General features: G+C 34.6%; 106 protein-coding genes and 1 pseudogene (1 of these 107 only partly in view). 18 read left to right on the forward strand and 89 right to left on the reverse strand.

Translation table 11 applies throughout. The features are described 5' to 3' along the window. Positions 1 to 28 precede the first annotated feature (28 nt). Positions 29 to 826, reverse strand: coding sequence for a BMQ_0737 family morphogenetic spore coat protein (locus QGM71_RS12055; RefSeq protein WP_327607804.1), 798 nt, complete (start codon positions 824 to 826; stop codon positions 29 to 31). A 154-nt stretch (positions 827 to 980) separates the two neighbouring features. Here QGM71_RS12055 and QGM71_RS12060 point away from each other — a divergent pair, with 154 nt between their 5' ends. Next, on the forward strand, positions 981 to 1,535 hold the full coding sequence (locus QGM71_RS12060) for a hypothetical protein (protein WP_327607805.1): 555 nt from the start codon (positions 981 to 983) through the stop codon (positions 1,533 to 1,535). Positions 1,536 to 2,248: 713 nt separating this feature from the next. On the opposite strand, the gene QGM71_RS12065 is transcribed toward QGM71_RS12060, so the two are convergent. Beyond that, positions 2,249 to 3,508 carry a surface carbohydrate biosynthesis protein gene (locus QGM71_RS12065; protein WP_327607806.1) on the reverse strand — a complete coding sequence of 420 codons (1,260 nt, stop codon included), beginning with the start codon at positions 3,506 to 3,508 and terminating at the stop codon, positions 2,249 to 2,251. Between the two features lie 105 nt (positions 3,509 to 3,613). Continuing rightward, on the reverse strand, positions 3,614 to 4,312 hold the full coding sequence (locus tag QGM71_RS12070; protein ID WP_327607807.1) for a BMQ_0737 family morphogenetic spore coat protein: 699 nt from the start codon (positions 4,310 to 4,312) through the stop codon (positions 3,614 to 3,616). A gap of 279 nt (positions 4,313 to 4,591) precedes the next feature. Here QGM71_RS12070 and QGM71_RS12075 point away from each other — a divergent pair, with 279 nt between their 5' ends. From QGM71_RS12075 to QGM71_RS12090, 4 genes are all read left to right on the forward strand, one after another. Next, positions 4,592 to 5,740 (forward strand): hypothetical protein, encoded by a 1,149-nt coding sequence (locus tag QGM71_RS12075; protein ID WP_327607808.1) that lies wholly within the window; start codon positions 4,592 to 4,594, stop codon positions 5,738 to 5,740. A gap of 13 nt (positions 5,741 to 5,753) precedes the next feature. After that, complete coding sequence (locus tag QGM71_RS12080; protein WP_327607809.1) at positions 5,754 to 6,164, forward strand: Mov34/MPN/PAD-1 family protein; 411 nt, start codon at positions 5,754 to 5,756, stop codon at positions 6,162 to 6,164. A gap of 189 nt (positions 6,165 to 6,353) precedes the next feature. Then, the gene (locus tag QGM71_RS12085) at positions 6,354 to 6,908 is read left to right on the forward strand and encodes a hypothetical protein (protein ID WP_327607810.1); all 555 of its coding nucleotides are present in this window, start codon (positions 6,354 to 6,356) and stop codon (positions 6,906 to 6,908) included. A 17-nt stretch (positions 6,909 to 6,925) separates the two neighbouring features. Next, positions 6,926 to 7,204, forward strand: a complete 279-nt coding sequence (locus QGM71_RS12090; protein WP_327607811.1) for a hypothetical protein — start codon at positions 6,926 to 6,928, stop codon at positions 7,202 to 7,204. Between the two features lie 968 nt (positions 7,205 to 8,172). Here the strand turns inward: QGM71_RS12090 and QGM71_RS12095 are convergent. The 10 genes from QGM71_RS12095 to QGM71_RS12140 form a co-directional block, all read right to left on the reverse strand. Continuing rightward, entirely contained in the window at positions 8,173 to 9,117 is a 945-nt protein-coding gene (locus QGM71_RS12095) for a ring-cleaving dioxygenase (RefSeq protein WP_327607812.1), read from the reverse strand. A 4-nt stretch (positions 9,118 to 9,121) separates the two neighbouring features. Next, complete coding sequence (locus QGM71_RS12100) at positions 9,122 to 9,262, reverse strand: hypothetical protein (protein WP_327607813.1); 141 nt, start codon at positions 9,260 to 9,262, stop codon at positions 9,122 to 9,124. Positions 9,263 to 9,266: 4 nt separating this feature from the next. Then, a complete protein-coding gene (locus QGM71_RS12105) occupies positions 9,267 to 9,725 on the reverse strand; it encodes a MarR family winged helix-turn-helix transcriptional regulator (protein ID WP_327607814.1) in 459 nt (152 codons plus the stop codon). Positions 9,726 to 9,785: 60 nt separating this feature from the next. Then, positions 9,786 to 10,136 (reverse strand): DoxX family protein, encoded by a 351-nt coding sequence (locus QGM71_RS12110; protein WP_327607815.1) that lies wholly within the window; start codon positions 10,134 to 10,136, stop codon positions 9,786 to 9,788. Between the two features lie 79 nt (positions 10,137 to 10,215). Beyond that, positions 10,216 to 10,386 carry a DUF896 domain-containing protein gene (locus QGM71_RS12115; protein ID WP_327607816.1) on the reverse strand — a complete coding sequence of 57 codons (171 nt, stop codon included), beginning with the start codon at positions 10,384 to 10,386 and terminating at the stop codon, positions 10,216 to 10,218. A gap of 276 nt (positions 10,387 to 10,662) precedes the next feature. After that, the gene (locus tag QGM71_RS12120; RefSeq protein WP_327607817.1) at positions 10,663 to 11,646 is read right to left on the reverse strand and encodes a tRNA dihydrouridine synthase; all 984 of its coding nucleotides are present in this window, start codon (positions 11,644 to 11,646) and stop codon (positions 10,663 to 10,665) included. Positions 11,647 to 12,530: 884 nt separating this feature from the next. Further along, entirely contained in the window at positions 12,531 to 13,199 is a 669-nt protein-coding gene (locus tag QGM71_RS12125; protein WP_327607818.1) for a DUF4062 domain-containing protein, read from the reverse strand. A 566-nt stretch (positions 13,200 to 13,765) separates the two neighbouring features. Further along, the gene (locus QGM71_RS12130) at positions 13,766 to 14,338 is read right to left on the reverse strand and encodes a hypothetical protein (protein ID WP_327607819.1); all 573 of its coding nucleotides are present in this window, start codon (positions 14,336 to 14,338) and stop codon (positions 13,766 to 13,768) included. Positions 14,339 to 14,586: 248 nt separating this feature from the next. Beyond that, complete coding sequence (locus tag QGM71_RS12135; RefSeq protein ID WP_327607820.1) at positions 14,587 to 14,811, reverse strand: hypothetical protein; 225 nt, start codon at positions 14,809 to 14,811, stop codon at positions 14,587 to 14,589. 1 nt (position 14,812) lies between these two features. Continuing rightward, on the reverse strand, positions 14,813 to 15,112 hold the full coding sequence (locus tag QGM71_RS12140; protein WP_327607821.1) for a helix-turn-helix transcriptional regulator: 300 nt from the start codon (positions 15,110 to 15,112) through the stop codon (positions 14,813 to 14,815). Positions 15,113 to 15,552: 440 nt separating this feature from the next. On the opposite strand from QGM71_RS12140, the gene QGM71_RS12145 reads away from it, so the two are divergent. Beyond that, positions 15,553 to 15,885: a hypothetical protein gene (locus QGM71_RS12145; RefSeq protein ID WP_327607822.1), complete on the forward strand. Its 333-nt coding sequence runs from the start codon at positions 15,553 to 15,555 to the stop codon at positions 15,883 to 15,885. A 719-nt stretch (positions 15,886 to 16,604) separates the two neighbouring features. Here the strand turns inward: QGM71_RS12145 and QGM71_RS12150 are convergent. Beyond that, positions 16,605 to 16,943, reverse strand: a complete 339-nt coding sequence (locus QGM71_RS12150; protein WP_327607823.1) for a hypothetical protein — start codon at positions 16,941 to 16,943, stop codon at positions 16,605 to 16,607. Between the two features lie 432 nt (positions 16,944 to 17,375). Between QGM71_RS12150 and QGM71_RS12155 the strand changes: the two genes are divergently transcribed. The 3 genes from QGM71_RS12155 (at position 17,376) to QGM71_RS12165 (ending at position 19,871) form a co-directional block, all read left to right on the forward strand. After that, on the forward strand, positions 17,376 to 18,668 hold the full coding sequence (locus tag QGM71_RS12155) for an APC family permease (protein WP_327607824.1): 1,293 nt from the start codon (positions 17,376 to 17,378) through the stop codon (positions 18,666 to 18,668). 87 nt (positions 18,669 to 18,755) lie between these two features. Continuing rightward, complete coding sequence (locus QGM71_RS12160; RefSeq protein WP_327607825.1) at positions 18,756 to 19,334, forward strand: bifunctional transcriptional activator/DNA repair enzyme AdaA; 579 nt, start codon at positions 18,756 to 18,758, stop codon at positions 19,332 to 19,334. A gap of 3 nt (positions 19,335 to 19,337) precedes the next feature. After that, a complete protein-coding gene (locus tag QGM71_RS12165; protein ID WP_407703023.1) occupies positions 19,338 to 19,871 on the forward strand; it encodes a methylated-DNA--[protein]-cysteine S-methyltransferase in 534 nt (177 codons plus the stop codon). Here QGM71_RS12165 and QGM71_RS12170 read toward each other — a convergent pair. The 20 genes from QGM71_RS12170 to QGM71_RS12265 all read right to left on the reverse strand — a co-directional run bounded on the left by QGM71_RS12170 (position 19,860) and on the right by QGM71_RS12265 (position 45,756). Then, positions 19,860 to 20,264, reverse strand: coding sequence for a hypothetical protein (locus QGM71_RS12170; protein WP_327607826.1), 405 nt, complete (start codon positions 20,262 to 20,264; stop codon positions 19,860 to 19,862). The two genes, QGM71_RS12165 and QGM71_RS12170, sit on opposite strands and share 12 nt — an antisense overlap. 112 nt (positions 20,265 to 20,376) lie before the next feature. Then, positions 20,377 to 20,730: a VOC family protein gene (locus QGM71_RS12175; RefSeq protein ID WP_327607827.1), complete on the reverse strand. Its 354-nt coding sequence runs from the start codon at positions 20,728 to 20,730 to the stop codon at positions 20,377 to 20,379. 96 nt (positions 20,731 to 20,826) lie between these two features. After that, positions 20,827 to 21,705 (reverse strand): alpha/beta fold hydrolase, encoded by an 879-nt coding sequence (locus QGM71_RS12180; RefSeq protein ID WP_327607828.1) that lies wholly within the window; start codon positions 21,703 to 21,705, stop codon positions 20,827 to 20,829. Positions 21,706 to 21,873: 168 nt separating this feature from the next. Next, positions 21,874 to 22,050: a hypothetical protein gene (locus tag QGM71_RS12185; RefSeq protein WP_327607829.1), complete on the reverse strand. Its 177-nt coding sequence runs from the start codon at positions 22,048 to 22,050 to the stop codon at positions 21,874 to 21,876. Positions 22,051 to 22,124: 74 nt separating this feature from the next. Continuing rightward, positions 22,125 to 22,535 carry an NUDIX hydrolase gene (locus tag QGM71_RS12190; RefSeq protein WP_327607830.1) on the reverse strand — a complete coding sequence of 137 codons (411 nt, stop codon included), beginning with the start codon at positions 22,533 to 22,535 and terminating at the stop codon, positions 22,125 to 22,127. A gap of 155 nt (positions 22,536 to 22,690) precedes the next feature. Next, positions 22,691 to 23,302, reverse strand: coding sequence for a serine hydrolase domain-containing protein (locus QGM71_RS12195; protein WP_327607831.1), 612 nt, complete (start codon positions 23,300 to 23,302; stop codon positions 22,691 to 22,693). Positions 23,303 to 23,456: 154 nt separating this feature from the next. Then, a complete protein-coding gene (locus QGM71_RS12200; RefSeq protein ID WP_327607832.1) occupies positions 23,457 to 24,215 on the reverse strand; it encodes a hypothetical protein in 759 nt (252 codons plus the stop codon). A 171-nt stretch (positions 24,216 to 24,386) separates the two neighbouring features. Continuing rightward, positions 24,387 to 24,563, reverse strand: a complete 177-nt coding sequence (locus QGM71_RS12205; protein WP_327607833.1) for a hypothetical protein — start codon at positions 24,561 to 24,563, stop codon at positions 24,387 to 24,389. 45 nt (positions 24,564 to 24,608) lie between these two features. Next, positions 24,609 to 24,911, reverse strand: coding sequence for a hypothetical protein (locus QGM71_RS12210; RefSeq protein WP_327607834.1), 303 nt, complete (start codon positions 24,909 to 24,911; stop codon positions 24,609 to 24,611). 199 nt (positions 24,912 to 25,110) lie between these two features. Then, positions 25,111 to 28,191, reverse strand: a complete 3,081-nt coding sequence (ileS, locus tag QGM71_RS12215) for an isoleucine--tRNA ligase (protein ID WP_327607835.1) — start codon at positions 28,189 to 28,191, stop codon at positions 25,111 to 25,113. Between the two features lie 1,844 nt (positions 28,192 to 30,035). Then, entirely contained in the window at positions 30,036 to 31,577 is a 1,542-nt protein-coding gene (locus tag QGM71_RS12220) for an LA2681 family HEPN domain-containing protein (RefSeq protein WP_327607836.1), read from the reverse strand. A 108-nt stretch (positions 31,578 to 31,685) separates the two neighbouring features. Next, positions 31,686 to 35,816, reverse strand: coding sequence for an NACHT domain-containing protein (locus tag QGM71_RS12225; RefSeq protein WP_327607837.1), 4,131 nt, complete (start codon positions 35,814 to 35,816; stop codon positions 31,686 to 31,688). Between the two features lie 96 nt (positions 35,817 to 35,912). Continuing rightward, the gene (locus tag QGM71_RS12230) at positions 35,913 to 36,995 is read right to left on the reverse strand and encodes a hypothetical protein (protein WP_327607838.1); all 1,083 of its coding nucleotides are present in this window, start codon (positions 36,993 to 36,995) and stop codon (positions 35,913 to 35,915) included. Positions 36,996 to 37,232: 237 nt separating this feature from the next. After that, the gene (locus QGM71_RS12235; RefSeq protein ID WP_327607839.1) at positions 37,233 to 38,750 is read right to left on the reverse strand and encodes a TnsD family Tn7-like transposition protein; all 1,518 of its coding nucleotides are present in this window, start codon (positions 38,748 to 38,750) and stop codon (positions 37,233 to 37,235) included. After that, the gene (locus QGM71_RS12240; RefSeq protein ID WP_327607840.1) at positions 38,743 to 40,227 is read right to left on the reverse strand and encodes an ATP-binding protein; all 1,485 of its coding nucleotides are present in this window, start codon (positions 40,225 to 40,227) and stop codon (positions 38,743 to 38,745) included. The genes QGM71_RS12235 and QGM71_RS12240 overlap by 8 nt, the downstream gene beginning before the upstream one ends. Continuing rightward, the gene (locus QGM71_RS12245) at positions 40,220 to 42,367 is read right to left on the reverse strand and encodes a Mu transposase C-terminal domain-containing protein (RefSeq protein WP_327607841.1); all 2,148 of its coding nucleotides are present in this window, start codon (positions 42,365 to 42,367) and stop codon (positions 40,220 to 40,222) included. The genes QGM71_RS12240 and QGM71_RS12245 overlap by 8 nt, the downstream gene beginning before the upstream one ends. A gap of 14 nt (positions 42,368 to 42,381) precedes the next feature. Then, positions 42,382 to 43,179 carry a TnsA endonuclease N-terminal domain-containing protein gene (locus QGM71_RS12250; protein ID WP_327607842.1) on the reverse strand — a complete coding sequence of 266 codons (798 nt, stop codon included), beginning with the start codon at positions 43,177 to 43,179 and terminating at the stop codon, positions 42,382 to 42,384. 124 nt (positions 43,180 to 43,303) lie between these two features. After that, complete coding sequence (locus tag QGM71_RS12255) at positions 43,304 to 43,873, reverse strand: site-specific integrase (RefSeq protein WP_327607843.1); 570 nt, start codon at positions 43,871 to 43,873, stop codon at positions 43,304 to 43,306. A 146-nt stretch (positions 43,874 to 44,019) separates the two neighbouring features. Beyond that, on the reverse strand, positions 44,020 to 45,372 hold the full coding sequence (locus tag QGM71_RS12260) for an HIRAN domain-containing protein (protein WP_327607844.1): 1,353 nt from the start codon (positions 45,370 to 45,372) through the stop codon (positions 44,020 to 44,022). Between the two features lie 24 nt (positions 45,373 to 45,396). Continuing rightward, positions 45,397 to 45,756: a hypothetical protein gene (locus QGM71_RS12265; RefSeq protein ID WP_327607845.1), complete on the reverse strand. Its 360-nt coding sequence runs from the start codon at positions 45,754 to 45,756 to the stop codon at positions 45,397 to 45,399. A gap of 437 nt (positions 45,757 to 46,193) precedes the next feature. Between QGM71_RS12265 and QGM71_RS12270 the strand changes: the two genes are divergently transcribed. After that, positions 46,194 to 48,050, forward strand: a complete 1,857-nt coding sequence (locus tag QGM71_RS12270) for an AAA family ATPase (RefSeq protein ID WP_327607846.1) — start codon at positions 46,194 to 46,196, stop codon at positions 48,048 to 48,050. A gap of 507 nt (positions 48,051 to 48,557) precedes the next feature. On the opposite strand, the gene QGM71_RS12275 is transcribed toward QGM71_RS12270, so the two are convergent. After that, positions 48,558 to 49,448, reverse strand: coding sequence for a DUF4238 domain-containing protein (locus QGM71_RS12275; RefSeq protein ID WP_327607847.1), 891 nt, complete (start codon positions 49,446 to 49,448; stop codon positions 48,558 to 48,560). Between the two features lie 772 nt (positions 49,449 to 50,220). On the opposite strand from QGM71_RS12275, the gene QGM71_RS12280 reads away from it, so the two are divergent. Beyond that, the gene (locus tag QGM71_RS12280; RefSeq protein WP_327607848.1) at positions 50,221 to 50,790 is read left to right on the forward strand and encodes a hypothetical protein; all 570 of its coding nucleotides are present in this window, start codon (positions 50,221 to 50,223) and stop codon (positions 50,788 to 50,790) included. 73 nt (positions 50,791 to 50,863) lie between these two features. Here the strand turns inward: QGM71_RS12280 and QGM71_RS12285 are convergent, their stop codons facing one another. From QGM71_RS12285 to QGM71_RS12295, 3 genes are all read right to left on the reverse strand, one after another. After that, complete coding sequence (locus QGM71_RS12285; RefSeq protein WP_327607849.1) at positions 50,864 to 51,925, reverse strand: four helix bundle protein; 1,062 nt, start codon at positions 51,923 to 51,925, stop codon at positions 50,864 to 50,866. 189 nt (positions 51,926 to 52,114) lie between these two features. Further along, positions 52,115 to 52,546, reverse strand: coding sequence for a hypothetical protein (locus QGM71_RS12290; protein ID WP_327607850.1), 432 nt, complete (start codon positions 52,544 to 52,546; stop codon positions 52,115 to 52,117). A 155-nt stretch (positions 52,547 to 52,701) separates the two neighbouring features. Beyond that, the gene (locus QGM71_RS12295) at positions 52,702 to 53,121 is read right to left on the reverse strand and encodes a hypothetical protein (protein ID WP_327607851.1); all 420 of its coding nucleotides are present in this window, start codon (positions 53,119 to 53,121) and stop codon (positions 52,702 to 52,704) included. Between the two features lie 497 nt (positions 53,122 to 53,618). Between QGM71_RS12295 and QGM71_RS12300 the strand changes: the two genes are divergently transcribed. Then, entirely contained in the window at positions 53,619 to 54,590 is a 972-nt protein-coding gene (locus QGM71_RS12300; RefSeq protein WP_327607852.1) for a ParM/StbA family protein, read from the forward strand. After that, the gene (locus QGM71_RS12305; RefSeq protein ID WP_327607853.1) at positions 54,583 to 54,867 is read left to right on the forward strand and encodes a hypothetical protein; all 285 of its coding nucleotides are present in this window, start codon (positions 54,583 to 54,585) and stop codon (positions 54,865 to 54,867) included. Before QGM71_RS12300 ends, QGM71_RS12305 begins: the two co-directional genes overlap by 8 nt. Before the next feature lie 89 nt (positions 54,868 to 54,956). On the opposite strand, the gene QGM71_RS12310 is transcribed toward QGM71_RS12305, so the two are convergent. From QGM71_RS12310 to QGM71_RS12340, 7 genes are all read right to left on the reverse strand, one after another. Next, entirely contained in the window at positions 54,957 to 57,953 is a 2,997-nt protein-coding gene (locus tag QGM71_RS12310; RefSeq protein ID WP_327607854.1) for a type I restriction endonuclease subunit R, read from the reverse strand. A 32-nt stretch (positions 57,954 to 57,985) separates the two neighbouring features. Continuing rightward, the gene (locus QGM71_RS12315) at positions 57,986 to 59,314 is read right to left on the reverse strand and encodes a restriction endonuclease subunit S (RefSeq protein ID WP_327607855.1); all 1,329 of its coding nucleotides are present in this window, start codon (positions 59,312 to 59,314) and stop codon (positions 57,986 to 57,988) included. Continuing rightward, entirely contained in the window at positions 59,314 to 61,326 is a 2,013-nt protein-coding gene (locus QGM71_RS12320) for a type I restriction-modification system subunit M (RefSeq protein ID WP_327607856.1), read from the reverse strand. The genes QGM71_RS12315 and QGM71_RS12320 overlap by 1 nt, the downstream gene beginning before the upstream one ends. Before the next feature lie 524 nt (positions 61,327 to 61,850). Then, positions 61,851 to 63,845: a DEAD/DEAH box helicase family protein gene (locus tag QGM71_RS12325; protein ID WP_327607857.1), complete on the reverse strand. Its 1,995-nt coding sequence runs from the start codon at positions 63,843 to 63,845 to the stop codon at positions 61,851 to 61,853. Beyond that, a complete protein-coding gene (locus QGM71_RS12330; protein ID WP_327607858.1) occupies positions 63,838 to 64,233 on the reverse strand; it encodes a hypothetical protein in 396 nt (131 codons plus the stop codon). The genes QGM71_RS12325 and QGM71_RS12330 overlap by 8 nt, the downstream gene beginning before the upstream one ends. A 24-nt stretch (positions 64,234 to 64,257) precedes the next feature. Further along, the gene (locus QGM71_RS12335) at positions 64,258 to 64,722 is read right to left on the reverse strand and encodes a hypothetical protein (RefSeq protein WP_327607859.1); all 465 of its coding nucleotides are present in this window, start codon (positions 64,720 to 64,722) and stop codon (positions 64,258 to 64,260) included. A gap of 595 nt (positions 64,723 to 65,317) precedes the next feature. Next, complete coding sequence (locus QGM71_RS12340; RefSeq protein WP_327607860.1) at positions 65,318 to 65,641, reverse strand: YolD-like family protein; 324 nt, start codon at positions 65,639 to 65,641, stop codon at positions 65,318 to 65,320. A gap of 177 nt (positions 65,642 to 65,818) precedes the next feature. Here QGM71_RS12340 and QGM71_RS12345 point away from each other — a divergent pair, with 177 nt between their 5' ends. Continuing rightward, positions 65,819 to 66,220: a hypothetical protein gene (locus QGM71_RS12345; RefSeq protein ID WP_327607861.1), complete on the forward strand. Its 402-nt coding sequence runs from the start codon at positions 65,819 to 65,821 to the stop codon at positions 66,218 to 66,220. 945 nt (positions 66,221 to 67,165) lie between these two features. Here QGM71_RS12345 and QGM71_RS12350 read toward each other — a convergent pair. The 8 genes and pseudogenes from QGM71_RS12350 to QGM71_RS12385 form a co-directional block, all read right to left on the reverse strand. Beyond that, positions 67,166 to 67,690: pseudogene (locus QGM71_RS12350) on the reverse strand (helicase). A 157-nt stretch (positions 67,691 to 67,847) separates the two neighbouring features. Next, positions 67,848 to 68,852 (reverse strand): hypothetical protein, encoded by a 1,005-nt coding sequence (locus QGM71_RS12355; protein ID WP_327607862.1) that lies wholly within the window; start codon positions 68,850 to 68,852, stop codon positions 67,848 to 67,850. A 1,035-nt stretch (positions 68,853 to 69,887) separates the two neighbouring features. After that, a complete protein-coding gene (locus QGM71_RS12360) occupies positions 69,888 to 70,931 on the reverse strand; it encodes a GIY-YIG nuclease family protein (protein WP_327607863.1) in 1,044 nt (347 codons plus the stop codon). A gap of 68 nt (positions 70,932 to 70,999) precedes the next feature. Next, positions 71,000 to 71,185, reverse strand: a complete 186-nt coding sequence (locus QGM71_RS12365) for a hypothetical protein (protein WP_327607864.1) — start codon at positions 71,183 to 71,185, stop codon at positions 71,000 to 71,002. Positions 71,186 to 71,304: 119 nt separating this feature from the next. Beyond that, positions 71,305 to 72,465 (reverse strand): hypothetical protein, encoded by a 1,161-nt coding sequence (locus QGM71_RS12370; protein WP_327607865.1) that lies wholly within the window; start codon positions 72,463 to 72,465, stop codon positions 71,305 to 71,307. A 688-nt stretch (positions 72,466 to 73,153) separates the two neighbouring features. Continuing rightward, a complete protein-coding gene (locus QGM71_RS12375) occupies positions 73,154 to 73,555 on the reverse strand; it encodes a hypothetical protein (protein WP_327607866.1) in 402 nt (133 codons plus the stop codon). A 523-nt stretch (positions 73,556 to 74,078) separates the two neighbouring features. Continuing rightward, entirely contained in the window at positions 74,079 to 74,354 is a 276-nt protein-coding gene (locus QGM71_RS12380) for a helix-turn-helix domain-containing protein (RefSeq protein WP_327607867.1), read from the reverse strand. Positions 74,355 to 75,196: 842 nt separating this feature from the next. Beyond that, on the reverse strand, positions 75,197 to 75,487 hold the full coding sequence (locus QGM71_RS12385; RefSeq protein ID WP_327607868.1) for a helix-turn-helix domain-containing protein: 291 nt from the start codon (positions 75,485 to 75,487) through the stop codon (positions 75,197 to 75,199). 309 nt (positions 75,488 to 75,796) lie between these two features. Between QGM71_RS12385 and QGM71_RS12390 the strand changes: the two genes are divergently transcribed. After that, entirely contained in the window at positions 75,797 to 76,033 is a 237-nt protein-coding gene (locus tag QGM71_RS12390; protein WP_327607869.1) for a hypothetical protein, read from the forward strand. A gap of 197 nt (positions 76,034 to 76,230) precedes the next feature. On the opposite strand, the gene QGM71_RS12395 is transcribed toward QGM71_RS12390, so the two are convergent. Then, positions 76,231 to 76,665, reverse strand: a complete 435-nt coding sequence (locus QGM71_RS12395; protein ID WP_327607870.1) for an ankyrin repeat domain-containing protein — start codon at positions 76,663 to 76,665, stop codon at positions 76,231 to 76,233. 651 nt (positions 76,666 to 77,316) lie between these two features. Here QGM71_RS12395 and QGM71_RS12400 point away from each other — a divergent pair. Then, positions 77,317 to 78,321 (forward strand): hypothetical protein, encoded by a 1,005-nt coding sequence (locus QGM71_RS12400; protein WP_327607871.1) that lies wholly within the window; start codon positions 77,317 to 77,319, stop codon positions 78,319 to 78,321. Positions 78,322 to 78,505: 184 nt separating this feature from the next. Continuing rightward, positions 78,506 to 79,255, forward strand: coding sequence for a hypothetical protein (locus QGM71_RS12405; protein ID WP_327607872.1), 750 nt, complete (start codon positions 78,506 to 78,508; stop codon positions 79,253 to 79,255). A gap of 219 nt (positions 79,256 to 79,474) precedes the next feature. On the opposite strand, the gene QGM71_RS12410 is transcribed toward QGM71_RS12405, so the two are convergent. From QGM71_RS12410 to QGM71_RS12490, 17 genes are all read right to left on the reverse strand, one after another. Then, complete coding sequence (locus QGM71_RS12410) at positions 79,475 to 79,927, reverse strand: hypothetical protein (RefSeq protein ID WP_327607873.1); 453 nt, start codon at positions 79,925 to 79,927, stop codon at positions 79,475 to 79,477. Positions 79,928 to 80,064: 137 nt separating this feature from the next. Then, the gene (locus QGM71_RS12415; protein ID WP_327607874.1) at positions 80,065 to 80,802 is read right to left on the reverse strand and encodes a DUF1385 domain-containing protein; all 738 of its coding nucleotides are present in this window, start codon (positions 80,800 to 80,802) and stop codon (positions 80,065 to 80,067) included. Between the two features lie 210 nt (positions 80,803 to 81,012). Further along, a complete protein-coding gene (locus QGM71_RS12420) occupies positions 81,013 to 81,228 on the reverse strand; it encodes a hypothetical protein (RefSeq protein WP_327607875.1) in 216 nt (71 codons plus the stop codon). Between the two features lie 627 nt (positions 81,229 to 81,855). After that, positions 81,856 to 82,002 (reverse strand): hypothetical protein, encoded by a 147-nt coding sequence (locus tag QGM71_RS12425; RefSeq protein ID WP_327607876.1) that lies wholly within the window; start codon positions 82,000 to 82,002, stop codon positions 81,856 to 81,858. 48 nt (positions 82,003 to 82,050) lie between these two features. Continuing rightward, entirely contained in the window at positions 82,051 to 83,319 is a 1,269-nt protein-coding gene (locus QGM71_RS12430) for a hypothetical protein (protein ID WP_327607877.1), read from the reverse strand. A 1,021-nt stretch (positions 83,320 to 84,340) separates the two neighbouring features. Beyond that, entirely contained in the window at positions 84,341 to 84,520 is a 180-nt protein-coding gene (locus QGM71_RS12435; protein ID WP_327607878.1) for a hypothetical protein, read from the reverse strand. A 256-nt stretch (positions 84,521 to 84,776) separates the two neighbouring features. Further along, a complete protein-coding gene (locus tag QGM71_RS12440; RefSeq protein WP_327607879.1) occupies positions 84,777 to 85,268 on the reverse strand; it encodes a hypothetical protein in 492 nt (163 codons plus the stop codon). A gap of 246 nt (positions 85,269 to 85,514) precedes the next feature. Further along, on the reverse strand, positions 85,515 to 85,973 hold the full coding sequence (locus QGM71_RS12445; protein ID WP_327607880.1) for a hypothetical protein: 459 nt from the start codon (positions 85,971 to 85,973) through the stop codon (positions 85,515 to 85,517). 142 nt (positions 85,974 to 86,115) lie between these two features. Beyond that, on the reverse strand, positions 86,116 to 86,835 hold the full coding sequence (locus tag QGM71_RS12450) for a nucleotidyltransferase domain-containing protein (protein ID WP_327607881.1): 720 nt from the start codon (positions 86,833 to 86,835) through the stop codon (positions 86,116 to 86,118). Between the two features lie 61 nt (positions 86,836 to 86,896). Beyond that, positions 86,897 to 87,148, reverse strand: coding sequence for a hypothetical protein (locus QGM71_RS12455; RefSeq protein WP_327607882.1), 252 nt, complete (start codon positions 87,146 to 87,148; stop codon positions 86,897 to 86,899). Between the two features lie 145 nt (positions 87,149 to 87,293). Continuing rightward, entirely contained in the window at positions 87,294 to 87,974 is a 681-nt protein-coding gene (locus QGM71_RS12460; RefSeq protein ID WP_327607930.1) for an HAD family hydrolase, read from the reverse strand. 120 nt (positions 87,975 to 88,094) lie between these two features. Continuing rightward, positions 88,095 to 88,631, reverse strand: coding sequence for a GNAT family N-acetyltransferase (locus QGM71_RS12465; protein ID WP_327607883.1), 537 nt, complete (start codon positions 88,629 to 88,631; stop codon positions 88,095 to 88,097). Positions 88,632 to 88,716: 85 nt separating this feature from the next. Next, positions 88,717 to 89,097 (reverse strand): hypothetical protein, encoded by a 381-nt coding sequence (locus QGM71_RS12470; protein WP_327607884.1) that lies wholly within the window; start codon positions 89,095 to 89,097, stop codon positions 88,717 to 88,719. A 580-nt stretch (positions 89,098 to 89,677) separates the two neighbouring features. Beyond that, positions 89,678 to 91,138 carry a hypothetical protein gene (locus QGM71_RS12475; protein WP_327607885.1) on the reverse strand — a complete coding sequence of 487 codons (1,461 nt, stop codon included), beginning with the start codon at positions 91,136 to 91,138 and terminating at the stop codon, positions 89,678 to 89,680. Positions 91,139 to 92,032: 894 nt separating this feature from the next. Continuing rightward, a complete protein-coding gene (locus QGM71_RS12480) occupies positions 92,033 to 92,713 on the reverse strand; it encodes a hypothetical protein (protein WP_327607886.1) in 681 nt (226 codons plus the stop codon). Between the two features lie 118 nt (positions 92,714 to 92,831). Beyond that, on the reverse strand, positions 92,832 to 93,230 hold the full coding sequence (locus QGM71_RS12485; RefSeq protein WP_327607887.1) for a hypothetical protein: 399 nt from the start codon (positions 93,228 to 93,230) through the stop codon (positions 92,832 to 92,834). Positions 93,231 to 93,279: 49 nt separating this feature from the next. Beyond that, positions 93,280 to 93,546, reverse strand: coding sequence for a hypothetical protein (locus QGM71_RS12490; protein ID WP_327607888.1), 267 nt, complete (start codon positions 93,544 to 93,546; stop codon positions 93,280 to 93,282). A 192-nt stretch (positions 93,547 to 93,738) separates the two neighbouring features. Between QGM71_RS12490 and QGM71_RS12495 the strand changes: the two genes are divergently transcribed. Then, positions 93,739 to 94,293, forward strand: a complete 555-nt coding sequence (locus QGM71_RS12495) for a hypothetical protein (RefSeq protein WP_327607889.1) — start codon at positions 93,739 to 93,741, stop codon at positions 94,291 to 94,293. Between the two features lie 263 nt (positions 94,294 to 94,556). Here QGM71_RS12495 and QGM71_RS12500 read toward each other — a convergent pair whose 3' ends face one another. The 18 genes from QGM71_RS12500 to QGM71_RS12585 form a co-directional block, all read right to left on the reverse strand. Then, on the reverse strand, positions 94,557 to 94,778 hold the full coding sequence (locus QGM71_RS12500) for a hypothetical protein (protein WP_327607890.1): 222 nt from the start codon (positions 94,776 to 94,778) through the stop codon (positions 94,557 to 94,559). A 681-nt stretch (positions 94,779 to 95,459) separates the two neighbouring features. After that, positions 95,460 to 95,879 carry a hypothetical protein gene (locus QGM71_RS12505; RefSeq protein WP_327607891.1) on the reverse strand — a complete coding sequence of 140 codons (420 nt, stop codon included), beginning with the start codon at positions 95,877 to 95,879 and terminating at the stop codon, positions 95,460 to 95,462. Positions 95,880 to 96,042: 163 nt separating this feature from the next. After that, positions 96,043 to 96,570, reverse strand: a complete 528-nt coding sequence (locus QGM71_RS12510; protein ID WP_327607892.1) for a hypothetical protein — start codon at positions 96,568 to 96,570, stop codon at positions 96,043 to 96,045. Positions 96,571 to 97,525: 955 nt separating this feature from the next. Next, a complete protein-coding gene (gene rlmD / locus QGM71_RS12515; protein ID WP_327607893.1) occupies positions 97,526 to 98,908 on the reverse strand; it encodes a 23S rRNA (uracil(1939)-C(5))-methyltransferase RlmD in 1,383 nt (460 codons plus the stop codon). A 196-nt stretch (positions 98,909 to 99,104) separates the two neighbouring features. Continuing rightward, positions 99,105 to 99,560 carry a hypothetical protein gene (locus tag QGM71_RS12520; RefSeq protein ID WP_327607894.1) on the reverse strand — a complete coding sequence of 152 codons (456 nt, stop codon included), beginning with the start codon at positions 99,558 to 99,560 and terminating at the stop codon, positions 99,105 to 99,107. A gap of 13 nt (positions 99,561 to 99,573) precedes the next feature. Beyond that, positions 99,574 to 100,380, reverse strand: a complete 807-nt coding sequence (locus QGM71_RS12525) for a DUF3100 domain-containing protein (RefSeq protein ID WP_327607895.1) — start codon at positions 100,378 to 100,380, stop codon at positions 99,574 to 99,576. A gap of 37 nt (positions 100,381 to 100,417) precedes the next feature. Next, on the reverse strand, positions 100,418 to 101,290 hold the full coding sequence (locus tag QGM71_RS12530) for an NAD(P)-dependent oxidoreductase (protein WP_327607896.1): 873 nt from the start codon (positions 101,288 to 101,290) through the stop codon (positions 100,418 to 100,420). A gap of 29 nt (positions 101,291 to 101,319) precedes the next feature. Then, entirely contained in the window at positions 101,320 to 102,771 is a 1,452-nt protein-coding gene (locus QGM71_RS12535; RefSeq protein WP_327607897.1) for an aldehyde dehydrogenase family protein, read from the reverse strand. A 77-nt stretch (positions 102,772 to 102,848) separates the two neighbouring features. Further along, positions 102,849 to 104,486: a helix-turn-helix domain-containing protein gene (locus tag QGM71_RS12540; protein WP_327607898.1), complete on the reverse strand. Its 1,638-nt coding sequence runs from the start codon at positions 104,484 to 104,486 to the stop codon at positions 102,849 to 102,851. Positions 104,487 to 104,583: 97 nt separating this feature from the next. Next, positions 104,584 to 105,489: a diacylglycerol kinase gene (locus QGM71_RS12545; protein ID WP_327607899.1), complete on the reverse strand. Its 906-nt coding sequence runs from the start codon at positions 105,487 to 105,489 to the stop codon at positions 104,584 to 104,586. Positions 105,490 to 105,663: 174 nt separating this feature from the next. Next, positions 105,664 to 107,094 (reverse strand): Asp-tRNA(Asn)/Glu-tRNA(Gln) amidotransferase subunit GatB, encoded by a 1,431-nt coding sequence (gene gatB, locus QGM71_RS12550; protein WP_327607900.1) that lies wholly within the window; start codon positions 107,092 to 107,094, stop codon positions 105,664 to 105,666. Further along, positions 107,094 to 108,560, reverse strand: coding sequence for an Asp-tRNA(Asn)/Glu-tRNA(Gln) amidotransferase subunit GatA (gatA, locus tag QGM71_RS12555; protein ID WP_327607901.1), 1,467 nt, complete (start codon positions 108,558 to 108,560; stop codon positions 107,094 to 107,096). Before gatA ends, gatB begins: the two co-directional genes overlap by 1 nt. A gap of 12 nt (positions 108,561 to 108,572) precedes the next feature. Beyond that, positions 108,573 to 108,863: an Asp-tRNA(Asn)/Glu-tRNA(Gln) amidotransferase subunit GatC gene (gene gatC, locus QGM71_RS12560; RefSeq protein ID WP_327607902.1), complete on the reverse strand. Its 291-nt coding sequence runs from the start codon at positions 108,861 to 108,863 to the stop codon at positions 108,573 to 108,575. 217 nt (positions 108,864 to 109,080) lie between these two features. Next, positions 109,081 to 110,601, reverse strand: a complete 1,521-nt coding sequence (gene putP, locus QGM71_RS12565; protein WP_327607903.1) for a sodium/proline symporter PutP — start codon at positions 110,599 to 110,601, stop codon at positions 109,081 to 109,083. A 516-nt stretch (positions 110,602 to 111,117) separates the two neighbouring features. Then, complete coding sequence (locus QGM71_RS12570; RefSeq protein WP_327607904.1) at positions 111,118 to 111,258, reverse strand: hypothetical protein; 141 nt, start codon at positions 111,256 to 111,258, stop codon at positions 111,118 to 111,120. A gap of 22 nt (positions 111,259 to 111,280) precedes the next feature. Further along, on the reverse strand, positions 111,281 to 112,549 hold the full coding sequence (locus QGM71_RS12575; protein ID WP_327607905.1) for a helix-turn-helix domain-containing protein: 1,269 nt from the start codon (positions 112,547 to 112,549) through the stop codon (positions 111,281 to 111,283). A 216-nt stretch (positions 112,550 to 112,765) separates the two neighbouring features. After that, the gene (pruA, locus tag QGM71_RS12580) at positions 112,766 to 114,313 is read right to left on the reverse strand and encodes an L-glutamate gamma-semialdehyde dehydrogenase (protein WP_327607906.1); all 1,548 of its coding nucleotides are present in this window, start codon (positions 114,311 to 114,313) and stop codon (positions 112,766 to 112,768) included. A 137-nt stretch (positions 114,314 to 114,450) separates the two neighbouring features. Further along, positions 114,451 to 115,343, reverse strand: the 3' portion of a protein-coding gene (locus QGM71_RS12585) for a CamS family sex pheromone protein (RefSeq protein WP_327607907.1). 217 nt of this gene lie beyond the right edge of the window; 893 of the gene's 1,110 nt are visible here — the last part of the coding sequence; its start codon lies beyond the right edge, outside the window; the stop codon is at positions 114,451 to 114,453.

Consider the following 115,343-nt stretch of genomic DNA (forward strand, 5'->3'; position numbering starts at 1 on the left):
CTCTTCATACGGATCCTCCATTTCGTTGTTAAGGAAATACGAAAGGGCATTGTGGAGGGATTGTCGGTGCCGTGCATGGAGGAAACAGAAGGATATCCCTTGGCTGGCAAAAGCCTGCGACTAACTCCAGCTTTACATCAAAAGTTGACTGTATGCTTTGGCATAGGCGAACTGTAATGGTAACATCAAGCTCATCAATCTCTGTAGTTGTACCAGTATCACAAGCCGCCGTACATACAAAACAATCCAAGTCCGTATACGTCACATCAACTTCAGTACCCTCAGGTGCGCAAAGGATTGCCTGCTCACAACGGGTGAACTCTACTGTCCCCACTTCGACAGTAGCTCCGCCAAGTTCTGGTATTAAGTTTACAAAAACAGTAACCACAAATTTTTTTCGGATATTCACCAACTGCAACGTAATTTCGGTACCGTCGACAATCAGTTCGCGATCCTCCCTGTCTAACACAACGATTGGATTTACGTCAGTGGGAGCCACGGTACATGTGACCGTGTTAAGATCTATATCATCACATTCCAACTGATCACCGGTAGCTGGGTTAACCGTTAAATCCAAGTCAGTCACACTCAGGTCAAATTCCGTATCATTGAGCAGCCAGTCGTATACCTTCTCTGTGTTGATACACAGAAGTTCCTGCCCTTCTGATAAATTCTCTGTTTGCATCGTACGAACACCTTCGAATAAAATTAAATTCTTTATACATATAACAGCATTAACATACTTTAACGGGCATCCCCGAATCGAAAGCAATCGGGATGCCGGTGTACTTTTAATGGATTCCGCGGCAATAGTAGCAACATTCATGACTTAAAAATCTGCCGAAAGAATGAGAATAGAAACAAGAATTTTCCCACTTCTCAAAATGGCACATTTGTCACGAATTGATGTTTCTCCAATAGTATATTAATGTGCTGTAAAAGAGTGAAAATTATTAAAGCTTAAAGGAGATTTGAAGGCTATGGAAGAAGAGTTTTACCAGGAAGAACTATCGGAATATGAAAAGCAGGTAGAAGAAATCCACACTATATTAGATACCCTCAATCAATTGAAACAGGACGTGGACTATATAAAGGATGAAGTTGAAGAAATGCGTGTGAAAGAATTACTTGAAAAGATGAATCTTATGATGGATAAAACCGATGAACATTTAATAAAAGTAGAAAATGAAATCAATTCCCAGAAAGAGGACTATTTACAGTTGAAAGATTTGATGAATCAAGATGTCCTTAAAAAGAAAGCGCCACGGCCATCGGAATACAGGAGATTACAGAATATGCTACAGTCCTACAATAATATGGGACTGTCTCCAAATCAACCAAACAGTAGCATGGCAGCAAACAGAATGTATAGACAGCCAACATCACTCAACCACTCCCGTCGAAACGGTACTTTCAGTAATGGTCAGCCACCTGTTCCAAGAAGTAATGTCACAAAAACATTCCGAAATCCTCAGCAGGAATTAAATAAAAATATTATCACCCGCTCCTCTTCATCACGGAAAAGAAAGAAATGAATCTGACGTTTATACCAACTCATCCTACCCAAAACGATTAACACGAACTTCTACATCTCTCGAAAGATAGTAATTAACAAATAATACAACTTGGGAGAATAGGGTCCGTCAAATTACCACTGTCACCCTGCTGTAGCCCTGTTCTTTCTATGTAATCTGTCGCTTTAGTCTGGATTTCCTCAATGGGGCCGGGTGTGTTGAATGACTGTTTTTACATCGACCATACTGATAGCCCAATCCTTTTTGCGAGGATTCCCCTATAATATATTATAAAAAGAAAGGAGCTGATGTTTTTGAAGGCGAGAGACATTAGTAAGCGTGCAAAAACTTCAAATTATGTAAAGCACATTAATAAACCGATTGCACTTGCCACCTCATCCGTAAAAAAGGCTACCATCAAACGTAGCGGATGCGGATGTGGGAAATCTGTTTAGTTTACAAAAAGATTGTTTCCCCTCCCGATAGAGGTGGATAATTTTTGTGAGGCTAATAGAGGAGTCATCAGGAATGCTATCTTAACTATCATGTTGTAAGTATCAAGTGTCTGTCCAGCAGCTGCCTCAGAAAGGAATCAGCGGCTTGCTGGGCAAACTTAAAGGCATAATTCCGTTAATGCAAAATTACACCTTCTAAAACTTCAGGGGAGACGACTATATCAGCTGTCTTTACTATTTAGTTTTTTTAAAGCGATCAGGTTCACTCTACTAGAGAAGTTATCCTCCTTCAATTTTGTACAGGTTATTTGCTAGTTTCGTGATAATAATTCTACTGAGAGTCTCTTCTATTTTATCCAGCTTGTTAAAGAAGTCCTGAATCTCTGTTTCCGTAAGGGAAAAGCGTCGTTTCCGTTTCTTTTTACTTTTAATTCGCAGGACGTTTTTATTCAGTGAAGTATTTACCCGTGGGGAAGAAATTTGAATCGAATCCCATAAACCGAGAATAGCGTCATATGCAAAACCTTCATTTGACCAGTCACAATAATAAGACAATCCGTTTATGTTCTGATCCCTGTATTTTACATTATAATTGCTTTCTTCTCTCCTATATACATCATTAATTGCATTATGAACTTCTTCTATGTTCACAGCCTTCACCCCTAATTGATTTGGAATAGTATCTTCCTTCGTATTCGAATTAGAGGGCACATAAGAAATAAGCGGTTTTTCAAGCAGGAATGTTTCAATACCAGATGTGCAACCATTGTGTATGACCGCCTTAGCGGCCATAAGCCACTTAATAATGTTGCCCTCATGGATCACATGACCATTTGTGTACTCGGCTAGTGCATGCCGGTACGATTCAAAATTTTCCCCCGGGTGGGGCCTGATCACGAAATTAATTTCGGGAAAACGCTCGCAGGTAGCTTTCGTCATTTCCATGAAAGAGTAATATAATTGCTTGATGTGCCTGAAATGAGGATTATCTTTCTGTCCCTTTGGGGTGTTATAAAGGGAAAACCGTGTATTAATTAAAATAAACTCTCCATAATCATTTCTTAACTGTTCAGCATCCTCTTCATAGATAGACCTGTACTTCGGTTTCAAAAGATCAATTCTTGGATTACCTGTAACATGACACCTTGCTCGCAAATCAGGATTTGCACTGGTTATAATGTTTTGCTGAAATGGCCCCCAACAGTATTCCTGTGTCACCAACTGCAGCATATCCCTTTTCATTCGGTCCCTAAGATATTTTTTATCATTAATAAGTAATCCTTCTTCATCCAATTCCACAACAACGTGACCGTTTTCTTTCGCTTTCAAAATCACCCTCTTTCGGAAGCCATGTGGATACCCCTTTGAAAAGAATATGCCTGCGGGCAATTCAGTTGATGCCATTTCCACAAGGATATGATCACCGGTGACAACAGAATAACCTTCTTTAGCTGCATAATATGCCATTAATAATTTAGCGTCCAGTTCTCGTACTTTTATTTCTACCGGTAAATACAACCATTTTTTATTTTTGCTCACTATTATACAACCTTTCCAATTATAAAGAATCAGGTGCTTACTAAAACCCGGAGTATAATTACTTTCCACAGAAATAAAAGAGAGGAGTTTATCCTCTCTTTATCCCTATGTTGAAGGCTTATCCGGTACCCCCAAATCGCCGTTCCCAGTAGGAAATACTACAGGGCACTGCGGTGGAATTGTTGGTGCTGGGCATGGAGGGAATGGAAGGACATCCCGCGGCTGACAGAAATCTGCGACAATCTCAAGTGTGACTTCAAAAGTTGATTGAATGCTCTGGCATAGACGAACTGTAACAGTCACATCAAGTTCATCAACTTCAGTAGTTGTTCCAACGTCACAAGTGGCTGTACATACAAAGCAGTCCAGATCAGTATACGTTACATCAATTTCCGTGCCCTCAGGCGCGCAAAGAATCACCTGCTCACAACGGGTGAACTCAGCAGACCCTACTTCAACAGTGGCCCCTCCAAGTTCGGGTATTAATTCTGCAAAAACAGTGACCTCAAAGTTCTTGCGGATATTCACCAATTGTAATGTTACCTCTGCCCCGTCGACCGTAAAATCCTGATCTTCTCTATCTAAAACCACGATTGGATCTACTGCAGCAGGCTCTACTGTACAAGTAACGGTATTAAGGTCAATATCGCCACACTCCAGTTGATCACCGGTAGTAGGGTTAATCGGTAAATCCAAGCCAGTTAAACTTAGATCAAAATTTGTTTCGTTTAGGATCCAGTCATATACCTTCTCTGTGTTAATACACAGAAGTTCCTGGCCCCCTTTTAAATTATCAGCTTGCATATTTATTACACCTCCAGAAGTTTGATTTCAATTATAGCTTATGCCTATGGACGGTTAAGCGTTAATGATTTTGCGGAGATATCATGATATTTAGGAAAATGGGTGAATATAATATTTACAATAATACTCCACTCAAATAGAACATCATCAATAAGTAAACAATGGATAATCATAACGAAAGAATAGATTGTTTCGTAGGTCTCAAAAAAAACTGCACATTTGTCACGAATTGATGGTTCATCAATAGTATATTAATGTGCTGTAAAAGGGTGAATGGGTATGTATCAATACAAACTATATAACTCAAGGGAGATTGATAAGTTAAAAGAAGATCTGGAAGTTTACAAGCAAACGCTTGTAACAATGGAATCCAGTAATTTATTGGATAAATATCTTCAGTTGCAACGTGAATTATATGAGATAAAACTAAAATTTTCTAAGTTTAAAGGGGAAATGAAGACTATGGAAGAGAGTTATCAGGAAAAAATAGCAGAATATGAACGGCAGGACCAAAGGAATTCGATACAAACACAGACAATAAATGACTCCCTAAATCAGCTTAAGCAGGATGTAACCTCCATTAAGGGTGAAATGAAAGAAATCCGCGTTACAGAACTTCTTGAAAAGATGAAGCTTGTGAGTAATAGGATGGATAACAGTTTAGCAATAGGAAAAAGTCAAATCGACACACAAAAAAAAGAACTTTTACAATCAAAAGAGCATATTAAGACAAATCCCCCTATAAAAACTGTCCCCAAGACTTCTGAATATAAGCGATTACAAAATATGCTTTACTCCCTAACCAATGAAAACCAGGCTCCAAGCCAGTTTAATAGCAGGACTACACCTAATAAAATGGCAAGAAAATTGCCAACAAGCAACCAGACTTCTACACGAAGCAGACAGTTTGGTGGTGTTCGGAACACCCTCTCAACAAGTAATGGGAAGAATACCCTTCAACGTTTTCCATATGAATTGAATAAGAATATAATTACCCGAACTTCCAAACCGAAACCTACAGAAAAAACATACGTAATTGCTGATAAGGAAGAATCAACTTCGTCTATTAAAAATGACAATCATTCACAGGCAGAAAATGGGAAGACAAAAATTCCAGTAGTAACCGACAACACTCAGAAGATGAATGCAGACCATAATAGCGGTCACGTAGCGAAGGCTCGAGAGGAAATGGAGGATTCACACAAGAACCTATCTTCAATTGAGAACCAGTACAATAATGAAGTCGACATCAACCAAGAAGCAGGCTTTTCAGTTGCAGAAGATAATACACTGGATACAGTAAATGAGTCAAGTGGTGAAATGGTTTCTGCAAATAGGAGTGAAATGTCTGAAGCCAAGACACGACTAAACCGAGCAGGCAGGAAGAGAGAGCTCAACTCGTTCTTCTCCTTCTTCAGGAAGAATTAAGGTATAGAAAGCCATGCAGACAGAATCGATCGTGATCCCAGAGATTATCCATAATGAAATGGTGGAAAATTGCAAGGATCGCCTGCCCTATGAGGCATGTGGGTTATTATCAGGAACTGGGAATCGTATACGATCCTTGTGGCAGTTGGAAAATGAACTGAAATCCGCAACGCGTTTCTTTGTGAGCAAACAATCAGTGGAAAAGACTATACAAAATATAAAACATCTGGAAGAACAAGTTCTGGCAATTTACCATACCCACCCTATTACCGATCCTGTTCCATCCAGTTATGATTTGAGGAATCATACAGACGAAAAAGTTTTCATGGTGATTATATCCTTTAAAACAAATCCCCCCATTACGAAATGGTATACAATTAAAGGTAACCACTATACTGAACGGCTTTTTAGCATAGAATCATAGGAACAGCTGTCCTAAATCATCTCTTAGCCTTAAAAGGCAGGTCATCAATGACCGGCCTTTTTTTTGCGAACTATTCACATGGATTCGACCTATCTTATTTGTTTCACCACATGTTAATAATAATTCTTTTTGAGCATAGAAATGGAATGAGGTTAAAAATGTGTCATTAATTTGGGAGGGTACAATTAAATGAATAACATTATTGAGCTAAAGGAAAGGTTGGCGGAATTGAATAATCAAACTAACAATTTTGTCGATGAATTCAAGAAACTCCTGCCAATGAATCCACGCCATCAATTATCGCCTTCGTTATTAGGCTACTTCACGCATTCAATAAATGTCACCACTGAAAAAAAGGAAGAAAGTATACTATTTGGAGGATTTCACATAAAAAATCTTAGTGCCAATACAATAAATGATCTTTATCTTTGTTTACGAATCGATACAGTCAATCAATATGACTTTTCAGGGAAGTTTCGTTCGGAATCTTCCTCATTAAAATCACAGGCGATGGAGGTGACCTGGGAACGGTTTAATAATAGTGACGATGAAAAGGAACTATGGTTCAGGTTAGGGGAAGATAAGCAGCTAAATCCATTTGAAAAGATTTCTTTTCCTGACTTCCATTTAACGTGGGAAAACAAGGACCCATTTTCATGCTCTATTGTTGGGTTTGTTTATTCCGAATATGAAAAAGATGGGGTTCCGTCATCTAATACCATTAACTTAAAAATACAAAAGTGATATAGGGAGGGAAACTCTTGGTTAATGATCATTTATGGTTACTCATAAATAAGGTGGTTGGTGACTATATCCCTCACATGGAGGAACTCGCCGACAGCGAAGATGCCCTAGAACTTTCAATCTTATCTCTGTTAATTCAATTGAAAATGAAAAATTTAAACGTACCCAATAAGGGATCTGAAGGAAAGCAAACGATGCAGCAGTACGGGGAAGTTTTAGAAGAAATTAACCAAACCATCGAAAATAACCAAAAACAATTTAATGAATTACTTGACTTATTGAAGAAAACAGAGTGATAAGTGCTCTGTTTTTTCTTGTATACTAAATTGCCCCATACCCAATCATGTCTAATGCGATAACAACTATCACCCATCCTCCTTATGTTAGTTAGATTAATCGAATTTCAATTTTCCTTTAATTTATCCTTACCATAATAAAATAAAACTTCTCAAATGTTGGGTCAACTAATGAGAAGCCTACCATAAAATGGGTTACCCCGTTTATATTCAGTATCCATCATATTTAGTTTTTATTTCATTTAATCTTTCTTCAATATTAAATGTGGATAACATATGTATAACAAGTAAGGCTAGAATACCTATTACGTTTGATAAACAATTAATTTCAAGGAACTCTCACGAACCCATTATTTCAGAAGGGGAATTCAAGGCTGTAAAATCACTCATAGAATCTCGTAAAAGGATTAGACCACAAGCGGAAATTCATTTATTTACTAATACTGCATCCTGTGCAGACTGTGGTAAAGGGATGCACTTTTAAAAAATCGTTAAGGCTATATATGTGGTTCTTATAATAAACACGGGATAAAAGCTTGTACAGATCACTATATTAAAGGAAAATGAACTTTATCAATCGATATTAAATGACTTGTATAATCTCTCAAATTCGTTAAACCATTCTTACTATAGTTTAACTATCAAAAAAAGAGCAGAAAATTAAGGCTTCGACACGAACAACAACTTAATAAAATAGACCTTAAAATTAAGTCTAAGAAAAGATAGGCAGGACAAGGGATTGCATGAAAAAGACCCCGCATTCGCAAATGTTTATTTTTACGAAAACAGGGTCGGTTTATCAAATGTTTATTATCACGAGCAAGAGTTTGTTTTAGTTAGACATAGTAGATAAAAGAGTTATGAGGAAAAGTTTATTTGTAGTTCTCAATTTATCAATATGCTTTTTCCTTATGGAAGATTATGATTACATGTTATGATTCCAATTTACAATACATTTTAAGACCTATTTAACTCTTCCATTCTTCAATCGGTATTAAGTTAGCCTCAATTTCTGCACGACGGTCTTCTAGAAATGGCGGCAAATCAAGTTTTGTTCCTAATTCTGCGACGGTAGAATCTGCTGTAAACCCAGGTCCGTCTGAAACAATTTCGAACATGACTCTATTTTCATCACGAAAATAAATGCTATTAAAATAATAACGATCTACAACTCCAGTACTACGATATCCGGCTGCTTTTATTTTATTATCCCATTTTTGTAAATCTGTTCCCTCTACTCGAATAGCTAAATGATGAATACTTCCCTTTCCTGGTCTTTCTCTTGGTCCGTCGAGCTGCTTAATAACAATTTCACCAAATACTTCTCCATTAACTGCCTGGTAAATCGCTTCTTTTTCTGTTCTTAAAACGTTCGTATAATTAAATATATTTTCTAGCATCTTAGAAATAGAATCCAATGATCTTACTGTAATTTCTATAGATCCCATTCCTAAAATACGGTTCTCTTCTGGTACAACCGAATCCGTCCAAGCCTGCCACTCATCAGGAATGCTCCTACCATTATTGTTAAGTAAAACAAGTCGTAACCCTTCTGGATCTTCAAAATGCAAAGCGTCATGTCCTGCGTAAGTTGTAATCTCACCATGTTTTACATTAAATTGTGATAATCTCTCTTTCCAATATAGGAGACTTTCAAACGATGGAACTAATAAGCCTATTTGTGTAATGGCATTTGTTCCACGATGAGTACTTCCAATTGTTGGAATTTCAAAAAATGATAGCTCTGTTCCAGGACTTCCTATCAAATCTCCGTAAAACAAATGATACATTGTAGGATCATCTTGATTTACGGATACTTTTACTCGACGAAGACCAAGTATTTCGTTATAAAAATGATTATTACTTCCTGCATTCCTGGTATACATGGATATATGATGGTGTCCTAGTATCATTTTTCTAATCTCTCCATTCATTATTCTTATTAAAAGCCGTACACCAATTCTTTAGCTTTCCTGTCAACAGGGTTCTTAAATGATCACCGATTGAATACAGTTCAATTTCCATTCCTTTCTCAGGATGAATTCGGTGTTTTCCCATTATGTTATCCTTGCTTTTGTAATTCCTTTGCAGCAAATCCAACTGTTTTTAATAACTGGCCTAATTCTTCTTTCTGTTCCTCTGATAAAGAACCCAAGTTTTTTACAATCACTTCAACATGTTTGGGGAAGATTTCATGAAATAGTTCTTCCCCTTTTTCAGTTAATACTACTTTCCAAAAACGTCGGTTCGATTGATCCTGCTCTTTCTTAACTAACCCCTTTTTCTCTAGCTTGTTAACTACATAAGTAATACTTCCACTTGGAATCATTAGCTTGTCACTAATGGTTTGTATATGTTGCGGCCCTTTATTGTAAAGCAATTCTAGAACCATAAAATTTTCAGCAGTTAATCCATAGCCTTGAATATCTTCTATCACATTATCGAATACTGTCTTTGATGCTTTTAACCATATTCGAAATAACCTGAGATCCTTTTCTGCTTGATCATTACCCTGATACATTCAACCACCTCCGTTTTAACTTAGTACTATTATATCCGAATTCGAAATTAGTCGATTTGTTTACCCGATTAATGAAGTGTAATTTAACACTAAAACAATACCCCCAAGAATAAGAAGGATGATTGGCATCATCATATTATTCAGTGTATCTTTAATTTTAATGTGAGTTAGAATGGCTCCAATCATGGTAGCAACAACTAAAAATCCGCCTAAAGCTGCTAATTGCTCATTCCAAACTCCTGCAATTAATAGTACAGCAGCTACAAGTTCAACCATACCTGTAAAAATACGAAAACCTGCTGAATAACCATACGTTTTAAATCCTTCTACCATTTGTTTCGAACCAAATTTCATAAGACCAAACATAATAAACCCTAACCCTAAAAGTATTTGAATAATAATTGATAACATTTGTTCTCTCCTCTTCCATATCCTAATAGTAGGATATTATAGCTTATTTTTTATAATAACGTTAAAACGGTAATGAATTTTAATCTCTATTTGCTTTTTCCACGACTAATTTTTCCGGTGTTATGTCTTCACCTAATTCATTTACAATTGTTAAACCGGTCATTGTTGTCAGCACTTTTCCACGAAACTCATCTAAATATTTTCGCCGTAATTGCGTTCTTCCTCTATTTTTTCTTCGGTTAAACTTCATTTCGTGTTTTTACTGCTAGTTCATTGATTCGTTTTAGGCAGCAGTCTTCGGGCTTACTCCTTTCTATTAAAAGTTCGGTTCTCCTCTCTATATCCTAATGTTAGGATATTTACATCCTAACATTAGGATATCGGATTGTCAATTTGGCTGGAATGAATCCGTCCGGTCCAATACCGTATTCACGCCAGCCAATTAACTGCTTCATATAAACTCTGACTTTTGGGAGTCACATCAGTTTATTGTCTCACTTCGTTTTTACCTTGAATTGGGACACTTCTAATGTTCCTCCGTCACCTCAACATTTTTTCGCTCAAAGTTATCGAGCAATGCACGCACTTCATCTGTGGACTCTGTGCTCATCAACTGATTTCTTAACTCACCCGCCCCTCTAATCCCACGGACATATATCTTAAAAAAGCGACGAAGAGGCTTGAACGCACGGGCCTCTAATGCTGAGTATTTATCAAAGAGATCCAGATGCAACCTTAAGAGATCAAGTAATTCCTTACTACTATGATCTTTCGGCTCCTTTTCAAAGGCAAATGGATTTTTAAAAATGCCACGCCCAATCATAACCCCATCCACACCGTATTTATGAGCGAGTGTTAGGCCTGTTTGACGGTCAGGGATATCCCCATTGATCGTCAAAAGTGTATCTGGTGCCACCTTGTCACGTAGTTTCTTTATCTCTGGGATCAATTCCCAATGAGCATCTACCTTGCTCATTTCCTTTTTTGTACGCAGATGAATGGAAAGATTAGCAATATCTTGTTTCAATATGTGCGTTAGCCAGTCGTGCCATTCGTCTACATTCGTGTAACCAAGTCTTGTCTTCACACTTACGGGTAATCCTCCCGCTTTCGCTGCTTCTATTAGCTCTGCTGCTACTTCCGGACGGCGAATAAGGCCGCATCCTTTCCCTTTTCCTGCCACATTAGGGACTGGACAGCCCATATTGATATCGACACCACTAAATCCTTGTTCCGCCATACCAATACTCATTTGCCGAAAATATTCAGGATGATCCCCCCATATATGGGCTACAATTGGTTGTTCATCCTCTGTAAAAGTCAAACGCCCACGCACACTTTCTTTCCCCTCTGGGTGACAATAACTTACAGAGTTTGTAAACTCCGTAAAAAACACATCAGGTCTGCCAGCTTCACTCACCACATGACGAAAAACAACATCAGTCACATCTTCCATTGGTGCCAGTACAAAAAATGGACGTGGCAAATCACGCCAGAAATTATCTATCATATTTAAATTCAATCCTCTCATACGTATACCAGGTTAAACGCTTATCTCAAAATTAAAAAGCAGGAAATGTCTCTACTTCCTTTACATTTATACCATGCTTAAGCACTTTTTATCAAACTGATCGGAAATGGTTATTTAACAAAGTATTGTTTATTTTAATTTTACACTCGCTGGACAACCAAAATAACACCAGCTAGTCCAACCTCTCCAAGTCGTATTCCTCCGTTTCCATTATAATAAAGTTTTACTAAGTAACCTCCATTTTGAAGGATTTTGGTTCAAATATTTCCGTTTTTCTAAATTGGAATACAGTTTTGCAATAATGAAGGGAAGAGAAAATCGAGAAAGGATATGCAGGACAAGGGATTCCATGAATAAGACCCCGAATTCGCAAATGTTTGTTTTTACGAAAACAGGGTCTGACGAGCAAATGTTTATATTAGTTTCACATCTTTACGAACTAACTGTGACACACATTCAACGTGTGTGGAGTGCTGATGATAGATAAAAGGTGATTCAGTCGTGTTCACCTTGAACTTTTTCTCTCGACACTAATCGTTAAGGTATTGTGTAAAGGCACTCCCACCTTAGAAACTTCTAAACCGTGCTCATTAAGTAGGTCAACTTTTTCTTTTATCAATTCTGCACTAAATTTGCAATCTCAAATTTAACATAAAACTCTTCATTAGTTTTGTTATTCAACTCTAACAACTAATTAGCTATAAAAACTAGTAAATACCTATTCCTAATTATGAATCAGTCTGATCTTTACTTTGCGATAGCCTTCTTCTCTATATCGGTTTAGACTATTCCATAATAGCGCCCGATTGTTGAATAAAAGCTACAGACTATTCCTCACTCTATAAATAGTGAGAATAGATTATCTAAAGTTGGATCATATCTGCAATTTGGTAACCAAGGTTTGTAATTTCAAATATCTCTCTTTTATTTCCTCTTTCAGTAATTAATCCCTCCTTGATTAGTTCTTCTAATGCTTCTTCCCATTTTGCAACCTCCCTTCTATCTTGAGAAGGTATCATATTCTTACCATTTGTTTGTAAATATGTACCTCCCTTATGTCTTATACACAAAATATTCCCCTGATCATCAAGACTTGCTTCTTTAAGAAGCACCCTTGAAGCTTCTGATAAATCTGGTAACGAGGTTTTGGATTCCACTTCTTCAATTTCATATGTACTAACACCATTAAATAGAGGATGTTCGTTGAGTTTTAATTGTAAATGGTGATAAAACTTTTGCTTGAAGTCTGAATGACTATCGTATTCCTCATATAAACCTCTACTTTGACATGACTGTTTGAATTGTTTTAGTTTTGTAACTTGATCTAAGTCAACTGTATCCATCGCAACTGGTTGACTCGAAAAATACAGCATAGCTGGTTTCTCAGACTTTATGTGCTTTTCAATTTCCTCAACTGTACCACTTGAATATTTATTTGTTGGTGTTCCTAAACGCGTCCAAAACGCACCAATTAGAAGATCGCACTTCTCTACTACTTGATGATTAATTACTTCTTGTGGACTGTTTCCCATTTCTGGAGAGGAGTGGGTTTCCCAACCAACAGGAAGTAAAACAATATTGCGTGCATAAGAATTTCAAAAATTACATCACGTATAATTGTTCGTTCTGATGCTACGTCACCCGGCGAAGCTATCATCACGTTGAAAACCTTAGCATTATAACTCAATATAGTATCTCCCTTCTTACAATAAATGCCTGAATCATTTCTCATATACACATTTTAGCACAGACTTCCATATTTATCCTTATATCTTCTTTCTCCTTGGCAATGCGAACTTAAAACAGAGATATCTAACTATTTTCTTTCGGTTAGAACCACCATAATTACAAGAAGAATAACGAAAACGTGAAACAAAATACTATGATACTTTTTACGGATCAACCGTAAGAAAAGTTCCTTTATTCAACAATCTGGCCCGTTTGCGGAAGACCACTCTCATTGAAATCAATAGATTTGTACGATAGGTATATTTTTTTCGATTCCAAACCTATGGATTTTTAACTTTAATCATCCAGAAAGTATGAAGTAGTAAACAGTCTGTCACTCCTCTATAAACATATTTAAATTTGTTACAAGTTAATCAGTCCACACTTCAGGGCTAGTATATAACTCAACATGACGGTATAGTTCACTGGCTAATTTTCGTGTAATAAAATAACAATACAAAGCATCTTTTATACTAAATAAATGTTCATCCTTATATGAACTTACTTCATGTTTAGCAGCGTTAAACAATTTAGCTATTACTCCCAATTCTGATATAATTCTAGCATCTAGTATTTTAATCAATTTTTTATCATATAGGCTCTTCCCTAACGGTGTTCTATATTTCCTAGTACACCGTTTAATAATTGATTCCAGATGTAATCCACACATATGAATAATATCACGGGTAAACCAAGAAAGGCTGTTCTCCCTCAATTCTAAATTCATATAAATATATTGCAAAGGGCGCAATATATCTCTGTCTTCAACATGATATCTCCCTGTTCTTCCATTATTAATATTAAAAATACCAATCCCACCGATTTCCCTATCTAATGTTAAAAGATTGTCGAAGTGTGGATTTGAACTTAAAGAATCAATCCTTTGTAACTCACTATCATTAAAATAATTACTGGCTACTGAAATTAACTTATCTTCTAGCATATTTTCTCCATTTCCCTATCGTTTTTTAATATGTTTATATAATGCCATTAGCCCTGCTACTTACTATGTTTCAATCAAAAAAGTGTCATCAACAATAGGCAACGCCAAGGTTTTTTTAACTCTCAGATATCTATTGAAGATGACATTTTTATTTTTAATTATACCAATAACCATATTATAGATACTATCCAATAGATTTACAATTTAGCTTACTGATCTTCCTGTTTGTTTATAAAAAATAGCAAAACTTAAACTACTTTTGGTGCAAATTGAGCTACTTTTCCCGCAACTTCTTTGGCAACACCAGGATTTCTTGTTATAGCATATGTAACCCCTCCTGCAATGATTACACCGCAAAAAACAGCACCGATTGCTAAAATCCTTCCATTTTCTTTAACAAAATCTCCACTCATTTCAAAATTGAATTCACCAAACCCGATTCTCACACTGTCTTTCGTCTCCTTCTTTTCCATACTAATCATCTCCTTTTATCATATTTTTAAAAACATCATTCATTTGTGTTGATTCCAGTATTGCTTTTATAACTATACCTACAACTGGCATAAGAGATAGCGTAGAGAACAAGCCCAAAACAGCAACTGCTAAAGTTTTAGAAGGAATAACCTTACCACTTTCAATTGAAGTTATAGTTTGTCTTGTCACACCAACTCTTTTTGCAAGGTCTCCTTGTGTCCATTTCATTGTTTGACGAAGTAACTTTAGATTTTTTGTTATTATCTCAGCATCTTTTTCATTTAATTGTGGTGAACCCATGTTACTTCACCTCCTAATTACAATTATACATAACTTATACGCAAAATGCAATATGAGTTTACATTTTGAAATAATAAAAGTTAAAGTGATTACATTTTATTGGAAATATAATCTATAAACATAATTGTTAGTTATGAAGTCAGTTTCAAAATTTGCCAAACGGAAAAATGCGGGTTCACATCTTTCGAAAGAGCCAAATGAAACTATATACATAACTTTTTAATTAAATTAATAAGGATTTCCCAATTGCATATTATACCACTTCAACATAAATCCTCTTATGTTGTACTTACACAAAAAAGTCTAATATAGATATCTTATATGTTGATTTCATTTGACTGGTTACAGCTAATGACAGTTGTTAGCTATAAAAATTGCTAAATCCGTCTTCAATGTTTTGATATAAAATATAATTATAGAATTAAAAGGAGATGGGGTAAATGAATACGGAACAATTTAAGAAATATCTTTCAAAAAGATACGAGAATCAAAGAGTTATTGGTGATGCAGTTTCCAGATGCAAGAGAGTTGAAAAATTTGAAGGTGATTTAGACATTCATTTTGAAAAAAATCAGGGAGTTTCAATTCTTAACAAACTTACTTATAGTAAAAGAGATGCTGGATTATTTATAGAACCAAAACATTCCATAAGTATAGAAGGTAGCAAGGGGTATATTTCTAAATACGAAGGAACATTATCGCTTTATCGAGCTGTAAATTTATATTTTGAGTACAAAAGAGAAATAATTAAATTAATTGCCAATTCACATTGATTCAATATTAAGCGGACATGTGTCCGCTTAATATTGAATCTCTTTTTCTGATTGTATTTACTTTTTTATCTTTAACATCTCATTTACAACTCTTCTGAGTATAAACCCGTTAGAAGGAAATAAATTCCTATTTCAATTTTGATCTAAAAAAAGAGACCTATATTAGATCTGTTTGTTATAAAGTATTTAAAATTAGGAAAAACAAGATTTTCTTTATTATTATTTTTGTTAGACTTTACAGCCTAAGAAGTTTTTTATCAGCTCTTTATGTTGCTCATTGCTTGGCATCCAAAAGATGTTTTGAAGACCAATTTTTTCAAACCATAAACAGTTTTAATTACAAATTTCACTTCTTGTTTGTTATAAACTCTTCATTAGGATGTGCTAAAAATCCATTAGTTTCATATATTATTAGGGTTTTAATCAGCTTTGAAATACTTTTAAGCATTTGAATTATTGGAACTACTTAATAATTACTTTGTCCATATATTTTTATGTATCCTTTGTTTGGCACTTCTCTTAAATTATGATAAGGTGTTTTTTTCTTTTTATTTATTATTGGATACCCAATCTCTTTTAGGATTTCATCTATTCGTAATTCATATTTTGTGTACCTTTCGTTATTAAATGATGCATATCGAATCTTCTTTTTCAGTATTTGTAGTTCTTCATGTAAATTAACCGAATTGTTTATTTGGTCAATTAAATCCTTACACTTTTTAACCTCTTCCTCCGTTACCTTTGCAACCCTTTATTAAATCATGTTTTTTTACCTTATGTAACTTTCGAACCATCACAACTGATTTAGACTTTAAGCCTTGGGGTTGACCGATATACACTGTATCTATCTCATACTTCTCACGTATTTTGATATGCTCTCTTTCAGGTTTTCCTTTATTGAATTTTCCCATCTTTGCTTTGTTTTGAGTATTGGAAATGTCTTCAAAAGTTGCTTTTCTTAACTGTGCAAGTATTAAATACTTTTCCAACGAATTCAAACAAAGGGCTGGTACTAGCTTCTGATCAGAAGTCTTAATTAAGTAAATAGAACCTTTCATCGCCACACCTCAATTTTCCCAGAATCCATTATTCTCTTGTATTTGTACAAAATAAGCACTCCCTACATAAACATTTTCTAACAACGCCTTCTTAGTATTCCTCTTCGCCGAGTATAACAAAGGTCATATTACTCCATTATACAATAAAATATACAAAACTATGATTCCTTAACCCAGTAGAAGTCCCCCCTTATAATAAATATGGAATTTTTCACTCATACTTTTATCTTATCCTACACAATTTGGAACCAATAAACAAGTGCGAAAACGAGAGCTCCTTCTTTCGTTAAAGCACCCAATAGTTCTATAACAAAAATGAGTAAACAACTTATTTATTTTTAGCTTGAATCAATAATAGAATTAGAACGCAAGAATAGAGAAGAACTTAACTCCCTCCAAGTGGTAAAGTTTTAACAGAAAGAAGGGATGTTTATGGAAAATCGTTCTATTGGTTTATATGAAGGCATAGCATTGTATATTGCGGCAATACTGGGGTCGGGTGTTCTTTTTATATCATCGGTTACTGCCTCTATTGCAGGACCAGCATCCATATTGTCTTGGATAATTGTAATTCTTGCTAATCTTCCACTTGCCTACACATTTGCTTGTCTAGCACGTGAATATCCAGATGCCGGGGGTGCTGCAACTTTTGTCCGACGATCATTTGGATTCCATTCTGGAAATATTGTAGGTTGGTTTTACTTTGTCACTGCAGCAGTTGGACAAACAATTGTATCTTTAACAGGGGCATTTTACGTTAGTCAGGCGTTTGGTTTATCTGATTTTGTAAGAACTTGGATAGCGTTCATCATTTTATTGATTGCAGGAATATCCAATTATAATGGAGTTAAAACAAGTGGTAAGGTTGCATTAATCTTAAGTGGTTGTTTACTCTTATTACTTACAGTTGCAGTTTTAGTTTCAATACCAAGTATAGATATGGGGAATTTCACCCCATTTGCATCTAATGGATGGTACTCAATTGGAACAGCAATAACAGCAATATTTTGGGCCTTTTTTGGATGGGAAGCTATTTGTAACCTTGCTAACCACTTTAAAGACCCCGATAAAAACATTGTTAATAGTACGATCATTAGCGTAATAATCATAGGGATATTATTTTTAGCACTGAGTTTTGTAACAATAGGAACCGGGACATATGGAAATATGGAGAATGACCTTTCACCAATTGGTGCTATAATGGGAGAAACACTAGGGTTAGGTGCACAAATTGTGACCGCCATATTGGCATTTTTCATATGTATTGGAACTTCTAATGCATTTGTAGCAAGTCTGACGCAACTCGGATACTCTTTGAGCAGAGACGGTGCGTTTCCAAAACAATTATCACATTTACATCCAATTAAACAAATTCCAAGACGTATGGTTGTTTTTGTAATTGGTTTTGCAGGTGTAGGAGTTCTTATTACAGAGTCTTTTACAATGACATTTAATGATATTTTATTTATACCGACCTCGTTAGGAGTGTTTGTGTATATTTTTTCTATGGCTGCTGGTGTTAAACTTTTTAAAAATAAAACCTTACCCTGGTGGTCCTCTTTATTATCACTAATCTTTTGTATCCTTGTGCTACCTTTTTTTCAATTGTACATTTTTGTCCCGGTTATTGTTGTTGTTTTATATGTTAGCTATATGACAATTCAAAAATTGATTATGCCTTCAAATAAAAAAAGCAATCTAAGTTGGAAAAAATTCAAAGTTTAATATAATTAATTTAGTGGTTGTAGTATAGAAAAGCCTAGACTATACATTAGCTGGAAGATTCTTTAATGATTGGAGAGAGATTATTTCATGAAATCAAATACTCAATTTTCTTTCGAGTTAATGTGGAAAGCAATAGTTAAATGTGATAAGAGATATGATGGTAAGTTTTTTTATGCTGTAAAGACAACAGGTATTTTTTGTCGACCATCTTGTAAATCTAAAACCCCAAATTATGAGAATATATGTTTCTTTGAAAATGTTGTGGAGGCTATACAACAAGGATTTCGACCATGTAAAAGATGTCAACCTGAACTATCTGTTGACATATATGATCCTCAACAAGAAATAGTGGTGGAAGCAATAAATTATCTAGAACAGCACTTTCAAGAAAAGATCACGTTAGATATCCTTGCTGACAAAATTGGTATAAGTCAGTATTATTTAATCCGTATTTTCAAGGAGAAAATAGGTCTCACTCCACATAAATACCTTGAAATAATAAGAATTCATGAAGCACAGAATTTGTTATTGACTACAGTTCATAATAGTACAGAAATTTGCTTTCAAGTAGGATACAGAAATTTCTCAAGTTTTTACAGACAATTTAAAAAAATATGCGGTTGCTCACCATCCCAATTTAGAATTAAAAGTGGGAGGGAGATTTAGGACGTGAAGCAAACAAATCATAATTTTTTTTATTGGAGTATGGCCACATACAACCAAAGGGAAGTGTACCTCATTGCTACAACTAAGGGTCTTTGCTACGTAGGTACTCAGAATAACGAATTTAAAGAGGTTACTAATAATTTTAAATCGACATTCCCAGATTATCATTTAGAACAAAACAACGAAAAATTACAGCCTTTTCTAGCTGAGTTAATGGCATATTTTCAACAGCAAAGGACTTTTTTTACTTTTCCAGTTGATATACGAGGAACTGAGTTTCAATTAGCTGTATGGAATGAATTAAGAAAAATTCCGTATGGGCAAACCTATTCTTACTCACAAATTGCATCTAATCTTGGAAGCCCCAATTCTGTTCGTGCTGTTGCAAAAGCCATTAGTTCTAACCCGGTGTTAATCATAATTCCTTGTCACAGAGTTATAGGTAAGAACGGGGATCTAGTTGGATACCGTGGAGGAATAGATATGAAGAAACAGCTACTGGAGCTAGAAATAAGAAAGCAACCGTTACTTAAATAAGATGTTTTTAAGTGTATCTGAATTATCCTTATCTAATTCTCCATAACTTTTATTTTCATTATTGCTAACAATCGTTGCTGTACTTGCATTTTCATTAAACCAAATTTCATAATCAACTAATCTTTCAGGCATATTTTCATCAAAAGTATAGAACAAAGTCGCTTTTACATCTGCTTTTCTAGCCATATTAACAACTTTATCATCCCATTTGATATGTTCGAATGCCTCCTTTAATAACTTGATTGATTCGTTATCTGTTATCATTACAACATCTTCGTAATTTCCTTCTGTATTAACCTTTTTAACATCTACTCTTGTTAATTCCCCTTTTTCCTGTCCAGAACAAGCTGTTAACAGCAAAAATACATAAAGAAAAACAATTATTTTTTTCATAAATGCCCCCATAAAATAGACGTTTACTCTTAAATGACAGTTCCATCTTTTTTCACTAACCTGCTGAGTTAGCTCAATAAGTACAGATAGAAACTCACCAGTTAGCTTAAAATTAACATTCGCAAATCATTAAAATATTTCCATCAGGATCTTTGAAATTAAAATAATGATTATGTTCAATTTCTGTAATCAAATTAACGCCCTTATTTCTCATAAAATGAAATGCTTCTTCAATGTTTTTTGTATTTAAGTGGAATACTGGAGCTCTAAATATTCTATCCTCTGAATAAATCTTGCTATCTAACACAATCCCTGTACCTTCCATAGGTATAACGTAAAGATGACCAAACTGAATTTCCCCATCTGTTTTTAACCCTAAAATATCGCAGTACCAATCTCTCGCTTTCTCTATGTTGCTTACTGGGATAAATACTGTTCCGATTTGTTTTAAAATAGGATTATCCATAAAAACACCCCTTTAAATTTTTGAGATTATTAAATATTCCACATATTTAATATAATATCCTGCCCTTTAGTATAAAAGACCGTTATAATGACAACCTCATTGTTCTGTTAAAGCACCAGTTCGAACAAGTGGGGGGCCGAAAAAATTTTCTGCTAGTGTATTCATTTTGTCTGGCTTTTCCACAACAGTCCAATGACCGCAATTTTCAATTTCGATTAATTTTGCATGTGGTATGTACTTTATTAATAATTCTTTAATTTTTGCTGGTGTTATAATATCATGACTTCCCTGTGCGACTAGAATTGGTATTTCAGATAATTTATGGACTTCGCTTCCTAAGTCATAGTTATTTTTAATATCTTCTCCTATTAATTGATTGACAAAGCTATTTATACTGGACTTCTCTTTCCTTTTTAAAATATCGACTGAAAATACGTAGTATGGGTCTAAAATATTTAAAATATCTTCATAAGTTCCAGAACCTTTTTTCATTTTTTTATCTGCCTTAAAAAACTTTATTTTATCTTTTAGGGAGATTTTTTTCAATAGTTCTTTTTCAAAAGTTTTATATCCTTTTGCCGTAACTCCTATGGCAGCTGTTAGAAGAATTTTATTAACTCTTGCTGGGTAGGTAGTTGCATAAAGTAAGGCAAGCATAGAACCCCAAGACTCTCCGAAAAGGTTCATTTTTTCCAACTTCAATTCTTTGCGTAATAATTCTAATGTCTTTACTTCATCTATCATGGAGTATGTATTACTTTTAGCGTGTTCTGATTTACCGCAACCCCTTTGATCATATAAAACCAGTTTGAACTTTTGGGCTAATGGTAAAACGTGAGGAAGAAAAAATCGATGCTCACTTCCAGGACCACCATGAAGGAAGACGATAGCTTCTCCGTCACCTATAATATTGACATGCAGTTTTTGTCCTTCTATATTAACAAAATCTATTGGTTTTTTTAATTCATTATCCATGTTTACCTCCTAATATTCTTTCTTTTTCATTCTATATTGTTCTTTAGATTTTTCCTTATTCAACTAAACTACCCCGTTAGCATTCCTGTAGTGCCTTAATTTCGAGTTTGATAAAAATAGAGCCCCTCAGTAAGATGAGAGTATAGACACCACTCTAAAACTCAAAATCTAAGGAGGAAGCTCATCCTTCTCAATAAGTGGCGGAATTTGAGCAAGTATAGCAATATTGTCTATATCAACATTAATCTTCTCTATTAGTCTTTCAATGTCTTTTGTGTACCCTTGGTATTGCTTATCAATCATTAGATTAAGAGATTCGATAACTTTTTCATATGTTATCTCCAAGCATTAGTTTGTTACTTATTTTTTTTAGTGTTGCTATTCCAGTAAAAGTATAGACTACACCTACCATTATCGCTCTATCCTTGAAATCTATATGGAGAACGTGAAAATAGTATACTTCTGATTCCATTAGGATGATAAGGCATTAGAGCATTAGCGGTCTCTAAATCAACCCATTTTATTTCAGAGATTTCATTTTCATCTATAATAGCAATCTCCCCATCTATAACTTTTACTTTGAATGTGAAGAATATTGGGTGAACTCCCTTGTCTATAAAAAAGGCTTCATTTACAGCTACGATATGTTCAATTTCAATTGTTAAATTAGTTTCTTCTCTTACTTCACGAATTATCGCCTGTTCTAACGTTTCTCCCTTTTCTACAGCTCCACCAGGAAGAGTCCAAGCAGAACCCACATTTTTCACCATAAGAATTTTTTCTTTGGCTTGATTATAAATAAGTGCATAAACAACATCTTCTCTAACCATTACCTCACTCCCCCAATAACTTTTTATCATCTGATCATTATTTTAAAAACGTATCACTAAGCAGAGAATCAAATATGTACTATATACACTTTATAACTGTATCCAACAATATCATTCTTTTGGGATAACCAATAATGCCACACACGCCAAAAGGATCACACTAATTTCTCATTTGCTTCATCATGCCATCCAGATTCGTTAAACTCTAAAGGTTTAAAAACCTGTTCTCTAAGGATTTGAGCTATAGTTTTTCCTGTGGTTAGTTTTACAATTTGTGTTAATAGCTCAATCCCCATATCACGATATGCCCAGCTGTGTCCTGAAGCAAATTCTCGGATTATTTTTCCCTCTTCTGTGTTTAATCCATGGGTATGTGTTAGTAGGTGTCTAATCGTAGTATTTTTAAATAGTTCAGTGTACTTTACAGGTAGATATTTATTGACTTCATCATCAATAGACTCTATATAACCATGATGTATTGCGTATGCAACGGCAAAGCCAATATAACTTTTACGAACAGAGGCCACATGAAATTGTGTTTCTTCCTGAATAGGTATTGCATCAGGTGCTTTTGAGTGTTTTTCCCAATATTCCTCTATAACGATTTTATTGTTATGAATAACCATTACACTTGCACCCGAACCGTCTAAAACTTGGGATGTATCTTTTACATGCGATACTACAGGTTTGAACTGACGTTTAAATTTCTCTCTATAATCATAATTTCTCCTTACCTTCAGGTACTCTATTATCAATAAAGCTAACACTATTCTTCAATTATTTTTTAAAAATTTTTCTATTATTACTTGATTTGTATTACCATCCAACAACTGTTGGCAAATCATATACCTATTCAATTCCATCTATATATCGTATGGTAAACTTTTTATTCCATAAGAATTTGGAAATAAAGGTATTTTATTATGATAACTCTTTATATTGCTCCAAAACATTAATCAAAAACTTCATATCGTATCCAGTAACTTCATTTATATTAAATGCCCATTTTTCTATTGTATCTATCTTCTGTTCAACAAATAAACCATCACTTGTACTTAAAAAACTCTCCCAATTGCTAAATTCCCAATGTGCTATTTCATTTTTATAAGGAATTCTACATTCTAATAAAGGTTTTGGATTAATCAAATTCTGAGAATATTCAGCGGCCCGCAAGAAGTAGTCCATATCTATGGGGATAATATTATATACTTGTTTAGATACCTTACCATTTGATCTGTGATAAAAGATCTCTAAACCTTGTCCTTTTGGGATTGCTTGTACGTTTGCACCAGGGAAAAAACCACTAAGTTTTTCTTCTGTATAATTCTCACTATTTGTATCAACCAGGATTGGGTTTATCCATTGATCACCTAAATCGCACAAATAACGGTTTCCTGATTCATCCAAAGCTATTACCGCAACATGAGCATCTTCACTGTTTAAGTCATGACCGATTGGATATGCTGTAATTCTTTTTTTTTGTAATTCATCGAGCAACCAAATTGCAAGGTCATAACAGTTTCCAGTTATACCAAACTGACTTCGGTGTTCTTTCATTAAAGAAACATCCCTTTGCTTCTTACGACTATCTTGATTAAAAAACCATAGTTTAGTTAATCTTTCCATAGGAAATTCATCAAATTTCCTCCATACGTTAAGAATATTCTGAGGTGCATACATATATAAGACACCTACTTTCAAATTTCTTTTTATACATTCAAGTTTGGTGAAAGACCGATATCTATTGTTCGACCGTAATTTCCATCAAAAATCGACGTTTCTCTTTCAATTTATTCACTTGGACTAATCTCAGTTTCCCTGAAACACTAAAGAAAGAAGTCATAGAAGTCTTCAAGGTAGTTTTTTAAATATAAAATTTAAAATAGCTGACTTCCTTCGTTTATCAATTTGTTGCAACAATTGTTCATTACGTTCAAATAATGGACTGAAACTATCTAATACATCAACACTCATTGGTCTCCAAGATGGATTATTTCGTGGGCTACGTCTAATTCGAGCTTTCGTCAACTTTCTATCTCCCCTCTATGAAAATAATCTCTACATTACCTATCTTTAATTAGTGCCCCTATTAATGATATTGTCGTTTTGCTTCATTACCTCTTCGGTATGTGGATCTACTCCAACTTCACCAAACTTTACTCTCGGTTCTTTAGTCACTATTTTTAATCGCTCGCTTTTATCCGATTCACTCTTATTATTCGCTTTTAGATCTTCACGTTCATCTAAAGTTTCTCTCAGCATGGATTCAATTTGTTCTAACTTGGCACTGGTATCATTTCTATGGGAGGATAATTCGTCTTTGAGTTCTGCTATGGCATCCAATATCAAATCCAACTTTTTCTCTATGTCGCTCATAATTAAAACCTCGCTTTCTAAAATATTGATTTTATTAAATAATAACATAATTATCCATTTGTAAAGCGACCTTTTTTCTGACTTATCTAAATATATTCCCCTCCCTATACTTCTACAACAAAAAAGAATCGAGAGATGAACAAGTGTTTCACTCTCGATCCTTAGTCTCATATTGGTTCCTTACTAATAAGGAATAACTTCATGATTTAATAAATAATTTAATCTCATTTCCTTCTACCTTAAAACTTTTCATATCTGGTTTACTTTCAAAATATAATTCATTTAATATGAGGTTACTTTGAACTAATTCATCATATCTATTCAATACTTCTTGTAGCCTTAGATCAGTTTGAACAAAAAGGTCTACTCGTAACTCTACTGGAAGATTCAATTCTTTCCTATATGTTTGGACAGCACGAATGAATTCCCTTACCAAGCCTTCTTCTTTTAATTCTTGCGTTAATTTTGTATCTAATAGAGTTAGGAAATTACTCCCTTCCAGTAGTTCAAAACTACCTTTGCCTTTTTTCTCAATAAGTACGTCATCCGTTGTAAGAGTGACAGTATCACCTGAATTTAATAATAACTGTATCTCTTTTTCTTCAATGAATTTTCCCTTTTCTACCTCGTCTAATTCTTCAACTTTATTTTTAACTTCGCCCATGGCTTTGCCTAACTTCGGCCCGACTACAGAGAAGTTTAATTTGAAATCAAGCTGTAACAAATCATGATAATCCTTCTCAAACTTTACTTCTTTTATATTCATTTCATCTTTAATAATAGATGAATACTTTTCCAATTGAGATAGAGTGGTTTGTTCTGTCGGAATTACAACTAATTGAGCTAATGGTTGTTTAGTTTTTATTGCTACTGTATTTCTAAGGGATCTTGTTAGCTCTATTATTTCCAATACGGCATCCATATCATTTTCCAATTGTTCATCAATAAGCGTTTCATCTGGTTGAGGATAATCCGATAAATGCACACTTTCTTTCACTAAGTTTGAGTATATGTCTTCTGTAACAAAAGGTGTATAAGGAGCCATGAGTTGCGTGAGCTTCTTCAAGACCTCAAATAAGGTGCTAAATGCTGACCTCTTATCATCATTCATACCACTGCTCCAAAAACGTTGTCTGGAACGCCTTACATACCAATTACTAAGTTCATCAACAAACGTTGCAATGGATCTTGCCCCTTTTGTAATATCATAATCATCTAGACTTTGGGCAACTTCCCTAATAACAGTATTTAACCGAGAAAGAATCCATTTATCGAGAGTTGTCTGAGTCCCACCCAAGTCACTATCTGGATTAAATTGATCAATTTCTGCATACATGGAGTAAAAAGAATAAACGTTCAAAAGTGTATCAATCACTTTAGACTTCGCATGACTAACAGTCTTCTTGGAAAAGCGTTTATTATTCCATGGTGAACTGTCAGCTAACAACGCCCATCTTAATGAATCAGCACCGAATTCATTTATTAGCTCAGAAGGGTTCAAGGCATTACCCTTACTTTTCGACATCTTTTGTGCATTTTCATCTAAAATATGTCCTAAAGAAAGTACACGTTTATATGGTGATTTTCCAGTAAACAAAGTAGAAACTGCTAATAAACTATAAAACCATCCTCTTGTTTGGTCAACACCCTCAATAACCACGTCTGCAGGAAATTGTTTCTTAAACATATCTTTATTCTCAAATGGATAATGATATTGAGCAAATGGCATCGATCCGCTATCAAACCATACATCAATAACTTCGCTTGTTCTATCCATCCTACCACCGCAAGAGCAAGTTAAATGCACTTTGTCAACATAGGGTTTATGCAATTCCATGTCTTCTGGCACTTCTTCTACTGAAAGTTTTCTTAATTCTTTGGCCGAATTTGGGGCTTTTTCTTTACCACACTCTTTACAAACCCAAACGTTTAACGGTGTTCCCCAATATCTGTTTCTACCTATATTCCAGTCAACCATATTATCTAAAAAGTTCCCAAACCTGCCATCTTTCATATGAGAAGGAAACCAGTGAACTTTTTGGTTATTTGATTGCATTTTTTCTTTTACTGCTGTCGTTTTTATAAACCACCCCTCCATAGCATAATAAAGAAGAGGACTGTCACATCGCCAACAGTGTGGATAGCTATGTTCATATTTTTGCTTATCAAATAAAAGATTTTCCTTTGAGAGCATTTTTATAATTTCTACGTCACACTCTTTTACAAATTCTCCTGCAAGTGGGGTTACGTATTCCTTATAGCGACCTTTTGAATCTACTACATTTACATAATCAAATTGATTATCCTGAATTGCCTTGTAATCATCTTCTCCATGGGCAGGTGCTATATGCACAATACCAGTTCCACTTGTATCAGTAACAAAATCTGCATCGAGAACTTTATGTCCATTGGTTAGTGTGACATAATTAAAAGGGGGTTCGTAAGAGAGACCAATTAAATCTTTTCCTTTAAATACTTCCAGAGTCTCATAATCCTCCTTAATTACAGTGGAAACCAAAGACTCTGCAAGAACAAATATTTCTGATCCTTGTCTAACTCGTACATAATTCATATTAGGATTAACAGCAACAGCAACATTACCTGGTAATGTCCATGGTGTTGTTGTCCAACCTAATAGATATTCATTTGAAGTTCCCTTTAATCGAAATTTGGCTGTAACGGATAAATCAGAAACATCTTTATATCCTTGTGCAACTTCGTGAGAACTAAGTGAAGTCTCGCAATGTGGACAATAAGGTACAACCCTGTGTCCTTTATATAAATAACCCTTCTCATGTATAGTGGATAGGATATTCCAGACAGACTCAATATACTCGTTGTTTAAGGTTACATAAGGATCATCCATATCTACCCAATAACCAAGAGCCTCAGTAAATTGTTTCCATTCATTTTCATAGGCAAAGACACTTTCTTTACATTTCTGAATAAAATTTTCGATTCCGTACTCCTCAATTTGATCCTTACCACGAATACTCAATTGTTTTTCAACTTCTAATTCCACAGGTAAGCCATGTGTATCCCAACCGGCTTTTCTTAAAACCTGATAACCAGACATTGTTTTGTACCTCGCTACAAAGTCCTTGATTGTTCTTCCAAGGGCATGACCTGCATGTGGCAAACCATTTGCAGTTGGAGGCCCTTCATAAAAAACATAGGTCTCTCTTCCTTCTCGGTTAGAAATGGAACGTTCGAACGTTCCATCCTTTTCCCATTTTTCACGAACCCTTAATTCCCTTTCAACACTGGATTCCTTCAACATTATCACCTCATTATAATTAAAAAAACTCGACCCTACATACGTAGAATCGAGTTTATAAATAAATATATAATCTTCTTTTAACTAAATAAAAAAACCATAGTAGTGGTTTTTATCAGTTCATTACACTACGTACTATCATACGTGTCCCTGATATCGGTAGAATGCCGTCAAAGTTTAAAAGCTCTTTCAACTTTGCTTCTCGGAGAGGATTTTCATTATGGTCTTAACATTGACTTCCAGCAAATCGTCAACTCTCTGTAGATAAGATAAACATAACTACTCTTTCTCGTCATCAAATTATTTATTAAATTATATAAATAATAACTAACAGTGATTTAAAAGTCAACTTACATTTTTCATTATTAGCAACCTTCTCCTAATTACCTTAACCCTTATCTTCTACTTTGTGCCTTTGTAACTAAGTTTTACAAAACCACCAAATCCCCCTCAACACCTTCTTCCACTTGCGCCCACGCCCTTTTTCACCCCTCTTTTCACCCTTCTAAAAACTACTTTTTACAAAACAGAATAGAAATTAAGGTGATAGGAGAGGCGACCTTTTGGCTTTTCCTCACGCTTTTCTTCACGCCTTTTCACCCTATTGTCCTTTAACCTTAAACCTTGTCCTTTTACTCCCACATGCTCTTTCTGACTTTAATCCAAATAAAAAAAACGAGAAACGTACCAATGGTACGCCCTCGATTCTGAGTGCAGTGTTAGAATAATCCGATACATACATATTGTCGGGTGCTTCCCCTTCTTTGTAAAACTGACTTACAGATTGTAAGAAGAGTTACATTTTTGAAAGGGAGAGTTACAGATAGACAAATCAGTTGTATTATAAAGTTCAATCAACACGACAATAACACTTTTAACTTAAATCCCTGGTTTATCAACAAATCTGAAACCTTATGCCTTAAAAAAATCAAAAAATACTTTTTTAGGATTTTTGGTTTCTACTATGTGGATTGATAATAATAACTTCGCAAATCCCCCACTCTCCCGCACCACTACAGCATTCTCATTATTTCTCTTTTTTTCAGCGATAATAATAGCTCCCTGATCAAAAGCCAGTAGTAAGTCATTATTATCTCGTGATAATAGTAACTTGCGAGTCAAAATGAAATGAATCGGAGAAAAAGCGGGAGTAAAAGTTCGTTATCACACGTTTTTATTATCAAATTTCGGCGATTTCGCAAGTTATTGTTCTTGTTAGAAAGGTTTTATTAGCTGGTTACATCACGTGTACAACCTTTTTATAAATCACCGAAAACCTCCCCCCAAACCCGCATTCCACCGTTTCAGTTAAAATAAAGTTTTCCGACAGAACCCCACTTTTTCATACTTTTATGATAAAGTTTTGCCGTTTTCCGCCGCTTTTTCACCTGTTTTTTCACCTTTTTTTCAGAGTTAAAATAGAAATCTCCGAGAATGTTGCGTAACAGAAAGATAGTAGAATGAAGGAAAAGGAAGGAAGAAAATATGGGTTAGTATTTTAATAGATTTTGGATGGTTTGTTGACAAAAATCCTGAGTGGGATATTGGACAAACCCAGTATTGACAATGGATTGAGCTGTAATTAATTTATGAAGAAACTATTAAAAAGATATTGAAATGTATTGATTTGGACATGAAAAATCCCGGGTTTCTATTGAAAAAAACCCGAGAAAATATTGGATCCAATCCCGAAATCGGAAATGTTTATTATTACGAAATCAGGGGTGGAATCGGAAATGTATATTATGTTTAGGTGATTTACTTTTTAGTTAGACATAGTAGATAGAAGATTTGTAGAGATTAGAAGAATTATTCAAACATACTTTAATCAAACTGTTACACTTCCTTTAATTTTTCCATTCATCTTCATAAATGGACAGATAAAGAGGTAAGAATACTCCTTCACCCTTATCTCCGTAATAAACCCTGTTGTATTCTACATTAAAACCACTTGCCATATAGATAATAGCATTTCTCACAAGCCTTATTGTTTCATAAGTAATTTCCTTCAAATCTGAGTAGCTTACTTTATACTCAAATTTATCATTATCTGCTAATTCTTCATCAAGAGGTTTGTCATAATGATCAAGAACCCTAATGTATCTATGTTCAATACAATTACGTAAAAGTCGTATAGTTTTTAAGTCACCTGATTTCCGGTCCAAATCCCTACTTAACCAATAAAGAGCATTAAAAGGGCTCCCTAATGCAACATCTAACTCTATTTCTTTATACCAACTTTGAAAATCTATTCTAAAAGTAGGTATTTCTTGCTTATGGAATTTACAACAAAATAAACCTATCTTATCCAAAACACTAAATGCAGTTTTTAAAGAGATTTTGAGTAACTCCGTCCTATAACCGAGTGCAGGATAATCTAATGTATTAATAAGAACATTGTAACGTTGTGATTCATGAACATTATCTTCACCTATTAGAGTATCTATCTTATAAAGAAAGTATCTAGCCATATTGTATTCTTGTTTAATGGTATTAAACCAAGAGTAATACTCCATGTTATTCTCTTCGCCAAAATATCCTAATCCCATATCAATCATTTGTATATCATCCACATTCCCATAATCATAGAATATGTTAACGTAATTTAGGGTTAAGTTTTTCCTCGCCGACCAAATTTTATAATCGTCATCAACATCTAGTGTTATTGACCATGGTTTAACATCTGATAGGTGAACATTAATTATTTTCTCCATATACCCTTTCCAGTCAATGAATTGTGCAAGTACATCATTAGTCATATCGTCAGACGTTACATTATTACATACATCTTCCAACTCAGAAATGCCTTTTTCCAAGAAAAATCGCATGACAGGTCTATTAGTAACTTTTGTTGATAGTGAATGATGTTTAATAGCTAAATTTGCTCTAGCCATTGGGAATTCATCAACAATATTTCCTACCTTCTTTAACTCTTCAACTGATTCAACTGTTCTTCCCATTTCATTATACACATTGGCTAAATTCACATAAATTTGTGAGATATATGCTTTGTTTAAAGTATCTTCTTCCACTTTTGATAAAACAATAGCATCCCGAAAACTTTTTATTCTCGATGCAAAGTTTTCAAAAACAAAGTCAGCATAATTTTCGTATTGCCTTAATATCTGAGATACCTTTTTAAATTCTTCAAACTCTTTATGAGTTATATACTGTAAAATGGCCCTATAATTTGAATTAGTGTATAAGTACATAATCTTTTCTTTATTATTAAGTTGCTCAACATCAATTGAATTAAATTTCTCTTCTATAGTAGAAACAAACATTAAAACATCTGTAACATCATTAGATTGTTTCTTCAATAGGTTTTTATCTAGCTCGTCAACTACACTTCCAATATCCATTAACTCAACCATATAATCTCTAACCATTTATGTCTCCCCAGCTTAACTATTTTGATTCAATAAATAAGTACTAATTTTAATCAATAATCTTAAACAGAAATGCTTACACAGTGAAGTATAATATACAAAAAAGCCTTAGTATACTAACAAGTTGACATCATTTAGCAAACTTTCAAATAATCTCACACACATATGTTTATCTTCTAAAACCTCGTATACTTTAATTAACTCATAATAGCTATCATGTCCCCCGCCTTCATTTATTAGGTAATTGACCATTTGTTGTTTTGTATTTGCATTATCTAAAGCTGCGGCAATCCCCAAATATAAGTATTCACTGTTTTTCTTGAAGTAGATCATATCGGGATATCTATTTACACACAAATGATTAATTAATATATTAATGTTGCCAAATATATCTACACACTTTTCAACCAAACATTCATACTGTTCAAGGGTATCAATGCAATACTTAGAATCAAGATAATTGAAAAACTGTTCAAGTTTTTCTTTAGAATCCAATCCTCTGATTATTTTAGTTAAGGTCATATTATCTGATTTAGACACCGTCGCTTTAGGATTAATATCAGATTCCTTTTTCTCGTCGACATCTACCTGCTTTGAAAATCGTTCACATAATTTAATATAGCTTTGAAACTCGGTTGAATATAGTTCTCTATCCCAACCAGCATAATCAAGTGCATCTATCTCTTGTTGAATTTTTTCTAAAATCTTTGCATGTTCTTTTTTACTGTAAAAATCAGATAGACCTATAGCAAGGTATACTTCTATTTTTCCATAATAATAAGACCAATTTGTTCTTTGATGATAATTATCGAAATAGGGATTAAAATTCATGATACATTTTTCAACTTCTGTTAAAGGGATTCCTAAATCCACCATTGTATACGCAACTTCACGATGTAATTTATTATCTAATTCCACAAACCTCATCGACTTTTCATAACAATAGAATGCAATTTCAAAGTTATTTCTAATCAATACCTCAATTAACATTTCAAATACTTTATTGTCTACGTGGTTATTGTTTAATGTAAGAGCAATATCTATCAGTTTATCAACATATATATACGCTTGTTCTTTTGATATCCAATAATTTCTGAGTAAAATTTCAAATGATCCGATTAGTATTTCATCAGCTAAAGTATCTTTTCTGGAATTCATTCTCATTATTCCATGCTCCACACCACTTAATAAAAATTGATAACTTACATTTTCATCAAAATCGGCTAACAAACAGGAAATAATAAACATGGATTCACTTGTACTAGAATAATCTATATCTTTATAACTCTCTTCCGACGTTAGCCATAGTAACTCATCGGTACTAAATAATTTCCTATATCTCTCACCATCAGCTTTCTTTATCTGGAAATATACCATTTGCATATTTTCTATTTCTTTATGGTTTAGGTAATTAATACAACCTTTTACTGTTTTTAAATTCTCCCCAGTAAGTACAAACACATAGCCAAGTAGTAAACGAACATAGTATCCTACAGTTGAATTTTTTAGAATAGTAGAAGTAGAGAATAATTTTACTATTTTAGCTAAAGAGCAAGTACCATCTAATAATAAGACATACATTTCATAAAACTTATTGTATACCATTAGGCTACTGTGTAATTTAATTTCCATACTTTTATTGTTCTTATCTGGCAATGACAAAAATGCAATAACGTTATGGTGGTTTTTCCAAAATACAGAACTTTCTATTCTCCCTAATTTAGTTATATATTTTTCTATACATTTTGTTTCCTCATCAGTTAAAACCTCCCCGGCATATTTTTTAAACCCATATATTAAGGCTTGATGTAACCCTTCAGATGGATTTAAAGAACTAATTCTTTTAAAGATTTCATTTTTTAATACTGGAAATTGTTGAAGTGACGCTAAACAATCAGGCTCACAAATTGAAATTAGATAGGATCCCAACTGGTATTCATTAAAGTCTTTTAGTAGTGATACAAACTCATTAGGTCGTTCCATAGTTAAAATATATGTTAGTGATTTCATAACAGTTAAAATTTCGGGTGTATAATCTTCCACAAATTCCTCTGCTGATAAATCATCTTTAATCTCAGAAACCATTTCTTTATATTCAACTACACCTCTTTGTCTAATAACTATATCAATATAAAACTTATTTCTCCAAAATTCATTTGCAGCTTTTTCTTCTGTGTAGTAAAGTCTATATTTTACATTTAAAAGTAGTTGCATAATTTTCTCATATTTCTCAAGAAAGAGTTTTACAGTTCCCTTTTTATTTTGTTTATATAGCTCCACTAAACTTCTAAGGAATATTTTCAATAGGTAATCTATTTCTGTATCTTTGGATTGATTTTTCGTTGTTAATCGTAGCAACTTTTCTATAATCTTATTTGGTAACTCCAGAAAATAGTCTTTAAAAACAAGGTTATCATCATTTATAATGACCTCAAAGATGTCGTTATTCTGGCTCGTTAATGCGTACGTCAAGTAGTCTGACCACTTATAATAAGGTTCATCTGCTCCCCAATTTTTGTTTTTCCCTAAATAAACACCATATAATTCCAAACTTTGAGATAAAACTAAGTTATTTGTCTTAATAGCTTCATTTTTCAAATATGGAATTAACATTTTATAGAAAAAATCTATATTAGTAAGTAAATGTTTTTCACGGAGAAACCTGCTATCTTCCTCCATTTTTTCAATAATACTGAGCATAAGAAAGTATTCCGAATACCTTCTATGCTTATATGTATAGGATTGTACTGTGTTAGTTCCATAAATATCAAAGTAATTTTCTGCCAAAAAGTCAATTATTCTATTAATCGAATAATAATCACATCTTGGTAATAAATCTAAAAGTAATGAATACAATTCCTCGTACTTAATACTTACAATTTGATGTTCAAAATTATATAATGATATTTGCTTATTCAGTTCAATAATGGTATCTTTTTTAGGATTGGGTATATTTAGTTCGTTTAGATATTTTGTATGAGATATATTATTTAAGGTCTCGTTAATATGGACTTCTATTAAGTCTGTTAAATAACTATCACTGTTGATTTTATCAATTTGCTTCCAAAATATGGACAATGTTAATGTATCCTGAATACCACTAAAAATTGTTGGATTAGTTTTAGCTAAAATATGTAGTTTCTCTTGTTTCCTAACATCGCCTTTTTCAGAAAAGTATCTTTCAATTTCCTCTTTTGATAACTCCGTTATACGATATTCATCTAAATCTTTATTTCCCATTTTTAGCTTTATCTTATTTGAACTTGCTATTCTACAAGAAATAATTATTGTCTTTGTTGATTTTTTCTCAGCTAATTCGAATATATACGCTAAAGTTGTATCAATTCTAGTATCTGATACCTCATCTAATCCATCGAACAAATATATAAAATTATTATTTTGTCCCGCAAAACCATATTCATTTTTTCTATTTCTTACAATACCTTCAAGACTTTCTAAGGAAGTTGTGTTCAAATTTACATATATTGATGTAGCTGCAATTTTATCTAATACTGCTATTTGGTCTGATTTGCTATTTTTATCAGAACCAGTATAAATTTGAAATAATTTGCTCATACATACACTTTTACCAGAACCTGGGGGGCCCGATATTAGATTTATTTTTCCATTATTTCTCAAAGCTAAATTTGAATAATCCGTAATAGATATTTTTTGTTCCTCGCCAAAAAGGTTTAATTCAATATACTCCCTAGACATTAATAACGTGTTCAATCTCATACTTTTACTATCCTGTATGTACCCCAAATGATCTGCTTCTCCAAAGAACAGTTGAACTAAATCTATATTATTTGGTTGATTAAGGACAATATCAAAATTAGACGGTAAAAACCATTGCACTGTCACACCTTTTTTATTACACTCTTCTACAATTTCTTGGGCACTTTTACTACTAGCTTTCATATTACAACTTAAAAAGATAATAATATGATCTAATCTGTTTTTCTTGGGATCTTTGTTTGTAAAGTGATTTAGAGCCTTAGTGATGGATTGCTTTAGATTTGCGTAATTCATTTTTTCAAAGAACTTGGATTGAAAACCATAATACTTCCCGTCAGAGTATTGATATGGTTCTGTCTCCAAACCTACTTGATTGAAATCAGCAATTGCCCCCTCTGTTATCCCGAATTTTCTACAAAAAATGTGATAACATAATAATTCAAAAGCATCGGTGTAATTACTATTCTTCACTTTAAATTTATCCCAATTGATAATATACATTTAACCTCTCCTCCAAATTTAGAAAAGCTCCTTTTTCCTTATTGCACCAAAACACAACAAAAGTTATTCAAAATGAGCGTTCTTTTCCTGACAATTTTAATTTTTGCTCCATTGCCAAGCATTTAGGAAAATCAACAATTCATCCCTATTGTATTCCAGAGCAATCTCAGGAAGTTCACCTTTCTCAACCATGAGTTGCAATCCCATTTCACCCGAGATCCTTGTATTGTAGTCAGGTTCTGGGCTATGGAGATACACCAGGAGCTTCTCCTTCTCATAACTATAAGCTAAGTTATCAAAGGGATTCAGTACCTCATATGTTGATAGTTCTTCGATACTCATGTTCTGAAGGTTTTGATGGATTTCACTTATCACCATCAAAAGAGCACCTAGATACTTTTCTATCATTTCTTGAACTGAGGGATTGAAAGAGGAGCTGATATTTATTGAGTATAGCCGTTGCATTTCATCAATTTCATGCCAATAGGCCTCACCTTCCCCATATCGCTCCAGATTCTCGTTTTTCAATATCTTTAGATGATCTATAGTTGACTGAGGTCTCTTAATCTCTGTTGCTTTAAGTTTATGTTGGTGGGAAAGAAAATCGTGTTCAATCTTCTTCATGACTTCTCTTAGTAACAAATATCTCTTATTTGTGTACTGAAACAATTCTTCTATTCTAATCGAATAAATCTGATCTTTCACACCAACTTTATTGCTATAGACTAAAGTCGCAAAATCTCCCTCTAATCTAGGTGTGGACCAACTTGCATAGTATCTGTTACCATCTTGTCCCTTCAAATTGACCGGGTGAACTCCAAACACCGCTCTTATATGTTTAAAATACTCATCATCTGATTTTTGTTTTAGAAAGATACTATTGTCTTTCTTAAAAGGGTATTCCAGTTTGAATACTCTAAAAAGTTGATGAACAGATTCTTTTACCAAATCCATTGAACATATTAGTTGCATTAAGTTTAGTGAGGCAACATTAGGATTTTTATGCTCATATTGAATATAAGGTATGCCATCAATAGCTACTTCAATCCAATCCATGCACGAACATATTATGTTCCAAAGGTTTTTCCCATGCTGATTTCGATATTGATTCAAAACAAAGTAATGATTACTGTTTACTACTCTACGAAATTTGCCTATCAACGTATTATCTAAAAACAAAGTATCTCCTCCATGCTTATCAGTCAAACCTTTTCTAATCCAGAATCTTCATCCTAGTGATTCAGAGCAGCATATATTTATCACTCTTATACTCTAATTCTACTAAAATAGTAGCACAACAAAAAGAAAAACAGTAAAAAGGACATATCTAATCAACGATATGCCTTGGATAAGAATTAATTTATAACATATAATATTTTTTTCACCATTAAGTCAATTAACCTACAAGTCTTAAATCTAAGTGCCTTTCTCTAATATTTCCGAAATTAGCTTTTTAACCTCTTTGTTGTTACCTCCAAATCCAGCATGTAACTGTACTTTATATACGGTCAACTTTTCCCTTTTCTTAATCCGGTCTTCTATTGCCCACTTAATCTTTCTGATTCTAAAATCATCTATACCCTCTTTGACATCCTCCAAATATTGTTGTGTCTTAACTAACTTTTCATTATGAAACCAAGGCCCAAATCCTAAAGTATTTCTTATACCCGATAGTGTCACCCTTATCGGTTTTCCTTCTTTCTGGAGGATGATTTCAACAGCCTCTCTAGCAAGCCGCAGGCATTCTTCATCTCTCTTCTCCCAATCGATCGTTCCAGCCTTTTCTTTCCCTAATTGAGCCTTTGGAGTTACTTTGTCATACCAATCCCTGTCATATCTATAAATCCATGTATGTAGCCCTTTTCCCTTCTCTTTTAGTTGACTTCTATTTGCACCTGGATTTTCCTGAATTAATTGCAACCACTGCTCTCTTCTTTTTTGAATATCAAAACTTGGATTATGTTGGACTGTAACAGATTTTCTTCCTACTACCTTCTTACTCTGAAAGAGATTATCCAGACTAACGCCTAAGAATTGCAAGAATAATAAATGTCGCAAGGGGCTTCTATTCTTATTGTTATTTCTTACAAACAATCGAATCCAATTTGATGGGCTCTCAGGATCAATATTGCTCTGCATCATTTCCAAATACTGCTTCGGGTAAAAATTCAAGAATCGTTCTTGAATATCCTTCATATACAAACTTCCATTTTTAGAAGCTAACCTTCTTTCCCTTAATCTATCAATATAGAATCCAATAAAGTACTCTAATTCTTTTCTAGGGAAGTTGCTCCTCAATAATAATTCTGCATTATAGATGTATTGAAGATTTAATAGCTTTATATTATCTGAATAATTATCTCCTAATAGATTTTCATCGCAAACTTGTTTATCGGCACATATAAACTCGATACCACTTTCTGTACTTAGTACACTACTATCTTTTAGAAGGACCTGATGTTTTAAACAGTAGTAAGCACCAACTAGCTGATGAATGGTACGCCAATAACTTTCACCCAATACTTCCATATCCTCTTTAAAGCATACTGGACAGTATCTTAAATAACTCGACTTTCGTACTTTGTCACCGCCTAGACCAATTAGTTTTTCGACATTATTTCTTGAACCATTCGAACCCCTTCGCATCGTTTCATAAATCAAATTTGACTTTTTTTGGGATAAGATGGATGTGAAAAAGGGAAACAAAGTATGTTTTTCAATTATCTCTCTAGCAGTTATCTTTGACGTTGGTGGAAGGCATTCTACAAAGGAATTAACGTATTGAGGAAAGAGAGAGGAAGATACTAAAACGTACCTTCCATACAAATCCTCTACTAAGGCCCTTTTACTAACCATCCCACACATTCTTCTATAGCGTGCAAGAACAGAATAGAAAAGCTCATTTTCATATATTTGGGGTAGAAAATTAATCATAGTCTGTCCACCTCAACCCTTTCGTTGCATCCTCTATATAGTCATTTTCAAGAAGCATTTCGTAAGGGTTTTTTTCATAATCTATTCCTTGCTGAAGTAAATATCGTAAATCATCTTCCTTATATTTTTTACGCTTTGCCTTCGTCTTTGGTTTTTCCACCTTTTCAACAATTTTTTCTTCCTCTTGCTCTTTTTTCTTTATCGGTTCTTGTTTTTTTGTTTCTTTGCTCTTGGTAACAACAAGTTGCTCCAAATCTATCCTTCTTATATCTTCATACTTTGCAATCTTATGAGGATTGCCAGACCTAATAGCCTCTAACATTGGTTGAAGCAGTCTGAATTTCTCTTTTGCTACCTTCTTAATTAGCTCTATGGATAGTTCCTCTTTCCCACTTTCTATTGCCTGCTGCTGTGAATATACAAACAACTTTATAACTAAATCCGATATACCTTGAGTCTCTTCATAGAAGGTCCTTGCAAATTCCTCATTAAAAGGAACATCTTTTCTTGTCCATTGATATTTCCACACAGACTCAAGCAAGAAGGTAAATTCATTTCCATATTGCATATTGTTATAGATGATCTCTGCATTTCCCGTTAAACGCCTTGTCATTCGTAATTCCTTTCCAAATAAATCATATGCACCCGGAGTTCCAATCAAACAGAGATTAATTCCAGTATTAATTAAGTACACAAAAAAATTCATGATTTGTTCTGCACCACGCTTCTTTATATTCTGTGTTTCATCAATAATAAGAAGACCTAATCCTATATTGTGGGATACCTGACTGATTAAAGGTAGCATGTGATCTACAGACATATTCCTAGAAACGTATTTCTTATAATTATTTGTACCTAGAAGCTCATCTATTTTCATAAAAAACTGAAGGCATAAAGCCTTTAAACTCGAATTACTAGGAGCTTCTAATTTAAGCCAAACCAATTGGATTTGATTGTAATGAATATTCTTATACTGGCTATGTACAATTATTTGAGGAATATTAATAAGCACCCGATTAATAGTGGTTGTCTTTCCGATACCTGAAAAACCAATAAACGTTCCACATCCAGCAGTAGTTCTAAAATTATGCCTGCTATTAATATCGAATGAACGATTGATTATTTCTTTACCAGATTCATTGATGTACTCTTTATAGTGTTTGTCAAATGGATTTCTTGCCAAATATCCTTGCATAATTAATGAATGGATCATATTCCAAACATCTACATGTACTGGCAAGGGAGTAAACAATTGAAATAAACGATTTGCCATATGGAGACGGTAAGCACTATCCACATGCTTTTCTTCTTCCTTATAGATTGGTTTAACCATAAGTTTTTTAATGATTCCTGCTTTATCCAATAATGGAGGCAATGCCTGAATCAAAGGATTTTCATTAAACTCTTCCAATGGAAACTCCTTGTACTCTGCTTTAATAGCTTCCATGCCATTGGGTAAAAATATTGGCTCATTCACTGTCTTCATCCCAATCTAGCTGTTGTATATATTTAAATATACTTAGTTCGTCATCATTATTCTCTTGTGATTCGACTGTATGTTGAGTTTCTATTTCTGTTTCTTCCTTTTTCTTTCTGATTAATTCACGTTGTAATTCCCGTTCCTGTCTTTGGTTTTCCCTGATGCCTCTTAAACGTTGAGATTTGCTTAAAGAGTCATCTTTCTCCATTTGTGTTTTCTTCTTTCCTTGTCCAACAATCGCTTGAATATCATCATATAACTTCATTTTCTCTTGTAGTTCTTGTTCCTTACTTTTGTCATCCATCGACTCTTCATATTTCATGATCTGATTTATTTCATCAATACCTTTATGCCTGAACTTAGTTAGATTCTCGAGAAGTGTTAATTGATGAAACTCCCCATCCTCATTAATTGTATATACATACGTTAGGTCTCTTGGATCATACCAAATTTTTATTTTTCTACTACCATTAATCCTCGCTAACTGATACCAGTTATTTTTTAATGAATAATCTGAAGCATAAAGCATTTTCTTAAACCTTACACCACGTGATGTAATGGATGCTGTAACAGTCGGAAGTAAGTGCATCTTCACTGTTTGTTGTGGTAATACACGTAATTGCCCTTTCATATTTTTCACACCATAATTCCATAACTTAGAAGGGATTTTCTCTGTATCTTCTTTAATCATCATTTCATCTAGCACATAATCACTCAATACGTGATGATTATTATGGAAAAGTACGCATTTTAGGATAACCTTTGTAAAATCTTCTAAAGTCAAATTTGCTTGTAGTCTATAATCTGTTTCTCCTCTTTCTTTTAATTCTTTTCCGTTCTTAACAACCCCATCAGCAAACGGCTTTACTTTAACATTTAACTGAGCAAATGCCTGTTCAATAATTCCTTTGTAGTCAGCCCTGTAGGGTGGAGCATTCTGGATAGAGATACCTAGTCCAGCAATAGCATCTTCTATTTGTCTACCGTTTAGTTCACCTCTGTCAGCAAAAATCCTTTGTGGTACACAAGCCACATCCCACTCCTTTTCATCCAGTGTGATACCATACTGTTTACAAAAATCCCTCTTCGGCAACATGCTATTTGCAAGAGCAACCATAACACCGGTATATGAATTAAATGTTTCAAAGGTAACGTTAATCCCGACAATCATTCTTGAAAACACATCTATACAACAAATTAGAGTTGGTCTACCAACTATTAAATTACGATCAACCGAAGAAACTAAATATATATCAAATTGTGTTGAATCAATCTGCCATAGTGTTCCTGGTCCCAATCCAGCATCTTGGGTGGAGTTACCAATAATAGTTCTGTGATTCTGAAAATAGTTTCTTGTTCCTTTTCTATCAATCAATTCCTTTTTCGAATTGTTTAACTTCTTATACCAATACAAAAACTGGTTATAGCTTGGTATTTTAGAAGGATTCTGTAAGACACGTAATTCCTTCCCTTTGTCGTCAGTTCTTATCTCTGTAAAAAAGTCCTTTAGTATTAATTCATAAGTTGTTTTAAGAGAATTCTGTCTTCCATTGTAATAATAGCGATTCAAACCTGTTTTGAAGTATTTTTTAATCTTATCATCAATATTAACTCCTTGACCGGATCCAGATTTTCTTGGTCTCCCTCTTTTCTTGTTACCGACTGATTTTTCCCCCCCTTTAGTTCCACATAAGCGAAAAGCCGGAATAAGTCCATTTTTTATCTTGCCACCCTTCCAATAGCGAATTAGATAATTTTTCATAGTAGAATAATTAATTGAATAGGATTCCAGAGCTTTTTTAATAGCAACTTCTCGGTATTTATTCTGGAAGATATGTACATTTGACTCCACTTCCTGGAACACATAGTGAACAATGTCCCAGGCACGGTTTCTTCTTTTTTTTTCTGCATCACTTAGCTCTTCTTCTGATATGAATTTGGAATATGGATCTTCTTCTAATACCTTTACTTTCCCACCTTTATAATCAGTAGTAACCTCATCTTTATCAACCATATATGGCCATCTCATTGCATTCATATCAATTACATATATAATAGAAGAAATTCTTTCATAGTAAACAACTCGAACTGTTCCCCCATCATGATACTGCAATAATAAATTCTCTGTTAGTTCCAACTGAATACATCCCCTTATAGTAGTAAATCAGTGACTCTTGAAGATAAATCTATTGGTTTTGTCATATCTACTCCTATTTCTTTTATTGCTATCAAATAACGAAATAAGAACAAACCCGATCCCTTTTGCAATCCTTCTGTCTTATCAAATGTTTTTAAGACCTCTTTCAAAGGAAGTTCATCATTATCTAAAAGGAATCTAAGCATTATTATCGACAGCTCATTTTTATCCAGATTCCCCTCCCTTCCCTCCAACAATGTTTCCCTTACCCATTCAATATTTTTAGCTAATTGTCGTGGAAGTTGTTTCTCAGTAATTACCTTCCAATCAATCCCCTTTTGCTGCCAATACCTTCTTTCAATCTCCAGCTTTTCAAAGGTTATTTTCCTTTTAAGTTCTGTTGTATTTTTTATGGTTCTTGCTATATCCATCTCTTCTCCATCGTTATCTTTTACAGTCAGCAGGAAATTTGTAGTCAAAACATAGGGCTCTTTAGTTACCTTATCCGTGAACTTATCGAACCGTAAATCTTCTTTATCATCAATAACCTCTTGAACATCTAGGAGAGGAAAGGATTCTCTAATATCAATAACCATCGAGTTAAACTCAAATAACAGAAAAGCCCTGTATTGGTTGTCCGAATGGAGTTGATGGATGCGACCAGTTTTAACGCCGTATAATCTGGTTGCACGACCCTTCGAAGAAAACTCATAGGTATTTTGCCAAGGCTTATATTCAGCTCCAACTCCCTTTCCTCTCCCTTCTTTTTTATATCTTTCTAGTTTTTCTTTGCTCCAATGATTTGTTCCCATTTAAATCCCCCCTTATTTTCTGTAGAAAAGAAAAATTGACTAGCGACAATCCCATTCGTTTTTTTTGAACAGATTATCAATAGTCAATTATTGTTTATACATATTAAGTTAAGTAATAGCACTTTTATAAGTTCACCTCTAAATAGAGATTGTCGAGATCTTCTTGCAATATCCCTAAATAACGCTTGGTTTCAGCAACGGAGCTATGATTTAACGCTATACAAATGTAGTCCAAAGAGATTCCTTTTTTAAAAGCCCAGTATCCCCAGGTTTTCCTCATGCCGTGTGTCGAGAACCTCTCCTTAACACCAACCATATCACAGGCTTCATTTAACACTGTTGCAGCATATTGCCTTGAAATAGGTTGATTGGTCCCCTTTCTACTGGTAAAAAGATAGTCATCTTGTTTTATATCAGGATACTCCTTTATGTATTCCTTAATAGCTTTTGCTAGATTTTTTGTAATGGGGAAACGCTTATATTTTCTAGTTTTCTTTTCATTAATCTCAATAAATTCCTTCTCCTTCTTTCCATCCCAAACATGACTCACTTGCAATTTCAAAATATCACTTATCCTTAACGCAGATGAGATTCCGACCATAAATAGCAAATAATCTCTCTTATTTTTTCCACGTAAATATCCTTTTACCGCTTCAAGCTGTTTTAAATCCCTTATTGGTTGAACAACCTTCATTATTACCACCTCCTTTTTAGCATTACTTAACATCATTATATCGGTGAACGAAGAAACAGCAAGAGCCTCAAGGCAAAATGGATCAAAAAATAGAATGCTATTTTACAGCATTCTATAAAGAAGTAGTTTCTTCAAATTATAAAATTTCAACTTATTTCTTTTTTAATTAATTTCAGAAAATGGTACAAAATATCTTCATGCAGATTATTTCTCTTTACATCTATCTTTATAACCTTTGCTTCCTTTTCTGTTACAATTGCTTTATATTGCATTCCCACGTCTAATTTGTCAGCATAAATAGAAGCCCAATCTTTCCCTATAAAACCTATTGTATTTCCTCCATTGTCAACAACCAATATAGCATTTTTGTCATATGGATTTTCTGCATCTCTTTTCAAGAGTAATTCGTCACCAATTTCAATTTGATTAACAAACTCTTTCCTCTCAGGTCTTGCCACTCCAACTACAGGTAACTTTTCTTTTTTTACTGCAACAATATTATTCTCCCACTCTGGAATAACATCACGATATAATTTATCCAACGTATAATACATGTCCGCATCAAGGATTAACAACTTATATTCGTTGTATTGTTCTTTAAATAATTCTACTCTTTTTATGCTTTCTATATCCCAAAAACCCTTTAATTCTACAATAACGTTATCTTCTAAGAAAAAATCAGGATGATATACCCTAGTGATCGAATCATTTTTGACTAAAAATGGTTCTTTTTCATACTCCCATTTAGCTCCCAAGTAATTTAAAACCCTTGCAAAATTAGCCTCCCAAGATGATTTGAAAACGGCTTTTAAATCACTTCTAAAACTGACTTGTGAGATTCTGGAGTCTTGCCTCTCCATCCAAAAATTAAGTGTAATATTACCACCACTACTATTATAAACACAATAATTAATTTCACTTAACCTAAAGATATCAAGGACATGGTCTGTTTTAGTGAGACTTCCCAGAGGATGATTACTTAATTCTGGTAATTCAAACCAAATAAGCCCATCTATTTCATACTGGTCACTTTTCACATCGACGTAATTTGCTGTTATACTTTTATCATAAACATGTTTTACAATATTCCTTGCATCTTCAGCGTATTTTTTATCCAATATAATATATGATTTATCTTTTCGATCAAACTCATCGTTACTCCCTCGATATACATTTGATGTTATTATTCTTACTCCTACACATAACAACTCCTTAAAAACGTTAGAAAATCTCTCCCTATCTTCATGAATTAGGAAATCTGGTTCAACATAGTACACTCTTATTTTTTTATTTTTTTCATCTTCATGAAGAATCTTGTAATTTACGATATTGTATTTTTCCATTACCTCTACAAAATTCGAACATTTTTCTTCATCTAATATGTAGGTATGAGCTAATCCATATCTTTTTACAGTACCATTTTTTAAAGTCTTCCCTATGTAGTCATATAAAAATAATTCAAAATCGTCTTTATCTGCTTGACTGGATTCAAAGTACATTGTTTCCCTCCTAAGTATAGGTAATTATTCTTCGACCCAATCTGACATATTATTTCTTCCATACAAATCCCTTAGAATTTCTGTACCCCAAGAAATTAACAGTGTAAGACCATTGTTTTCTATTCCCCATTTTCTACGTTCATCACCTTGATAACCGCCTAAAATAGAATCATACTGTTCATGCAAATAATCTCTATGTTGTTTTTTAAATAAACTAAAATCTAATCCTAATTCACTTCCAAATGGATATTCTTGTTCTAACCAATCAATCAAATCTTTTTCTTCAATATGTTTTTCCACTTCCTCAACTGAGTATGCAGCTCCGTGATCTACTAAATATGAACATTCTTGTATAAATTGTGAAACCGTAGTAAATTTTCTCACAATACATCTCCTCCTTATCTTATTTAATTCGTCAAAAATATGTATTTTCCTGCTATAAAGGTTTTACAGACATAATGAAATAATAGTTATATTGTATATTAATAGTTTTTCAGTTTCTTTCTCCCCTCATTTTTATTTAATCACTGAAAGAAAATATGCCCACAATCAATATTACAAAATACGTGTAAATTTAGGATTAAGTAAGATTCATGAACCACTTAACAAAACAAACAAATAAGATCGCTGATTTAACAACATTCCTTTGTTTCCTCCGCTAGATTTTGTAAACATGATATGGAATGAAGAGCACTCTCTTTATATCTTGAAATTTATAAGGTAACTGAAGAGCATACTTAATGCTGACCTTTTGTCTATGCTATAATTAGTTTTAGTTGTATATTATGCGAGAATAGTAATTGGAACAGGGGGGGGAAAGTTTGAACCTAAATAAACTAACAATTAATAATTATAAATCATTCGGGAATGATAGAAATATTTTATACCTTAATCAGTTTGTTACAGCTATAATAGGAAAAAATGAATCTGGGAAAAGTAACATCCTTGATGCCGTTGGAAATCTACCATACTTAGGTAAACCTAATAAAAGTTATTACAGTAACAAAAATCGGGCAGCTAGTGGAATTGAGAAAATATCAATAGTTTTAGATTTGCAGCTCAATGAGAAGGAGATTAAACAATATAGTGTAAAAGATACAAATACCGAACTTTTATTCACGAATGAATCAACAATTTCTATAAAAGGTGGTTTATCAGAAATAATAGCTCAGGATAACAGTTTGCTGGCTAGAATAGAAGAAATTGTTATAACTAAAGGAAATACAAAAATCTGGAATATAGGAAATAATGAACCAATCCGAAAACGACATACCTACATTTTAGATAATTTGAAAGAAATATCATCGATAATATTATTAAATTTTAAGCAAGTGATTAACACACTAAAACAGCAAGTCAACAGATCGCATGATAAACATAAAGAATTAATCAATACCTTAGATGAAATTAGCTCCATTCTCTCTAGCTATTATTCTTTACTTCCACGTATTTTTTATCGAGAACAAGATTTGCAACTTGAATATTCATATGATTTCGAGAAAGTAAAAGAAATTCTTAAACATAAGAATGATATTTTTTACCGATTATTAATTGCTGCGGGAATTAATGAAGAAGAGATGATAAGAGCTTTTGAAGAAAAAGTCGAAGGAGATAAACAAAACATTCGGGATGAAATTGAAGAAAAAATAATACGTAATATTGGTGAGAGGTTTAATGATTTTTATACACAAGAGACTGTTAAAATAAAGCCCCGATTTGAAGGGAACACTATAAAGTTTCGTGTTAATACTAATAATGGTAAAACAATGTTAATTACTGAAAGAAGTAATGGATTACGTTGGTACTTGAGTCTATTTATAGATATATTAGCTAATGATTTCGGAGATTCTCCTGTGATTTTTCTATTTGATGAACCTGGTGTTCATTTACACGTAAATGCCCAAAAAGAGCTACTGGATTTATTTAACCACTTATCACATAAAGGGCATAAAGTAATTTATACCACTCATTCTCCTTCCATGATTGATGGTGAGAACATACTTAACATTCGAGTGGTAGAAAAAAATGATACTGGGAACACAGTGATTTTTAACAATTGTTATGACCAAAGGTTATCTTCTGAATCCAAAATGGAAACCTTATCTCCTTTGCTCAAAGCAATCGGATCTGATTTAAAATTCAACTTAGGACCCCAAGTTTCTAAGGACAATATTCTCACTGAAGGCATTACAGACTATATGTACTTAAAAGCAATGTTGCACCATTTTCAAGTTAAGGAACCACCTAACATAATTCCTGTGGCTGGTGTTGAAAATATTAATAGAATCGTTTCTATTCTTATGGGTTGGGGATGCGATTATAAAATTTTATTAGATTATGATAATGCAGGTAGAAAAGAATATAGTGTCTTAGTTGAAAAACTTGATCCATCACTAAAAGAACATATTACATTTGTAAATGGAGGAAATGAGCCTTCTTTAGAAGACATGAAAACAGCCCCAATAACCATTGAAAACTTAATATCCGAAAATGATTTTAATAAATTGAATAACAAACTAAATAGAAAAAAGGATAATAAAGTGTTGGTTGCAAAAGAATTCTATGACAAAATTGTATCTGGACAGATAGAACCTGAGCAACAAACTATTGAAGCATTTGAAAAGATATTGAAGAAGTTGAATGTACCTATTGGAAAGAATATATTCTTGGAAGTATAAAATGTGATATTTTTAATTTAATATTATTAGATATAAAGACAAATAGAATAAAAATCACAATGTTCATTTATCGACCATTGTGATTTTCTTCAATTACTTAAATTTTTCGGGTTAGCTTTTTATTTTCACTATCAATTTAGTTTCTTCATTATGTAATTAATGAAATCCCTTATATGATTCAAATTCTCCTTAATGAAATTGAACATCCTCAAAATAGTAGTGTAATGTTTTGAAACATTATTTTTTTATCTCTATAAACTATGATTTTGTAACACCTATCCATCGTCGGCTGTTTAGGATTTATGGAATTCAAAAAACAACAGACCTTTAAATTAAGTCCACTTGATTTGGTTGAATCTAAAAATTGAGTTGATATTTCACTTTATCTAAGTGAATTTTTTATTGTTTCTTCATGTTATACCACAGTCCTAGTTAATAACTTTTGTTTCCTCACCATGTTTTTGTAAACAAAATTTCAGATGAGTCTTGTATTAAAAATTTTTTATCCTATCCCTTACTTTTTCGCATATCTTCTACAAGTCTTTTAAGTAGCTTCTCGTTTGGTGAATATAGATTTCTGTTAGCTTGCATTATCGTTAGTAGGTTCTGTGTACGGACTTGCGAGCTGTTAAATTTAAAATTAATAACTTTGCTCCCTTTACCGGTAATAACTAATAGAAAATCAGAAGTTAATGGAAAAAACTTATTTGTGTTAATTAAACCATACCCCTCCCATTCTGCTACATCTTTAACTTTTAGCATACAGTATGGATTATCACTGGTTATAAACCGAGATTTTGTAGGTGCCTTGACTATTACCCAGTTTTGATTATTTATAAAACTGATCATCTTGTCTGCAAAATCGAACATAAACTTGAGACTATGACCCTTTGGGACACTTACACCATACTCTCCTTCGTCAACAATTCTTTCAAGTTCAGCCAATTCTGCTTTCGACATATTATCCATGTCTTTTAATGTTCCTGTGTTCTTCCTATATAAAAACTCAAATTGAACTCTTGTTTTGTGAAATTTAGTAACCATAGAATTATAATTTTCTCGTTGAGCTGGGGTTCTTAGATGTTGAAACGCTATGAAGGTAGATAAGTTTAATCTATCTTCATCTGAAAATAGTTTACTATTTTCAATCTTATTAATCACATTTACATATTTACTATCTACTTCATTTGCTAAGAAGTGTTCTATAAATGGATCCTTGATTCCATCATGCTCGATAGTATAAAAATGCTTTCCATATCCTGTACTCTGTGGTCTCTGTTTTCGAAATTGGTTAGTTTTTATATCGTATATATGTAAATAATTTTCCTCGTCTGAGAATTTTTGCAGGTAAGTCTGTGGAACATAGTGTTGCTTCTTAGGAATGTTACTACTACTCATATAAACTTCCCCTTCAATATTAACTATATTAATCCAGTAACTTATTAAATTATATCACCAATAATATAAACCTTTTAATAAAGCAGAACCTATATGTTTTTTAAAATCTCCTCCATTTGATTACTGCCATTGAAAAGCACCACCTCTGCCATATTATTTACCATCGAATGACATTAAATTTACCACCGAATGCCATGCTGTTTACCAACTCAGCAACTCACTAGAGTAATTCACTATCTTAACCACAGGTTTAGCTGCTTGCCCTTGACCGCCGTGCCACTTCTTAGTGATTACTGGAAGGGGTCGGGGCCCCGCCAGCGGAACTTAGAAGTGATTGTTCGTGGTACGCTACTGATGCGGATGGAGCCCTAAAGGCTGTTTTTTTCGCCATCCGCCATCAAAACCACTACCACGGACACAAACAAGGTCAAGGGTGGTGGTTTTTTTTGCAAAATCAATATCAAAGCACGCTGGCTCACTCTATGGCATCGTGTAGAATTTATGTTTTTGTTGGTACACCATTTGGCAAAGGGTGGTAAATTTCTTGTCACTTAGTGGTAAATAACATGTCAAGGGTGGTAAATTCTGATGGCAGTATTCACCATTTTCATTTAAAAGATTGGTATAATTTCAAACCATAAATCAAAATGTTATAATTAATTTAAAAAGGGCTCCAATATCTTCATATAGATCTGATCTTTTAGCAACGACTAAATATAGTTTAAGATTAAGTTGATGAATTAAAATTATAAAGTGAATTGGGGAGAATTCTTTGGATACAAATCAAACAAAACCATATCGTATAATTGCTGAGAGTATTCCTTTCGAACATGAACAAAAGGAAAAAATATTTAAGACTTTCTTTGCAGTTTCTGACTATAACAAAAAGCACCCCAATCCTGGGGCATGTCATCTGGTCTCCAGCATTTTTCATGTCTTGCTTAATGAACAAAAAATTGAAAATCAACTTTGTATCGGAGAAGTAAAAACTGGTTCTCAATATTTTGATCACTCTTGGATAGAAATTGATGATAGGGTTTTCGATATCGCCATTCAACTGACATTAGATGAATCTAGAAATGCTCCGGCCTATGCAGGATATGATTTGCAAACCGAAGTTAATCCCGAAAGGATTTACGGATCTGTATCACCGACCGGTTTTGATAGAGATGCAAAGCAACTTTTGAAAACTCCTTTTGTAAAATACATGAATGAGTATCCCCATTTTAGAGAAGGTGCATGGAAGATTGTTAAAGTTATTGGTAAAGAACTCCGATTGAAATTGGATATAAACGAACTTAGAAAAAAATATAAGGAAACACAGAGAACCTTAAAAAAATAATATTCTTCCGAGGATAAGATAAAGGACTAATAAACTAGTCCTTTTTCCTTTTAACACCTATCAACCAAACTTTTTATTTTTGTTTACTCATGTTTCCCATTGTCTTTAAAAGTATCTTTCGTATTGTAACTATTAACTTTTTAATCTCTGTAATAGCCTTTTCGGTCACAATCTGTCTAGTCAAGCATGTTTGCAATAGGCTATCGACACGACTCAATGCCATCAAAGCCTCATTAAAGAAGCTAAACTTCTTCAAGATATATAATTGATGAGCTTCTGCAATGTTGGCAACACATGATGTTGCATATTTTCTCATTCTATATACAATATCCTTTTCCTTCCGGAATTCTTGGACGCTAGTCATTTCATAGACCTTCTCTACTAATATCAAGGCTTCCTCATAGGCGGTAAAGTTTCTCACATCTGGTGTATACGGATTTGGTAACTCCTTCTCTTCTCCCTCTTTCTTTATTATGTTGGACATTGTTCTTGTTAAGATAGATACTACCTGTTTAACTAGATTATCTAACTCTTCAAATTGATTTTGAGAGATATATTGTTGTTTCACCGATATTTCCAGCCATGCAGAGGTCTCCTTTGCCGATCCAATAGCATCACTATAATTTTTAAATTTCTCTCTAACATAAATTTGTTCTGCTATCTCAATACTTTTTTTGATGGAGTTTGCACTCCGTCCTATCTGATCTACTATATTGTATTCGTAAGACGGGAAATTTCTGCAAAGGTCGAAAATCTTCTCTTCTAGTTCTTTAGCTTTCTGATAACCACTGAATTTTTTCACATCTCTTATCTCTAAAAACTGTTGTTTTTTATCCTGAAAGTGTAAGTCTTTTTGAGGTATTTCGTAGGAATTTGGTTGAGGGGTTTGGTTTGAAGGCTTTAAATCGAAGTGTGCATTGAGATTATCGTAAACTTGATTTGCTCTATACTTATTCAAAAAGGAATCAATGACAATCTTCTCGAATTCAGTATTATCTTTCATGTCTTTAAGAATCCAAATTAGTCCTTTTTCTGCGAGGTACTTTAATTTATCACCAACGTCCATAATGCTGTAATTAGACAACTCTCTTTCATTTCGATACCAACCTTGTATTTGTTCTACTACTTGATTCATTTTATATCATCTCCTTTATGATTGATAAATAGAGGATAAGGAACCTTAGCTTACAGGAAATTAGTTCCGTTATCCCTTTTGCGATTGTGAATAGAATTTACATTGAAAGTTAAATTTTCCTGGTGAAGAACTATTGTAGAGTCATTGAAGGTTTATTGCGATTTCACTTTCACTATTCGTTCCCTTGATTTATTTCAAACTAAGATCCCAAATTAACTCCTCCGTTTCATTCAATGATAAGGTTTGAAATGCTGGAAAAATACGATTAATCCTAGAACGATTTGTTTTACTATAACTGTCATAAGTCCTTTCAATAGTAGTATAGAAAACCTTATGTTCTCCTTCAGATGTGATAAAAATATCTTTGTAGACTTCTATATTACCGTCTACTCCTCTTTCATGAAATATCACATCTTGATAAGCAAGATACCCCGTTAGGGTCTCTCCATTATCATCCAGATAGACTACCTTATTATCATACTCCTGATTTTCTCCAGTACCGTATTTAATGATTGGTTTACATTCAACAGTTTCTAATGCTTTAGTAATTAATTCATCCATGCTTTCTGGCATCCAGGAGTTCTTATTATCCACAGAGTACTCAACAACATTATTATTCATAATATATCTCTCCTCTTCTAATTTTTTTGTTTTATCTTCGTTATCTCTATTCTAATATCTTTCCACTTAACTGAAACGTTTTTAAGGTTCGACCATGTTTGAGGTCGTTCCAATCATGTAGCACAACTTATTCCATAGAAGGCATAAGTGAATTTTTAAAGTTTTCCTGTTAGTATGCCAATTATAGATGCAAATTCCTTTTCGGTTAATGTTTGATCCGCTGCCAATTCCCGATTTGAAAAGGTAAAGCATGTATCCGATTCCTCAAAATAATCTTCAATATGGTTGAAGAGTAATAACTCTCCATTCTCCAGTAGAAAAACCTCTTTTTTCACGAACAATGATTTAGTTTCATGATCGTAATTCACAATGTCATAACTATTTAATAGGTATCCTTTTAGATAGTCATCATTTACTTGAATGTATTTGATCTCATCAACTATCCATTTTTCTTCAGCTTTCTCTAAGTAGATAGGTTCGAATGTCGTTCTTTGGGCTAAGTCTAGTAGCTCGCTACTTAATACCTCTTTAATATTCGTTAAAACATTTACGATTTCTGATGTAGTTTGTGTCATTCTCATTTCTCCTTTTTAGTTGGTATATGTAAATTTAATTGAGCAGCTCTTGCAATTGACTAATTCATGTCTCTTCCCCCTCGTATCTTTTCTTTCGTTCTATGATTTCATTGTATCTAGTCACTGGCATTAAAAGGTGGCCTGTCAAGTCACATTCAAAGTTTTTCAGATAAAACTTTAAGAAAGCAATATAAATCTCAAAAGAGATACTGCATTACCCCCTTCTTTCTAGTTCTACTCCTTTCCTTCAGTTGATAAATTCATTCTATTATCTTGCTACCAAATTATATAATTTTAATTGTTCAACTATGTCTGAACACCAGTTTTACCTATTTGAATTTCTTAAATATGATCAGAGTAATGAAAGATCCTAGATATGAAACTTATGAAAATATCATATTAACTCGAACATAATTTATATGATTTTTCTTATATTTATTAAAGAACTGCATAGTATAAAGATGTTAAAACTATTAAAGAAAAGGAAGTGGTTTAGATTGAGAGAAACATTTTTGGTAGCCGTTGATTGCGGTAAATATAACACTAAAGCTATAGGACGGTACAAGGGGAAGACCTATACGACAACTTTTCGCACCAAAATGCAACAAGTATCAAGATTAGGCGTAGAAATTCAACCAGATTCTTATCATGTAGAATTCTACGGAAATGAGTACCTCTTAGGAGATATGGTCAGTGAAGACTATTCTGACTTCTCCTTAAACAAAGCCTCTCGAATTCACCAATTAGCTATTTACACAGCCATAACTCAACTTCTCCAAAAAGCAAAAGTCCCTACTAATGTAGATATTCGTTTAGCTGTTAATGTCCCTATTACAACCTACAAAGATTCTATCCAAAAGGAAAACTTTAAACAGATGATAGAAAAACGTGGACATACTATTCACTTAATGGTCAATGAAAAGGCGTTTTCCGTCGAATTGTCAAATGTCACCTTAGCCTTCGAAGGAATGGGAGAGATTTATGCTAAGTCAGAAGAATACAAAAATAAAAATACAATCATTATTGACTTAGGAGGATTAAACACCACGTTCTGTACCTTCAAAGGAATTCAACCTCTAATTAATACCATGGTTGTTTCAGACTTGGGTATGAATGTCTTAAAAGGGAAAATAGGAAAGGCAATCAGCGAACGTTACGGAATGACTGTTTCATCAGATGATTTGGAACAAGTTCTACGAAATGGTTACTTTGCTAGTAGAGGAGAAATCTATGAAGATAGCAAGGTAATGATAGAGGAAATGAAGTTAGAGCACCTTCAACAAATCATTCAATTCGCTAAGTCCCGTGGATACACCTTTAACATGAACGACATTCATTTTGTTGGTGGTGGTGCAATTACACTTAGAAGGTACATCAAACAGGAATTCCCACATGCACTCATCATGGATAATCCTCAGTACTCCAACTGTCTATCATTCCTTAAAATCCTGGAGATAAAGAATGGCTAATACTAGGTTTACCATTAGCATCCCTTCAAAGGACTGGGAATTAAGCCAGTTTATGGAGAAAAAGCTCAATCATAATGGCATAAGTTTGAGTGCCTACATTAGGGAGTTGATTCGAAAGGATATGGACAGTCAAGAAAATACTGAACTTGAACAAATCTATACGTATGTAATGAAGAGGATCACTGAAGAGGGATATTTAGTGAATGACCAAGGTGCTACTAAAGTAAATAGTCTTATTGACGAAGCAGACAAGGATATTATCATGGACCTCTTCTAATAGTTATCACAACAAAAAGGACCTTTTTTGGTCCTTTTTACATGGGTGAAGCTCTATTTAAGGCTTTTTAAATAACAGGGACTCTCTTGTTAAGAAACGGGGCGATTATTCAAACTATCATAAACATCGTTGAACATATCTTCCATAATAAACGTCCTGAATTCACCGTTTTCTAGCATCTTCATGAAGAACTTTTCATTCTGTGACATACGTGAAATTACATAATCAAGGAATGATTTCTCGTAGGAGAACTTAAAGTTTTCTCTTGTGTTATTCTGTGCTTTTTGGGCCAGTTCATCATCATTAATCATATCTTCTATAATCTGATCTCTACTTAACTTGTCTGTTTCTGTAAATTCTGTTCCAAAACGTTCGTTTAACCTATCAATTATGGACGAAAGCCTTTCTTTCTCTTCTTCAGGGGAAGCCCCTTTTCCATATGAAGTTGGTTTTAATTTCGTTTCCCCTTCTATATTAAGGGATATACTTCCTTCAAATACTTTCTCATTACGATAAAACTCTAGAGCAACATCATCTGCCAGATACACTTCATCTGAACCAACTCTTGGTAGTTTTTTTAATAGATAGTTCAAATATACAAATAGTTTATGAAGATCCACATCAGCAAATGGACCTATTTGCAACACAAATGAATAGGTTCTAATAAACTTGGTTGCCGCTCCTTTGAAGTCATCCTTTTGCTCTTTTGTTAGTTCTTTATTAAACCGATTCACCGCATAATCTAAAATCGCATTTAATTTTTCCTGAGTTCTAGCTGTTTTCTTTTTCCCGTCAAACTCCAGTTTGCACAAATCATCTATTTCTTCTTCCGTATACACTTGGGCCGCATTCAATTCATTCTGCAAATCATATAGGATATTTGGATCTGTAACATCTTCCAGACCAGTCACCTCATAATAAGGTTGAAATGCCTTTTGGATATCTTCTGCTTCATTAACGAAATCAAGCACAAATGTATCGTTTTTCCCCTTACAAGTACGATTCAGGCGAGATAGCGTTTGAACAGCTTTGATGCCATCTAACGGCTTATCAACATACATGGTGTGTAAGAGTGGCTCATCAAACCCAGTTTGATATTTCTCAGCAACAAGCAACACTTGATATTCATCCGTATGGAACTTTTCCGGTAGTTCCTTCTCCCCGAATTGGTTCATTTCTACTTCAGTATAAGGAACACCCTTGTCATTCACGGTGCCTGAAAACGCAACGAGTGTCTTTAAATCATGATATTCCTTTGCTTTTATATACTTGTCGAATGCTTGTTTATACCTAACAGCATGAAGCCTACTACTTGTAACAACCATAGCTTTTGCCCGACCACCTATTTTATGTCTGGTGACTTGTCGGTAATGTTCAATGATAATTTCTGTTTTTTGGGCAATATTGTGTGGATGAAGTGAAACAAATCGTGCAATTTGCTTGGATGCTTTACCGCTTGACACTTCTGGATCATCGTCAATGCTTTTGGCAACTTTGTAAAAAGTTTTATACGTTGTATAGTTTTTCAATACATCCAAAATAAATCCTTCTTCAATTGCTTGCCGCATCGAATAGACATGAAAGGCATGTGGAATACCGTCCGAGTCTGAGGTTCCAAACCGTTCAATTGTTTTTGGTTTTGGTGTAGCAGTAAATGCAAAAAAGGAAATGTTATCCTGCTTACCACTTTTTACAATCGTTTCAACAATCCGTTCTTCCATGTCCTGCATATTTTCTTCCATTACTCGTTCTTCTTCAAAAGCGTCTTCAAGTGATTTATCAGACAAAATATTCGTCATTGCAGCAGCAGATTTACCACCCTGAGAAGAGTGTGCCTCATCAATAATGATACCGTATTTCCCTCTTGAAAACTCCCCTACCTTTTCCATAATGAACGGGAATTTCTGCAGAGTAGTAATAATGATTCGTGTCCCATTTATAATCGCTTCTGCCAATTGATTGGAGTCTTTATCAATCTTCTCTACCATACCAGCTTTATGTTCCAACTGAAAGATAGCATCCTGCAACTGTTTATCTAACACACGCCTGTCCGTAATAACGATAATGCTACTAAATGTCGGGTTATTTTCATTATCATGCAACTTAGCCAGGCGATGGGAGAGCCAAGAAATACTGTTTGTTTTTCCACTTCCAGCACTATGCTGAACCAAATAATTATTGCCAACATCTTTTTCTTTTACATCCGCTTCGATTTTACGCACAACATCCAATTGGTGATAACGTGGAAAAATGACTGTTTCCTTCTTATCTATAATCTCCCCCGTGCTATCCTGTACATCTTCTTTTTCTAGATAAACGAATCGGAAAAGAATGTCTAGTAAACTATCCTTTTGAAGAATATCCTTCCATAAGTAAGAGGTTCTGTAATCTCCATCTCCGACTGGATTCCCTTTTCCCCCTTCATTTCCTTTATTGAAAGGCAAAAAGAACGTTTTGTCTTTATTTAATTGGGTTGCCATATAGACTTCATCTGTATCCACAGCAAAATAGACAATGGTTCTTTTTTTGAACTGGAAAAGGATTTCCTCGGGACTTCTGTCGGTTTTAAATTGGCTCATTGAATGTTCTACTGTTTGATTGGTCAATTGGTTTTTTAATTCCATCACAGCAATGGGTAATCCATTCAAGGAAATCATCATATCAATACTATTGTTATTTTTGCTACTGTAATAAACCTGTCTACTAACGGTGAATATATTCTTTTCATAGCGATCCAAGAGTAGTTGGTTCATTGTGCTTGGCGGTTTATTGAAAGCTAGCTTTAACGTTTCACCGTAGTCTTTAATACCATGTCGCAAACAATCAATCATACCTCGCTTATCCAGCTCTTTTTGAAGACGATCAATGATTTTTACTTTGTATTGCTCTTTATATGCCTTTTGCAATCGTTCTAGCGATTTCGGCTGAGTGCTCTCCAAGAATTGAAATAAAATTTCTGTATCAATCGCATGTGTTTTGAACTTTTCCAATGCTTGACCTGTAATTGGCCTTTGGATATATCCAGCTTGAATCAAGCTATGTTCAATATTTTCTTCAAAGGCTTTTTCTGTTGGGTCAATGGCCATGTTGTCCTTCCTCCTTTCATCTAAATTGGTAATTAAACGTAATCTCGTACATCTATTTTGCCTGTTACCGCTTCATGGATAAGGGATTGGCGATATTCATTGAGTTTTTGAATTTGGATCTTTATTAAATCTTGTAATCTTCTTATTGATTTTTCTTGTTCACTGATATAATTGATAATTTCTTTTTGTTCTTTTAAAGTGGGAACAGGTATGCTCAAATTAGCGTATTTTTCCGCACTTACATTTTGAATAGTTGCTTGTATTGTGTTGCTAATAACCCAATTGTTATAGAGCCCACTTTGAGTAAAATAATAGACAAACTTTGGTGCTATTTTATTATCATTTGGTTTATATCTTATTAGATAACCAGCGTAACAAGCATCAAATTCTTTATCATGAATATAGGTTTTACCTACAGTTGCTCCACTTCTAGCGAACAAAATATCATTTTTAGACAAAATATAATTTCTAGCTTTCTCCCACGGTAATGACTTGAACGTTTCATCCTTTAAAATGCCTCGTTTATCTATGTCTGTAATTCTGATATAACGTGGAAGATTTTCGTCATCTAATTCTGCTGATTCATTTGCTCCGTACTGCATTTTTTCGTTTGACAGATATTTTAGTTTTCCAACTTCCCAATGCTCCGGTATCTCCCCAATCCATTCTACTCCCGAATCTTTCATCTTCACATCAGTATTTAAACCTTTTGTAACAGCTTCGGTAATAATAGCCTGACGCTTTTCCTCAAACAATTCGATTAGCTTTTCCTTTTCAGAGATAAGGGACTCGATTTCGAATGTTTTTTCATCTAGGAAGTTAGTTATTTTCTTTTGTTCGTCATATGGTGGTAATAATACAACTAGCTTAGATAATTTACTAGCTTTAATCCCTGCAGCCGTTGAACCAGTTGCAAATGTTTGCAAATTTGATTGGAAACCATGTGACATCATCCAGTATTTTAAATAATAATTATATAGTACATCTTCCTTTGCACGGAATTTAATTACTCTTTGAGCAAGAGCAATGTGAGTTTTGTTAACATTTGCTACCTCACCTAAAGGTGCCTCTGTTGTAAATAAAACATCTCCAATTAATGGAATGCCTCTTCTCATTATTTCTTGGTATTCTTCCTTCCTTACATATTCTTGAGATACAGAATAGTCAATTTGACCATTTTTAATATTTTTTGCAGTCACTAAGAAAACGCCCTCATCAACCTTTTCGGGAGTCTTTCCTCTATAATCAACTAATGAAGAAAGGTATTTAGTTACCCCCCCACTTGTCCAACCTCGGGGAATCTCACCTATCCACTCTATACCACTTTCTTTATACTCAGGATATCTCTTTAGCTCTTCCATCACCCCATCACCTTCTTTAATTTCTCCATAATACTTTCTTCCATCTCTTTAATCTCTTCCATAATTTTATGAGAACTTCTTAACACAGTGTATTTGTAAAAGTTCCTTGTGAATGGAATTTCATAGCCAATTTTCGTCTTTGTTTCATCAATCCAGGCATCTGGAACATGAGGTTTTACTTCTCGATCAAAATAGACGTGTATATCTTCTTTCAAAGGTACACTTTCAGTGTCCCTTAAATCGGGATCTGCTTCTGGTTTACCTTTGCTGTCGGTAACAATATCCGCTGTATCGTCTTTCTCCGACAACGCATTTAAAATGGCTTTTAACAATGCCGCACTAACCATGATATCCTTTTCCTTGAATATGGCTTTTAACTTTTTCGTAAATGCTTCTCGATTTTTATACAAAACATCATCTTGAATAGAAAACAAAGCAGATTCAATATCCTTTTGCAGTTGCTTACCTAACGCTATCTCCTCTTTGCCCGCTTCCCCTTTCTTACGAGACTTAGTGAGATTTTCAAATGCCTTTTGATTGTATAACTCCTTAATACGTTCTTCATTAATTTGGAAGTTTAATCGCAATGGACGTTCAACTGTAATTTTTTGGTACCCAAAGTATTCATTATTAAAGATTTTAACATGTTCTCCATTTTCAAAATCACCATATAATCGTACAATCTCATTTATGTGTTCATCCAATAGTTCATGGCGTTTGTTACCAAGGCTTTTTCGCATCTTCTTGAAGAAGTCTACAGCATTCACAAGCTGGATTTTGCCTTTTCTCTTTGGACTTTTATTATTCGTTAAAATCCAGATATATGTTGAAATTCCTGTGTTGTAGAAAAGTTGATCTGGCATTGCAACAATCCCTTCAACAAGGTCATTTCCAATTAAGTAACGGCGAATTTCACTTTCACCAGAGCCTGCGTCTCCAGTAAATAGCGGAGACCCATTCATGATAATAGCTATTCGAGAACCTTTAGGGTTTTCTTCCGTAACAGGTTTCATCTTAGAGACTAAATGCTGCAAAAATAACAATTGACCGTCACTAATACGTGGTAATCCTGCTCCAAAACGGCCATCCATGCCCATATTATCATGTTCTGCCTTCACTACTTTTTCAGCCGGTTTCCATTCAACGCCATAGGGTGGGTTAGAAATGAGATAGTCGAAGTGTTTCCCTGCAAATGCGTCATTAGACAACGTATTGCCAAACCGAATATTTCTTGCTTCTTCACCTTTGATTAATATATCTGCTTTACAAATAGCATACGACTCTTCATTAATTTCTTGAGCAAAGAATTCAAGATCTGCAGTCGGGTTTAGTTCCTTCAGATACTCCTGTGCAACAGATCCCATCCCACCAGTTCCTGCACAGCTATCATATAAAGTCTGTGTGATACCTTGTTTTGTCAAGATATCCTCGTCATTTAGGAACAGTAAATTAACCATCAAACGAACAACTTCTCTTGGAGTGTAGTGATCACCAGCCTCGGCATGTTCAGAGAAGCGGCGAATTAGTTCTTCAAATATGTAACCCATCTCGACGTTGGATACGACATCTGGATGCAAATCAACTTCACTGAAACGCTTAACAACAAGATAAAGTAAATCATTACGTTCCATTTTCTCTATTTGTTTATCAAATTCAAAGTATTCAATAATATCCCTAGCACTTCTCGAATAACCGTTTATATAGTCTCGAAGGTTGTCAGCAATGTTATCCGAGTCACCTAGCAGTTTACTGAAATCATACTTGCTAATATTACTGAATCGCTTATCCCCTGCTTTTCGACTCAGTATTTCATCACGGGATTCTTCCGGGAGGTGTTTGAATTCCTCATATTCTGAAAGCACATCTTCTTTAGTATCTGCAAGAACACAGTCAAAACGACGTAAAACAGCCATTGGAAGAACTACTTTTCCGTAATCTTCTGGTTTGTATGGTCCACGTAGTAATTCCGCTATTGACCATATAAAACTTACCTTTTCTTGAAAGTTAATCATGGTTTATTCCCCTTTATTCCAATATGGTTCGATATTCCTAACCTATTACTTAATAGTATCAAACTATAGACAAAAAGATAAGACTGAATAAGTATAAAGATAAACTAAGGCGTTATAAACTTATCATCTTTTTTCTATTTCGAAATCAATATAAACACACTTAAAAAGAGCGAAAAATTATTATGTATTCTATGCCTAAGTTACAACTTTCGCCTTATCTAAGAACTTACTTCTTCATGGGATATAGTTTTAAGGTTGCAATAAATAAAGGAAAGTCGCAACATGCAACTTTCCCTTTGTACAACTACACTAGTCTATCTATTCCGTATCTTCCCTTCAAACCCTTCTCATCCATAAAACCGACAACAGTGTATTTTCTATTCCCATTTGATTTCCCGCATTCATAATTTAGTAGCTCTCTTATGTACCTCCCCTTAATGGTACTATCTTCTGACTCAAAGCCATACCACTGTACAAGTCTCAACAGGATACTATCCAAATAACCGTCCATCTCAGCTTTGCTACTAAATATAATCTTTTCCCCCTTTGTCTTTTGCCAGCTCCAGCCGATTACACACTTCCTGGTACATCGTAACTTGAATAGATGCGTCCTTTGCTTTTTTTATTTTTTCCACCTCTTGAGAGGCTACTTTATGTTCGAGATAGGAACACTTTCCATCTTTTCCAGCTTTTAAGTGACATTTCATAACCTGTTTTACTATTTCGTAGTCAACGCCATGTTCAATAAAATACATGAAGTCATTTTTGGCATTTTTTTCAAGTTTCCCAATCAGCCCATTTTTTCCACTCAGTCCATATCTAATGTATTCTTTTTTTAACCGTTCATACATGCTCTTGTCCTCAATTATCATCTTGATAATTTCCTTTGAAGACAGATTAGATAACCCAATTCGTCCAGCATTCGCTTCTTCCTCATCCTCCTCTTCATTATCATCCATATTCTCATCTAAGTTTTTGAACTCACATTGGAATCGTTGCTCTAATTCCCGAATTAGCACATCTTGATTCTTATAATTGTAATACGTCTTGTTACGGATGAGGTTGCTCTGGATCATTGGTGTTAATACATGTAGATTCCCATTATCATCTGAGAAAAGTCCTGATTGCTTCTCCATACTGTCTAGCGTTATCATGAAATCAGTTGGTTTTTTTCTAACCTTCTTAATGAGTTCTTTAGAGTTTACTGCTTTTTTTATCTCCTCTTTCAAAAAAGTTTGGTACAGAAATGCTTTTCTTTGTTTAGGAGCATCTGCTTTTTGGAAAAAGATTTTAAAGGCATTATATTTATTCCTAAAACGGTGTGACATTTGAATAAGTCGAGTTAACTCGTGATTCATGGAATTATGAGAACAAAGTACCCATGTTTCGGCTTTTTCCTGATTATTGGTTATTGAAACGCCTGAAGAAAGCACAGTAGTACTGAGGATTACTTGAATATCTCCTGAAACATTTCCTTTGTCGATAATGGTGATTTCTTCCTCTTGACGCTCACTTTCCTTTTTTGCCATAATACCAATCGCATTAATATTTTGCTGTTGGAGTTCCTGACAATAATCCTCAATCCAACTAGTGTCTTCTATAAAGACAAGAAGTTGTCTATCTTTATTGGTTTCAACTGCGAAGCGAATCATTCTAAGAAATAGGGATTTTAATTCTTTAGTTGAATTACTTAGAATTGAATAACCTGCTTCCTTGAAAGGTTTCTCATGGTCTTCTTGGTTTATTTGGATGATTAAATCATACTCACTAAAAAAGAGATTTTCCGGTGTTGCTGTAACAAAAAGAGAAACGCCTCCCATATCCAAAAAGGACCTTTCTGAAATGAAGTAATCTCTTATTGTGTCCAACTTGAAGGAAGCATCAGTGGAAAGGACATGAATTTCGTCTGTTATCAACAAGCCCTGAAACTCATTATCTTTATACTCTTTTCTTTTTCTTCTTTTCTCATTTAATTTGGATTCAAGAATACGTGGGGCGTGATCAATAGTGGTGATAAAACTTGGGGCTTGTTTAAAGATAATATCCCTCTCCAATGAGCTATATCCATCAGAGCCAGTTAGCATGGTGGAGTTACCATCGCTTTCAAAGTTACCTTTTAAGTTGTTGATTAAAGCTCTTCTAGGACACGCATAAGCAGCAGCAAACTGATTAGAAAAACTATCAGAAGACTTAGCAGTCACAACTTTCTCATTGAGTTCATGAATCATTTTAATTAATCCGAAACTTTTTCCGGTTCCAGTATCTGAAACTAGCAAAATCCTTTTCCCTCGACTTGTTGGTGAAGTAAGAATTCTTTTTAACTCCAAATAAACGTCTTTATTGTCAAATATCTTACCTGTAATGTTCAGGGTAATGTCAGGTTGTAAATCGCTTTTCTCAGAAAAAGTAAAGACATTGCTCGTGTCTATTCCGTGTTGTCGCAGGATATGAATTAATGATCCTGCTGTTACGTCATGGTATCCTTTGTATTCGTTAATGTCTTGCTTTGTTTTACCCATTATAAAGCACCTCCGCTAAATCATATTTTTGTTGTTCTGTAATTTGACCATCTTCTTCTATATTGTTTAGAGCCATATACAAATACTCCCTTTCTTTGTAGGATATTGATATCGAAAAGTTTTCAGCCTTAAAGGCTTTCAATAACTCATTGAAATTAACCGTTGAGATAATGCTCTTACTTTTAAAATCTTCTTCTACTACTTGCTGGACCATTTCTTTCTTATCTACCTTGCCACTCTTCTTTTTAACAATCTTTTCTATACGTCTATATTTATTCAGATATGGTTGTAAATCACAGATTGGAGCATCTTTAATCAACTTCACATTATTCGTTGATGGCAAAATGTCTTTATGAAGGTAAGTGCTACTGTCTAGTTGGATTCCCAACTTTATCTCTAGGTCATCTCTCACTCATTCATATATTAATTGTTGAACCTCAAAATCAACATTTTCTAGCTCAATAACGGGTAAATACAAATGATACCTTTTTTCAGCTAGTTTATCGCCACTTGAGTAGGATTCTTGAATAAAACGAAAGGGGCCATTCATGATGGAAGATATTACTTTCGGGAGAATTTTAGGTGGGGTTGAAGATAAGTCATTCAAGTTATACCAATAAATATTCGTTCGGTAATTTTTAATCTTATTACGTGTCCTCTCGGAGTTTTTCCATGAACCCATAGCCATTGGATATCCATTACTTAACATATAGCTAAATGAAGTATCATCCAGTCTATTATGTTCATTATTTTTGACATTGACTTGGTCCAAGTGAGACTGAATTAACTCGATATTTTCTATCGCATCTTCTTTTGAACTAAACCCCCGAGTATATGGAGTAATTAAGTTACCAGACTCCGTTTCCTTTTTCTTCATAACAGCTTCTTTCCTTTCTTATGTTGTTATTCATATTATAGCAATTACTTATAGATTAATATTCTACTATATGTTCGAGGATGTTCTATGTAATAGAAAGAAAAAGTGATACGGAGCATACCTTTTGCAAACCCTATAAACCTCCACATAAAATGCAGGGCGAACAATAACTTATTTAATAGTATCTTAACCATTTCTTTCGCCCTTGGTTATTTTTTTCCTTAAACAGCAAAACGTTTATAAGGTTGCCTTTAAAAGAACTTAGAGATATTTATTATTAAAAAGGAGTTTAACTTAGATTGGATTATGAAGGTTATTGTATGTATAAATATTTTATTTAAAAACGACAACAAAGACTCGTTAACTAGGAAATTCAAGCACAACTTCTTTCACTCTTTGATATAAGTGGGCTTTGAATTTCTAAGGGGAATTCAGAAATATACAACCATGTTTAGGTTTATTTTTAACCAAAATGACCTCTACCTCGGAGATTTAAGCACAACTTCTTTGTTTTAACTACCGGTGCTTCCTAACCTTCTCTATAAAGCCAAATAAACAATTCTTATTTTTTCTAATAAAAAAACACATAGACCCATTAATCTATGTGTACATCTAGTATATTCTCCATCAATATCTCTGTAGGATTTTCATCGTCCAGTTGTAAATACTTTTGAGTTGAATCGATCATTTTTAATTTACCATTTATCTCATGAAAATCATGGTCTTTATAATATTCAATAAATACATTTAAGTTGTTTGAAATTGCTAAATGCAGCTTCATATTTATTTCATACATATGTTGCTCATCTAGTAACGGTTTTTCCTTGTATTCCTTTTCTTCCCACATTTGATTTAGTAGATTAATGTGCTCCGGCATCATCATTGCTGTCCATTTAATATTACCTCTATCATTTACCATTACATTCTCCGCCTTTATTATAAAATTATTCACACAAAATACAGAACTCACGTTCCTATATTAACAAAAAGACTGAAACCAGACAAGTACATTTCACCTTTACATTGTCAGAATAAAATAAATCGTTTATTATAATAACTGAATAATTAATAACTTATATAAAAGAGGTGTATTTACTTGATTGCAGAAAAAGATATAAAGATGATGCAGACCGCATACGGAATCTTATTTGAAGTGGAAAACTGTATGCGAATCTACATAAGAGATAAAATGGAAGAATGCTACGGGATCCATTGGTTTCATCGTGCACCAAGAATCGTTCTAAAACGTCCGCCTAAAAAGTCCTTTGGAGATCTTCTATTCAGCGATTATGCAACATACTTCCGAAATTACCCCGATGCTTTTAAGAATCTACCATCTGACTTCTTTGTTAAACTCCAAGAATTATACCCATTAAGAAACAAGATCGCTCATAATCATTTATTATCTGAATCAAAATTTGAATTACTTGAGCAAAACTCTACATTTTTAATTAATTCCATGACGAATAAACATCAAAGATTACTAGTCACTTCTTAATTTAATCAATTTATAACGAAGTCGTAGTAAGGTTTGATAATTATGTTGATAGAGAACCAAGTTAAAGATGTACGTTTGGAAATGAAAGTACAAATCTTAGCAAACGTTATGTATTTCTTATCTGTTTTCAGATGATCCAATAACTGGAATTACAACGATTTCAATCACTTTCCTTCTTGATGATAATTTCATCAAACAATAATAAACTGTCTAGGTATTTTTTATAGACGGGTGCCTAACGTTGATTTTGGCTTAAAAATTCCAAACAATTACTTGTGCAGTAAATAAGGTTTCTTCTATTCCGTGACATTTTGTAGAATAACTGGTGCCTAACCTAGTTGTCTTTATACTTATCACTCTTCATGGAGGTTTTTATATTTAAGATAACCGAAACGCTATTTACGAATATATATATAGGGTTAGGATTCGGTAATCCTGATTTTAGACAGAAAAGTCATTCTAGATACCGCACCTAAAAAAGGGATTAAGTTTATTGAGCTATAATGAATCGAGATAAAATGCTCCTTGTAGATTGAGATCAGTGTAGAGGAGAACGGATACCAATAAAACAGCTTAGCTAATTACAACTAGGCTGTTTCTGATTATTTATATTAGCTTGTTTAACTAAAGCACCATTTTAGTGAAATATGCTCTCAATTATAAAGACTCTCTAGCCTATCCAAAGCTGACGAGTACGGTGAATCTAGAACTAGTAGGAAAGGTTATCGCCCTAAGAGACAAGCATATGTATTTGTAATGGATAAGTGAGGATGGAAAAATGCTTACTGCAGTTTTTGATGCTGAAACTAAGAGACCTATTTCAGGAAGTTCAAACTTTGAAAGAAAAAATCCTTACAGCTCCTAAGACGGGCGGCTGTACGGATTTTCAAATCAGTCTCCCACTAACGCACCCTATAGTTAAACATAATTGGTAGTACCATCTCTTTATTTCTCACGAAATATAAAGTGATCATTAGGATTCCATACGTGCAAGTTATCAGCAATGTATCCACGTAGCCATAACACGTCATTAATTTTTCTAAGGTAAAAGCCTTTCGGAAAATAATCATCTTCACTTATTATCTCTGAAGCTATTGTGATTGAGCAAGATGGAGCTTGATGTTGGTGTGTTTGATTCCCCGAATAACCTTCAGGCTGATCAAGATAATCTAGTCTTAGATGAGTCCCTAACTCAATCGGACACAATTTCAAGCTAAGTTCGCCCACTCTTTTAAAAATCTGAGGCAAAGTAGCTCCATCGGGAAAACCAAGGTCCCCGACGCTTAGTTCAACAACCTACAGGCTGTACTTTGTATCAGAAGTAGTGAACTTATCATCAGATAATAGTCTCTTTGCATAATCATTCATCGAGATAGAGTGTTGTTGCAATTTCTGAATAAGCTGCGACTTTGTCAGCCCACCAACCTCTATCGTTCTAGTAAAAAATGGGCAACCAGGGTATATTCGCATTCACGGTCACTCCCTACAATTCGGATACAAGGATTTTAATCAATACATTCTAATACATTTCCTTAATCTTCTGGTTGGAAATAGTGATAATTATCTCTTTAAGTAACGCATCCATTAGCTTAGAAATTAAATATTCCCTATAATACTATTTTTTATATTAGCTTTCACTGATTCCTTTTTCCCTACTTAATAAATCAGCCTTTTCCTTTATTGAATAAAACATTTTAAAAAACTTAACTGCTACTAATAACATTATCGAGGTCTTTTCATAATTATTTTTTATGGATGGTTTAACACCAAAATGAATGGCATTCCTAGATTCTCTCACTATATTTGTCCAATTCTGAGCTTCTCTTAACTCGAATGGCTTTATATCTGTTTTAGTGAATATAAGTTTAAACCAGTCTTTATAATGACTGCTATATAGATTAGTTACCCAATCGACCTTTTTTGCAATTCCCTGCTGACCTTTTAAATTCTCTATCATATTCTCATTCTTTTCTACTTCTTTTTCTATCGAAATGGCGTATTGAGATAAAGAAATACCCAATTCAATCCAAGCTCCTTCAACAGCTTTACCTAACATAGCAAGAGAAGGTCTATACAACCCAACTTTAAAACATTCTATCGAATCAGAAAGAGCTTCTATTACTTCTTGATCAGCGTTATTTACTTGTAGGTTTTTTATATAAAGATCTGGTTCAAATAAAGTAAAATCTGTTGATACTTTTGAAATTGATTTTTGAACTTGACTAGGAACTGGCAACGTTAGATAACCAAAATTCCAGTTTGATGTCGTCCCTCCCTGTCCAGGAACTACGGTTGTCCATTTTATACTTTCACCTCGAGAATTCAACCTACCATCTAAGGGGAATAGCAGGTTAGAATGTATAAGCTCTATTAGACCTTCTAAAAAAGCTCTTTTATATGATAAATATTCGGAAGTATTTCTTATTTGCTCATCTATATCAAAGCTATGGTGGATAACAACCTCAATTGGCTTAGGAAATCCTTGGGACGATGTGAAATGCTTTAATGCGTTAAATGTATCAATTACTTCAGCATTTATGTTCATTATAAAGGCTTTTGCTATAATAACCTTTTGGCGATTAACACTTATATTATCTTTTATCCTTTCCTCAACAGAAGTACTGTTCGACATATGACACCCTCCTCAATTAACCTGCCTTTTTATTAATTCAACAAGAAGAGTGCTTATCCTTCTTTAAGGAAAGCACCCGTTAGCACAATAAGATTAAAACAAAAAAAGTCTAATTATTTAGAGTATGTACATCTTCAAACAAGTTTGTGTTATCATTTTTTAATAGCAATTTATCCACTCTCCTTTGAAAATTAAAAAATGCCCCCAATATGATTGGAGGCACTGTGCAACATTACTGTTTTTAACCATTAAGGACACCAACACAAGTTATCTCACTTATGTCACCTGTAATTATTGTGAGTGTAGCATAACCCGATAATTTTAGCAATACTCTGTTATTTAAACCAAACACCGTATTCACTTTAGTTACCATTTCTTCAACTAACCTGCCCCTTTAAGAGCACTATTTCACATATCTATTTATAAATAGGTACCTAATTTTTATTTCTAATCGTGACATATAGTTGGACAACGGGTGCCTAACCTAGTTGTCTTTTTACTTATCACTCTTCATGGAGGTTTTTATATTTTAGATAACCGAAACGCTATTTACGATGATATATATAGGGTTAGGATTCGGTAATCCTGATTTTAGACATAAAAGTCATTCTAGATACCGTACCTAAAAGGGATTAAGTTTATTGAGCTATAATGGATCGAGATAAAATGCTCCTTGTAGATTGAGATCAGTGTAGAGGAGAAACGTATTAACAGATGCCGCTAAAATACCTAGCTTATTACAACCAGGCTGTTTCTGATCATTTATATTAGCTTATTTATCGAGACCACCGGACTAATTGAATAGCGTTATACAACCATTCACAATAAATTTAACTCAATTAGTAAGTCCTTTAAACCCTCTGGTTATTCAACTACAACACTTTGTCCTGTTGAAAATACCCCCCTATTAAAGCACTTAGTTAAAAGAGACCATCTATCGACGATCTCCTTGTTGTGTTAAATCCCCCTTCAAGTATTCCGCCCCTATAACTGAATCCGTTAGTCTATTCCCTACTCTTTTTTTGTGCAACCAACTTACTTGCCTCCATTTTTCATCTGCTTCCGTTTCAACTCCATCGCCTTGGAGAGGCGTTCCTTCCATTTCATGATTTTGACTTTATCCGCTTGACCACGTGTTATCGCTTCGTCGAGGATTGCGATTTCGTTGTCATAATCTTTAAGTTTGCGATACGTCATGGCATATGAATTGTATAATGCTGGTGCATCATAGCCGTTATACCTTGCTTTATCAAACAGCTCGATCGCCCGTTTCAGGTGACCAGCTTTCCGTTCCTTATCGCCTTTTTCCCAATGCGGATGTCCATTATCAAATCCTTTCTCCCAGTTATGCAGGTTCTTGATTTTATTCATGGACACCCGAGAATGGACGGGTTGAATAAGTAAGTCTTCTTCTGTTACGATCTCTACATCCCCAAACTTTTCTCTCAATAGCTTCCACACATCAATTAGATGGTAAACAGCAACATTCCTTCCGAGTCTCTCCAAAGCCTGTTTCTGATCTAGTTCATAATTCGTAACATAATCATCGCCAATATAAATCCAAGCAGTGACCGATTTGGCGTACTTGGTTTTCAGAATTCTATTCCCGTGGGCAGTCAATAATGCCTCTGTTTCTTTTTTATATTGGCCCAAGTTTCCACCATATATCGTATCTATTTCATCTCGCATATTTGTCGTGATGAACACAACCGCTTTCAGGTTTTCGTATGTCACTTCATCGAATGGTCGGGATTCGGTTCCATAGTAATGTTCTTCTATTTCACTTGCATAGAAATGCGGAGCCGTCTCAAACCGCAGCTCAGGCGTATTTGGACTTCGACCATATCCATTATCTCTCTCCGTGAAGAAGGGGATGATTCGGTTGGTCAACCTGTCATTCGTTTCGTTTAAGATCCTCTCTATTTCTTTCGATTCCAATGCCACCGCTTCTTTTTCAGTTAACCCAGTTCCTACAAATCGGACATCCGTATCATACATTTCCCGAATCTTTTCAGCTTCGTATGCCCGCTCGTGAAAGGCTTTGTAGCGGTCGCCACGCCCTTTCCCAACATAGAACACTTCCCCTGTGTCTTTAATGAACCATTCATATACATAAAAGTCTGTTGCGGTGCTGCCAGTATCATCTCCTACTGGTCCAGAAGAGATGGAGATTCCAGGTTTTTGTCGATATATAAGGATGTACGGATCGGTTCCCAGCTTTTTGCATCGTTTCTGAGTTTGTCTGGTTCCTGATTTTCTTCCTTTTTTTGTTCCACTTCCATATCCGGTAAGAATCGCTTGATTACTTTGTTGAGTTTACTCCAAAAACTCATGACATCTCTCCTTTCTTATTCCATTACCCTGTTTAACTTTTGACACCCAGTTTAGTTGAGAATAACAGAGACGCTTATTAATCAATCACGCCCGATTGATTTATTTATGAAATATGTAATCACTTCAGCTCCTTATTATCGTAAGCTATTATTTGACCTTCCATAGCATAAAAGTTCATTGATATTTTCTGAGTCCTATTATTAAACTCAGATTGGTATTTTAAGTAATCCAGATATGAACATTCTTTTACTTCAAAAACTCTATAAAACTCATTAGTTTCTAAACCATTTTTCAATTCAGCACATCCAACAATTGATTCCATTTCATTATTGGTGTTACGTCTCTTAACAAACAATTTATCAAATCTAAAATCAAAGCTATAAATTTCACCATTTGGCTTAACTATTAACGGATAAACCTTGATCTCATCAGGTAATTCAGACAAATCATTTTCTACCTCAATATAAAAGGTAATGAAATCTATTTTATCTCCATTTTCATTCCTTTGAACTTGCATTTTAAATTTAATTTCTTGAATTCTATGACTATTATCTAAACAATTTGGCACTTGATTAAGAAATTCTTCCAAGATGTTATCGACTGTATTTATGACATAGTCGTAGATTTCCTTAACTTTAACCAATGATTCCACTTGTTTGTAAAATTTGTCGTCACAAAAAAACTCATTAATATAAAATTCATCTACTTTTCCGATCATAAAACTGTTTTTAACTGTTATCAGTATAGTTTTTATATGTTTGATATAATTATCAAAATCTCGTAAATACTTAAATTCATTATCATCTTTTATTTGAGATAATTGTTGTTTCAAATTAGCAAAGTCTTGTATATTATTTATCTTGGACAGTACATTATAAAGAAGTCTTTTATCTGTTACAGGGTATGATTTATCACCAAGTAATCCAGCGTTAATAATTTGAAACAATACATCCATACTAACTCTTGCATAATGGAAAAACTCAATTGTAGTTTTTCTTAAAAAAGCAACATCGTCAATTTGATATCCAGCTATATGTAAATTTGTTCTATTCAATTCATCTTGCGTAATTGATGCATTTCCTTCTTCCATTGCATTTTGGAATATTTCATTCTTTGTAGACTCTAATACTCTTTTGCGATGATCATATATTTTATTTAGCAAGTTGTATGACATTGACATGTAGCCTAAAGTTTCCTGCAGACTATTAACATATTGCCATGCATCATAAACTTTTTGTTCTGCCAATTTCTTTTCCAACTGTTTAAAGTCAATATTCATATGGATCTCCTTTTTCACTTATAATTTCATAGGATGTGGCGTTTTCTTTTGTATAAATTTACTTAACGATGTTATTTAGTTATCTAACTTTTCCATATATATTTTTTTATTATATCACTAACCTTTTTAAGTTCTTTCTTTAACTTCTTTAAACGAGATACGTAAGGTTCACTAATATGTACAAAATTTAATACACATACATCGGTTGGATCACCTAGTTCCATGTAATGCCTTAGTCCATTTATAATGTATTGGGCAAAACTCTCAATTTCACTAACAATTTTTGAAATTAATTGATTTTCCTCGTTGTCTAGGTATACAGAAAGTAAATCAAACGAAATTTCAGGTGGAATCAACTTGTCTTCAATAGGATTTATCTGTTTTGAAGCATGATGGAAACATATTGTTCATGTCCTCGATATTTATTGCTCCTTCAATTAGTTCATTCCTTTCTTTAGGCTCCTGAATAGTTTTATGTATTGGACTTTAAGCATTAAGAGCGTTACTCCAAGTGGGTTAACGTTTCCATTAAACCGTCCCTTCAGATTCAAAAGTTTTATCTTAGATTGCTTTATATTCAAACAACATTATTCAAAGAAAAAGGCAATCGTTTTAATGACCGCCTTGTTGAACTCTTGCATCAGATTATTAAGGATTGAATATTTTATACTTAATAAAAGTAATCCCTTTATCTAAGATGATGTTTTCTAATTATATCAGCGAACTGATACATTCCTCGCTTTTCTAATTCTTCAACAAATATCGGCCAAGGAGGCACATTACTCATGTAGGGCGTTGGACCTGTAGAAAGTCCGCCTCCCGGGCCTGTAGAAAGTCCGCCTCCTGGACCTGTAGAAAGTCCGCCTCCTGGGCCTGTAGAAAGCCCTCCTCTTGGACCTGTAGACATTCCACCTCCCGGGCCTGTAGAAAGTCCGCCTCCTGGACCTGTAGACATTCCGCCTCTTGGACCTGTAGAAAGTCCGCCTCCCGGGCCTGTAGAAGCTCCTCCTTCCGGACCTGTAGACATTCCACCTTTCGGACCTGTAGAAAGTCCTCCTCCTGGACCTGTACTCTTATTCCTATTCCACATATCTCCATCTCCTTCTTATAAGATTTTCTATATCTATTTTAACATAATCATCAAATGAGTCTGATTTTTCTATTGAAAATTTACAATTAGTTCTTATTAAAATATCAATCTTCTTACCTTCAAAACTATCTGGTCCAATTCAAAGCACGGTCTTGGCTTTTTAATCATCGACGATTGTTAAACACTACTCTTCAACTCTTCCGCTCCATTAGTTTAAGAACACTATTTCACAATCTTTTTATAAATGGTCACCTAACTTTTGAGGCTGCTTATTTCTAATCGTGACAATAAGTATTTTAATAATGACTCTATTACATGTCATTTTTCATGGAGGTTTTTTTATATTTATGACAATCGAGACCCTATTTTTGACAATATATATATAGGGTTAGGATTCGGTAATCCTGATTTTATCAGAAAATTCTAATTAAGTAGAGGGGGTAATCTAGTTTATTGCATTAAAGTGAATCGGGAATAAAATTGGTCATGCTTGTGTATTGAGGGTCTCGGGGAACGAGGGAAATTAGAGATCGAACTCATCTATATCCCCCGCTTTTTCGTTCCTTTTTTCTATTTGTCGCAAAATGTTTTCAGCATCTTCATCTTGTTCTCTCTTCGTAATGAAGTTTTCATTTGGAATCCTCCATTGTCCATTTCTCCCAATTAGCCTTGCTCCTTTAAACTTACCTCGTTCACACATCAGTCTTATGGTTTGATCACTTAACCCTAACTTCCTAGCTGCTTCACTTAGCGTATAATACCTTCCTTCTTTTTGGCCTTCATTAGCAATTGATCCCATAGAAACCTCCTCCTTTCTTTTAGAGTGTACTACTTTGTCTAAAAAATCATACAAATCGTCCAACAAATTCATTAAACTCGATAAACGGCTCTTTGTCTAAATTAAAAAAGAATTGCACACGGTAGGAACAGATCCCCCCTTCTATCATCAGGTCCTTCATCTTTCACCCGAATTAGACTAAGTTAACTTGTTACAATATAGCAAGACGTAAAGGTTACCGGAAAACGTTCACTTTCTTCTGTTTTGTATATTGATGTTCCTCACCTTATAGAGTTCTTGCGTAAGAACATTAAAACATAATACAAATCCAGTTTATTCTATTGTTGCCTTTATACTGCCCCTCTAACCTAAGATAAAGTCCCAATAAGGACCGTTTCGAGTACACTTTGGTTTTTTCAAAATATCACATCACTTATGTGCTCGGTTGTGTACCCAAAACGGGCTGAATACGGAAGTTACTAATAAATTAATTATTTAAGTATTTATTTTTCCCCTTTTATTTGCACTTGGTTTTGCTCTTATTAATATTACTTATACTATTAAGTACAAATTTATTCACCATTTCCTTTTACTGAAAGGATTCAAAACGGGTGCCTTACTTAATGGCTTATTACATGTCAATTTCAAGGAGATCTTTCTAAATTCAACCGAAACCATATTTTCGACATATTTATATAGGGTTAGGATTCGGTAATCCTGATTTTAAGATAATAATCAGTTAGTAATTAAAGTATTAATGTCTGCATTGGAAATAGATTCGCACCGTTTTGTATAAGCAAAAATACTACTTGAATAAGGAATAGAATAAAATTTCCCCCTTCAGTAGCATTTTCTTTAGTGATTTATTCGATTTTTCCTGTTTTTTCCTTAGAAATAAACTCTTTTAAATAAAGATATATCTCTTCCGTTGACCAATTCATCCCTTCACTTAAAACCTTAATCCGAAAAGTTATCTCCGGATTTCTCTTGTTTTTTTCGATTCTGAAAATATAACTAGAAGAGCACCCAACTTCCTGAGCCATGTCTTCCAATGTTAGAAAGTTTTCCTTACGGTAATCCCTCAAAAGACCACCAAAGTCCTCAATTGCCCTATTTACCTTTTCCATTCTTCTTTTCTCCTCATTATTCCTCATTCTACTATTCCTCCTAGTTTTATTGGATATAATCCAATTCCTGATTTTTGATTCCCTTTATACTAGACGGTTGTAAATGTAAATATAACTAGCTAGAACGCTTATTAAACGATTAATATGGAATATTTCTTTTCTATTTATCTATCATAAAAGTGTAAGACAAAGTCAGAAACAATTAATAAAATGAAGGAGTGGTATAGCATGACGACTGAAGAATTTATGAACTTACCAATGCAGAAAAAGTTGGAAGTAACAAATGAGTTATTGAAAAAATAGACAAAAGACCATCTGAAGAACGTGAGTGAAGAATTGGGGATACCTTATAATGCTTTCACAAAAGAAATGCGACAAAATGGAGAGTTTCATTACAATAAGAGTAGTAAAAGGTATGAAAAACTAATAAGCCTAGAGGAATATGAGAAATATCTAAAATTGCAATCATCCGCTAACCACGATTCCAACGAGGCATTGGAGATCGAAACACATTTAGAAGAGGTTGAAATCACTATTGGACATAAAAGAGAAAGAGCTTATACTCGACCGTAAAGTATATGACCCGACAAGTGAGAATGCTAATAAGTCTCTGCAGCTTAACATTGATGTTTATAAAGAGTTTTCGGAATTTATTGCTGCCGAGTTTCCGCATTTTCGTCAAAGAGATCTCTTGAGTCAAAGTTTGTTAGAATTTATCAAGCCCCTTCTAATTAACAACAAGGGGCTCTCCAGTTAATAGTAGCTTTGATTTATTTACTCTGCCATTCCTCGAATAGTTTAAGTATCTCAACTTGTTTGTTCCCATCCCAACCATGTTCTGCTCTTTGGACGCAATTCTCATCTATATCGGCCCCAGATTCAAGTAGTATTTTACATACTTGGTAAAAACCGAAGTAGGCACCAATTTCGAGCGGGATTCTGCCATATGAATCCTTTTGATTTGGATTTGCCCCTAGTTCTAATAGTTTTTTGACTATTGATATATTATTCAAATAAACATTCCAGTATAATAAGCTAGCACCATGAACCTTATTATTAACATTGTATTTATTTATATTTAAATCAATTTGATTCAGTTCATTTGATTCTAATATCTTAATAAAATCTAGTTGCCTATACCTTTCTACAACCTGCTTTGCCTTATCCGTTAATTCCTGACTATCCTTTTTATCATCTTTACCCATATAAATTTCCCTCCTGGAATTCCACCTGCATTGGCAAGGGGAAGGATTAAGCGTCTCCTAGGTATCTCAGATAAGTTAGAGTGTATTAACTCAACTGCATTATTATCTTCCATAGCCCTTCTTTTTCCAGCACTCTATAGATTCATCAATAGCTGTTTCGCTGCAAATCAATGAATAGATAGTCGCCCCAGCCCACTTCCAATCTGCTGGCGATTGTTTTTATGATATCCAATTTTTGCTTATTTGTAGCCTCCACCTTTATTTTTATTTCACTAACCGTTTGTAACTTTATAATGTTGTAAAAGGACAAGAAACTCTAAACTAGAGTAAAATCGATAAACGTTGTGAATTCGCAATTTCTCATGATTTTGTAGGTACTTTCTTGTCTTAATAGTTGGACATGAAAGTCCGAACTTCTTGAACATGTGACAAGAAAGTTTAAACTTTTTAAACAGTTGTATGCTCACGAACTCATTATCAACAACCTCTTTCTTATTATATAGTTTCGTTCATAATGTACAATATTAATCAGGGCTGCGGTTAATCAAGGATGTTCTGTACAAACTTCTGTTACAACAAAAATACCTTTTGAACGTTATTACCTCTATAATGAGTACATGACAGACAAAAAAGCGTAAAGGATGAGTAGACATGAACAAGTCTGAATTTATTAGTGGGATAAAAAGTTTAAATAAGCAATCGTCTTGGCAGGAAATTCAAGACTATCTTCTATTTGACATGAAGAAATTGGCTATTCTAAATAAAAGTGAGCTGGAATCTAAGAAAGATTACTTTAAAAACTCCCAAATAACTCTTGAGTACAAAGATGAGAAGACGGAATTTATCAATAATTGGTTGCGTTATAAAATCGCAACCAAATTACGTTTATACACAACTTTATTTGATTGTGATACTACAGAGTTAGTGAAAACAGTATTATTTGAGTCGTTGATTACAAAAGTCGATAGTTTGCAATATAACGGAAATAGGGGATTCATAGTTAATGATGAAATTAACTTAGAATCAGACACTATGCATTCATTCGCTACTACATTTAATAGTTTTCTTAGAGAAATACTAAACTATGTAGAGCCGAATTGGATCGAGAACTACATAAGGAAATACAATTTAACTAAACCGAATGAAATTTATAGAGATATTTATTTTCTGGAAAACATCAACAGATGGTATGAGGAAATGAATTCGAGGGATAAATCTATTTATGAAGCATTACAAAAGTTCGCCGTGCATTCACATACAATCGGGAATTTTATAATGGTGCCAAAAGGATATAATGCAGGTCGTTACTTGAGAACATGTGATTACTGGGATTTAACACTAATAGATCTGAAAAAAATAATATCCCAGGATAATTGTAACCTCGATTATAAATGGTATGCGAAAAAGTATTATCTATTTAATTTGGAGAGATACTTCAAGAAAAGCATGAGTGAGTATACTATTGAAGAGAATGAGTCAATACTTTTATTTGAAAATCATTCATTCCAGCATAAAAAACCTATAGGAGAAGAAGTTAAAGAGTTTGCAAATAATGTTACTTCTTTAATTAGTGATAGAGGTTTAAGTATTTTGATAAAAATTAATCCAACCCTTCAGGATAATAAAGCAGTTAGGATGTCGTTAGTTGAATCTTAATTATGATATGACTTTATATTGCAAAGCTCCTGTGTTACGCCAAAAAGCACAATCGGACAAGTCATTAAGTTTGAAGTGATCACCTTTTCGGTCGAAAATATTGGACCTTCGTGCAATCTTCTATGAAGGGTGCAAAGCAAGTATTGTATAAAGTAGTATTATCAAAATAAAGGAGAGTTTAAATATGCAAGATAAAATTAAAGTTTTACTGTTTGATTTAACTGAAGATAATTTGATTGTCCATCAAGCAATTAATTCAAATATAATTTCTGGAAGAAATATTTTAAAAGATAGCATACAATTTAAAAACGGTGAATTTAGTGATACTCCCTTTGTTAAGTTAATTGAAATAGAATATGAATCTGCTATTAATAATACCGTGAAAGATGTCCAAATGAGTAAAATTCTTGGGATAGATGAAAGTAATCTTTGTTTCTATCATTTTTATTATCATACTTACAAAAGATTTCGTTCATTTACAAGAAAAGAATTAAGTTCGGGGTATCCTGGAGAATTTATCATTCTCACAAATAAAGCAATGTTTGAAAAAGCTAATTCAATCCCGATCTTTGAGATACGTTTTAAAAAAAACGAGAAATGGTCTTCTTGGCAAGCAATAGCCGGGAAATTTATTGTTGCTCAGAACTATATATTTGGTCCTGGAGGAGTAGCGGAGGTTTATAGTTCAATGACTGAAAAGGTAATAGAAACTTTTGGTCAAGATTTTCAAATTCGATATGGTGGACGTAGTGTATCAGAATTAGGGATGATAAATTCGCTTCATAGAATTATTAATGATCCATTTCATAGCGATATTAGAAAAATTATTGATCCATTTACCTTTCAGATCCTATTAGATTCCCAACTAATTCAAGAACTTTCAAGTGAAAAAAGCATTGAAGTTTGGAGGAATTTTGAAGAGCGTTATTGTTGAACTTAAAGCTATAAAAGGACAAGAAAGTCCGAACTACTTGAATGTGAGACAAGAAACTCTAAACTACTTTTACAATTACTTGCTCAAACCCTGCAGGTTAAAGGAACCTTATAACAATAAGGCAGTAGTTTAGACTTTCTTGTCCTAACAGTTTAGACTTTCACGTCTTTGTACAAATGTCATTTCAATACCAGTTGATATAAAATTCATGCAATAACTTCATCTTTTACACCGCCGGAACAACCTAAACAAGCCAAATGGCCCATCCTGTAAATGCTGCAATTCCATTATGATCCTCTCATTTTTCTCCCGTAGTTTCCTTGTATGATGAGATTCCGGTACCTTGGGTATTTTTACATTCGCCCTCCTATATTTTGGCTTTGACTTTTTAACTCTTTGATTTTCCTTATCTATTGTATTAATTGTCTTTTGCTGATCTAAACTTAACCACTTTTCTCCTTCCTTTTCTGATTCATCCGGTGTAATTGACTTAAACTTTGAAACCATTCTGGAATGGATTTTCTTAATCTGCTCTGGAGACAAGCCAACCTCCTTGCATGCTAAGAGCATATAACCCAGAGCTTGTTTCTCATCCATCGTATTAGCGTTTCCTTTTGCGGGTGATGTTTCTCCATCATGTGATTGATTTTTAAAATTTAAAGAGTCAGTCATTTACAATCATTCTCCTTTATTAAATTTATATTTTATATACCTACAAAATCTCCTTAATAAAACCTTGGAAAATCGTTCTGTCATTTAGATCAAGTAGCTAACAGGAAGATTACATTTGATTTAAAAGCTAAGAATTTTTAATTGGTTTTATTCGCCAATTCTTTCTCTTCAAGTTTTGTAAGTGCCTCTATTGCCACCAATAAATGTTGTTTTTCGGGTTTTGAGGTAAAAAGAAGATACTGTGCAGCCTTTCCAATGATCAATACTAAACTCCAAATTAACTTTGGTTCCTTCTTCCATATCTCATAACCAATACTCCATGAAACCAGAAACACCCAAAGACCGTGACCATACAATATAAATAGAATAAAATAACTGATAAAAACAGACATTACTAGATTTGTGCCACAGTCCTTATGTACTCTTGATTGTCTTTTTACGTGTTCTAATGTTAAATCGAGACCTTTCTCGTAGGTGCTGTCAACCATATGCTCTGCTGCGTGATACTTTCCAATCGGAGTCAGTTTTATGATTAAACCAACTATAACAAGAATGCTACATAATATAACCAGGCCATTAATCGGAATCGGATGTGAAAGGTCAAAATTTGATTTTCCACCGATTATAAATCTTATCAAAAACAACGCAATTGTCATGAATAAAAATCTTTTCCAATATTCAATTACCATATCAAGTAATATAGAAAAGGATCGAATAAAGGGTATCTTGGAAAGAATCTTAGTTATTTTTAAATTTTCCTTCCTCTGATCCACTTCTGTTGTGATTTCTCCACCCTTGAATCGGGCTACTGAATGGTATCTATCCCCCGTAAAACTTACCGAATTAAATCCCGCTCTTCCTCCATATATTTTCAAACCAATCTCTCCTATTACGATGTATTTTTTAGGTAAACATCTTTCCATTGACTATAAACACTGGTAACAATTAAAAAACTCGTCCCCTAGTTGGAAACGAGTTTTAAAAAATCTATTCTACTTTCTAAATAAAAATGCTTTCGGTTCATTTTGATCACCATTCGTCCGATTTATTATTATCTTGAATTACAAATTAGCTCCAACCAAAAATCAAACTTCGTCTTTTTGAGCTGAAACTAAAATGCTTAATCCATTTTTTTCTCCATAATCCCACATTTTGACCCATGGATATGTGTTAGCTGGTAGGTAAAAGATACGTTCTTCCAGTGGTTTTATTGCTGGCATATCACATTTAACTCCGTGTGATTCTGTTGCAGGATGAATGCTTATCTCTCTTCCTGTGTCATTGTAATAGACAAACTTCATTTGTCGTTCTCCTTTAAAGGATTTTTAAAGTAAATTGATGATTTTAATTTGAATCCTAAACGAAAATTAATCTTCTTGTATATTTTAGCATATATTCCTAATATTTATATCTAAGCTCATACTTAATAATGCCATTTTAAAAGTGTTCACCATAACGGTGGAATCTTAAAAGATAAAAGACTAGAAAAGTAAGGAGATGCTATTGGAAACACATTAAATTTACGATTTATACAGTGAGGATAATAACAGTATTGATAAAAGAGTAAAATGGTTAAGTAAAACCCTTACTGGATAAAAGTATGGAGTAGTATTATTAAATAAAAAGGACCGAATCAATAGTGTATTTAGCCTGAACTTGTATTGATTTGGTATTGAAAATTCCTACTTGATGATTATTGAAAACCATCAAACTACATATTGCTTGCTCGCTGCTCTCCCTCAATTCTTTAATTTGGGTACCAACTATTTAGCAGTAAATACCGAATTTTAGCAGAGGGAAGAAGAAAATAACAGGAAGATATTAGTATTAAAGTTATCTAGTTAGCTCTTTTTCGAATAAATTCCGATTAGCGGGCTTCTTTAAGGATAATCTTGAAATACTTCATCGGAATTCGCCAATGACCTCATTTATTTGATAAGACCCGAAATATTTCCCATTTTTACACCAACGTCGAATCGTCTGTTCAGAACTCCAGTGATTTCTGCCACTACTTTATTGATATAAACCTTAGTATGATCACCATTGGTAAATTCTACTTTCCCCTCTTTTATCAAATTAACCTCCTTCTCTTATTATAGTCGATTTAAGATTGGGTAGATAAATTATTTTTTGCATTTCTTAACAGTTTTCTTTTGGGAGTCTCTAACCACAAAATGCTTATATAGATCACTCAACAGTGAAAGTTTTCCCAGAAAATGCTCTTTTCTCTGTCTATTTTTTATCATCTCAACATATTTATACACATGAACAATCTCAACATTAACAGGCAGCAATTCAGCATTCAATTCCTTGGTGTTTTCTAAATACACATAAACAACTTTCTTTGCCGTCTCTGCATATCGACCATCCAGGATATCATCATAAACAGCTCTTGTTGAAATTTTTGCATCGTACCAAGTTCCATCCTTTTTACTAAAAAAATCAGGTTTAAGTCCATTGATTGATTCAATATTATCCCGAATACCTAGTCTCAATATATTGAAAATATCTGAGACAACCTTTTGAAAATGATGTCCTAAAATTTGACTATAAATTAAATTACTAATTAGAATTTTCGGGATGCTATTATCCTTCGTTACTTTAAATCCTACTAACTCCATCCCTCGTTGTAAATTACCATTCCCTCTTTCCAGTAAATATTTATACAGGGCTTGATCTTTCCTTACGTATTTTGCCTTGTATAAAGAAATTCCCTTAATAAACAGATTTATTAATCCTTGCCTAGCATCATCATCTGTTTTATATTTCTTTTCTCTTCGTACTAGTTTATAATCCAACCCACAAATCTTACATAGTTCTTCAACAGTTATTTCCTTACTACGCATTAATGCCTTATAAAAAGACTCATGATTATTGCTTAATGCCGTTAAATTGACCGGCTCCCCAATTTTTATTAAGTGCAACATAAACTCTATTAAACGGGCACGATTCCAGTATGCTGGTTCTCTTTTTATCGCTTCATAATCAAGATTGAATAACGCATACAATTCAGACCACGTTATTTCTTTGGAGTTGTCCATTCCTCTACAAAAATGGTTATATTCTTTAACTAAATCCCTTCGCTTTAGTCCTTTATTATTTGGTAGAATTTCATTAGCAAAGTATTGGATTAACTTTTCTCGAACCCAATATTTTTCATTACCAATTTTCCTTTGATTCTTATGAATCTCATCAAAGTTTAATCCAATAATAGCAAATAATTCAGACCATGTTATTTCATTAGATCTTTGTATGGCTAAATAAAACTTATTGGAATAACTCATAATATTCGATTTCGTTAAAGGGTCAACATTTGGTACAATTTCCTTTTTGAAATGGTCTATTGTAATTTCTATATTCCACCTTATTCTTTTTCCTTCCTTTTCCTTCATCCCAAACACTCCTTTCCTTATCCTCCTTATCATTGAGGATTCTTAAATATAGGGATTACTCACCTTAATCTTTACTTTTACTCAAATGCCTTTTCAACTTTGACATATTTTCAAAACATCCTCAAATATATTTTAAACAATTCTTTGTGGTTTAATGAATCTCCAAAATAATCCTTTTATGAAGTTTTCAGGTATTTACTTGGTATTGTTTCACATAGTTCTAAAAGTGGTTTCTTAGGAATCACTCCTACTTTTTGAAGATATTTAAACAACTTTTATTATTAATTCCACACCTATAATAGGGACATATTGATTTCTTACTTTAATAATTGGAAAATCACTATCTGTTGATAACTTTATTAATTTTATATTTCCAATGTCCTTATCAAAACAATTGAGTGGTGTCTATTATCAATAAAGGGAAATGACATAAGGGTACCCCAACACATAAGCCATTATTTGGGGACCATACATTATAAGACTAATTTTTCACTTTGTAAGCCTCCATACTTTACCCTTCATCGGCTTTGTTTGTTCCTATGATAAACGCATTTTCTTCTTTTTATACTTTTTTTTAAAAAAACTCTACTATACTTGGGATACATCTCACTTATTTTGGATAAGATAATAAGTTACCATTGACTATGGTCAATGGTAACATCTTGTTGTAACTACTAAAAAGAAAAAAAGAAAGGAAGAGTAGGATAGGTAACTGGAAAGGGATTGGAAACCGTCTGAATTCACTATTAGGAAGGGATTGAATGGTTATTGGACGAGAAGAAAAACTGGATCCTGACATTGGATCCAGCCCAATATTGATATTGATTTCTGGTTAAAATAAACGTTTGGTTTATGATTGATAAGCTATTGAATGGGCATTGGATAATACCCTATTTTCCCTCCTCGCTCTTCCTCTAAAGTCGAACTATTTAGCAGTAGGGAAAAATTTTTTGGCATGGAAACCGACTTTTTGGCAGTGAGATAGCAAGGAATAAAAAAGAGGACGTTATCGCCCTCTTTTTTATAAATCACACCAAACTTCAAGTGCTAAATCAAAATCATATACCTCGTTAACTCTCTTATCGACCAACGAATCAGTTAACTCATCTTGATTTTCTAAATCCTCGATGTAATACTCACGTTGCTCTTCTTCTCTCTCCCACATATAAATATTCTCTAGACACTTTTCTCTTACGTCCATCTTCTACACCTCCCTCCATAACTACAATCGAACAAAGTTACGAAAAAGGGGTGTGATATTAAAAATATTTATCTTAGTTCTTCAAAACAATCATAGCGATGAATTATTTATATATGTACCTCTATCTTTCAGCTCTTCACTTTTACACATACCTGATGCAACACCGTATGCCGATTCTATTCCATCGGAAAACCATCTGGATAAGAACTGGATACAGACTGAGCCCTTATTGGACTAGGGATTGGAAGAATACGGATTAAAAAAACGATTGGATTATGATTGGATACTTGCTACCACTTTTACTCACTTTTGAGTAAAAAAATCCGATGGTCTGCCGGAAAGAGTACCGGAAAACCTTCGGATCGGGAACCTTTATTTTATTGTGAGATAAACCATGTCTGTTTCTGATGTCATTCATGTTTTCAAGAAACTTTGCTATTGCATTAACAGTTTGATTGATAGGTCGTTGATGTTCCTTAACATTTATGTTGAAACTTGGATGTTCTATCTTCAATCTTCCCCACATATCCTGAATCTTAACATTCTGTTCTTCAAATACGATATTTTGTTCATCACATAATTCTTTTAAATAACCATGTAAAGCTGTATGAACACGGTCAACAGCACTACTGTAAGAATGATTTGAAATTAAGGTATCCGCCTGAAGCAATACCTCTTTTACAAACTCAAAATCATGCTTTAGGTTACTTTGGTCAATTATTTCTCCCCTTAACTCTGTATTTGGCATTTAATTCATGTGTGGAATGGCAGTATATTTTCATATATAAAGAGCTTGAACATACTGCCCATGTATAAAATGGTGCATATTTAAGGTCTTTTGATCATGGAGCTTATTCAAGTAAAGCACCCGTTAGCAACAAAAGGTTTAACGTTTAAATCCCATAACTAAGAATAAGAAAACTACCTACCCATAATACAATATTTGAAGAGATTATAGCACTTTATTTCCTCTATAAAGGAGAATTTCTTTTGATTAATTATCAAAAAGCATTAGATATGTAAAAAACTCAGGTGTTTCCTGATTAACATGAGAAGTGTCGATTCCACGTTCGATAATCAGATCAACCTTTAGTTCTTGGCAATTGGAGGTTATTTCATTTAACTGCGATTCGATAATGACAATTATTCTTTCATCATCTGATGTAGCCTCTCTCATAAGATTATAGTAATGATCACTCTTTTCATTTCTTACTATCTCATACGGAACGAAATTTAAGTTATCCAGGTTAGGCTTTATGAGGCCGTTATTGTGTGCATTAATATAGTTAAGAGCTGTCATTTTCAAAAAAATCGCTTCGGATTCTGACAACCCTGTTTCAACAATATCTATTTTTTTTTGAAACGCAGAGATAACGTCATTAACTGATTGTAATGATCGAATTTCATGGAAATATTGATGCTTCAAATATGTTTTGTACTCATTATGATCCACATAATCACCTCAACAAAAAGATATATCATAAGACATTGTAAAAATAATTGCTATTAAATTAAACTGCCCCGTTAGTACAATAAGTTCAACAAAAAAGGTGGTTAATCCTTCTTTAATTAACGCACCCGTTTGTTTAATAACATTATTCCTTACCTAAAGAAAAACCATTGAATAATCGTCCTCCATAGGGTTCCAAAACTTCATCGACTAAATTAATAACTTTATCTTTTGCACTACTCCTATAAAATTTATCAAACGCTTCAACAAATTGTTCCGCAAATTTTGTATCGTGTTCTCTTAATGAACGTACTATCCACTTAGAAGCACCAATCCATTTATTATTGGTTCTTAATACAAATTCACTGACAAGTTCTGCGAGTGTATTAGCAATGAAAATTCCTTCTGCTCTATTGCTACAACCAATAAAATCATCAAGGGTGTCCGTAATAAAGTATCGCTTCGTATTTATTATCTCCATTGACCACTTTTCTGGACCTTTAGATAATAATTCTTTAGCTTCACTTTTTATCGAGTCAATTATCCCTTTGTCTTTGAGTATTATACCTTCGGACACCATTCGAGGTAGTGATGGCCTAGCTCGTTTAAAATCACTTGCAAAATATTCTTGATATGAATTTAGGTTATGTGCAAACACTTCTATTGGCCAATCGTATACAATTAATGACTCTCTATAAGAAGAGCTATATGTTTTATCAAATATTACTATATCAAGGTCTGATGTTTTTGTTGCTTCGCCACGAACAACGCTCCCTGCTAATAAAGCTCCATCGCAATACGGAAAATAATTTTCAATAAATTTCCGTGCTGCCTTAACTGGTTCTAATCTGTTAAGATCCCCCATAATTACCCCTCTTTTGTTATTTACCTTATTAAACATTTGCACCCGTTAGTGCAATAACTAATTACTTACTTTGTTTATTTTTCAACAGTGAATTCAAAACCAATATTGTTCCTATAACAATTTGAATAATACTTAAAATATATGGAAACCAACCCATTATTTCATTAAGCACTGTAGCAAATTTCCCTGGAGGACTGCCCCAACCTGTCATATTTGGAATGTAAGTTGCAATTGCTAAGTGCATAATACCTAACAAAATTGTACCCGATAAAATTAACAAAGAACCTATATGATAAGACTTGTTTTGATTCATATTTCCTCCCCTTTTTCCTTAGTAAAAGCTCAATAACTTTATACTCTATTGATTACATAATATTCCAAACATTATATTGATAATTCCAGATGAAATAGGAGATCAAATTTAAAGTACACCTTGTTTAACTATCGCAGCAGTTAGTTCAACAAGATTTTATATTATGGCTTAATTTATCTACAATTAAAGGAAGTTCCTTCAAATCCTCCACTATGAAATCTGCTTTAACGTTATCCCATTGATAATCTCTTTTCCATACACATTTCATACCAACATTTTGAGCAGCCTTTACATCTTTTTCTGGATGATCGCCAACAAATATACTTTCAGATGGTAAAACATTAAGTTTATCTAGGGCTGTTTGGAATATTTGAGGTTCAGGTTTTTTTGTTCCTTCCCATTCAGATATAAGAATTGTTTTAAAGTATTTTTCAATACCTAAAGCCTTAACATTATCCATTTGGAACTGTCCTTTTCCATTAGTAATCATTCCAAGAACAATATTTTTATTTATTAATTTTTCTAACGTACTAATGAGATTAGGGAAAGGAACACAACTTTCTTTAAATTGACTGATATAGTCTTGAAGTAATTCATCCCCCGTCAAACCTGTAATGTCAAATTCATCCACTAAATGTTGATACACTTTATCCTTCCAAACATACCCCCTATTATCAAGTTCAATAAACCTTGTTATGTATTTATCCTTTGGAATATGATTTAACCATTTATTTAGTCGCTGGTATTGCTTTTCAATAAAAACTTTTATTGACGCATCTCGGTTTAACAAAGTTCCATCTAAATCAAATACAACAGCTCTTATAATGTTCATCCACTCCCCCAATAGGTTATAAATTATGCTTTATATGATAAAATCTTCTTCAACTAATCAGCACAATAAGCGACTGTCCTTATTTAACAATCCCACCCAGTTAGTTCGACAAGACTAAAAACTTCTTGTTTCTAACCATTCATCTTCTAAAATACTCATTTCCCACAAATTCCAATATTCATCATTATTTTTTCCTGTGTCCCTTAGTAATCCCTCTTTGATAAAACCCGCCTTTTCATAACAAGCAATTGCAGATACATTGAAATCAAACACACCAAGACTAACTCTATGTAATTTAAGTTCATCAAATGCCACTTTGAGAATTTCTTTCATCAATAGTTTACCTATTCCTTTACCCCTGACATTTTTATCACCAACTAATACTTTTCCCACTCGTGCAGATTTGTTTATTCTATCAATTTTCCCCAAAGAAATATGACCAATTACATCTCCAGTTTCTTTACTTATTACTTTATAAACCAAAGTATCAGTGTTATCAATATTGGCATTCTCAATGTATTTTTCTAATTGATATTCAGTTAAGGGATATGAGAAAGCAGGTCCTCCCCATTGAAGTAAAAACTGAGGTGAATCAATCCAATCAATAAGCTGTTTGAAATCTGTACGTTCAAAATATTTTAGTTCGACCATTAGAACTTCTCCTTTACTTTGTTTTTTCTAGTCTTATTATATAATAAAATCTTCAACTAAACTGCCCCGTTTGTTTAACATCATATTATTTCATTAGTTCGGAAAAAAACCTTCTAATATCATCTGGTAATTCCTCTACTGCAAGAACTTTTAATCTCTCAGTTCCAGGAGATGTCATAATTAGATAAGACTTATTGTTATAATCAAATATCGTAAATTGTCCCACTTGTTTCGCTGTGTTACCTTGAATATAGTTGAAATCTTCTTCTGCAAAATTATTTTCATATCCATCTAAGAGCAGCTTTTGCACATCTTCAAAATTATCTGCAAAAGTCAGTTCTCGGTACAGTTCAAGAGAGTTTTTAGGTGTAAAAAAATATACATAATACAATGAACCACCAACTATTATTAATACTATGACTAAGAAAATAATCCAATCTTTTAATTTCTTTTTCTTTGTGACCATCAAATCCCCCCTATTTTTCTCCTCCAATAATCCTGCCCCTATAGATAAATTCAAAAAAAAAGAGTGTATCTCCTTCTTTCTCCTTCTTAAACTAAACTGCCCTATAGTTTAAGTACATTCCTTCACAATATCTATATTCACTTCCATTTTACTATATATTCCAAATAGTTATAACCCAACTCTAGCATATTTAATCTTGATTCTCCCCTTTTCTTTTACCTTGCCTTTTAAATCTCAAGGCAATGGAATTCATAGAAGAGAGAAGGGACAGGATTAGGGAGGTTAATAACACTTACCATTATGTATTTAATTTTTCAGAGGATAAAACTATATAATTAGAGTGGTTAACGTAAACACGCAAAAGATTACGCTTCGCTGGAGGAAATAAGCTAGATCATTTCTCCGTATTTAGTGTATTTGAGGTGTAGATCATCTTAGTTAGTTACCAGGTAAAACCTATGTGGTCGGTTGTTCCACATAAGCTCCCCCATATAAGATGAAAAAATTGTCCACTATTAATAGAGATAACCAACTACAAAATATACTTCATAACCAACCAGAATAAAAAACGAAGGCCAGCCTATTGAAGGGAGCCTTCGCTTTTTAATTCTATGATCCGTCTTTGTAGTGTCTTAGGGTGAATCCTCAATATATTACATATATCTTTTTTCTTCAAACCTTCATCTAAAAGGCTTTTTATTTTTTGTTTTTCTACCTCGATTAATGCCCGTTTACTGATGTTTGGGTCTCCGTATGTGTCTTCTCTATACTGTCTTACCTTCTTCACCCTGTTCCTTCGTTTTTTCTCTGTATCGCTTATAATTGTCTCCAACTTCATTTTTTCTTCCATTTCTGGAGTAATGCAGAGCCATTCTAAAATTGTTTCGTTTTTATAAAAGTACTGTTTACGCTCTACATTTCGGGTATTTTGTTCGATGAGGTGTGATTTTAGTGGGATTTTAAAGTGGTCATTTATTTCAAGCATTAAGTTCTTGGCTTCCATAGGGGTATATCCAGCCGAAAGAGCATGTGATCTGACCATGAAGCATAAGAACTTTCTTCCATCCAAGTCTCCATTAAAGTACTCGACAATCCGGAAGTAATCTCTTAATCTTTTTTTGTTGAGGGTAAAAGTATTAAGAAGAGGGACGACCTTGTCTTTATTCTTTGTCTTTGATTTCCATTCCAAGTACCAATCTGGTAGTGGATCTAGCCATTTCTCTTTTATCTCTTCTATCTCATACTCATAGCCAAACTGCTTAATTTGGATTGTGCTGCCATCTTTGCTATTGATACTGCCTGCAATTCGTCCATGAGACGTGATAGGTTGAGCTTCCGCCCCATAATTGGATAATCTTTTGGCAAACACTTTTGAAATCCTTCTTGCTATATTCTTTGATGCTTCGGAACCTTTTTTCACGTATAGGTCCTTAATTTTGAATAGCAATCTTAGTTGGTGACCATATTCAATAGCTGATGGATACGGAATTGTGTTCCCAACCTCAGATTCAAGAATTGACTGCCATACTTGCTGAGGTGACTTTCCCTTGTGCTTTGAACTTTTTCTGTAATCTACATCTATCTGTATCAAAGGGATAGAGAACACATTCTCATCCGTTGCACTTTTCATTGTTTTGTAAGTGGACAGGGAATACATAAGGTCTACATTACGACTAAAAGTGTAGGAGTGTAAAATTGCGGAGAGCTTTATCTTATCTTTAAGGGTATCTATTGGATAGAAGTAGGTATCCTTAGTCTCCTTGTTCAAAAGATGAACAAAAACATCGGCATCAGTATCAAAAGCAAATGAAAAGAAATTGGCCATTTGAGAAATGTTTTTACTCTGACTCTCAGTTACCCTAACAGTGGTTTTTGGGGAAATAGTAGATTCAGTCGATTTAGTGGATTTCTTATTTTTCTTATTTCTATTCTTCTCTGTTAATTGTAATCGCTTATAAACATAATGTCGATGTTCGAAAAAACCATACCTCTTTAGCAGCCTGTCAACATCTTCAGTTGAAAGGCCAATCATTATCTCCAATAAGTCGTCTACGCTCCTTGGTTTGTAAACACAATATACTTTCTTCGTCTTTTGATCATATGTAGGAATCATATTTGGATATTTAATCAATTTTTCCTTATGGTTTTTATGATATTCCGCAATGGCTCGTTCAGATTCTGAATCTTGATTATGAAATAATTGCTCGGCTAAACTCACAATATAAAAACCTCCTTTTTATAGAAAATCATAGATGACTTCTAATGCTCTATTTGTTTTGTCTTTATTCTACTTGCTCATGACTATGGTTTTACCTCTATACACGTCTTAGGAGGTTCTAATAGTTCCTTAGATAAAAACTTATTTAATCAAAAGGTTTATGGGAAAATATTTATTCCTTTATAGAAGATGATATAATAGAGACCAGCTTTAAGACGCTGATCAGATTAGCGGAACATACTATGATTAGGACATTTTAAATGTGTTAAGAGTAAAGAGTGGGAACTTCATTGAAGTTTTACAACAAACAGGAGACTCACCTGGATTATGTAACAAGTCGAACAAGTCGAATTACTCCTGATTTCCTTATAAACACTTATCCTTATTTAATTTGACAAAGTATCAACAACAGGATCTGAACATCCAAATGTTTTTTGCTTTTCCATTACGCATACATCCGCAATCATATATTCAACGTTTGTTACTTTTGCCATCGTTGTACGGTGTGAGCCTTTGTCGGCAATATAGAGTGATTGTAATTTTAATCTCTCCAATCAGTTTAATCTTCATATGAATTAAATTTTAAATGCTTGATAGATTCCTAACAATACTCCTTAAAAATGCATACTTTAAGATAAAATATTTAAAGAATACTGTGGAGGAAAAGAGGAAGTAATTCCTTCCCCTTTTCCTCAAATGCTACCATTTTACTTCACATTATTTTATGTACACTGTCATCCAATGTCCATCTCCAAAGAAAAATCGGATATTTTCTCTATCAAACCCATTGTCCTCTAGTACACCTTTAATGTAATCTATTAAATCTTTACCGTTTATCTTCGCATTAACATCCCGGACCTCCATAGTGATTTCATTTTCTCCGTATTCAACATACTGTTGTATAAAATCACCCAACGACTCAATTACTACCGATGCTAGACTTTTATTCGTCACTGATTTCTCCTTTGTAACCTTTGGAAATAGTACAAAACTTGCTTTTCTTGATGGAAACTTCAACTTTTTGGTATCAAGAAATTTCTTTATTTTTTCATGATTAGCACCATTCTCTGGGATAGGTAAAGATGCTATGATTCTTTCACAATCATCAACCGTTTCAACATCACCAGCAGCTATGACCTCAAAATACTCACTAGCGACAGGTTTATACATTTCTTCATACACACCATGGAATGTCGCTTTATCTATATTTTGATCAAGGTAAACCATATCCAAAGGGTCATAGTAAACCACTGTAAAGCCTGTTCCAACCTTATTCAAATTGACTAAGATTAGACTCCAATTAACCAGTCTACATATAAATGTATTTCCTGATTTCATTGCTTTAATTGCACTTTCATAACCATTATCTAATTTGTTTACAACCATTTTTGTGCTCATTTCAAATCCTCCATTTTATTTTTATATGAATCCAAGATAACTGATTTGCAGCTCCTACTTTCATTTGTGTAACACTCGCTCGGCTACTACTACTCACTTCTTAGTTCATTATTTTGTTCTAAGATTGAATTGTTAGCTTTTCTATCTCTTTCATGTATTCGTTTATATCACATTCTAGCTTCTCAACATACTGCTGAACTTCTCCCAAATTTAGAATTCTTCCAGTCGGTATATATTTTGGGTGTTCGGTGGTGTACATTAGTAAATATTTATCTTTAACAGTAACATCATCTATTTCCTGAATTCTAAATATTTCTTGATATTCGAATGGGTAATCCGTGTACCAACCCGAACCATCAAATTCATCCAAGCTCACTGACTTGGACTCGACTTTTATGATGGTTTTTTTCATATATTCACTAAGCTCCAATATGTCTCCATCACAATATTCATATACTAGCCTCAATTCCAAGTCTTCTTGATCCGCAAAGGTTTCATCATTAAAATCATAGATCAAAACCTTTTCAACCTCCCCATATCCTTCAGTAAAATGTGTTTCAGCATTTTTATATCTTAAAATTGAAGAAAACTTTCATATCACCTTTATCACCACGGCTAAAATTAGGATGAACCTTTTCATATTGGATTAGTTTATCCATGAGTTCATCGTTATCCACCTTATCTACATTGACTCCCTTGATTGTCATAGTGTAATCACCCAAGTAAACTGCTTCTGAAATCTCATTTGCATTTATCACATAGGACAAATCTTCTTTAGCCCAACGATTATAACTGTCATACCAGAGGGTAAACTCTATCATTTCCTTATCCATTTCAATTCCTCCAACTTTTATTATTTACAATGTAAATCCAGGAAACTTACAATCTGACCTTCCTTTCATTGCTCTAGCTTCTTGAATTCTATTTTCTATTGTATATAGGCAATGGTGTATAATGGTGACGTGGCAAGTCACAAATTAATACTTTTATTTCGGAGTTAATACTTTTATTTCGGAGGAATTTATATGAAAAATAACTTTAGTGATGTTAAAGCTGAGTTAGATTTATTTATAAAAAACAATAAGATTATTGATTTAGTCAACTCTCTCAATATTCCTGATGATTTCAATAGTCCGAAAGTAGAAGATAAACCAAATGCGATTTTCAGAAAAATTCATGGGGATTTTTCTATAGAATTAGATAAACGGGTAGAAAAGGCAAGAAAAGCACAAACAATCGGAGAATATGTGGCAAACTTATATGAGGAAAAAGGAAAAGAGGACCCAAAACTTATTGGCAGGACTACTATGACGGGCATAAATAAAGAATATAAATCTAAATTAATAAATAACCGCATTCATCCTGCCAAAGACAAGTTGTTGCGTTTAGCTATAGCATTCAAATTAAACACGGAGGAAACCGAAAGGTTATTAAGAATGGCTGGATGGTCGCTGGCCGAAGAAAATACTGTTTTTGACACTATCCTTGCTTTCTTTATTGAAAAAGGTGTTTATAAAATCACTGAGATTGATGAGTATTTAGACGAGTATAATGAACCAGTTATGTTTTCAATAAAATAGTAGCAACAAGTTTTGCAACAAGGAGCCAACCATCCATGGATTAGCTCCTTTAATAAATTTATTACCATTAGAACATCGAATTTATTTTTTATATATGGAAAAATTAGGAGAATAGTAAAAACCCACGAGACGCTATCAAAGGTCAAATAAACATCGGAGTACATAATGTTTCGACCATTCTTCTCTCCGTCCCTTTCCCGCTTCGAAACTAACTTAGTTTCAAGAGAGTATGTAGGATAACTAATTTGCAGGTAAATATTTATTTATCCCTTTTTACTATTACTCCTTCTGTTCTTATAGTCCGAAAAAGAAACAACATTGCTTGAAGGTGTTTCATCACTATTACCTATATGCTTCTCCTCCATCTTTTTCAGATAATTACAAGGAATAGATAAGTCAAACTGAACAATAACTTGGCCTTTATCATTAACTATTAGAAAGTCGCCCAATTCTTCATCTTCCATAATTGGGTAAACACGATTCATAGTAAGATTCTCAACATATTCTCCAGCTAACATGAGGTCCAATTACAACAGTACAAAATGCCCAAACAATTGGAGATTGCATAAGAGATTTATATGAAGTAAAACGAAAGGAGGATCCGAAATTTATCGGGAGGGCTACTATTGCGGGGATTAATAAGGAATATAAATCCAAAGTAATAAATAGCCGAATTCATCCATCAAAGGGGAAACTATTATGTCTTTCTATAGCATTCAAACTAGACATCAAAGAGACTGAAAAGTTATTAAGAATAGCCGGGTATTCCCTAGCTAAAGAAAATACTGTCCTTGATTCGATTCTTGCATTCTTTATTGAAAAAGGTTTATATAAAATCCATGAAATTGATGAATGGTTGGATAAATACGGAGAATCAACACTTTTTTCAATTAAATAATAAAGCCGACTTTATTAAGTAGTGCAATTCATTCCTTAACTCAGCTCTAATTAAGAAGAAACCTTCACAGCATACACTGTCATAATAAAATCATTCATGAAAAAACAGGATAATATTTGATTTTAAGTTATTGTAGGCATTAGGCAACCCATATCAAAATAGTAGGTATGGGTTACCCGTTGCTTACATTGATTAATACTGAAATAGGATGGGATTAATAGTAGTTGAAATAATGGTTGATAATGATCCACAAACATCTATTAGTCCGTTACCAATTAGTCTTTTCAAATTCTGATAAAATCCTATTTCTGACACTAATTGCGTATTCCTTCTTACTTTGCATAGATTGTGATTGGAAACCTACACTTATATCATCAATTATTGTCAGAAATTCCGATAATACATTGTCAAGGTATAAGTCATAGATATCTTTAACAATTCTATAAACTTGAATATCTTGTAAATAATCTCCTTGGTACACTGTAAATGAAACGGCATCTATATCATTATAATGTTTAACTTCTACCCATATTTCAACATTCCACCCTGATTCTTTGGAGCAATCTTCGTATGGTAACGTATTTGCAAGAATAATTAAATTATCCTTTAGCATGTGTTTGCTGTAATATATATACTCTACATCCGACCCTTCAATGTATTTTCTATTTAATCCGTTAATCAAATCCATATGTGCAACTCCATTCTATTTAATTAATTTTTATCTCACTTCTTTTTATATTCATTACCTGCAAATTTTCTAACCCGTCTACACTCCCCAAATTTTCTTTGTACAATGAATTTCCCTTTAGTCCAACACTTTTAATTTCATCTTAATGAAACCTAGATAGGTATTATATATCTTTTAAAAGGGGATGTTGTTCCTTCCATTTGGCATAAAGTTCGTTATGATAATCTAAAAAATAGTTTCTTTGAAAAAGTTCCAAAAAGTCGATGTCTTGTGGAGTGATAGATGGAAAATTAATCTTATAAAACGGAAATTCGTCCATTATGCCTCGTGTTTCAAAATCTGAAAAGAAGAACATATCAACCATATTGGTTAGGATGGCAACTTTAATTGATTCTTCAGCTGTGTAATACTCACTAGTTTGTTTGATGTAAGTATCTATGTTTTCTTTGATTCCTTTTGTCTCGAAAAGGATTATTGGTTTTAATTTATGATCTAAGTAGACACCAGTTGCAGCATTTTCTCCAACCCCTGGACGTTCAAAACGACTTTGAGATGGATTAGTATCATCCCAACCTAATGCTGCAAATAAATGGCAAAAGAGTTGAATTCTAACATGTGGTTCATGTTCGAAATGAAGTTGATGGAAATCCCTTCTTTCGTTAATGTGATTAATTTTATCATTTAGTCTCATAAAATCGCCCCTTCTTTATAATTGATATATTTTATTTTAGATCCTATACGTTAAAGTATTACTATTCCCGGATGTTTTCTATTTGAGCTCCTCCTCTTGATCAGTAATTGAGTTAAATCTTATGTAAATGGTTAAACCTCCATACATTTGCTTAACTCTATGTTTTCATTTTATCTGGATAAGAGTTTTAAAGGGTTGCCTGCAAAGTCACATTTTGGTGATTGAACATAAAAAAAGACTAATCCATGAATTAGCCTTTCTTAAAAAAGTATTATAGCTTTGAATATCAAAATCGGATATGCAATCGGTTAATCTTTTTCAAACAGAAATTATAGCTGAACCTTTAATCGAATTCATTCATTTCTTTCTCTTATTTCCATTTCCACATTATGGATGAAATATTACAAACTCAACTGAATTCTTTTCTCTACTATGTACAACCTTTTTATAAATCACCGAAAACCTCCCCCCAAACCCGCATTCCACCGTTTCAGTTAAAATAAAGTTTTCCGACAGAACCCCACTTTTTCATACTTTTATGATAAAGTTTTGCCGTTTTCCGCCGCTTTTTCACCTGTTTTTTCACCTTTTTTTCAGAGTTAAAATAGAAATCTCCGAGAATGTTGCGTAACAGAAAGATAGTAGAATGAAGGAAAAGGAAGGAAGAAAATATGGGTTAGTATTTTAATAGATTTTGGATGGTTTGTTGACAAAAATCCTGAGTGGGATATTGGACAAACCCAGTATTGACAATGGATTGAGCTGTAATTAATTTATGAAGAAACTATTAAAAAGATATTGAAATGTATTGATTTGGACATGAAAAATCCCGGGTTTCTATTGAAAAAAACCCGAGAAAATATTGGATCCAATCCCGAAATCGGAAATGTTTATTATTACGAAATCAGGGGTGGAATCGGAAATGTATATTATGTTTAGGTGATTTACTTTTTAGTTAGACATCACGACGAACTATCTGCGACACACACTCCACGTGCCCTGTCTGCGGAAACATATCAACTGGCTGGACTTCTAGGGTCTCATATCCGCCATCTTCCAGAATCCTTAGGTCTCTGGCCAATGTTGATGGATTACATGATACATAGACAATGCGCTTCGGCTCCATTTCGATCATTGCCTGTAGAAAATCAACCTCACAGCCTTTTCGTGGAGGATCAACTACAATAACATCTGGGTTCAGTCCTTGTGCTTTCCACTGCGGCATTACCTTTTCGGCTTCACCGACAACGAATTCTGCGTTTGTGATGCCATTTAATTCTGCGTTCTTCTTGGCATCGTTTATTGCTTCTGGCACAATTTCCACGCCATACACTTTTTTGGCCTTTTGTGCGAGGAATAGGGAAATAGTTCCTATCCCGCAATAAGCATCTATAACAACATCATCACTTCCAATTGCAGCATATTCCAATGCCTTATCGTACAGCTTTTTCGTTTGGGGTGGGTTTACTTGATAAAATGATTTGGCGGAAATAGCAAAGCGAATATCTCCGATTGTATCGTAAATATATTCCTCTCCCCAGATTACGTTTGTCTTTCTTCCTAAAATAACGTTTGTCCGCTTGTTATTAATGTTATGAACGATTGATTTTACATGTGGGAATGTTTCGGTCAGTTCACGAATAAGTTCCTCTTTATGTGGCAGCTTTTCCGTTCGTGTAATAAGAACGATCATCGTTTCATTTGTCTCTCTTCCCGTACGCACCATAATATGTCGTAAGACGCCACGGTCTTTCTTTTCGTCGTATGCTTTAATACCCAGTCGATTTGCAATCCTGCGTACAGCATGAACCGAACGATCATTTAATTCATCTTGAATCACACAGGTTTCCATGTCATCAATTATTTCATGACTTCGCATTCTGTAGAAGCCTGTAATCAATTCTCCGTCCCTTTCACCAACAGGGATCTGAACTTTATTACGATAACGCCACGGGTCATCCATACCGATCGTTGGATGAACGGGTACATGATCAAGATGGGCAATCTTCCGCATAACACTTTTCACCTGATTATGCTTCATCTGGAGTTGCAGGTCATAGCTCATGTGCTGGAGCTGACAGCCTCCACATTGATAATAAACATTGCATGGTGGCTCCACACGGTCCTTACTTGATTGCTTCACCTCAAGTAATTTTCCAAATCCAAAGTTCTTATTGACCTTAACGACCTTTACAGTCGCCTCTTCACCAGGTAATGCATAGGGAACAAATAGCGGATAGCCACCAATTTTCCCGACACCATTTCCTTCATGGGTGAGGTCTTCGAACGTGAGTGTGATCGTTTCATTCTTTTTTACTGGTGCTGCTTGTTTAGACATAAGTATCTTCCTTTATGTACGTGTTTTGTGATATTCATCTTATCATATCTAACCGGTTTATATCAGAAAATAGGTGTAAGCAAAAGTAAACCAAATAAAATACTCCCTTTAATTCAGTATAATACCCTCAGGATGATGATGATATTATTAACTAAATGAAAAGGAGTATAAGTATTAAGAATAACTTTTTTATTTTTTATATAATTCCCTGCATACGTAAAACTACTTCTGCAATAAGCGCTGATCCTATAAATGTACCTAGCAGAACAAGACTTGCTACTACAATTGTTTTCCATCCCAGCTTCATAAAGTCGGTCCATGAACGACCAATTGCGATACCAGCATAAGCAAGAATAGGTGTTGCTAAAGCAAGCAATTGTACTTCATTAGTCCATGTTACAACCAGTTCTGATCCTGGCATCCATGGCATGGATACAATAACGCCAATTATTGCGATATAGGCAACACTTGGAAAGTTCCACGGAATTATTTTATTTAAAATAAACCCTGCTAAACAGATTAAGATGAGGACAATCATTCCGGGAACGGCTGCTAATGGCATGATGTCGTACCCCGCCCAGTTACCTAAGAGGGCAGTGAAGCCAAATATCAGCAATATTAATGTCCATTCTTGTATATTTTTTAATAACACGAGAGTTCCCTCCTTATTTTGCAGATTCTTTTTCTTCACGTCTTTTCGTCATTACTCGATATAACTTTTCTGTTAACGGCAGAGCAATAAAGATACTTACATATAGCCCTGTTGATAATGACAACAGATTACTAGCTCCGGCAAACGCCACAATTTGGGTTTCCATAGCAGGGAATGCTGCAATTAATGAACCACTTCCTGCGGCCATCATACTGCCACTGCCTATACCAGTTGCCATTGCGAACGAAAGTGGATGCAATGGTGTTAACGTGGCTAAGAATCCAGCAATAAGGCCCATAAACACGGCACCGAAAACGGTTCCAAAAATATATACTGCCATTACTCCCCGGCCTTCAGGTGAGTTAATGCCGAACTTGTCCATAATTAAACCGACATTTGGTTCACGTGCTACGGAGTGTGTCATGCCAATAGCTTCTCTTTTTAATCCAAGCCATACTGCCACTGGGAGTGCAATTAGGATTGTTCCTAAGTTACCTAATTCCTGAAGCAATAACGCAGGTCCTGCTTCAATTAGTTCCGGCATGGAAGGACCAATGATTACACCGATTTTTGCTAATAGTAATGCTACCCCCAATACAATGATTGGCTCTGCATTTTTTGACTGTTTTTCTTTAACTACTGGAGTAAAGTATAAAATTAACCCGATGATCAGTGCATAAAGCATTGGCAATAACATGATGACACCTGGACCAATTGTAAAGCTGAAAGTACCAATTGCTTCTGTCAGTACCACCGTCAGTAGCACGATGGCATGCAGCCGCCAATCCTTCCATAATCCATGTAACATTTCACTACTCATACTGATTTCCCTCCATTCATTTTCGTATACTTACTAGTCACCCGCCCCATTCATCCAGCATTTCATAGATTGCAGTTGCATCAAGCGCGCCCTTTCCTTTATTCGCAGCAAGCTGGTAAATCTGGTGGGATGGTTGACTTGCAAAAGTGGGTATAAGTTCTCTTTCGGCAAGATTGCGGTACAGTTGAATATCCTTCGTCATATTGGCAAGTGAAAACTTAATATCAGAGAAATTATCCTCCAGAATATTGGAACCAAATACATCCATAACACGGGTGTGCGCAGAACCCTTCTGTAATATTGATGCTACTTTTGCTTTTGGAACCCCAGCCTTTTCACCAGTTAATAAAGCTTCACTTAAAAGAGTTATAACCCCCCCTACAATCATATTGTGACATAACTTAACAGCTTGTCCCGCACCGCTTGGTCCTACATATTCGATATGCTCACCTACCGCTTTTAATACGGGGACAATCCCAGTAAATGCTTTTGCATTTCCGCCCACCATAATGGTAAGTGTACCATTTTCTGCCCCAGCTGGACCTCCACTTAAGGGGCAGTCAAACAATTCTATTCCACTTTTTTTTGCATGCTGTGCTAGGTTTCTAGTTATCTCTACATCGTTTGTACTCATATCCAGTACAGTGGATCCTGCCTTCAGCTCGTTTATTGCACCATCCTCCAGCAGTGTTTTCTGAACTAATGCTGGAGAAGGTAATGATAAAATCAAGCAGTCTATTTCCTTTGCCATCGACTTTACACTGGCTGATGCTGTTGCACCCATTTCCTCTAATCTTCCGACTGCAGCTTTATCAATGTCATAGATAGAAACTTTATAATTATTTTCTAATAGATTCTTAACAATGCCACGCCCCATCAGGCCGCAGCCTACAACTCCTATATTTCTCAACTGATCAGTCCTCCCTTTAGATGCCTTTCTTATGGGTTAATATAAACCGTCTTATAATCGGTCCAGAAGTCCAACGCTGTTGATCCCTGTTCACGCGGACCCATGCTCGATGCTTTTTTCCCCCCAAATGGGAACTGATTTTCAAAGTAGGTTGATGGCATATTGACATGCGTAACGCCTGATTCAATCTTTCTAACAAAATGAAATGCCTTCTTCAGATCATTTGTGTAGATCGTTGAGGAAAGTCCAAACTCACTGTCGTTAGCCAGTTCTAAAGCTTCTTCATATGTGTCTACTTCGATAATTGCAATCACCGGTCCAAAGATTTCTTCATGGAAAATGGTCATATCCTTCGTTACATTGCTGAATACAGTAGGTGCTACGAAATAACCTTTATCCATTCCATTATCGGTTAATCGCTTACCGCCACTCTCCAGCTTAGCGCCTTCTTTCAATGATATATCCACATAATGCAGGTAGGTGTTTAATTGGTTTTGATCTACTACTGGACCACTATCCACATTCTCACCAAAGCCTTCGCCAACCACAAGACGCTCAGCACGTTTAACTAGTTTTTCTGTAACTTCTTTCGCAATTGTTCTTGGTACAATAAGGCGGCTCGTTCCTGTACAACGTTGTCCGTTATCTAAAAACCCGCTGATTACAATACTCTCAATCGCTTGATCTATATCAGCATCCTCTAAAATAATTGCCGGGTTCTTTCCGCCCATCTCTGCTTGCATTTTTGCTCCGCGGGCAGTAACTGCTTTTCCTAATGCTAGTCCAACGTCCGTTGATCCGGTGAAGGAGACTGCCTGTATTTTCGGATGGTTCCCAATGGCGCCACCTACTGCACTGCCAGGTCCTGTCACCATATTAATAACCCCGGCAGGAACTCCAGCCTGTTCAAATAGCTCCATAATTTTCACACTGATTAAAGATGTATTACTGGCTGGTTTAAACACTACTGTATTTCCAGCAATGATGGCTGGGGCTATTTTCCAGATTCCAATGCCCAAAGGAAAATTATACGGTGCAATTACACCAACTACGCCTAAAGGTTCTCTTATGGTGTAACCCAGTATATTGTTATTTTGTGATGGTGCGGTTTCACCATTCAGCCTGGTTGCTTCCCCACTGAACTGCTTCATTGCTTCAATTGTTTTATTAACTTCTCCTCTTGCCTCACGTAATGATTTACCTACTTCTTTTGTTATTAATTCAGCAAGCTCTTCTTTTTGTTCTTCCAGTAATTGAATAAGCTTAAATAAAACATTGCCTCGTTTGGGTGCCGGCGTATCAGTCCATTCACCGAAAGCGCTTTCAGAAGCGGCAATAGCTAATTCTACATCATCTTCATTAGACTGCTGGAATAATCCAAGCACTTCCTCCGTGTCAGCAGGGTTAATACTTTTGTATAGCTCGCCTGTCGCTGATGCTACCCACTCACCATTAATATAATTATAATAAGTCTCTGTCATTTGTATGCCTCCTTAATAGTGTATAAAGTAATTATAATACTCTAAATTATAGAATTAAATATGGCAAGCAACAAAGTTTACACATCTTTTTTGTTGCTTGCCATAAATAGTTTCATTGCGATAACTAAATCCAACCATTGTTTTTCATTATTTATATCAATTTGGAGGACTTCTTCTAATTTTTTCAGTCTGTAATATAAGGTGTTTGGATGAACATGCAGTACTTCTGCTGTTTTTTTATGATTTTTATTTTGCTCAATAAAACACTTTAGTGTGTCCATGAATGAACTGCCCATTTTGAATAACTCACTTAGCTTATCATGCATAAACATTTCAATTGTTGCTGGGTCAACCTCATGAAGTAATCTTTCAATACCTAATTTGGCATATTCCACAACCGTTGAATCTTTATTGGATTTCGCAAATGCGACGGAACGTAATGCTTCCTTATATGTAAGCGATAAGTTACGAATCGTTGTTTCTCTCCCTATGCCAAACAGTAGCTGCTTCTTCGCTCCCCATTTAGCATTAATACTTTTTATAATTTTATGAACCACATTTTCCTGGATGGTCGGTACAATAATTATTACCTGAAAAGCTCTTGTAAAGACGACACTGTAGATACCGATAGAAGTAACGATCTGCTCAATGGACCGAATAAACCATTCTTTATCTGTTAGTTTTTCCTGCTCCCATAACGGGCCGTTCTCCCCTTCAATAATAATACATTGCAGAATCCAGTCTTCCTTCCATTGAATATAAGTAAGGGCACGGTCTAAATCATCATTCGATAACCCTTCCAGGAGCTGGTTAAATACCTCCGACCGAAAATGAAGTTCCTTTTCATGGATCGCATTATTCTTAACTAACTCCAATGCCAAAGTTAAACTGGCATGTTTGATTGCTATTTGATCCATAGGAGAAAATAAATAAAATGACTTTTCCAGTTCTAAAATCCCTAATACTTCTTTACCTCGTACAATAGGGAACAGGGTATCTTTATCCTCGTAGAAAGCAGTAGAATGGTGTGTAACCTTTGAGTGAATGATGGACTCCAGCAAGCGGATTACCCTTTCAACGCCTCCCCCTTCAATAATCATCTTATAAAACTGGTTGTGAATATCCATCGATTGTGTTAATAAATTATTCTTCTCTTTCAAACTGTGATACATACTGGAGTTATCGATAGCGATCGCACTCTGGTCTGCAACTATCTCAATAACCTGGATGTCTTCTTTTGTAAACACTCCATCCTGCTTGAAATTATTTACAACCAGTACGCCTAAACAACGATCTTTTGTTAAAATAGGCACACAAAAGGCACTTTTAATTTTCCGTCTGTATACGCCTTCAAAATAATAATGATAATTTGCTTCAGACATATCCCGCATATAGGAGTCTATTTCTTCTTCGGAAATAAATAATTTTGACTTTTTATCAACAAAGACTTTCCCGGCAATAGACTCCCCTGGAGAGAATGCAATATTCTCCAGCATTTCTCTTCGAATCCCCTCACCATCAGCTAGTCGAAGCCTGTTGGCAGACTCATCATACAAGTAGATAATCAGTGTATCGGAAATATCAATAAGGTCATTTGCCGCTACAATTACATTTCGAAGAACTTCGTCTATTTTTAATGATTGTGTTAACATTTTATTAATCTCAAGAAGTTTTTTTGCCTTATTTATATCTACTAAGTTACGATGATCATTCATCACTTTCACCCCGCCATTGTATGAAAAAACCCCAAAGCAGGTGTAGGTTGATACACTAACTTCAGGGGTATTCCAGTTATTCGAATTCTTAACTTTATTATTTGTTTAATTCCGCAAACTCATCCGGCACAAAGAATTCAATATGCTGCTGCAGGTTGGTAAACTCCCCAGGCAATAAGCCTCCAAATTCACCATCTACATTTAATTGCATTTTTTCATCAGTTGACACTTTTATATGTTTTGCTTGAACATAAATTACATTTTCATCTTCTAAGTGAGCCCCCCGTAATGCTAATGTAGCTATACGGATAAACTCTGCCAAATTGGTTTTTCTTAATACGAGCATATCAAAGTAGCCGTCCTTCAGACTAGCTTCAGGGGCTAATTTTTCAAAACCACCGACTGAATTTGTGTTAGATATTAAAAAGAGCATAATGTCTTCATCAATAATCTTGCCATCATACTCAATTTTCGCCCGGGTTGGCTTAACTGATGGGAGCATTTCGATCCCCTTCATGTAATAAGCCAGTTGCCCAATTACCGTTTTTAATTTGCTCGGGACCTCATATGTTAGTTCCGTCAGCTTCCCTCCGGCTGCTATGTTCATGAAGTAATGATCATCTACTTTTCCTATATCCAGTAACATGGACTGATCTGCTAAAATGATATCTACTGCTTTGCTTATAGTCCTTGGAATGCTCAATGCTCGGGCAAAGTCATTTGTAGTACCAGTTGGAATAATACCCAGCTTCGGCCGGTAGCTCTGTTCAGCGATTCCATTAATAACCTCATTAATCGTGCCGTCTCCACCTGCTGCAACGATTATGTCAAATTGTCTTTCAGCAGCTGCTTGAGCAGCCTTTATCGCGTCACCTTCACTCGTGGTGGCATGTGTTGATGTTTCATACCCAGCAATCTCAAATCGCTCTAAAACTGTCGGTAATTCTTTTTTGAATACCTCTCGTCCGGATGTCGGATTATAAATGATTCGGGCTTTTTTCATTCCATTCCCTCCCCATTACTTCACAACTATGCAAGGTCTATGATGTATGGATATTGGTCTTACTATCGTAATTAAAGTATAACCAATATCATAGCCCTTTTTACACTATTTGAAAAGAGGCTAAATATGGATAGACTACTGCCGGATGAAGTGGCAGTAGTCTGATTGGTCATTTTATCGGTTATTCAGCTCTTCTGAAAGTATTTTATTGACCATTGGCGGATTAGCCTGGCCCTTAGTTGCCTTCATTACTTGTCCAACCAAGTAACCTTGAGCTGCACCTTTTCCATTTTTAAAATCTGTAACAGATTGCTCATTATCATCAAGAACCTTTGAGATAATCTCTTTAAGCTGACCTTCATCCGATATTTGGACGAGTCCTTTGTCTTTAACAATCTGTTCAGGATCGCCGCCATTTTCAACTAAATCAGCAAATACCTTTTTGGCTATTTTAGATGAAATGGTTCCATCAGCAATTAGATTGATCATTTTCGCTAATGCTTCTGGTGTTATTGCCAGGTCATTCAGTTCTTTATAATGTTTGTTCATATAGGCTGAGAGTTCACCCATCAGCCAGTTTGATACTTGTTTTATATCTGCACCTTTTTGGACAGCTGCTTCAAAAAAGTCTGCCATTTGCTTTGAATTGGTCAGCACTCCAGCATCATACGCCGGCAGTCCCAATTCTTCTATATACCGTTTCTTACGCGCATCCGGGAGCTCTGGTATTTGGCTGCGGATACGTTCTTTCCATGCATCATCAATATACAATGGTACTAAATCCGGCTCTGGGAAGTAACGGTAATCGTCCGATCCTTCCTTAACTCGCATTAGAATGGTTTCTTTCGTTTTTTCATCATAACGACGGGTTTCCTGAAGGATTTCCCCTCCAGCTAATAAAACCTTCTCCTGACGCTTTTCCTCAAATTCCATTCCTTTTTGTACAAAACTAAATGAATTTAAGTTCTTCAGCTCTGCTTTCGTACCGAACTCTTCCTGTCCATATGGACGTAATGAAATATTGGCATCACAACGTAATGACCCTTCTTCCATTTTCACATCGGAAACACCTGTATATTGAATAATATTCTTCAGTTTTTCCAAATAGGCATACGCCTCTTCTGGTGAACGCATATCAGGTTCAGAAACAATTTCAATTAACGGGGTTCCCTGGCGGTTAAAGTCCACAAGTGAATAACCGTCATCTCCATGCGTTAGTTTTCCTGCATCTTCTTCCAGGTGCAGGCGGGTAATACCGATACGCTTTGTTTTACCATTGACTTCTATTTCAATCCAGCCATTTTCTCCAATCGGCTGATCAAATTGTGATATTTGAAATGCTTTTGGATTGTCCGGATAAAAATAGTTCTTACGGTCAAACTTCGTGTCTGTAGCTATTTCACAATTAAGTGCCATTGCAGCCTTCATCGCGAAGTTAACAGCTTCTTCATTTAATACAGGAAGAACACCAGGGTAGCCCAGGTCAATTGGTGTAACATTCGTATTCGGCTCTGTACCAAAAGCATTCACACTTGGGCTGAATATTTTCGAATTTGTTTTTAATTCTACGTGTACCTCTAGTCCAATAATTGTCTCAAAATTCATTAGTTGGCACCTCCTAATTGAGGTCGTTTTGTATGGTGATCAGTTGCTTGCTCATACGCATGGGCAGCACGATAAACGGTTTTTTCATCAAAGTGCTTTCCGATAATCTGTAATCCAAATGGCAATCCGTTTTCTGAGAAACCACAAGGGATGGAAATCCCTGGTACTCCTGCCAGGTTTACCGGAATGGTTAAGATATCATTCGCGTACATTGTTAAAGGATCGTCAATATTTTCTCCGACTTTAAACGCTGGTGTTGGGGTAGTTGGTCCAATTACCACATCATAGTCTTCAAATATTTTATCGAAATCATTTTTAATTAATGTCCGTACTTTCTGTGCTTTCTTGTAATAGGCATCATAGTAACCGGAGCTTAAAGCAAATGTTCCAAGCATAATGCGGCGCTTCACTTCATCACCAAAACCTTCACTACGGGATTTCTTAAACATATCGATCATATTATCCGCATTCTCAGTTCTTACTCCGTAACGCACCCCGTCAAAACGAGCCAGGTTAGCAGAAGCTTCTGAAGAAGAAAGAAGATAATAAGTTGATAATGCGTATTTTGAGTGTGGTAACGAGACTTCCTCCCATGTTGCTCCCAATGATTCATACACTTTCAAAGCATTCAGCACGGATTCTTTAACCTCTGGAGTAACCCCTTCTGCAAGGTATTCCTTAGGTACAGCGATCTTCAGACCTTTAACATCTCCTGTTAAAGCTTTTGTGTAGGAAGGAATTTCAACATCCGCACTCGTTGAATCCATTTTATCATGACCGGCAATAACTTCTAATACACGCGCATTATCTTCTACGGATCTTGTGATTGGTCCGATCTGATCCAGTGAGGATGCAAATGCAACTAGACCAAAGCGTGATACAAGGCCGTATGTAGGTTTTAATCCAACAACTCCACAAAAGGCAGCAGGCTGACGGATCGAACCACCTGTATCAGAACCTAATGAGAAGATAACTTCGCCCGCAGCAACAGATGCAGCTGATCCGCCACTTGATCCACCAGGAACATAGTCTTTATTCCATGGATTTCGTGTTGGTGTATAGCTTGAATTCTCGTTTGAAGAACCCATTGCGAATTCATCCATGTTTAGTTTTCCAATAGTGATTGCCTTTTCCTTGTGTAACTTATCAACAACCGTCGCGTTGTATAATGGATCATCAAAATTATCCAAAAACTGACTTGCGCATGTAGTACGTAAGCCTTTCGTAACGATATTGTCCTTGATCCCACTCGGCATCCCAAACAGGCTTTGTGATTTATCGTCCATATTATCCAATTCTTTAGCTTGGGCACGTGCATTTTCTTCGTCCAGGGTTAAGAATGCATTTACTTGCCCGTCCACTTCTTTAATTCGATTATAGGAAGTTTCAACTAAATCCTGAACAGTAATTTCTTTGTTATGTAACATCGCTTCCAATTCTTTAATACTATGGTCAAATAATGACATGATATTCCCTCCTTACTCCAAAATAGATGGTACGCGAAAGTGACCATCCTTTTTATCAGGAGCATTTTTCAACGCTTCCTCCTGGGTGATCCACTGTTTAGATTCATCCTTGCGCAGCACATTTTTAATCTCCAATACATGGGTAGTTGGTTCAACACCTTCTGTATCCAGTTCATTCAATTGTTCTGCATATGAAATAATCGAGCTTAATTGGTCTGTAAACATTTCAGCTTCTTCTTCTGTAATAGCAAGTCTTGCCAAGTGTGCAACATGCTTTACTTGCTCTTTTGTAATATCTGCCATTTCCTGCACCTCCAGAACGGATTTTAACTATTTAGTTAGATATTTTTATTACTCCAATACACTATTATAACACTATTGATAATAGCAGAATTGGTCAACAATAAGCAACTAAGAACAATGATATACATGCCCTTTATATACAGGCTTCACCTACAACGTTAGTTATAATCAAAAATCCACCTCTTTACTTCATTAAAGAGGTGGATCAGATTATCTCTTATTCCTTCAATTTTGCGACTGTTTCACTGAATTCTGTTTTCACTCCAGATGCCGGCTCACCCATCATACTGACCACTATTGTTACAATCAGATTGAGTATAAACCCAGGCAGTAACTCATACATATCAAATATTCCACCTGATAAGTAATTACCCCAAACAATGACCGTTACTGCACCAACTATAATTCCTGCTACTGCCCCGTTCCGGGTAGTGTTTCTCCAGAATAGTGAAAGTATAATTATTGGACCGAATGCAGCACCGAACCCTGCCCATGCATAACTTACTAATTCTAAAACAGAGCTTTCCGGGTTCATTGCAATAACAGCTGCAATCAACGCAATGAATAAGGTTGCAATACGCCCTACCCACACCAGCTCTTTTCCTGAAGCTTTACGACGGAAAATTGCCTTGTAGAAATCCTCTGCAACAGCTGATGATGATACAAGTAACTGTGAGTCAATTGTACTCATAATTGCTGAGAGAATCGCAGCTAACAGAACACCTGCGACAACAGGATGGAATAAAATTTGAGAAAATGCGATAAAGATCTTCTCCGGATCGTCTAACATTTGTATTCCATTTTCGGTAATGACCTGGATGCCAAAGCTGCTTAAAGTTGAGACATCCTGTGTACTAATAAACGCTAGTCCCACAAAACCAGTGAAAATGGCTCCATATAATCCAAGAATCATCCAAGTAGTTCCGATGAAGCGTGCTTTAGGAACATCCTTAGCTGAACGTAAAGCCATAAAACGCACAATAATATGTGGTTGACCAAAGTAACCGAGTCCCCAAGCCAGGGATGATATGATCGCCATTAATCCAACACCTTGAACCATATTCAAGTGAGAGGCTTCTATTTCACCAACTGCCTGTACCGCTTCTGTCCATCCCCCCATTTGGTTAAGCGCAACGATCGGGACAATAATCAATGCCAGAAGCATCAATATACCTTGAACAAAATCCGTCCATGCCACTGCTAAAAAGCCTCCAAGCAATGTATAGGAAACAACAACAATGGTTCCAATCCATAATGCTGATTGATAGGAAAGTCCAAAAGATGCTTCAAAGAGTTTAGCACCAGCGACCATTCCTGAGGATGTATAAAAAGTGAAGAATAATAGAATTACTAAGGCTGAAATGACGCGAAGAACATGCGACGTATCTTTAAATCTGTTTTCCAAAAAATCCGGAATCGTAATCGAGTTATTTGATACTTCCGTATAAACGCGTAGTCTTTTGGCAATAAACTGCCAGTTCAAGTAAGCACCCGTTGCCAGCCCTATTCCCAACCATGCTTCCGACATACCAGAAGCATAAATAGCGCCAGGCAATCCAAGCAGGAGCCAACCACTCATATCTGATGCACCCGCACTTAGTGCTGCCACTCCTGGACCTAAGTTACGGCCGCCTAATACATAATCGGACAGATTGTTTGTCATACGGTACATGACAACGCCAATTGCCAGCATTCCTGATAAATAAACTATAAAAGTAATTAATGTTATAATACCCACTTGCTACTTTCTCCTCTCTGTAAACAATGTAATGATCGATAGTAGAATTAATATAGGCATCGGTACAAACAGCCAAAACCAGGTTGCACCCCTTATAGCAAACTCCTCCATCTTTCCACCTCTTTCCAAATGTTTTCCAAGTTTAAAATTATGTTATTACTATAAAAGCACATCGACTATAGTTTCACATATAGAAATTATTTTCAAGTTGCTGATAACAGCCAAACAGCTGATTATATTAATCTTTTCAAACTAAAAACAGCATATACAGCTATATACGAGTATTAACATTCATATAAAAGGATTAAAGTAATTATAATAGCTCTCGTAGTACTATTTTAGGTTAGCGTTTAAATAACTCCGCATACCTTACTATTTTCCCCCAAATAAAATTTCTTATAAAAATTTATTTTTTAAAGGAAAAATGCAAAAAAATACCCGGGACAGGTTCCACGCCGTCCCGGGCCAATCAATCATATAGTAATAGGGTAAAAAATTATTGACTAGCTCTTCCAGTTAAATGGAGTAGCTAGGTTGTTCAACTGAATAAATACTTGGTTCTCTTTCCCCAACGTGAGCGAGATCCTCTAGTTGAGTGAACAAAATCCCTGATACAAGTAATGCGCCAATAGCAATACCCGAAATTAACTTCTTCATATTATCCCCTCCTTAAATTAATCTATATATTTGTAATCTGCTCATAGGCAAAATTAGCCACTTTATAATACTTTGCTGCGTCTTTATATTTATTTATACCTTCAAAATGACCGGCTAGCAACTCCGAGTAAATTATTATGTTAACAAAATCTTTATGTTTCTGTAGATATGGAATAAACTCCTGAATAGTTAGTTTTTCAAACTTCTCGTAATCCTCTTTCAACAAATAATCATAGGTATATAATATATAATAGAAAATCCTGTATTGCTCAACGTTTTTAATCTGTTTGGTAAGTTGAAAACCATGTTTTACAGCTTTACTTGTTTGTTCAAAATCTTTTATATTATAATACTCACGAACTAAAGACGCTACAGAGTTTAAATGATCTAGCAACTGAGCCCGCTCGTCATCCAAAACTTCCCGAAAGTGTTTAATCGCTTCCTTCGACTCGCCTTTAGTAGAATACAAATGTCCCAGGTTTTGATTTGTCAGCTGTATCAGCTGCCTGTTATTATTTAATTTTCCTAAATGTAAGCCTAAATTAAAATTCTTTATCGCTTTATCGTACATTTTAATCCGCCGGTAAGATATGCCCATTATATTATGAACCTGAGCGCAACGGAGAAAGTTGTATTGCTTCATGAAAATATCCAGCGCTTTATCTGCATACTCAATCGCTTCCAGGGTGTTTCGCAACTTACTATGCGTTACAGCAATAATATACTGTATATCCGCCAATTCTTCCTCAGTAATCTCTATTTTATTGATTTTTTCTTCTGCCAGCTTATACATCCGCATCGCCTGGTTAAACTCGCCACTGGAAGAACTGTAATTACCCCTGAATTTATACCAGTAATACAAATGTAAATTATCAAAGGTACCGGAAATTTCTTTTAACTCATTGATTTTATTTAACGCTTCATCAAAATCACCTAAAACCAGATAGTACCTGATCTTGTGTATTTCAAATAGTAGCAAGCTCTCGGTTAAGTTCGAATCCATTAATGTTTGGATTTCTTCATATGTAGTAATGATTTTTTTCTTGTCATTTACTTCAAAGAGCATGCCATACCATTGCTTGCATTTTTCATTGATGGTTGAATCCAATGAATTGTCTACTTGGATTCCCAGGCGAGTACATAACATTTGAATAATTTCCGGGCTGGCTTCTGTCTTGAGATTTTCGATTTTTGATAAATAGGATAAGGAAACAATTCCTTGAGCTAGATCTCCCTGTGTCATCTCTTGTTTAGTGCGTTGTAGTTTGATAAAGGACCCTATTTCTATCAATATACCCACCCTAACATCTATTAGAATTATATTACGTTGTATAGTCTTATTATAACATAATTTCAGATAATTCATATTGGGAAAATAATAGGATGTATAGGGCTGTTATCGCCCTAAAAACTTTCCAACTTTCCTGGAATAGGAAAATTAGCCCCTATTTTAAGCATATTTTGCTAAAAAGGGGCTAATCGACATAGTGTGACTAATTACTCATTACTAAAACATTTCTGACGTTGTTTTACCTTGCATGTGGTGAATTAGGTAATCTGGCCCACCTGCTTTGGAATCTGTTCCCGACATATTGAACCCGCCAAATGGCTGGTAGCCAACAATGGCGGCTGTACAGCCACGGTTAAAGTAAAGGTTTCCAACATGAAAATCCTGACGTGCCTGTTCTTGATGTGTTCGGTTATTCGTTATCACAGCGCCTGTTAAGCCATAGTCGGTGTTGTTTGCAATTTCAATTGCTTCATCAAAGTCCTTTGCTTTTGTTAATGCAACAACCGGTCCGAAGATCTCTTCCTGCATAATACGTGCGTTTGGATCTACATCGGCAAATACAGTTGGGTTGATGAACCAGCCTTTGCTGTCATCTCCATCGCCGCCTGCAAGCAGTTTCCCTTCTTTTTTGCCAATTTCAATGTAGCTTGAGATTTTATCATAGGCACCTTGGTCAATGACTGGTCCCATAAAGTGAGAGTTGTCATATGGATCCCCAGCTGATAATTCCTTCGTTAATTCTGCGACACGATCTTTTACCTGATCATATACATCCTCATGGATGACGGCACGTGAACATGCAGAGCATTTCTGACCAGAGAAGCCAAATGCTGATTGGACGATAGATTGTGCAGCCAATTCGAGATCTGCTTCGTTATCAACTACAATCGTGTCCTTTCCGCCCATTTCAATGATCGTACGCTTCAGCCATTTTTGACCTTCCTGCACTTTTGCCGCACGTTCGAAAATACGTGTACCAACATCACGTGAGCCTGTAAAGCTTACAAAACGTGTCCGCGGATGGTCTACAAGGTAGTCGCCAACTTCACTTCCTGGTCCAGGAATGTAGTTCACTACACCTGCTGGCATACCTGCTTCTTCAAGCACTTCCATTAATTTGTAGGCAATTACTGGCGTAGTACTTGCTGGTTTAAGCAAGACGGTGTTTCCAGAAACCATTGCCGCGGTTGTCGTTCCAGCCATGATGGCGAATAGGAAGTTCCATGGTGAAATAACGACACCTACCCCTAGTGGAATATAGTTATATTGGTTAAACTCAATCGGACGGCTTTCAATTTTCACACCATCTTTAAGCTCGAGCATTTGGCGACCGTAATATTCAAGGAAGTCAATTGCTTCTGCCGTATCTGCATCAGCTTCCTTCCATGGCTTACCGCCTTCCTTGACGAGATGTGCGGTAAATTCGAATTTACGGCGGCGTACAATTGCAGCGGAACGGAATAAAATATCTGCACGGAATTTGGGATCTGTTTTTCTCCATGTTTCAAACGTTTCATCAGCAACCTGCATTGCTTTTTCAGCTAATTCCTTCGTTGCTTTCGAAACATAGCCTACCACTTCTTCCTTGTTTGCCGGGTTTACGGAAACAATTTTATCCTCGGTTGTAATACGTTCGCCACCAATGATCAGTGGATAATCTTTCCCAAGATCTGATTCGATCTGTTTAAGCGCATCCAGCATAAGCTGTTTATTTTCTTCAATTGTAAAGTCTGTAAATGGTTCGTGTTTGTACGGTACTACCATGAAAAAAACCTCCTTAGATTATGCATATTTACCCCTATGATTGCGTTTACATGAAATGCAAAGGTGGAGCACGTCCACCTTATATTTTAACCCAATTATTACTGTACTTCAATTATTGTAGGTTAAGCCATAATTATCTAATGAAAAATGTGAACGGTAGGCGATTCTGCTCCTGCCTCGCGGTAAATTAGGCTCTCCATCTTATTACTCGATTTTATATTTATCTCTAAATCAAAATAATCAGGAAACATATCCAGAACCAGGCCGTACGTATATTGGGTAAACCCTACAACCTCCCCTTTACCATAGAACTCAATTGGTATTTCTATGGTGAGCTTCTGTAGTTCACCATTGATATAAAAACCATCACCAATTACACCAACATAGTTTGGAAAGTATTGAGCGACCTCGTTTCCGAAGTTTGTCACGGTTTCATGATCGTCAAAATACTTTTCTCTACCTTCACTTGATGGGAAAAGAATATTCTCTTCATCAATTTCATCCCATCCACCGATCGACGCACTCCCACCCGCGACATTCGTTTTTGCAACAAAATTCCCAGGAACAGGGGAGCCACTCTCTTGTTCGCGGTATAAGGCTATCATAATAGGGATATTCTGCAGGCCATCCATCTCCCTAATTCGCTCAACTACTTCTTGAGCAATTTCATTTCCTTGTTCCATCATTTCACTTTGCGGAATATCCTCATAGTAATATGGTCCGCCAGTTTTTGTTTGAAAGCGATAAACTGACTTTAATGCCAATCCAATAGACATTCCCACCAGTTCAACCGAATTATCATCCTGTTTCTCTACGAAATTTTGTTCGAGAATATGCGATAAATAGCGTGGGTTTTCTTCATATACCTTTTTGTCTGATCCTTTTTCAATTTTTGGATTTAAATCCGTAATCAATTGATAAACCATATCTTCTTTCAAATACTGACCTTCTTCAAAGAAGTATTTACCTGGATCATACACAGCCTTGGAATGACGTCTCAGTCCTTCTTCCATCTCATCAATATCCAATC

The sequence above is a fragment of the Virgibacillus tibetensis genome (genome assembly GCF_036026595.1).
In the GTDB taxonomy this organism is placed as follows: domain Bacteria; phylum Bacillota; class Bacilli; order Bacillales; family Amphibacillaceae; genus Virgibacillus_P; species Virgibacillus_P tibetensis.

What these genes read in the sequence shown, in the direction of transcription:
- QGM71_RS12055 (WP_327607804.1), bottom strand. Translation starts at nt 826, where the DNA reads ATGAATGTTGCTACTATTGCCGCGGAATCCATTAAAAGTACACCGGCA.
- QGM71_RS12060 (WP_327607805.1), top strand. Translation starts at nt 981, where the DNA reads ATGGAAGAAGAGTTTTACCAGGAAGAACTATCGGAATATGAAAAGCAG.
- QGM71_RS12070 (WP_327607807.1), bottom strand. Translation starts at nt 4,312, where the DNA reads ATGCAAGCTGATAATTTAAAAGGGGGCCAGGAACTTCTGTGTATTAAC.
- QGM71_RS12075 (WP_327607808.1), top strand. Translation starts at nt 4,592, where the DNA reads ATGTATCAATACAAACTATATAACTCAAGGGAGATTGATAAGTTAAAA.
- QGM71_RS12080 (WP_327607809.1), top strand. Translation starts at nt 5,754, where the DNA reads ATGCAGACAGAATCGATCGTGATCCCAGAGATTATCCATAATGAAATG.
- QGM71_RS12085 (WP_327607810.1), top strand. Translation starts at nt 6,354, where the DNA reads ATGAATAACATTATTGAGCTAAAGGAAAGGTTGGCGGAATTGAATAAT.
- QGM71_RS12095 (WP_327607812.1), bottom strand. Translation starts at nt 9,117, where the DNA reads ATGATACTAGGACACCATCATATATCCATGTATACCAGGAATGCAGGA.
- QGM71_RS12100 (WP_327607813.1), bottom strand. Translation starts at nt 9,262, where the DNA reads ATGGGAAAACACCGAATTCATCCTGAGAAAGGAATGGAAATTGAACTG.
- QGM71_RS12105 (WP_327607814.1), bottom strand. Translation starts at nt 9,725, where the DNA reads ATGTATCAGGGTAATGATCAAGCAGAAAAGGATCTCAGGTTATTTCGA.
- QGM71_RS12110 (WP_327607815.1), bottom strand. Translation starts at nt 10,136, where the DNA reads ATGTTATCAATTATTATTCAAATACTTTTAGGGTTAGGGTTTATTATG.
- QGM71_RS12115 (WP_327607816.1), bottom strand. Translation starts at nt 10,386, where the DNA reads ATGAAGTTTAACCGAAGAAAAAATAGAGGAAGAACGCAATTACGGCGA.
- QGM71_RS12120 (WP_327607817.1), bottom strand. Translation starts at nt 11,646, where the DNA reads ATGATAGATAATTTCTGGCGTGATTTGCCACGTCCATTTTTTGTACTG.
- QGM71_RS12125 (WP_327607818.1), bottom strand. Translation starts at nt 13,199, where the DNA reads ATGGGAAACAGTCCACAAGAAGTAATTAATCATCAAGTAGTAGAGAAG.
- QGM71_RS12130 (WP_327607819.1), bottom strand. Translation starts at nt 14,338, where the DNA reads ATGCTAGAAGATAAGTTAATTTCAGTAGCCAGTAATTATTTTAATGAT.
- QGM71_RS12135 (WP_327607820.1), bottom strand. Translation starts at nt 14,811, where the DNA reads ATGGAAAAGAAGGAGACGAAAGACAGTGTGAGAATCGGGTTTGGTGAA.
- QGM71_RS12140 (WP_327607821.1), bottom strand. Translation starts at nt 15,112, where the DNA reads ATGGGTTCACCACAATTAAATGAAAAAGATGCTGAGATAATAACAAAA.
- QGM71_RS12145 (WP_327607822.1), top strand. Translation starts at nt 15,553, where the DNA reads ATGAATACGGAACAATTTAAGAAATATCTTTCAAAAAGATACGAGAAT.
- QGM71_RS12150 (WP_327607823.1), bottom strand. Translation starts at nt 16,943, where the DNA reads ATGAAAGGTTCTATTTACTTAATTAAGACTTCTGATCAGAAGCTAGTA.
- QGM71_RS12155 (WP_327607824.1), top strand. Translation starts at nt 17,376, where the DNA reads ATGGAAAATCGTTCTATTGGTTTATATGAAGGCATAGCATTGTATATT.
- QGM71_RS12160 (WP_327607825.1), top strand. Translation starts at nt 18,756, where the DNA reads ATGAAATCAAATACTCAATTTTCTTTCGAGTTAATGTGGAAAGCAATA.
- QGM71_RS12170 (WP_327607826.1), bottom strand. Translation starts at nt 20,264, where the DNA reads ATGAAAAAAATAATTGTTTTTCTTTATGTATTTTTGCTGTTAACAGCT.
- QGM71_RS12175 (WP_327607827.1), bottom strand. Translation starts at nt 20,730, where the DNA reads ATGGATAATCCTATTTTAAAACAAATCGGAACAGTATTTATCCCAGTA.
- QGM71_RS12180 (WP_327607828.1), bottom strand. Translation starts at nt 21,705, where the DNA reads ATGGATAATGAATTAAAAAAACCAATAGATTTTGTTAATATAGAAGGA.
- QGM71_RS12190 (WP_327607830.1), bottom strand. Translation starts at nt 22,535, where the DNA reads ATGGTTAGAGAAGATGTTGTTTATGCACTTATTTATAATCAAGCCAAA.
- QGM71_RS12200 (WP_327607832.1), bottom strand. Translation starts at nt 24,215, where the DNA reads ATGTATGCACCTCAGAATATTCTTAACGTATGGAGGAAATTTGATGAA.
- QGM71_RS12210 (WP_327607834.1), bottom strand. Translation starts at nt 24,911, where the DNA reads ATGAGCGACATAGAGAAAAAGTTGGATTTGATATTGGATGCCATAGCA.
- ileS (WP_327607835.1), bottom strand. Translation starts at nt 28,191, where the DNA reads ATGTTGAAGGAATCCAGTGTTGAAAGGGAATTAAGGGTTCGTGAAAAA.
- QGM71_RS12220 (WP_327607836.1), bottom strand. Translation starts at nt 31,577, where the DNA reads ATGGTTAGAGATTATATGGTTGAGTTAATGGATATTGGAAGTGTAGTT.
- QGM71_RS12225 (WP_327607837.1), bottom strand. Translation starts at nt 35,816, where the DNA reads ATGTATATTATCAATTGGGATAAATTTAAAGTGAAGAATAGTAATTAC.
- QGM71_RS12235 (WP_327607839.1), bottom strand. Translation starts at nt 38,750, where the DNA reads ATGATTAATTTTCTACCCCAAATATATGAAAATGAGCTTTTCTATTCT.
- QGM71_RS12250 (WP_327607842.1), bottom strand. Translation starts at nt 43,179, where the DNA reads ATGGGAACAAATCATTGGAGCAAAGAAAAACTAGAAAGATATAAAAAA.
- QGM71_RS12255 (WP_327607843.1), bottom strand. Translation starts at nt 43,873, where the DNA reads ATGAAGGTTGTTCAACCAATAAGGGATTTAAAACAGCTTGAAGCGGTA.
- QGM71_RS12260 (WP_327607844.1), bottom strand. Translation starts at nt 45,372, where the DNA reads ATGTACTTTGAATCCAGTCAAGCAGATAAAGACGATTTTGAATTATTT.
- QGM71_RS12275 (WP_327607847.1), bottom strand. Translation starts at nt 49,448, where the DNA reads ATGAGTAGTAGTAACATTCCTAAGAAGCAACACTATGTTCCACAGACT.
- QGM71_RS12285 (WP_327607849.1), bottom strand. Translation starts at nt 51,925, where the DNA reads ATGAATCAAGTAGTAGAACAAATACAAGGTTGGTATCGAAATGAAAGA.
- QGM71_RS12290 (WP_327607850.1), bottom strand. Translation starts at nt 52,546, where the DNA reads ATGAATAATAATGTTGTTGAGTACTCTGTGGATAATAAGAACTCCTGG.
- QGM71_RS12295 (WP_327607851.1), bottom strand. Translation starts at nt 53,121, where the DNA reads ATGACACAAACTACATCAGAAATCGTAAATGTTTTAACGAATATTAAA.
- QGM71_RS12305 (WP_327607853.1), top strand. Translation starts at nt 54,583, where the DNA reads ATGGCTAATACTAGGTTTACCATTAGCATCCCTTCAAAGGACTGGGAA.
- QGM71_RS12310 (WP_327607854.1), bottom strand. Translation starts at nt 57,953, where the DNA reads ATGGCCATTGACCCAACAGAAAAAGCCTTTGAAGAAAATATTGAACAT.
- QGM71_RS12315 (WP_327607855.1), bottom strand. Translation starts at nt 59,314, where the DNA reads ATGGAAGAGCTAAAGAGATATCCTGAGTATAAAGAAAGTGGTATAGAG.
- QGM71_RS12320 (WP_327607856.1), bottom strand. Translation starts at nt 61,326, where the DNA reads ATGATTAACTTTCAAGAAAAGGTAAGTTTTATATGGTCAATAGCGGAA.
- QGM71_RS12325 (WP_327607857.1), bottom strand. Translation starts at nt 63,845, where the DNA reads ATGGGTAAAACAAAGCAAGACATTAACGAATACAAAGGATACCATGAC.
- QGM71_RS12335 (WP_327607859.1), bottom strand. Translation starts at nt 64,722, where the DNA reads ATGAAGAAAAAGGAAACGGAGTCTGGTAACTTAATTACTCCATATACT.
- QGM71_RS12340 (WP_327607860.1), bottom strand. Translation starts at nt 65,641, where the DNA reads ATGGTAAATGATAGAGGTAATATTAAATGGACAGCAATGATGATGCCG.
- QGM71_RS12355 (WP_327607862.1), bottom strand. Translation starts at nt 68,852, where the DNA reads ATGTCGAACAGTACTTCTGTTGAGGAAAGGATAAAAGATAATATAAGT.
- QGM71_RS12365 (WP_327607864.1), bottom strand. Translation starts at nt 71,185, where the DNA reads ATGAGTTTTTGGAGTAAACTCAACAAAGTAATCAAGCGATTCTTACCG.
- QGM71_RS12370 (WP_327607865.1), bottom strand. Translation starts at nt 72,465, where the DNA reads ATGAATATTGACTTTAAACAGTTGGAAAAGAAATTGGCAGAACAAAAA.
- QGM71_RS12375 (WP_327607866.1), bottom strand. Translation starts at nt 73,555, where the DNA reads ATGTGGAATAGGAATAAGAGTACAGGTCCAGGAGGAGGACTTTCTACA.
- QGM71_RS12380 (WP_327607867.1), bottom strand. Translation starts at nt 74,354, where the DNA reads ATGGGATCAATTGCTAATGAAGGCCAAAAAGAAGGAAGGTATTATACG.
- QGM71_RS12385 (WP_327607868.1), bottom strand. Translation starts at nt 75,487, where the DNA reads ATGAGGAATAATGAGGAGAAAAGAAGAATGGAAAAGGTAAATAGGGCA.
- QGM71_RS12395 (WP_327607870.1), bottom strand. Translation starts at nt 76,665, where the DNA reads ATGGGTAAAGATGATAAAAAGGATAGTCAGGAATTAACGGATAAGGCA.
- QGM71_RS12400 (WP_327607871.1), top strand. Translation starts at nt 77,317, where the DNA reads ATGAACAAGTCTGAATTTATTAGTGGGATAAAAAGTTTAAATAAGCAA.
- QGM71_RS12405 (WP_327607872.1), top strand. Translation starts at nt 78,506, where the DNA reads ATGCAAGATAAAATTAAAGTTTTACTGTTTGATTTAACTGAAGATAAT.
- QGM71_RS12410 (WP_327607873.1), bottom strand. Translation starts at nt 79,927, where the DNA reads ATGACTGACTCTTTAAATTTTAAAAATCAATCACATGATGGAGAAACA.
- QGM71_RS12420 (WP_327607875.1), bottom strand. Translation starts at nt 81,228, where the DNA reads ATGAAGTTTGTCTATTACAATGACACAGGAAGAGAGATAAGCATTCAT.
- QGM71_RS12430 (WP_327607877.1), bottom strand. Translation starts at nt 83,319, where the DNA reads ATGAAGGAAAAGGAAGGAAAAAGAATAAGGTGGAATATAGAAATTACA.
- QGM71_RS12435 (WP_327607878.1), bottom strand. Translation starts at nt 84,520, where the DNA reads ATGGACGTAAGAGAAAAGTGTCTAGAGAATATTTATATGTGGGAGAGA.
- QGM71_RS12440 (WP_327607879.1), bottom strand. Translation starts at nt 85,268, where the DNA reads ATGCCAAATACAGAGTTAAGGGGAGAAATAATTGACCAAAGTAACCTA.
- QGM71_RS12450 (WP_327607881.1), bottom strand. Translation starts at nt 86,835, where the DNA reads ATGGGGGATCTTAACAGATTAGAACCAGTTAAGGCAGCACGGAAATTT.
- QGM71_RS12455 (WP_327607882.1), bottom strand. Translation starts at nt 87,148, where the DNA reads ATGAATCAAAACAAGTCTTATCATATAGGTTCTTTGTTAATTTTATCG.
- QGM71_RS12465 (WP_327607883.1), bottom strand. Translation starts at nt 88,631, where the DNA reads ATGGTCGAACTAAAATATTTTGAACGTACAGATTTCAAACAGCTTATT.
- QGM71_RS12470 (WP_327607884.1), bottom strand. Translation starts at nt 89,097, where the DNA reads ATGGTCACAAAGAAAAAGAAATTAAAAGATTGGATTATTTTCTTAGTC.
- QGM71_RS12480 (WP_327607886.1), bottom strand. Translation starts at nt 92,713, where the DNA reads ATGAGCACAAAAATGGTTGTAAACAAATTAGATAATGGTTATGAAAGT.
- QGM71_RS12490 (WP_327607888.1), bottom strand. Translation starts at nt 93,546, where the DNA reads ATGGATAAGGAAATGATAGAGTTTACCCTCTGGTATGACAGTTATAAT.
- QGM71_RS12495 (WP_327607889.1), top strand. Translation starts at nt 93,739, where the DNA reads ATGAAAAATAACTTTAGTGATGTTAAAGCTGAGTTAGATTTATTTATA.
- QGM71_RS12500 (WP_327607890.1), bottom strand. Translation starts at nt 94,778, where the DNA reads ATGAATCGTGTTTACCCAATTATGGAAGATGAAGAATTGGGCGACTTT.
- QGM71_RS12505 (WP_327607891.1), bottom strand. Translation starts at nt 95,879, where the DNA reads ATGGATTTGATTAACGGATTAAATAGAAAATACATTGAAGGGTCGGAT.
- QGM71_RS12510 (WP_327607892.1), bottom strand. Translation starts at nt 96,570, where the DNA reads ATGAGACTAAATGATAAAATTAATCACATTAACGAAAGAAGGGATTTC.
- rlmD (WP_327607893.1), bottom strand. Translation starts at nt 98,908, where the DNA reads ATGTCTAAACAAGCAGCACCAGTAAAAAAGAATGAAACGATCACACTC.
- QGM71_RS12525 (WP_327607895.1), bottom strand. Translation starts at nt 100,380, where the DNA reads ATGAGTAGTGAAATGTTACATGGATTATGGAAGGATTGGCGGCTGCAT.
- QGM71_RS12535 (WP_327607897.1), bottom strand. Translation starts at nt 102,771, where the DNA reads ATGACAGAGACTTATTATAATTATATTAATGGTGAGTGGGTAGCATCA.
- QGM71_RS12540 (WP_327607898.1), bottom strand. Translation starts at nt 104,486, where the DNA reads ATGAATGATCATCGTAACTTAGTAGATATAAATAAGGCAAAAAAACTT.
- QGM71_RS12545 (WP_327607899.1), bottom strand. Translation starts at nt 105,489, where the DNA reads ATGAAAAAAGCCCGAATCATTTATAATCCGACATCCGGACGAGAGGTA.
- gatB (WP_327607900.1), bottom strand. Translation starts at nt 107,094, where the DNA reads ATGAATTTTGAGACAATTATTGGACTAGAGGTACACGTAGAATTAAAA.
- gatA (WP_327607901.1), bottom strand. Translation starts at nt 108,560, where the DNA reads ATGTCATTATTTGACCATAGTATTAAAGAATTGGAAGCGATGTTACAT.
- gatC (WP_327607902.1), bottom strand. Translation starts at nt 108,863, where the DNA reads ATGGCAGATATTACAAAAGAGCAAGTAAAGCATGTTGCACACTTGGCA.
- QGM71_RS12570 (WP_327607904.1), bottom strand. Translation starts at nt 111,258, where the DNA reads ATGAAGAAGTTAATTTCGGGTATTGCTATTGGCGCATTACTTGTATCA.
- pruA (WP_327607906.1), bottom strand. Translation starts at nt 114,313, where the DNA reads ATGGTAGTACCGTACAAACACGAACCATTTACAGACTTTACAATTGAA.